The sequence below is a fragment of the Nocardia sp. NBC_00416 genome, from assembly GCF_036032445.1.
GTDB lineage: Bacteria > Actinomycetota > Actinomycetes > Mycobacteriales > Mycobacteriaceae > Nocardia.
The window spans coordinates 6216393-6331735 of the sequence record NZ_CP107932.1 but is presented as its reverse complement, the minus strand read 5'-3'; the positions used below and the strand labels follow the sequence as shown (position 1 = coordinate 6331735).

Here is a 115343-nt window from a genome sequence, read left to right as displayed (position 1 = left end):
ACTTTCACCCGCACCAGCCGAAAACTCCCTGAGAAGCCCTCGCGGTATGAACGGAGATCCGAGCGGATCGTATTATCTTGCCTGGAAAGAACGTCTGTTCTTTCAGGACCCAACAGTGTGTTGATATATTCACCACGACCAGGACACACAGGTCCCAACCGAATGCGATGAAGCTTGTCAGCGTTCCACCCATGAGCAACCATCGGAAAACATTCGCTTCCGAAATGGCCTCTGCCAGAAACACACTCACCTCTGTGAGCCGTCCTGGAGAAATGCTCCTTAGAAAGGAGGTGATCCAGCCGCACCTTCCGGTACGGCTACCTTGTTACGACTTCGTCCCAATCGCCGATCCCACCTTCGACGGCTCCCTCCACAAGGGTTAGGCCACCGGCTTCGGGTGTTACCGACTTTCATGACGTGACGGGCGGTGTGTACAAGGCCCGGGAACGTATTCACCGCAGCGTTGCTGATCTGCGATTACTAGCGACTCCAACTTCACGGGGTCGAGTTGCAGACCCCGATCCGAACTGAGACCGGCTTTAAGGGATTCGCTCCACCTCGCGGTATCGCAGCCCTCTGTACCGGCCATTGTAGCATGTGTGAAGCCCTGGACATAAGGGGCATGATGACTTGACGTCGTCCCCACCTTCCTCCGAGTTGACCCCGGCAGTCTCTCACGAGTCCCCGCCATTACGCGCTGGCAACATAAGATAAGGGTTGCGCTCGTTGCGGGACTTAACCCAACATCTCACGACACGAGCTGACGACAGCCATGCACCACCTGTACACCGACCACAAGGGGGCCTACATCTCTGCAGGTTTCCGGTGTATGTCAAACCCAGGTAAGGTTCTTCGCGTTGCATCGAATTAATCCACATGCTCCGCCGCTTGTGCGGGCCCCCGTCAATTCCTTTGAGTTTTAGCCTTGCGGCCGTACTCCCCAGGCGGGGTACTTAATGCGTTAGCTACGGCACGGATCCCGTGGAAGGAAACCCACACCTAGTACCCACCGTTTACGGCATGGACTACCAGGGTATCTAATCCTGTTCGCTACCCATGCTTTCGCTTCTCAGCGTCAGTTACTTCCCAGAGACCCGCCTTCGCCACCGGTGTTCCTCCTGATATCTGCGCATTTCACCGCTACACCAGGAATTCCAGTCTCCCCTGAAGTACTCTAGTCTGCCCGTATCGCCTGCAAGCTTAAGGTTGAGCCCCAAGTTTTCACAGAAGACGCGACAGACCGCCTACAAGCTCTTTACGCCCAGTAATTCCGGACAACGCTCGCACCCTACGTATTACCGCGGCTGCTGGCACGTAGTTGGCCGGTGCTTCTTATACTCCTACCGTCACTTTCGCTTCGTCGGAGTCGAAAGAGGTTTACAACCCGAAGGCCGTCATCCCTCACGCGGCGTCGCTGCATCAGGCTTCCGCCCATTGTGCAATATTCCCCACTGCTGCCTCCCGTAGGAGTCTGGGCCGTGTCTCAGTCCCAGTGTGGCCGGTCGCCCTCTCAGGCCGGCTACCCGTCGTCGCCTTGGTAGGCCATTACCCCACCAACAAGCTGATAGGCCGCGGGCTCATCTTGCACCGATAAATCTTTCCACCCCCAACCATGCAGTTGGAGGTCATATCCGGTATTAGACCCAGTTTCCCAGGCTTATCCCAGAGTGCAAGGCAGATCACCCACGTGTTACTCACCCGTTCGCCGCTCGTGTACCCCGAAGGGCCTTACCGCTCGACTTGCATGTGTTAAGCACGCCGCCAGCGTTCGTCCTGAGCCAGGATCAAACTCTCCGTTGAAGACTCACAATCACACCCGAAGGCGCAATCAAAAGTACAAACTAGAGTCCGAAAACCTAGCAAAACAAATCGCCAGCTGGAATTTAGCTGACTTAAATGTTCGGCCTCCACACGGGGGTATGAAGAACCGAAACCAAATTAAATATTTGGCACTGACATTCATCAACACACTATTGAGTTCTCAAAGAACACACGCACACACCATCGTCGCAGCTTCTCGCTACTGGATCGGTGTGGCAACTTCCAAAGCTTAGCTCAGTCGATTTCCCGATTGCAAATCGGGGTGTCGGCCCAGCTAGTGTGATCGCCAGGCGCTCCTCGTACTACCTCGTTATCCCTGGTCCCTCCGGCTCGGCGTTTCCGCCTCGCTCCGGGCCCCTGGTCGGTGTCCGTGTCGCTCTGACTTGGATAAAGTTACGTGGCATCCAGATCAATGTCAAATCGCCTGGTCACGGGCACTTCTCGGTAGCTTTTTCGAGCGCACTTCCGTGGCCCGGACTACCGAGAACGCTCATATCTCCACGCCCACCCTTTCCACGCCGGCACCGAGCGCCTGGAGTTTCTCCACGAAGTTCGGATACCCGCGGTCGATATGGAATACGTCGTGCACCTCGGTCACCCCGTCGGCGACGAGTCCGGCGAGCACCAGACCGGCGCCGGCCCGGATATCCGAGGACCAGACCGGGGCACTGGACAACCGTGGAATGCCACGGACCACCGCGTGGTGCCCATCGGTCCGAGCGTCGGCACCGAGCCGGATCATCTCCTCCACGAAACGGAAACGCGCTTCGAAGACGTTCTCGGTGATCATCGAGGTGCCGTCCGCGATCGCCGCCAGCCCGATGGCCATGGGCTGCAGATCCGTCGGGAAGCCGGGGAAGGGCAGCGTGGAGAAGTTCACCGCACGCGGCCGATCGGGCTGAACGACCCGGAACCCGTCCGGTTCGAACGAGATACGGGCACCCGCCGAACGCAGTTTGTCCAGGACCAGCGCCAGGTGCTGGGGATTGACCCCGGTCACCCGCACGTCACCCATCGTCATGGCGGCGGCGATCCCCCAGGTGGCGGCGACGATCCGGTCGCCGATCACCCGGTGCGTGATCGGCGACAGCTGTTTCACGCCGTGGATCGTGAGCACCGAGGTGCCGGCGCCCCGGATCCGGGCGCCCATCTGGGTGAGCATGGTGCACAGGTCGACGATGTCGGGCTCACGCGCGGCATTGTCGATCACCGTCTCCCCCTGCGCCAGGACGGCGGCCATGAGGATGTTCTCGGTGGCGCCGACCGAGGGGAAGTCCAGCCGAATACGCGCACCCTGCAGTTCGTCCGCCCGGGCCACCACACAGCCGTGCTCGATCTCGCTGGTCGCGCCGAGCAACCGCAGACCGGCCTGGTGCATATCGAGGGGCCGGGACCCGATGGCGTCGCCACCGGGCAGCGCCACCACCGCGCGTCTGCAACGCGCCATCAGCGGACCGAGGACGCAGACCGACGCACGGAACTGGGTCACCGCCGGGAAATCCGCGTGGTACTTGGGTTCGGCCGGGGTGTCGATCGTCACCACATCACCGGAGATCGCGACATCGCAGCCGAGGCCGCGCAGTACTTCCGCCATCAGCGGCACGTCGAGAATGTCCGGACAGTTCGTGATGGTGGTGGTGCCTTCGGTGAGCAGGGCAGCGGCCATCAGTTTCAGGACGCTGTTCTTGGCGCCTCCTACCGAGACCTCACCGACCAGCCGCTTGCCGCCAGTTACCAAAAACCGTTCCATGCCGCCTCTCCGAGTATTCGGCGCACCAGTGGGTGCAAGGATAGAGCGCCCACGATCGCATCACGCTGCCGGTCGAACCAACACCGCGACCACGTACGCGGCGGTCGTCGCTCGATCGCCAGGAGCAGTTTCCACCCTCCGGGCGGATTCCGTATCAGCTTTCGGATGAAGCACCGGACACCGGCTCGGTGTCCGCGCCGGGCCGGGCCCCGGTCGTCCCGTCGTCCCGGCCGCCGCCGGGCTGCCAGAGCACATCACCCGCCGGATTGGTGTACCTGCTGAGAATGAACAGCAGATCCGACAGCCGGTTGAGGTACTTGGCCGGCAGGACACTGGTGTCCTGGGGATATGTCTCCACCGCGGCCCACGCCGAACGTTCGGCGCGGCGGACCACCGTGCGGGCGGTGTGCAACAGCGCGGCGAGCGGCGTACCGCCGGGCAGGATGAACGAATCCAGCGGCGCCAGTTCGGCATTGAACTGGTCACACCAGGCTTCCAGTCGTTCGATATAGCCGGGCGTGATCCGCAGCGGCGGATACGTCGGGTCCGCTACCACCGGCGTCGACAAGTCGGCACCGGCATCGAACAGATCGTTCTGGACGCCACGCAACACCGCCGTCAGCGCCGGGTCCGGGCTGCCGAGGGCGATCGCGACGCCGAGGGCGGCATTGGCCTCGTCGCAGTCCGCGTAGGCGACCAGCCGCGGGTCGGTTTTGGGCACCCGGGAGAAGTCGCTGAGACCGGTGGTCCCGTCGTCGCCGGTCCGGGTGTAGATCCGCGTCAGGTGCACGCTCACAGAAACCACCCTAAACGTTCGACCGTCCGGCGACCCGATTCCGGCGGATGCGCATTTGCGCCGACTCCGGTCGGACCGCACAGCCGTGGAGACCCGGCCCGGGGCGCCCGCGGGGTATCAGTGGCCACGGAGTCTGCGGGCCCGTTCGGAAGGACGCGACTCCACCCAGGAGAGAAACGCGGTCAGCGCGGCGCGGTCGAGAGCCAGCTCGTAATCACCGTTGCGATCGGATACCCCGATCACGGCGATCCCATCGGTCATGATGTCGAACTCGTCGCCCTGCGGGCCGCGGCGGTCGCCGATCTCGATCCCCCGGCGGTGGATCACCGAGTCGGCACCGAGTTTGAGACTGGTGAGTTTGTAGAAGACGAGGTGATCCTCGTCGTAGCGGATGACACCGTGGCGCCAGCGCTCACCGCCCCGGGCCGGGAGCACACGCAGGATGGCCGCGGTGCCGCCGCGCCGCAACATGACCAGGCGATAAGTGGAAACCAGAGCCAATGCGACCAGCACGAGCACCAGAATGATCAGAACCACCATCCCGGTCTGCAATGCTGCACATCCCTTCGCTCATCCGAGGCGATCGCCGGATCGGACCGGCAGATGCACCCGCCGCCATTCAACCATGAACCAGTTTACAAATGGCACGGGGATGTCTCGGATAATGCGACGTCATCGATCCCGGCCGCGGCGACCACAACGCCGGGGTTGCCAGGAGCCACAACGAACCGGCTCCGGCCGGCGACGAATTCCTCGTCGCCGGCCGGAGCCGAGATAATTCTGTTGTAGCCGGGTGGCGGGAGATCAGGACGCTGCCGCGTCCACCGCCCGGACCCGGCCTTGCGCGGCCAACTGCGCTTTCGCCGACGCCGAACCGTCCGACAGCACCTGACGTGCCGCCGCGACGTCGACCTCCGAGGAGAACTCAGCGGTCTCGGCCAGCACCCGCACCGTATCGGCGGTCACGGAGAAGAACCCACCGTGCACCGCGGCCACGATCCGAGTTCCCTCGGTATCGACGATGGTCACGATGCCGCCCTCGACCAACTGGCCGAGCAGGGGCTCGTGACCGGGCATGATGCCGATCTGGCCCTCCGTGGTCTGGGCGCTGACGAAGCTCGCCCGCCCGGACCACAGCCGCCGCTCGACCGCGACGAGATCAACTGACATATCCGCCATGGGGGACTACTTTCCGGCGATCTTCTTCGCGGCCGCCTCGACATCGTCGAGACCACCGCAGCTGTTGAACGCCTGCTCCGGGAAGTGGTCGAATTCGCCCTTACACACCCGGTCGAAGTCGTCGATGGTCTGCTCCAGCGGCACGACCGAGCCCACCTGACCGGTGAACTTCTCGGCCACGATGAAGTTCTGGCCGAGGAACTTCTCCAGGCGCCGGGCCCGGCCGACGAGGACCTTGTCCTCTTCGGAGAGCTCGTCCATACCGAGGATGGCGATGATGTCCTGCAGTTCCTTGTACTTCTGCAGGATCCGCTTCACCTCGTTGGCCACCGCGAAGTGTCGGTCGCCGACGATCGAGGCCTCGAGGATACGAGAGGTCGAGGTCAGCGGGTCGACGGCCGGGTAGATGCCCTTCTGCGAGATCGGGCGGGAGAGCTCGGTCGTCGCATCCAGGTGGGCGAAGGTGGTCGCCGGAGCTGGGTCGGTGTAGTCGTCGGCGGGCACGTAGATGGCCTGCAGCGACGTGATCGACCGGCCACGGGTCGAGGTGATGCGCTCCTGCAGCTCACCCATCTCGTCGGCCAGGGTCGGCTGGTAACCGACGGCCGAGGGCATCCGACCCAGCAGGGTCGAGACCTCGGAACCGGCCTGGGTGAACCGGAAGATGTTGTCGATGAACAGCAGCACGTCCTGGTGCTGCACATCGCGGAAGTATTCCGCCATGGTCAGCGCCGAGAGGGCGACGCGCATACGGGTGCCCGGCGGCTCGTCCATCTGGCCGAAGACGAGGGCGGTGTCCTGCAGGACGCCCATCTCTTCCATTTCCAGGTGCAGGTCGGTGCCCTCACGGGTGCGCTCACCGACGCCGGCGAACACCGAGGTACCGGAGAACTCCCGTGCGATACGGGTGATCATCTCCTGGATCAACACGGTCTTGCCGACACCGGCGCCACCGAACAGGCCGATCTTGCCGCCCTTCACGTACGGGGTCAGCAGGTCGATGACCTTGATGCCGGTTTCCAGCAGCTCGGTCTTGCCCTCGAGCTGATCGAAGCTCGGCGGCTTGCGGTGGATACCCCACTGCTCGCCGTCCCGGCCGAGGCCGGGGGTGTCGAGGCAGTCACCGAGGGCGTTGAACACGTGGCCCTTGACGACGTCACCGACCGGCACCGAGATCGGCTTGCCGGAGTCACGGACCTCGGCGCCGCGGACCAGGCCGTCGGTGGGCTGCATCGAGATGGTGCGCACAATGTTGTCACCGAGGTGCTGGGCGACCTCGAGGGTCAGGGTCTTGGCAACCGACTTCAGGGTGATATCGGCGGCCAGGGCGTTGAACAGTTCTGGGATGGAACCCCGCGGGAATTCGACGTCCACGACGGGGCCGATGACGCGGACCACGCGGCCCGTGGCGGCGCCGGTCCGGCTCGACTCTTCTCGAGTAACAGCTGCGGTCATTTCTGGTTTCTCTTCCTGCTGAGTAATTTGCGGTATTCACGGGACCCTGCGTGGTTACACTGCGCTGCCGCCTCCGGGTCCATCGCTCATACCGCTATCAGTCGCGTTCCGAGCTGGCCGCCAGGGCGTTCACGCCGCCGACGATTTCGCTGATTTCCTGCGTGATGTTGGCCTGACGCACCGAGTTGGCCTGCCGGGACAGGGAACTCGCCAAATCGTTGGCGTTATCGGTGGCCGCCTTCATTGCGGTGCGCCGAGCCGCCGACTCGGATGCCGCTGCCTCGAGCAATGACGCGTAGATACGCGTACTGATGTACTTGGGCAGCAGGGCTGCCAGCAGCACATCGGCGTCGGGCTCGAATTCGTACTGCGCGTGCACCTCGGCCGTGGGCGAATCGGACAGCATGTCCTGTCCCAGGTCGAAGTTCTCATCGACGAAATCGACCTGGATCGGCGCCATCCGGCGCACCTCCGGCGTCTGCGTCAACATGCTGACGAACCGGGTGTACACGATGTGGAGCTCGTCCACGCCCGCGACCGAGCCGGTTCCGTCCGGCGCCGGCACCTCGCCCACCGAACCCGCCATGAAACTGGAAACCAGGTGGTCACAGGCACTCGCGGCATCCGTGTACTTCGGCTGCTGGGAGAACCCGGCCCACGAGGCCACCGGCCGGCGGTCGCGGAAGGTGTAATACGTCAGGCCCTTGTTGCCCATGACGTAGAGCACCGGCTCCTTGCCCTCATCGCGCAGGGTGGTCATCAGTTCCTCGGCGCGTTTGAGCACGTTGGAGTTGTAACCACCGCACATGCCACTGTCGCTGGTGATCACCAGAACGGCGGCGCGGCGCGGGTTCGGGCGCTCGGTGAGCAACGGGTGCGACAGATTCTTCGACGCACTCGCCAGCTCCGCGACCACCTTGGTGATCTCCTCGGCGTACGGCTTGGCAGCCGCCACCCGGGCCTGGGCCTTGGTGATACGCGAGGTCGCGATCAGTTCTTGAGCCTTGGTGATCTTCTTGATCGAATTCACACCACGAATGCGGGAGCGCAGCTCGCGCAAGTTTGCCATCGGCGGTTCACACTCCCTTCGTTCGCGGCGTTACAGGAAAACAGCGCATGGTTCGTCCGGTCTACTTCTCGACGTGCTTGCGCGTGACCGACAGGGACTCGACCTCTTCGTGGGCCAGTTCGTCGGCGCCGGGCTCGTTCACCACGCGGCTGCCGTCCGAAGCCAGGAAGCCCTGCTTGAAGTTATCGGTCGCCGTCTGGATCTGCTCGGCGGCATCGCCGGTGAGCACCTTGCCACCAGCGATGCTGGTGAAGGCGTCGGCGGCGGTGTTGTGCAGATCCTCGAGCAGTTCGGTGTTGAACCGGCGGACATCCGCGACCGGTACCGAGTCGAAGTAACCGCCGTCGACGAGGTAGATCGAGACGATCTGGTCTTCCACCGCGACCGGCGTGTACTGGTCCTGCTTGAGCAGTTCCACCCAGCGCGCGCCACGCTCGAGCTGGGCCAGCGACGCGGCGTCCAGATCGGAGGCGAAGGCGGAGAACGCCTCCAGTTCGCGGTACTGGGCCATTTCCAGACGCAGTGAACCGGCGACCTTCTTCATACCCTTGGTCTGCGCGGCGCCGCCGACACGAGATACCGAGGTACCGACGTTGATCGCCGGGCGCACACCCTTGTTGAACAGGTCGGACTCCAGGAAGACCTGGCCGTCGGTGATGGAGATGACGTTGGTCGGGATGAAGGCCGAGATGTCGTTGGCCTTGGTCTCGATGATCGGCAGACCGGTCATCGACCCGCCGCCCATAGCGTCGGAGAGCTTGGCGCAACGCTCCAGCAGCCGCGAGTGCAGGTAGAAGACGTCACCCGGGTACGCCTCGCGACCCGGCGGGCGGCGCAGCAGCAGCGAGATGGCACGGTAGGCCTCGGCCTGCTTGGTCAGATCGTCGAACACGATCAGGACGTGCTTGCCCTGATACATCCAGTGCTGGCCGATGGCCGAGCCGGTGTAGGGGGCCAGCCACTTGAAGCCAGCGGAATCCGAGGCGGGCGCCGCGACGATCGTGGTGTACTCCAGCGCGCCGTGCTCCTCGAGCGCGGACTTGACGCCGGCGATGGTGGAACCCTTCTGACCGATCGCCACGTAGATGCAGCGCACCTGCTTGGTCGGGTCGCCGGATTCCCAGTTGGCCTTCTGGTTCAGGATGGCGTCGATGCAGACCGCGGTCTTACCGGTCTTGCGGTCGCCGATCACCAGCTGACGCTGGCCGCGGCCGATGGCCGTCAGCGCGTCGATGGCGGTGATACCGGTGGCCAGCGGCTCCTCGACCGGCTGACGCTCCAGCACGGTGGCGGCCTGCAGTTCGAGCACGCGACGCTCGTCGGCCTCGATATCGCCCAGACCGTCGATCGGCTGGCCGAGCGGGTTCACGACGCGGCCGAGGAATTTATCGCCGACCGGGACCGAGAGCACGTCGCCGGTGCGGCGGACCTGCTGGCCCTCTTCGATCTCGGCGTACTCGCCGAGAACGACGGCACCGATCTCACGGTCCTCGAGGTTCAGCGCGACACCGAGCACACCGCCCGGGAATTCGAGCAGCTCGTTGGACATGGCCGAAGGCAGGCCACTGACGTGTGCGATGCCGTCGCTCGTGTCGGTGACCACACCGACTTCCTCGATGGAGGTTTCCGGGGTGTAGCTCTGGGTGTAGCTTTCGATCGCGCTACGGATCTCGTCGGAGGAGATCGTCAGCTCCGCCATGTTCTTCCTGCTCTCGGTCTCTGGTCGGGAATGTCGGGGGTGTGGAGCGGCTCGCGCCGGGCGTACCCGGCGGCGCCCCGCTAGGTCAGCGAGCGGCGCAGCCGATCCAGTCGGCCGATCGCACTGCCGTCGATCACATCGTCGCCGATGCGCACGACGAGCCCGCTCAACAGTTCGGGATCGACCTCGACATGCACGGTGACAGCCTTGTCGTAGATACGCGCCAGGGCGCCGGCCAGCCGTTCACGCTGGGAATCGGTCAGCGCGATCGCCGACCGGACGTGCGCGACGATCTGCTGCCGCCGGGCCGCGGCCAGATCGGACAGTTCGTCGAAGGCCGGACCGATCCCGGAACGCAGCCTGGTCACTACCTGTTCGGCGAGAGCCTGGGTGACGGGCTCGGTCTTTCCGGACAGCAGTCGCCCGAGCAGTTCGCGCTTGGCCGCGGACGACGCGGCGCGGTCGGACAGGGCCTGCTCCAGTTCCGGGTTGTCGTCGATGATGCGGCCGAACCGGAACAGCTCGTCCTCGACAGCGGTCAACCGGTCGTGTTCGGACGCCGATTCGAGCAACGCCAGCTGCCCGAGCAGTACCAGGGTGTCGACCAGGTCGCGGGAACGGGACCAGTCCTGGGCGACCGCAGTGGTCAGCACCGCCTGAGTGGCAGCGCTGACCCGGCTCCCGAACACCCGCTCGCTCAGTTCGGCACGTGCCGAACCGGGCACCGACACATCCGCGAGCGCCACACGCAGCGGACGCTGGTCGTCCAAGACGTCGACAACGGCGAACAGTTCGGACCCCGTCGTGGCCGCAACACCGTTGCTGCCGGTCAGCGCGGCCCGAAGCGCCTCCTTGGACCGGGAGCTGGCCTCACGGCTCGCTGCGTACATGGTTCTCACTTTCGCGTCGTTACCTTCCGACCCCGATGCCGGCATCCGACCGGTCGATCTCGTCGAGGAATCGCTCGATCGTCGCGGCCTGTTTGGCCTCGTCCGAAACCGACTGCCCGATGATCTTCTCGGCCAGGTCCACGGCGGTGCGGCCGACCTCGGCACGCAGCTCGGTCAGGATCTGCTGGCGCTGGGCTTCCAGCTGGGTGTGCCCGGCCGCGACGATACGGTCGCTCTCGGCCTGGGCGTCGGCCTTCATCTGGGCGAGGATCTGCTGGCCCTGGGTGCGGGCGTCTTCGCGGATCTTCGCGGATTCCAGGCGGGCGTCGGCCAGCTGCTTCTGGTACTGCTGCAGCGTCTCCTGGGCTTCGGCCTGTGCGGCCTCGGCCCGTTCGATGCCACCCTCGATCTTGTCGGCGCGTTCGTCCAGCACCTTCATCAGGCGCGGAACGGCGTACTTGTAGACCACGAAGGCGATAATCGCCACGCAGACCGCCGACCAGACGATGTCGTACGTCGCGGGAATGAGAGGATTCACATCCTCTCCCTCTTCCGCCGCGAGCAGAATGAACTCGTTCATCGGAATCAGAAGATGAAGCCGGCGACGAGACCGATAAGTGCCAGGGCTTCGGTGAACGCGATGCCGAGGAACATGTTGGTCCGGATCTGGCCGGAGAGTTCGGGCTGGCGGGCAATACCCTCGATCGCCTTACCGACGACGATACCGACGCCGATGCCCGGGCCGATGGCAGCCAGGCCGTAGCCGACAGCGCCGAGGCCCTTCAGCGTGGATTCGTTGGTGGCAGCTTCCTGGGCCAAGTACGAGAGGCTCATGAGTCTTCCATTCCCTTTCTGTTGCTCACCCGCCGGACGGCGTGGTGCAGCAGGTCCTTATCGGTTGTTCCGGTCGGTCAGTGCTCGTCGGCGTGCTGGGCAAGGCTGATGTACACGGCGGTCAGCAACGCGAAAACATAGGCCTGCAGGAAAATGACCAGCAGTTCGAACAGCGTGAATGCGAACCCGCCCAGCAGCGCGAAGGGCGAGAACACCTTCATCCAGGCGTCCGCGTCGAAGAGGAAGAACTGGGTCGCGCTGAAGAACAGCACCAGCATGATGTGACCGGCGAGCATATTCGCCATAAGTCGGACGGTCAGCGTGAACGGGCGCAGCACGAAGGTCGAGATGAACTCGATCGGAATGAGCAGGACGTGCATGACCGGCGGAACATTCGGAACAACGATGCTGCTGCGCATATAGGTCAAGAAGCCGTACTTCTTGATACCCACATAGTTGAACGCGATATACGCGATCACTGCCAGTACCAGCGGCATGCCGATACGCGCGTTCGACGAGATGTTCAGACCGGGAATCACACCCGAGAAGTTCAGGAACAGGACGGTGAAGAAGATCGTCGCGATGAGCGGGAGGAACTTGCGGCCGTTTTCCTTACCGAGTACTTCGTCGCAGATCTGCTCCTTGACGAAGACCATTCCCATCTCACCGATGTTCTGCAGCTTCTTCGGCACGATGCGCGGGCTGCGGAAAGCCAGGAAGAGGAATGCGACCAGCACGGCGGTCATCACAAGCCGGACCAGCATCAGCCGATCGAGCTCGAAGGGAGTCCCCTCGAACAGCACCGCTGGAGGGAAGAAGTCGGTTAGCGACGGCGCGTGAAACTCCGCGGCCAAGGTAGTGACGCTCAGCGTTCTCTCCCGTGTTCGGGCCGCGGGAAGTTAGCGCTCCCGCGGTTCGATCGGACATTGACGATCAATGTGGGTCGACTGAGGTCGGCTCGAAGTTCGTCAGCAGCTGTAGCGGCGATCCGCGCTGGCGTCTGTACGTGTGTCGGCGACATCGTCGACATGCAGAACCGAACTCTTCACGAGCCCGGTACTGCAGTAGCATAACGTCAGCTGGTCGGGCCTGGTCGGCACCCCCCGGCTGAGTCGCTTGCTTACCAATACTTTACCAAGAGAACTACGACAACGTGTAGCGGGGGCGATGTTATCTACGACAAATTGTCGTAGGTCCTGGTCAGACCGTATCCGAGCCTTCGTCTCCGCCCTGTTCAGGGACGGTTACATAGGGCACTTTCTGTCGCAATACACCGTAAGTCTCCGCGCCGAGCACGATGATCAGGGCACCCACGACGGTCAAGAACAGCGCCACCCGGTCATAGAAGTCGAACCGCTGCAGGATCGCCACGACGATCAGCGCGACCAGTAGCTTCCCGACCCAGCTGGCCAGCATGACCAGCCCAGCGGTCGAGGGCGGTAACTTCGCGCCGAGCAACACGACCACCGCGGTGGTCAGGATGAAGCCACCGCCGATCGCCGCGCCGAGCAGCGCACCCCACAGCCCCGCAGTGCCGGCGAGCGCGGTCGCGATCACGACCGCCAGCACGGTCAGTACGACCAAACCGATCAGTCCGTACCGCAAGGCCGCCCGCAACGGGGCGTCGGCGTTGTCAGAGGCACTGGGACTGGCGGGACTCGTCGACACGGCCCGCACTCTACCCGGACTCGCTGACCGAGCCCGCCGCGTCCCGCCGCGCCTGCCGCCGCCACAGCCCCGGCACCGCGGTCACGACCAGCGCGAACAGCAATCCGGCCGCCATCATCAGCACCACCAGTCGCCGGTCCATCACCGAGGTGCCGACCGCACCGAACGCCAGGATGCCGACCCACAGGTAGATCACCAACACCACCCGGCGCTGCGAATGCCCGATCTGCAACAGCCGGTGGTGCAGATGCATCTTGTCCGGCGTCGAGAAACTGACGCCGGCTCGGACCCGGCGCACGATCGCCAGCAACAGATCCAGCACCGGAATGAACATCACCGCCCCGACCAGCAGCAGCGGCGAGAGCAAGCCGACGATATCGCGCGGCCCGTAGCCCTGCAGCGGGATCCGGCCGGACGCGCTGGTCGAGACCGCCGCCAGCACCAAGCCGATCAGCATGGACCCGGAATCGCCCATGAAGATCCGGGCCGGGGAGAAATTGTGCGGCAGGAAACCGAGGCACGCGCCGGCCATCGCGGCAGCCAGCAGCGCCGGTGGATAGCTGTCGACCGACCCACCCTGCTCGGTCAGCAGCCCGACCGCGAAGGCGAACACCGCGAACGAGGCGATCAACCCCAGGCCGGCGGCCAGGCCGTCCAGCCCGTCGACGAAGTTCATCGCGTTGATCAACGTCACGGCCACGGCGACGGTGACCAGACCACCCTGCAGACCGTCCAGGACGACAGTGCTGTTGTTGAACGGGTCGTAGATCAGGTACCAGCCCAGACCCATCACCGCCATCACCCCGGCGGCGGTCACCTGACCGGCGAATTTGGTGAGCGCATCCAGGCCCCACCGGTCGTCCACGATCCCGACCCCCACGATGATGGTGGCCGCGACCAGCACAGCGGCGATATCGGGCCGATAGTCGAAACCGCGGCGCAGAGCGGGCAGCTGATGGGCGAACAAGACAGCCGCCACCACCCCGATGTACATCCCGACCCCACCCATCCGGGGAATCGGCTTCACGTGCACATCACGGTCACGCGGGATAGCCACCGCGCCGAACCCGATTGCCACGACCCGGATCCCGCCGGTGGCGAGGAAAGTCACCACCGTGGAGATCAGCAGAACCAGCAGGAGCTCACGCAGCGGGACGACCGCACCGTAACCGGTCATGCCGCCGACCACCGCCCCCCGGCCGGGGATACCGCGGGTCCCTGCACCGAATCCAGCGCGCTCACCGGGCGACGGACCCGATCAGGGCCTCGGGCGTCGTTCCGAGCACGTCGGCGACCGCCTCGGTCGGTACCGCGCCCGCACGCAGGATGCGCGGCTGATCGGCGGTGAGATCGACGATGGTGGAGGCGGTGGCATGCTCCGCGGGGCCGCCGTCGAGGTACACGCCCACCCGGGAACCGAGCTGTTCACGGGCCTGCGCCACATTATCGGCAGCCGGCTTACCGGAGATGTTCGCACTGGACACCGCCAGCGGCCCGACCTCCTGCAACAACTCCAGCGCCACCGGATGCAGCGGCATCCGCAACATCACCGTGCCGCGAGCGTCACCGAGATCCCAGGCCAGCGAAGGAGCCTGCTGCACAACGATACTCAAACCACCCGGCCAGAACGCCCGGATGAGTTCACGCGCCTGGGGTCGCACCGAGAACACCAGACCGTCGATCGTGTTCCACGAACCCACCAGCACCGGCACCGGCATATCCCGGCCGCGGCCCTTCGCCGCCAGCAAAGACGCGACAGCCGCGGAATCGAAGGCGTCGGCGGCCAGACCGTACACGGTATCGGTGGGCACTACGACCAACCGCCCCGATCTCAGAGCGCTGGTCGCCGCGGCCAAGCCCGCGGCGCGCGAGTCGGGATCGGCGCAGTCGTAGACGGTACTCACGCCGACCATGGTATGGGCTGTAATAGGGCCCTGCCTTCGGCGGGGCGGGTCTGTGTTTATTTGCGCCGCCTGCGGCGGCGCGGGTCGGGGCCCTCGTCAACCCCGGTTCTTCACTCCTACGCTCAGTCGCTGCGCTCCTTCGCTTCGTCGCTCCAGAACCGGGGCGGGCCCCGACCATGGAATGGTGACCGTCCAGTGTGGTGGTCGTGGGTCGTCATTTCTGGCGGTCGGTGGCTGCGCTCCTTCGCTTCGTCGCTCCAGAACCGGGGCGGGCCCCGACCTTGGATGTAGACCATCCAAGGAAGAGGCACTACCGGTCCGGTCGCTGGGGCGCGGTGTGCGGGCACCGCGGGCCTTCGCGGGCGGGCCGTGGAGGTTTGCCAGGCGAATTAGTCCAGCCGGTGCGCGGAGTTCGGCAACGACGCAACCGCCGGCGTCGAGTTGAGCGGCCATGCCCTCAGGCACGCAACAGCCCTCAGCTCATGCGCACAGCGGCCACGAAGCGTGGTTTTCCGGCCAGATCAGGGTGTTCTACGATCTCTTCGAACCGACTGTCCGCCGCGAGCAGTCGGGCCAGCTCGCCCCCGTTGCTGTCGTCGTGCTCGATCGCGGTTCCCCCGCCGGGTCGCAGCAGCCGGCCGATGAGCGGAACCAACGGACGGATGACCGCCAACCCGTCCGTACCGCCGAAGAGCGCGCGGTGGGGGTCGTGCTCGGCGACCTCCGGAGACAGTTCGGCACCGTCCGGGATGTAGGGCGGATTGGCGACCACGATATCCACCGAACCACTGAGTTCGGTGAGCAGATTCGGGTCGGTGACGTCGTCGTGGTGCAGGGTGATCGCGGTATCGCCGGCCGCGCTCCGCAGTTCTGCGTTGCGGCGGGCCCAGCGCAGCGCGTCCGGGTCCAGTTCCACCGCGTGCACCTCGGCGTCGGGCCGAGCATGCGCCACCGCCAGCGCCAGCGCCCCCGATCCGGTGCACAGATCCACGACCACCGGAGTGTGATCGTGGCGGACCGCTTCCAGATGAACCAGTGCCCACGCGAACAACAGCTCGGTCTCGGGACGGGGAACGAAAACACCGGGCCCGACCTCGAGATCGATCTCACCCATGAAGGATTGCCCGGTCAGATGCTGCAGCGGGGTCCGCTCTGCGCGGCGGGCGACCAGGGTCCGGTAGTCGTCCAGCTGTTCGGGCCCGATCAGCGGTGTGAGCAGCAACCGGGAACGGTCTACACCCAGCACGAACGCGGCGAGATGTTCCGCATCGACCCGGGGACTGGCCACACCGGCTGTGTGCAGGACATCGACGGCCTCGGCGAGCACGGGGCGCAGTGGAACACGGGTCACTCCAACATTGTGAGTTATCGGCGGCAGCACCGTGGAGCCACGGGTGTGGAGCCGCAATGAGCCGGTCGCCGCGCCGTCACAACCGGCGGATTCCACACGTGCCGTCGGCCCGAATCGAGCGACACGGACTGAAGTCGACGAGGAAACGCAGACCTTCGCGAGCAACCCCATCACTCACCTTCGCAGGCAACCCCACCCCACCTCCGGGAGCGACCTCGCCCGAGCTCCCCCACCGGCGACTCAGTTCACTCAGCCATCCGGGCGGCACGGTCGGCCGCGGCGAGGGCGTCCAGTAGAGCGTCCATATCGCCGTTCAGCACCGAGTCCAGGTTGTGGGCTTTGTAGCCGATGCGGTGGTCGGCGATGCGGTTCTCCGGAAAGTTGTAGGTGCGGATGCGTTCGGAGCGGTCGACCGTGCGGATCTGTCCGGCGCGGCCCTCCGCCGCTTCCTGTTCGGCTTGCTCTTCGGCCAGGGCCTGGAGCCGGGCCGCCAGTACCTGCATCGCGCGAGCTTTGTTCTGGAGCTGGGAGCGTTCGTTCTGGCAGGTGACGACGATCCCGGAGGGCAGGTGGGTGATGCGGACCGCGGAGTCGGTGGTGTTGACGCCCTGACCGCCTTTTCCGGAGGAGCGGTAGACATCGATGCGCAGATCGCCTTCGTCGATCTGCACCTCTTCGACCTCGTCGGGTTCTGGGTAGATCAGGACACCGGCGGCGGAGGTGTGGACTCGTCCCTGTGATTCGGTGACGGGCACCCGTTGTACGCGGTGCACTCCACCCTCGAATTTGAACCGTGACCACACGCCGTCGCGCGCGGTGTCGCGGCTTTTGATGGACAGCGTCGCTTCCTTGTATCCGCCGAGGTCGGACACGGCGGCGTCGAGGACCTCCACTTTCCAGCCGCGACGTTCCGCGTATCGGATGTACATCCGAGCCAGGTCGGCGGCGAACAACGCCGACTCCTCGCCGCCCTCACCGGATTTCACTTCCAGCACCACATCGTCGCCGTCGTGCGGGTCGCGCGGGGCCAGCAGATCGGCCAGTTGTTTCTCCAGTTCCTCGAGTTGTTCCTCGAGTCCGGGTACCTCGGCGGCGAAGGACGGATCGTCGGCGGCCAGTTCGCGCGCCGCTTCCAGGTCATCACGGGTGGCGGCGAGTTTTTTGTAGGTCGTCATCACCGGAGCCAGTTCGGCGAACCGTTTCCCCACCCGCCGCGCGGCGCCCGGGTCGTTGTGCAGCGCCGGATCCGCCAGCTGGGACTCCAGTCCGGCGTATTCGGCCAGCACATCGTCGATCGCGGACGGTGCGGTTTTCTCGGCCATTGACGAGGCTCCTACTCGAGAGGGCGACGCGGGGGTGGGCACAAAAGCACCAACGCCCGGCCTGCAGTAGTGCAGGGCCGGGCGTTGGCGGGAAAGCTAGTTGGCGTCGGCTTTCTTGGCACGCTTGCCGTAGCGGGCCTCGAAGCGGGCCACACGACCACCGGTGTCGAGGATCTTCTGCTTGCCCGTGTAGAACGGGTGGCATTGCGAGCAGACCTCGACGGTGATGTGACCGGATTCCTTGGTGGAACGGGTCTGGAAGGTATTACCGCAACCGCAGACCACCGTGGTGTCGACGTAGGTCGGGTGAATTCCTGCCTTCATGGGTGTCCTCTCGATATTGGTCGCCGGGTCGCTCGCCGTGTTGGCCGAACGTGAACCGGAACCGACTTCAGGCGGGATTGTCTGCGTGAATCGCAGACGCACGGCGGTCGATTATGCCAGAACCGTCGTGCCTGCTTGAACACGCCCACCCCGGAGTTTGTTCCTGTGCGGATGGTACGCCCCGATCGACCGGATGCGGCTCCGTGGAGCCGAGTCCTGCGAGGACCGGGAAGGCGGAGGCCCGTCCCGCCGCTCAGTCCTCGAAGCACGAGTCTTCGAGGACTGAGACGGGACACACAGCGGGCCTCGACCCGGCGCCGCGGGCGGCGCCGAATACCACTTATTCGTCGAGTGCGCCCGGTGCGGTCTTGGAGACCTGCATCAAGAACTCGAGGTTGTTCTTGCTCTTGCGCAGGCGGTCGATCAGCAGGTCGATCGCCTGGTGCGAGTCCAGACCGGTCAGGACACGGCGCAGTTTGTGCAGGACCGCGGCCTCGTCCGGGTTGAGCAGCAGTTCGTCCTTACGGGTGCCGGACGGGTTGACGTCCACCGCGGGGAACACGCGCCGTTCGGCGATCTTGCGGTCGAGTTTGAGCTCGGCGTTGCCCGTGCCCTTGAACTCTTCGAAAATCACCGTGTCACCGGTCGACCCGGTTTCCACCATCGCGGTGGCGATGATGGTGAGCGAGCCACCGTTCTCGATATTGCGCGCCGCGCCGAGGAACCGCTTGGGCGGATACAGCGCGGTGGAATCGACACCACCGGACAGGATGCGCCCCGAGGCCGGCGAGGAGTTGTTGTACGCGCGGCCCAGACGGGTGATCGAGTCGAGCAGGACCACGACGTCTTTACCCATTTCGACCAGGCGCTTCGCCCGTTCGATGGCCAGTTCGGCGACCGAGGTGTGATCCGACGGCGGCCGGTCGAAGGTCGAGGCGATGACCTCTCCCTTCACCGAGCGCTGCATATCGGTGACCTCTTCGGGACGTTCGTCGACCAGTACGACCATGAGGTAGCACTCGGGGTTGTTGATCGCGATCGCGTTGGCGATGTCCTGCATGATCGTGGTCTTACCGGCTTTCGGCGGAGACACGATCAGCGCGCGCTGGCCCTTACCGATCGGCATGATCAGGTCGATCACGCGCGTGGTCAGCTTGTTCTGCTGAGTTTCCAGGCGCAGCCGCTGGTTCGGGTACAGCGGGGTCAGCTTGTTGAAATCGGGACGGCGTTTCGCCGAATCGACCTCGGCGCCGTTGACGGTGTCCAGACGCACCAGCGGATCGAATTTCTGCCGCTGATTGGCCTGTTCCCCATCGCGTGGCGCCCGCACCGCACCGGTGATCGCGTCACCGCGGCGCAGACCGTTCTTCCGCACGAGGTTCATCGAGACATAGACGTCGTTCGGGCCGGCCAGGTAGCCGGAGGTGCGCACGAACGCGTAGTTGTCCAGCACGTCGAGGATGCCCGCGACCGGCTGGAGCACATCGTCTTCGCGAATCTCGGGCTCGCGGGTTTCGCCGCCCTCGCGTTCGCGACCCCGGCGACGCTCGCGGAACCGGCGACCGCGACGACCGCGTCCGCCTTCTTCGTCGTCCCCGCCACGGTCGCCGCCGCCGCGGTTGTCCCCGCCGCGGTTGTCCCCGCCACGGTTGTCCCCGCCACGGCTACCGCCGGAGCCACGCTGATCGCCCTGGTTCTGCTGACCGGACTGATTGCGATCGCGCCGACGTTCGCCCTGGTCGCCGTCTTTGCCGTCCTTGTTGCCGTCCTGTTTGGCATCGTCGGCACGGGTTTCGGAGGACTGGTCGTTGTTCTTGCCCTGCTGGTCGCGACCGCGACGCTGCCGGCCGCGGCCACGCTGGCCGGAATCCCGGCCCGAGTCCTCGGACCCGTCGGCGGGCTTGTTGTCGGCCTTGGCGTCGGCTCTCGTCTCGGCTTTGGCGCCGGAATCGGTATCCGCGGCATTGCCGACCGCACTGTTGGCAGGCGTGGCGCCGTTGGCGGTCGCCGTGCCGTTGGTCGCGGCCTGGTCGGCCTTGCCCTTGTCCTCGGCCGCGGTGTCCTTCTTCACGGCGGTATCGGACGCGCCACCGGCTTTGCGGTCCGGGGCGGGAGCGGCAGGCGCTTCGACCGCCGGAGCCGGAGCGGCAGCGGGCGCCGCCTCTGCGGCGGCAGCGGGCTGATCTGCGACTTTACGTTCTCTGACAGACTTCGCGCGGGTGCTGCGTTCCGCGGCGGCAGGTCTGCCGGCCTGGTTTTCCTTGATAGCGGCGATGAGATCACCCTTGCGCATACCGGAGGTGCCCCGAATTCCGAGTTCCCCTGCCAGTGCGCGCAACTGCGGCAACAACATTCCAGTCAGCCCCGATCCGATGTCGGTGTTTTCGCTCATCTTCGAAGAATTCTGTCCGGAGTCACTTTCGCGGTTGCCCGAGGGTTCGGAGTCGGATTCCACCCCGGGTGTCGCGAGCAGGTCCGTATCTGTCACGGAGATCCTTTCCTTCCCTCGATGGCCGTGTGCTGTGTCGAGGGTTTCGTTCCGTAGCCCGATCTCGCTGCCGGACTCGGATTTGTAGCCGTATCGCCTGCCCCTCCGGGACCGGGTGCTTCGCCACCGCTCATAAATTGGTGGAAGAGATCATTCCAGTTGCGAGGCCACACAGCACCCTCATGGCATGAGGGCTCGAGCCTGGAGCCTGCTGGAGCGATTGCCCTGATGAAGCACCGGCGTCTGATGCGCGCGATGTACGGACTTGCCCAGGATAGCGGGCAAGTACGAAGGTCGGCAAGGCGGACGCGCCCGTCAGCTGATCCGGACCCCCTCGCTCGGCCGATCCGGGCGCCTTCGCTCAGCTGATCTGGACGCCTTCGGCGAGTCCTGGTTCGACCACCCGCAGGCCGTCCGCGGCGGCCAGCGACCGCAGTTCGTCGGGAAAAGCGCTGGTCCCGAGCGCGAGCACGGTCGGGCCGGCACCGGAGACCGTGGCCGCGATCCCGGCGGCGCGCAGCCGGTCGATCCAGGTGGTGGTCAGCGGGAGCGCGGGAGCGCGCTGGGGCTGGTGCAGCCGGTCCGCGGTGCCCGGAAGCAGCAGATCCGGACGCTGGGTCAGCGCGACCACCGCCAGCGCGGCCCGGCTCACGTTGAACGCGGCGTCGCGGTGCGGGACCAGGTCGGGCAGCAGACCGCGGGTCTGTGCGGTGGAGGAACGCTCCTCCGGGATCAGGACCACCGGATGGAGGGTGGGATGCGCGTCGAGGCGGACCGCCCGGTAGAGACGCTGCGGCGCGCCGATATCGGTATCGGGGCCCGGACCGGTTTCGGTCCAGGACACGACGATTCCGCCGAGCACGCTGGCGGCCGCGTTATCGGGATGACCCTCGAATTCGGCCGCGAGCTGCACGAGCCGGTCGGAGTCGACGGCCAGGTCCGGATCGAATTGCGCGGCCAGCGCGCATCCGGCGGCCAGGCCGCCGACCGCGGCCGAGGCGGAGGAACCCAGCCCCCGCGAGTGCGGGATCGCGTTCCGGCACACCACGTCCAGACCGTCGGCCCAGATCCCGGCCGATTCCAGCCCGCGTTCGATCGCCCGGACCACCAGATGCTGTGGCCCCCAGGGCACCTCGTCGGCGCCCTCACCCTCGACGCGGATGTTCAGCCCGGAATCGGTGCTGCGCACCTCGATCTCGTCGTAGATCCCCAGCGCCATACCCAGCGAGTCGAACCCGGGACCGAGGTTCGCGGTGGACGCGGGCACCCGGACCGCGACGGTCAGGCCGGCGGGCAGTGTCGAGGACCCGAGCCGGCTTTCGCGTGTGTCCACCGTCAGGCCAGCTCGAGTCGTGCGGCCACGGCGACCGGGTCGACCTGGATGGCCTGCACCTCGGGCATATCCAAGAGGGCGGTGTCGGGGTCCTTGAGACCGTTTCCGGTGACAGTGCAGACCACCGTCAGCCCCGGTTCCAGCCAGCCTTCGGTGCGCGCGGCCAGCACACCGGCGACGCTGGCCGCCGAGGCCGGTTCGACGAACACGCCCTCTTCGGCGGCCACCAGCCGGTACGCGTGCAGGATCTCGTCGTCGGTGGCCGCGCGGAACGCGCCGCCCGACTCCTCCTTGGCGGCGACCGCCCCGTTCCAGGAGGCGGGGGCGCCGATGCGGATGGCGGTCGCGATGGTTTCCGGTTCGCTGACCGGGGCGCCGTTGACCAGCGGGGCCGCGCCGGCGGCCTGCACGCCCAGCATCCGCGGCAGGCTGCCGGTGAGGCCGTCGGCGTGGTATTCGCGGTAGCCGCGCCAGTAGGCGGTGATGTTCCCGGCGTTGCCCACCGGCAGCGCGTGCACATCGGGTGCTCGGCCGAGCACATCGCAGATCTCGAAGGACGCGGTCTTCTGGCCCTCGATACGCGCCGGGTTCACCGAGTTCACCAGGCCGATCGCCGGGAAATCGGAGGTGACCTTGCGGGCCAGTTCCAGGCAGTCGTCGAAATTACCCTCGACCTGGATGACCTTCGCACCGAGCATGACGGCCTGGGCGAGTTTGCCCATGGCGATCTTGCCCTGCGGGATGAGGACCGCGCAGGTCATGCCCGCACGGGTGGCGTAGGCGGCGGCCGATGCGGAGGTGTTGCCGGTGGACGCGCACAGCACCGCCTGCTGACCCCGGTATTTGGCATCGGTCATGGCCATGGTCATCCCGCGGTCCTTGAACGAACCGGTGGGGTTGGCGCCCTCGACCTTCAGGTACACCTCGCAACCGGTCAGTTCCGACAGGTACGGCGCGGGGACCAGTGGAGTTCCGCCCTCGAAGAGGGTGACCGGCTCCCACTCCGCCGCGCCCGCGAGCCGATCGCGGTAGGCCGCGATGAGCCCGGGCCAGCGGGAGTGCACGCCGGCCTGCGGGGCGACGCCAGTGGTGTGCCCACCCGTCGCCCGACTGCCGCCCCTCACCGAATCGCTGCGCGATGCTGTGGTCATTCTTCGGTGCCTTCCAATCTCAGAACGCTGGTGACAGATGTGACGGATTCCATATCCGACAGGGCCGAGACGGTCTCCGCGAGGGCCGACTCGGTCGCGACGTGGGTCACGACCACGAGTCGCGCCCGATCGTCGTGCCCCTCCTGCCGGACGGTCGAAATACTCACGCCGTGGTTGGAGAATTCACCCGCCACTGCCGCCAGTACGCCGGGCCGGTCTTCGACCTGCAGGTTCACGTGATAGCGGGTGGGCGTATCGCCGATCGGCGCGATCGGAAGCTCAGCATAGACCGATTCGCCGGGCGCCCGGCCGCCGAAGAACTTGTTGCGGGCGGCCATCACGAGGTCGCCGAGCACGGCCGACGCGGTCGGCGCCCCGCCGGCGCCCTGCCCGTAGAACATGAGCCGGCCGGCATTCTCCGCCTCCACGACCACGGCGTTGAACGCGCCGTTCACCGCGGCCAGCGGATGTTTGCGCGGGATCAGCGCGGGATGCACGCGCACCGAGACCCGCTCCTTGCCGCCTTCGGCCGGTGACGGCTCCCCCGGGCCCGCCGGGACCCGCTCGCAGATCGCCAGCAATTTGACGGTGCAGTCCAGCGCGGACGCGGTCTCCAGGTCCTCCGCGGTGATGTTGGCGATGCCCTGGCGGAACACGTTCGACGCCGTCACCCGGGTGTGGAAGGCCAGCGAGGCCAGGATCGCGGCCTTCGCGGCGGCGTCGTATCCCCCGACGTCTGCGGTCGGGTCGGCTTCGGCGTAGCCGAGACGCGTGGCCTCGGCGAGGGTCTCGCCATAGTCCGCACCGGTCTCGTCCATGGCCGAGAGGATGAAGTTGGTGGTGCCGTTGACGATGCCGACCACCCGGTTGACCCGGTCACCGGACAGCGATTGGATCAGCGGCCGCACCACCGGGATGGCGCCCGCGACGGCCGCCTCGAAGTACAGGTCGGCGCGGCTGCGTTCGGCGGCGGCGGCGAGTTCGCCGGTGTAATCGGCCAGCAGCGCTTTGTTGGCGGTGACCACCGATTTCCCGGAGTTGAGCGCGGCCAGGATGAGGGCCCGGGCCGGATCGATACCGCCGATCACCTCGACGACCAGATCCACATCGGGCCGGGCGACCAGGGCGTGGGCGTCGGTGGTGAGCAGCTCGGCGGGCAGACCGCGATCGCGGTCGAGGCTGCGCACCGCGACACCGCGCAGGGTTACCGGAGCGCCGACCCGGGACTGCAGATCATCGGCGTGTTCGCGCAGGATCCGCACGACCTCGCGGCCGACGTTGCCCATGCCCAGTACCGCGACGCCGATCGGCCGGTCCGGACCCCATCGGCCTGCCACTACTTCGGCCACCTCGGGCATGCTCGCACCTTTCGTCGCATCCATCAGACCTCCAGACCGAGCAGGTCGGCGACCGTTTCCCGGCGCAGGATCAGCCGGGCCGCGCCGTCGCTGACGGCGACGACGGCGGGTCGGGTCAGCATGTTGTACCGGCTCGACATGGAATAGCAGTAGGCACCGGTGCCGGCGACCGCGATCAGGTCGCCGGGGCCGGCGTCGGCCGGCATCCAAGTGTCCCGGATGATGATATCGCCGCTCTCGCAATGTTTTCCGACGACTCGGGCGACCAGGGGCGCCGCTTCGGATCCGCGCGAGACCAACTGGCACCAGTAATCGGCCTGGTACAGCGCGGGCCGGATGTTGTCGCTCATCCCGCCGTCGACGCTGACGTAACGGCGACGCAGTCCACCGTCGAGGGACACGTCTTTGACGGTGCCCACTTCGTACAGGGTCACCGTGCCGGGTCCGGCGATGGCGCGGCCCGGTTCGACCGCGATCCGCGGCACCGGCAGCCCGGCCAGCTCGGCCTCGCGCGCCACCAGCGCGCGCAGTTTCTCGGCGAACGGTTCCAGCGGCGGCGGATCGTCGGAGGGCAGATAGGAGATGCCGAGACCGCCGCCGAGGTCGATCAGCGATATCTGCGAGGTGCGTTCGACACCGAATTTGTCGACGGCTTCCCGCAGCAGTCCCAGCATGCGGTGTGCGGCGATTTCGAAACCGTCGATTTCGAATATCTGCGATCCGATATGGCTGTGCAGGCCGACCAAGCGCAGATTATCGGCTTCGAAGACCCGGGCCAGCGCTTCCATCGCGTCGCCACCGGAAATGGAGAAACCGAATTTCTGATCCTCGTGCGCCGTGGAGATGTATTCGTGGGTGTGCGCCTCCACACCGACCGTGACCCGGACCAGCACGTCCTGCACGACTCCGGCGGCGCCGGCGACCGCTTCCAGCCGCTCGATCTCGATCAGCGAGTCGACCACCACATGGCCCACTCCCGCCGCGACGGCGGCTTCCAGTTCGGCGACCGATTTGTTGTTGCCGTGCAGGGCGATGCGCTCTGCCGGGAAGCCCGCGTGCAGCGCGACGGCCAGTTCGCCGCCCGAGCACACGTCCAGCGACAGTCCTTCGTCGCGGATCCAGCGCGCGACTTCACCGCACAGAAAAGCCTTCGAGGCGTAGTGGACTCGCGAATCCGACCCGAACGCGCGCACCATATCGCGGCAGCGCGAACGGAAATCGTCCTCGTCCACCACGAACAGCGGGGTGCCGAACTGTGCCGCGAGTTCGGTGACCGGCACCCCCGCCAACCGGACCACGTCGTCGGCGCCGCGGGTGGCATTGCGCGGCCACACGTGGGCGGGCAGGTCGATCAGCTCGCGCGGATCGGCCGGGCGTTCGGGCAGGTTGGGAGCGTGCGGGATCTCGGCGTGCCGGGGCCCGGCCGGATGGACACTCATCGGTCTTCCTTCCTCATCCACTGCCGGAACAGTCGGTCGATGCTGCGGGGGGTCGCGGTCACATCCGCTCCGGGGCGGTGACGCCGAGCAGCCCCAGGCCGTTGGCGAGTACCTGACGGGTGGCGTTCACCAGCACGAGGCGGGCGGCATTGACCGGGGAGACGGGTTCGTCGCCCAGCGGCAGCACCCGCAGCGCCTTGTTGGTCTGGAACGGGTGGTAGGCGCCGGCCAGTTCCTCGAGGTAGCGGGCGATCCGATGCGGTTCCCGCAGGGTCGCCGCGCTCGCCACCACCCGGGGGAACTCCCCGATGGTACGGATGAGCGCGCCCTCGAACTCGGAGTCGAGCAATGCGAAATCCGGTGTCACCGTGTCGTATTCGAATTCCGCGGCATTGCGGGCGATCGACGCCGCCCGGGCGTGGGCGTACTGCACGTAATACACCGGGTTGACGCTGTCCTGTTTGGTCCACAGGTCCAGGTCGATATCGATGCTCGAGTTCACCGAGCTGCGCACCAGCGAGTACCGGGCGGCGTCGACGCCGATGGCCTCGACCAGATCGTCCAGTGTGACCACGGTGCCCGCGCGTTTGCTCATCCGCACCGCGACACCGTCGCGCAGCAGATTCACCATCTGCCCGATGAGCACCTCGACGCTGTCGGGATCGTCGCCGAACGCCGCGGCGGCGGCCTTCAACCGGCCGATATACCCGTGATGGTCGGCGCCGAGCATGTAGATGCACAGATCGAAACCACGGGACTTCTTGTCCTGGAGGTAGGCGATGTCCCCGGCGATATAGGCGGCGTTACCGTCGCTCTTGATGACCACCCGGTCCTGATCGTCACCGTATTCGGAACTGGCGATCCACCAGGCGCCGTCCTTGGAATACAGGTCGCCCGAACTCTTGAGGGCTTCCACCGCGCGTTCCACCGCACCCGATGCGAACAATGAGCTCTCGTTGAAATAGACATCGAAATCGATGCCGAATTCGTGCAGCGTTTTCTTGATGTGCGCGAACATGAGTTCCACGCCCTCGGCGCGGAACAGCTCCAGCCGCCGCGCCGGTTCGAGTTCGGCCGCACCGGGGTGCGCGGCGGCGATCTGCTCGGCGATCTCGCCGATATAGGCTCCCGCGTAGCCGCTCTCCGGGGTCGGCGCACCGGTGGCGGCGGCGACCAGCGATTCGGCGAACCGGGTGATCTGCGCGCCGTGGTCGTTGAAGTAGTACTCGCGGGTGACGTCCGCGCCCTGCATGGACAGGATCCGTCCCAGGGCGTCGCCGACCGCCGCCCAGCGGGTTCCGCCCAGATGCACCGGGCCCGTCGGATTCGCGGAGACGAATTCGAGATTGATCTTTGTTCCGGCGAGGGCGTCCGCGGCGCCGTAAGCCGCCCCGGCCGTGCGGACCTGCTCCAGCACCGCACCCTGTGCCGAAGCGGCGACCCTGATGTTCAGAAAGCCGGGCCCGGCGACCTCCGCGGACGCGACCGCGTCGGTACCGCTGAGCGCCACGGCCAGCCAGCCGGCCAGATCCCGCGGGTTGGCGCCGGCCTTCTTCGCGACACGCATCGCCACATTGGTGCTGTAATCACCGTGCTCGGGATTGCGCGGACGCTCCACATCGACCGTGTCGGGCAGGACCGAGGCGTCCAGTCCACGTTCGGCGAGTACCTTCGCTGCGGTCGCGTGAAGGAGATCTGCAAGGTCGGCTGGAGTCACGAGTCTCTATCCTATGGTCCGAGTGGGTGCGCGCCGCGAGTGGGCACCGCAGCTGAGCACTGTTCATCACGTGGAAAGAGCTAGGACCGGTATGCCTGACAGGACGAGCTCGAAATCGGCGAAGGCCGTGAAGGCGGCGGGCAAAGCCGCTCCCGCCCGCGCCGGCGGCGGTAAGAACAGGGGTAAACCACCGTTCACCCAGCGAATCCCCTGGCTCACGATCGGTGCGGTCGTGCTGCTCATCGGATTGGTCGCGGCGCTGGCGGTCAACTTGGTGCCCAAGTATCAAGAAAGGGCGGCGCTGGAGAAGTTCACTCCGTCGGAGCAGAAGCAGGACCCCTCCGATCAGATCGACGGTGTGGTGAAGAAGGAGTACCCGGCCGGGCTGCACATCGACGCGACCAAACGAGTGGCCTACGACCAGACCCCGCCGTTCGGCGGCCCGCACGACGCCTCCTGGGCCAACTGCATGGGCACCGTCTACGACAAGGCGCTGCGCGACGAGAACGCGGTGCACTCGCTGGAACACGGTGCGGTGTGGATCAGCTACAACCCGGACAAGGTCGACCAGTCGGGGATCGACACGCTGAAGAAGAAGGTCGAGGGTGAGCAGTACATGCTCATGTCGCCGCATCCCGGGCAGGAAGCACCCATCTCGCTGCAGTCCTGGGGGCATCAGCTCACGGTGTCCAGCGCCGACGACGAACGTATCGGCCAGTTCATCACCGCGCTGCGCCTGAACAACTTCGCCTACCCCGAGGTCGGCGCCGACTGCGCCACCGTCGCCTTCGACACCCAGAACCCGCCGCCCTACGACCCGAGCGACCCCGGCCCCGACGCGGTGCCGATGGACGGCGCGGGCCTTCAGCCCGACACGGGCGAGCTCGGCGGCATGGGCGCGCCGAGTGGCGGACTGCCCGGCGGCGGTCTGCCGGGCGGACTGCCCGGCGGTATCCCGGCCATCCCGGGCATGCCGGGCACAATGCCCGACCAGCAGGCTCCGGGGGCAGAGCAGTAATGCCGGACCCGGACGCGACCGAAGCCGAAGCCCGGTCCGGTTGGCGTGAGCAGCTGCGCGGACAACGCATCGCGCTGCTGATCATCGCCGCGATCGGCCTGCTCGTGATCGGATTCGGCGCCGGGGTGCTGCTATCGCCGGACAACTCCGAGGACACGCCGCCCGGGCCGGTGGACATCGGTTTCGCGCAGGACATGTCGGCTCATCACACGCAAGCTGTGGAGATGTCGGGAATCGCGCTGCTCGGTTCCACCGATCCCGCGGTCCAGCGCCTCGCCTACGACATCCTCACGACCCAGCAGAGCCAGATCGGCCGGATGCAGGGCTGGTTGCAGATGTGGGATGCGCCGGCCCGGGGAACCGACGGCTATATGGGCTGGATGCAGTCGGACGAGCACGGCGGCGACGGACACGACCACGGCTCCGGAATGCACCACACCGGGTCGATGGCCGCCATGCCGGGTATGGCGAGCACCGAGGACATCCAGCGGCTCCGCGATGCCCGCGGGGCCGCGCAGGATGTCCTGTTCCTCCAGCTCATGCTGCGCCACCACCAGGGCGGGGTGCCGATGCTGGAATACGGCGCCGAGCACGCCGACACCGGTGAGATCCGCATCCTCGCCGGGCAGATGCTCGCCGCCCAACAGGGCGAAGCCCGGCTCATCACCGATATGCTCACCGCCCGCGGTGGGCAGCCGCTGCCCCTGAACTGACCCGCCACCACCCGTTTTGGCCGCACCGGCGGTGATGCGATACGCTGTGGTCCGCCCGATCGACCGGCACCGGTTCGAATCGGGTGGATCCCCGCCCTCGTAGCTCAGGGGATAGAGCGTCTGCCTCCGGAGCAGAAGGCCGCAGGTTCGATTCCTGCCGAGGGCACGTACTAGGAAGGCCCCGACCAGCTGGGTTCTGGTCGGGGGCCTTTCTCGTTCGCAACCTCGGCCAGCGTCGATGACACGCCGTGCCTGGACGATCGAACCTTGCCGCCGCCGTGATCCTGGGTGCGTGGATGTGGTTCCAGCCGGCACGACCACGGGCGGCGTCGTGGCGGAACTGAGCGCAGTGCTGGCCGCGCTTCCGCGCCTGAAAGTGGTCGCGGTTCTGGACGGGTGCCGTGCGGCGGAGTTCGGCATGATCACCGACCTGTGTGAGATGAACAAGTCCACGCTGTCGAAGACGATGACCCCACTCGAGGCCGCCGGATACGGTATGCCGAATGTCGATCGCCGATGTAACCGTGAAAAACCGTGATTCGCTGACCGCGGCGGGAAAGTCCGGGGCGGGTCAGGGTTCGCGATATGCGGCCGTCGCGATGCGCACGAGCGATCGGATCAAAGGGTTGGCATCGCCCTCGTTCCAGACGATCACCACCCTGCTCGGCGCCATATCGATCAGCGGGACCACAGCCAGTCCAGCGGGCACGTCGTGCCCGAGCGGACTCATCCCGACGGTGCCGTTCCACAGCACGGCCTGCATGCATTCCTGGACCACGCGTACCACCGGGCCTTCGCGGGGCTCACCGCCGTGCCAATAGGTCTGCCAGAGCGGGTCGGTGCCGTCCGGGAACCGAAACCAGCGCCGGTCGGTCAGATCGGCCAATTCCAGGTGGTCGCGAAGAGCCAGCGGATCATCGGCGCGCACCACCGCCCCGACCGGGTCGGCGCGCAGTTCACGGACGACCAGAGCGGTGTCGTCGAACGGTGCGCGGGTGAGGGCGACGTCGACGAGTCCGGCCGTCAGCCCGCAGGTCGGGTCGGTGAGGTCGGTATCCCGAATGCGGATATCGATCTCGGGGTGCTCGCGGCGATAGGCGGCGGCCAGCCTGGTGGTGCCGGGGTCGGTGGCGTCGCCCAGGATGCCGATGGTGAGGCTCGCGTTTCCGGCCGCGGCGGCCACCCGCGTGCTGAGGCGGTCGGCCTGATCGAGCAGGGCACGTGCCTCGTCGAGCAGCACCGTCCCGGCCCGGGTGAGACCGACGCCGTTGGGGGACCGTTCGAAGAGTGCGGCGCCGACCTTCGCCTCCAGTTGCCGGATAGCACGGCTCAGCGGTGGTTGGCTCATATGTAGTCGGGCAGCGGCCCGACCGAAATGGCGTTCTTCGGCGACCGCGACGAAGTAACGCAGCGTGCGGAGCTCCACGCTGGCACGATACCCGTGCGGTATCGGTATCGCGGATCAGGTCTTGGACACCCGCGATTTCTGGCTGTGCAATCGCAGTGATGAGCCGCTGCGCGACCGACCGCGCCCGAACCCGGGCCGCACATGTCCAGCCCCGGCCCGCGCCTGTCATCGCTGGAGGAAATGTGAACATCGCATATTGGATCGTCGCCGGCCTGCTCGCCCTGTTCTACCTGTACTCAGGGGTGCTGAAGGTCATCCGCAGCCCGGACCGGCTCCGGCCGATGATGGCCTGGGTAGACCGCCTGCCACTGCCGACCGTCCGGGCCATCGGCGTACTCGAGGTTCTCGGCGCGCTCGGCCTGATCCTGCCACCGCTGACCGGACTCGCGCCGTGGCTCGCGGTGGCCGCGGCCGTCGGTTTCGTGCTCCTGCAGCTCGCCGCGATCCCGGTCCACCTGACCGGCGACGACCGGCAGGTCGGCCTCAATATCGCCCTTGTTCTCGCAGCGGCCGCGACCGTGTGGCTGGCGACCTCGGCGCGGTAGGACACGGGCCGAACGAGGGATCGGCGGCAGCGACGAACTCAGTCCAGGGAGTTCGCCAGGCGGGCGTGCAGGTCCAGGAGGTCGGAGATCTGACCGGCCGGGCGGCGACCCATCCCGCATTCGGTGGCGATACCGAACTGGGGAACGAACACCGACGCGGCCTTGATCCGACGGCGGGCGCCTTCGAAGCCGTCGGAGGCGTGCACCAGGCCCAGATAGAGGGTGGTCCGCGGGGCGAGGTCGAGGCCGGCCAGCGGGGCGAAATACGGTGCGTCCGTGCGCCCTTTGGGCACCGGCAGATGCACCCAGTCGAGCGGGCGGGTCAGCGCGTTCGCGACGCCCGAGGCCACCGCGACCAGTTTCGAGGTGTCGGCCGGTTCGACGAAATGCTGATGGCCGAAATCCCCGTAGCAGAGGTGGTAGCCGAGCTCCACGCCCTCGGGAACGGCATCGCCCAACCGAGCCAGTCGCTCGATCACCCCGGCCAGACGAGTCGGGTGGTCATCGCCGAACCAGGACGGGAAAACACCTTCGAACAGGGCGAATTCGACCGCGGCGTCCCATTGGATCGCCAGATCCTCATGCGGAATCGCCGAGGTGATCTGATCCAGTTCGGCCAGGATCGCGGCCTCGTAACGCGCTTCCAGTTCTGCCTGCGGCCCGGCGATGAACGCGCCCACCACCGCGATCGGTGTCGGCAGACTCACCTGGAATCGGGTGCCGGGCCGGATCACGCCCTGCGCGCGGAACTTCTCGAACACCCGCCACGATTCGCGCGCCGCCTGCGCATAGCCCAGCGCACCGAAATCGACTGCGGCCGGATCGATGCCGGGGGCGGGCCGCACCCGCTCACTCGGGCCGTATTCGGGACTCGGCGGCGGCACGGTGACCAGGCTCGGATGAGCCTGCAGTTTGGGGAGCTGCCACACCACCCAGTTGTCACGCTCACCGGTCTCGCCGTCGGGGATCCGGCTGATATGCCCGCCCAAACGGCCGGCGGCCTCGGTGAACACACTCGCGGCATCGGTCAGCGGGACGCTGCCGCACAGGTGGACGCCGAGACCGACCATGACACATACCTCCACGCGCTATCCGGGTTCCGCCGGATGGAGTGTAAGAGGGTGGACGCCGTTGCGCGCGCGGAGCGATCGGCGACGGACCCGGGGGAACGCGGGCCGTATGCCGAATCGGACACCGACACGGCGGGTGTCGTAGTGTTCGGGAAACATCCCGGGAAACGGAGAACGCTTTGACTCAGCCACCGGCAGGCCCGCCCCCGACCGGGCCGCGGCCGCCTGCAGGATCGTCACCGGGTTACCCGGGTCAGCCGCCTTCGGGGGCGCCGGCGCAACCGCGCAAACGACGCACCGGCGTGATCGTGGGCGCCGCGGTGGCGGCGATCGTGGTCGTCGCCGGAATCGCTGCCGCGGTGGTGTTGACGATGCAGGGCAAGACGCCGCTGTCCTCCGATGAGCAGCAGGTCGAGGCCGCGCTCCGGGATTTCTACGGCACCCTGACAGACGAAGGATTCCGGGCCGCCACCGATCTGGCGTGCAAGGCCGACCGCGACGATTTCGCCGCCATGTCCGATTCGGAGAAATCCGAGGCCGAGAAGCTCGAGTTCACCGTGGAGGTCGAATCGGTGGACAACATCGTGGTCACCGGCGACCGGGCCGAGGCGGAGATCAAGGGCAAGTTCAGCTTCGCGGCGCCCGGCGATGATTCCGACGATCAAATGGACGACAGTTCGGACGAGACCCTGGTGAAAGAGGACGGCGAGTGGCACGTCTGCTCGTCGGCCGGTAGCGACGGCGCATGAGCGGCGGCGCGCGGCGATGAGCTGCTGCGGACCCTCACGGCGCACGGTTCTCGGCGCACTGGGCCTGGCCGCGTTGCTGCCCTTGGGTTTCACCGGCCGGGCGGCCGCCGGGTCCGGCCCGGTGCTGGCCGGCGATCTGGAGGTCGTCACGGTGACCGGCGCCTCCGCCGTACTCACCTGGACCAGCCGGACACCCGATGCCGCGGGCCGGCCGGTTCCGGTGGACACCGACGGTGAAGTGTTCCTGGGTCCGGCCGACGGTTCGCACCCACTCCGGCGGGTGTGGGGTTCCACGGAGGCGACCCCCTTCCATTACGCGCAGATCGACGGTCTGGAACCGGGCCGCGCCTACTGTTTCGAGGCACGGTCGGCCGGGATTCGCGCGACACCGGCGGTATCGGCCACCACCGGCCTGCCGGGCACACCGGAAACCGCCGGAACCTTCACGACCCTGGTCCCGCCACCCGGCCGCCTGCTGCGGACCATCGCCCTCGCGAACGATATCCACTACGGGGAGACCGTCAGTGGTCTCGTGGCCGGCGACCTGCCGCCAGGTCTGCGCCAGGAACCGGGTCTGCCGCCTTATCCGGCGGTCATGTTCGACGCCGTGCTCGACGATCTGCGCCGCTCCGACCGGGGAGCCGAGATCCTGCTGCTGGCCGGCGACCTCACCGCCGAGGCCGCACCCGAGGATCTGCGCGCGGTCCGCGCCCGGTTGGACCGGTGGGGCGAGCCGGGTCGCGACTATCTCACGGTCCCCGGCAACCACGACCGCCCACACACCGGAGACGAGTACGAAACCTGTCCGGCCGTCGTCGGCGCCGCCGACCACCGGGATTGCTGGAGCGAGGTTTTCGGACCGCGGCAACAGCTGATCGAACACGAACTGGGCGGGCTGCGGATCCTCGGTCTGGACACCAGCGCGCTGGACGGGGCAGGCGGCGTACTGGACCCCGGGCAGCTCGATCGGGTCACCGAACTGCTGCGCGGCGAGCCCGATCGCCCCACCGTCGTTTTCGGACATCATCCGGTCACTGTGGAGGCGGGGCTCACCAATACCGCGGGTCCGGGTTTCGTCCTCGATCGGGCGACCGCGCTCCGACTCCAGCAACTGTACGAGGGCGCGCCCGGGGTGTTCCTGCAGCACAGCGGACATACGCATCGCACCCGCAGAACCCGGCCGGATACCGCGTGCGCGGTCGAATTCCTGGAAGTGGGCGCGATCAAGGAGTATCCGGGCGGTTACAGCCTGCTGCGGATCTACGAGGGCGGCTACACGGTGAACTTCTACAAGACCCGGACTCCGGACGCCCGCCGCTGGAGCACGCTGACCCGCAGCGAGTACTTCGGTCTGCTCCCCGACTACACGCTGGGCACCTTCGCCGATCGCAATCATGTGGTGCTGCGGGATTTCTCGGGTCTGACCTAGCGGCGAGTCGGCCGTGCGCGTCCTCGATCGGGACGACCAGCTGTTCCCGGACGACCGGGGTGCCGGTGCGGCAGGGATGGAGGCCGACGCCGGATCCGGCGCGGACCGATTGCGGACCGCACAACAAAAACTCCGGCTCCGGCCTCCATGAAACGGCCCTGCCCGTTGAGCGAGCGGCGGGAATCGAACCCGCGTGAACGGCTTTGCAGACCGTTGCCTGAACCACTCAGCCACGCCCGCGTGACTCGAAGAATCATGGCCCGGGGGCGGTGCCGGAGCCCAGGGTTGGGCTCAGCCGGATCGCAACCGGTGACAGGTGCGTGGACGGGCGGCCCGCTTCGGTCCGTCACACCGGGTCCGAGCGGGCCACCTGCCACGAACGAGCACCCACGGCACAGCTCCCCGGCCGGATGCCGTGCGATGATCGAGCACATGTCTCGCCCCCGACCGCTACCAGTCGACCCGATCCAGGAGGCCCACCGTCAGTGGGTCGGCCACGGATGGGGTCCGGTCGCCGACGGGATGGCGGCGGTGACCTCGCTGGTGCGCGCCCAGCAGATCGTCATGGCGCGCGTCGACGAAGCGCTGCGACCGACCGGCCTGACGTTCTCCCGCTACGAGCTGCTGCAACTGCTGAACTTCAGCGCCACCGGCGCGCTGCCGATGGCGGTGGCCAGCGCCCGGTTGCAGGTGCATCCGACCAGCGTCACCAATTCGGTGGACCGGCTGGAGGGAGCGGGATTGGTGAACCGGGTGCCGCACCCCAACGATCGGCGGGCCACCCTGATCGAGATCACCGACGCCGGAAGGTCTCTCGTCGCCGAGGCGACCGAGTATCTGAACGAACGCGTTTTCGCCCGGCCGGAACTGCCCCCCGACCGGTTGCGGACCCTGTTGCAGTTGCTCGCCGAGTTCCGCCATACGGCGGGCGACTTCGATACCGGCGAAGCTCCGGCCCGCTGGGCCGAGCCCTGACCTGCCGGTACGGAGGGCCGCCCGGTCCTGGTGCCGCCGCGACGAGCGGCCGTAGATCACGACATATCAGACAGTTTGCTGTGGCCGGACATCAGCAAACACAGGGCGGACAAGCACTTGTCCAGCAAATTTCTCGGTGGTTCGGCTTGGCAACACAGCAACCGCGGCGCACCATATGTTTATGGTGCTGGTTCTCGGGGTATCAGTGGGCGCCTCGGGTGCGCGCGCCGTACTCACGCATTCCGATCAACCGCACCTGCCGCCGATCGACCGCTGCCATATCCACCGCCCGGCACGCGCCTCCCTGATCGAACCGGTGCTGATCGCCGTCCGGCGGATGCACAGCGCCGCGCGCCGACGCGACGAGTACATCACCGGAACCGCGGTGACCTGCCAGAACCGGCAGCAGGCCGAACTCGTGGGGGACTCCCTGGGCACCGGCCGGATCACTCTCGTGGACGAGCCGCTGGCACAACTGCGGTACCTGCGATTCACCGAGAAACTCCCGGCTTCCGGGGCCGTGGCCCTCTTCGACCTCGGCTCCTCCGGCCTGACCCTCACTCAGATCGACTGCCGCACCGATACGGTGCTCGCCGGGGCCCACTGCCCCGGCCTGGGCGGTGACGGCTACGACGAGCTGCTGTGCGAATGGCTCGACGGAGCAGGTGTGTTCACCGACGAATCGGCGGCCGGCCGGTACCGGGAAGCGCTGAGCAGCGCCCGGGTGGTGACCGCCGCCGACCCTTCGACCGCCGAACGCGCGGTGATCACACGCAGCGATCTCGCCGAACTCTGCGCCGACGCGGTGAGCTCGGCCGCCACACTGGTGCACCGGGTGGCCGCGCAGACCGAGGTCGCGCCGGACGCGGTGGCCCTGCTCGGCGGCTGTGCCCGCAACCCGGCCCTGCGGGCCCGCCTCACCGATCTGCTCGGGCTCCCACTGGTCTGCGATTCCGAACCGGAATACGTCTCGGCGCGCGGCGCGTTGCTGTTCGCGGCCGAACGGCCCGCCGCCGGTATCCGTACCGCGCATATCCGCGCGGGCGGGCAGGTGGTGTCACTCGCCCCGCCGACCGTCGGCCGGCGCAAGGTGTACGCGGCCGCCGCCGTGACGATCGGGCTGGGCGCGACGGTGGCGGGGCTGCTCACCGCACAGAACGGCGCGGCGCAGCCCACCAGGAGCACCGTCGTGCCCACCGATATCCTGGACGCGCCGCCCGAACCCTGACCGGATCAGCGATTGGTGAACCGGGCGGGCCGCTTGTCCACGAACGCCGCCATGCCCTCCTGCTGGTCCGCGGTCGCGAACAGCGAATGGAACACCCGCCGCTCGAACCGCAGGCCCTCGCTCAGCGTGGTCTCGAAGGACCGGTTCACCGCTTCCTTGGCGATCATGGTCACCGGCAGCGACATCGAGGCGATGGTGGCCCCGACCTCGAGCGCAGTGTCCAGCAGTTCGGCGGCCGGCACGATCCGGGACACCAGCCCGGCGCGCTCGGCTTCCGCGGCGTCCATATTGCGCCCGGTGAGCACCAAGTCCATGGCCTTGGCCTTACCGATCGCCCGGGTCAGCCGCTGCGAACCGCCGATACCGGGGATGACGCCCAGCTTGATCTCGGGCTGACCGAACTTGGCGTTGTCCGCGGCGAGGAGGATGTCGCAGATCATGGCCAGCTCGCAGCCGCCGCCCAGCGCGTATCCCGCGACCGCGGCGATGGTGGGCTTGCGGAACTGGGCCAACCGCTCCCAGCGCGCGAAGTAGTCGTCCATGAACATGTCCATATAGGACTTCGGCTGCATCTCCTTGATATCCGCCCCGGCAGCGAAGGCCCGTTCGGAACCGGTGATCACCACGGCGCCGACCTCGTCGTCCCGCTCGACCTCGTCGAGCGCGGCGATCACATCATCGAGGACCTGTGCATTGAGCGCGTTCAGTGCCTTGGGCCGGTTCAGCGTGATGAGGCCGACCTTGTCCTTACGCTCCAGCAGAATCGTCTCGAAGTCGGTCACAGCACATCCTCTGGTCGAAACGGTCATGAACATCGGTGACGATACCGCGCGGGTCACCACCGGCGACTGAGTGGTTTTGTCCGGGTCACCCCGTCTCCAGCGGTGCGTCCAACGCGGCGAATTCCGCGGGCCGGAAAGCGGAGCGCGGTAACGAATCCCGGACCCACCCGCGCGGGCGGGTCCGGGATTCACCCGAGTCGGACTCGCGATCGGCTCGGGTTCGTCACTCGGCGGGGGCGGAACCCCCACTGCGCTCACGCACCTCGGTGACGATGGCCGAGAAATCCCGCCCGCCCGAGGTCTCGTTGAACTCGCTGTAGATCTCCGCCGCGAGTGCACCGATCCGCCCGTCCACCCCGTTGGCACGCAATGCTTCCACCGCCAGGCCGAGATCCTTGTTCATCAGGGCGGTGGCGAATCCCGGCTGGTAGTCGTTGTTCGCCGGACTGGTCGGCACCGGACCCGGCACCGGACAATAGGTGGTGAGCGCCCAGCTCTGCCCCGACGCCGTGGACACCACATCGAAGAACGACTGGTGACTCAGCCCCAGTTTCTCGCCCAGCACCAGCGCTTCGGACAAACCGATCATGGAGATGCCGAGCAGCATGTTGTTGCAGATCTTGGCCGCCTGGCCCACCCCGGAGGCACCGCAGTGCACCACCTTCGCGCCCATCACCTCGAGCACCGGCAGCGCTTCGGCGAAATCGGCATCCGCCCCACCGACCATGAAGGTCAGCGTCCCCGCGGCCGCACCGGCGACACCGCCGGACACCGGGGCGTCGAGCGCGCGATGGCCCGCCGCCGACGCCGCCTCGGCCGCGGCTTTGGCATCGGCCACGTCGATGGTCGAACAGTCCACGAACAATGTCGCGGGCACCGCGGCAGGCAACAGTTCGGCGTACACGTCGCGCACCAGTTTGCCGTTGGTCAGCATGGTGATGACGATGTCGCGGCCGGCCGCCGCGGCCGGTCCCGTGTCGGCCAGGGCGATCCCGTCGGCGCGCGCCTGTTCCTGCGCGGCCGCCGACGGATCGAAGGCGTACACGTCGTAGCCGGCCTTCACCAGGTTCGCCGCCATCGGACCGCCCATATGGCCGAGCCCGAGGAAGCCGATCGTCTTGGTCATCAGTTGTCCTCCGGAATCGTCAAACCCAGTTCCCGCGCGCCCAATTCGGCGAAGTACGCGTCGACCTGCGCGGCGGTCACTCCCGACAGGTCGGCCGGTGACCACTGCGGATTGCGGTCTTTGTCGACGACCTGGGCGCGGATGCCCTCGACCAGATCATGTGAGGCCAGCGAGGCGATCGAGACCCGGTACTCCTCGTTCAGCACCGCCTCCAGGCTGTCGGCCCGGCGGGCCGAGCGCAGCGAGCGCAGGGTGACCTGCAGCGCCACCGGCGATTTCGTCAGCACGTCGCCGGCGGCCGCGACGGCCGCCGGGGCGGCGTGGCCCCGCAGCCGGTCGACGATCTCCCCGACCGTATCGCCGCTGTAGCAGGCATCGATCCATTCGCGCTGCGCCACCAACGAGGATTCCGGCGCCTCCGTCGCGAATTTGGCGATTGCTATATCGGCGGCCTCGCTCTGCAGGGTGGTCAGCAGGGCCGGAATCTGTTCGGCGGGGACGAAATAGTCCGCGAAACCGGTGGCGATCGCGTCACCGGCCTTCAGGCGAGCGGTGGTGAGCGCGATATGCGTCCCCAGCTCGCCCGGTGCCCGCGACAGCAGATAGGTGCCGCCGACATCGGGGATGAACCCGATTCCGACCTCGGGCATCCCGACCGTCGACCGTTCGGTGACGATCCGGTGACTACCGTGCGCGGACAGTCCGACCCCGCCGCCCATCACGATCCCGTCCATCACCGCGACATACGGTTTCGGGTAGCGGCCGATCAGCGCGTTGAGAACGTACTCGTCACGCCAGAACTCGCCGGTCGCCGAATCCGCCGCCGACCCGATATGGCCCGCGGCCCGCTGTTCCTTCGCGTCGCGATGGATGGCGACGATATCGCCGCCCGCGCACAGTCCGCGCTCACCGGCGCCGGTGATGGCCACGGTCCGCACCGAGTCGTCGGCGGCCCAGGCCCGCAACTGCTCGGTGATGGTGAGCGCCATCGCGTGGTTGAGCGCGTTGATTGCCCTGGGCCGGTTCAGAGTGATCAGTCCCAGGCCGTCACGCTGTTCGACCAGGACTTCGGGTTCCTCGCTCATTCAATTCCTTTCGCGCTCGCCGCGGGGCGTTCGCCGCTCACGACACGCCCGCCACGGACGCTGTCATGGACCGGGCCACGACCATCCGCATGATCTCGTTGGTGCCCTCCAGGATCTGGTGCACCCGCAGGTCGCGGACGATCTTCTCCAGTCCGTATTCGGCCAGGTAACCGTATCCCCCGTGTAGTTGCAGGGCGGTGTTGGCGACCTCGAATCCGGCGTCGGTGGCGAACCTTTTGGCCATGGCGCAGAGTTCGACCTTGTCCGGTGCGTCCGCGTCCAGCGCCGCCGCGGCCCGCCACAGCAGGGTCCGGGCGGCTTCCAGCTCGGTTCGCATATCGGCCAGTTGGAACTGGAGTGCCTGATTGTTCAGCAGCGGGCCGCCGAATGCGGTGCGCTGGGCCAGGTAGGGGATGGTCTTCTCGAGCGCGGCCTGCGCCCCGCCCACCGAACAGGCCGCGATATTGAGGCGGCCGCCGTTGAGCCCGTTCATGGCGATCCGGAACCCGTCGCCCTCGTCACCGAGCCGGTTGGCGACGGGAACGCGCGCGTCGGTGAGGATCACCTGCCGGGTGGGCTGGGCGTTCCAGCCCATCTTCTTCTCGTTGGGTCCCACCTCGAGACCGGGTGTGTCGGCGGGGATCACGAGCGTGGAGATCCCGCGCGCCCCGGTATCGGCCGTCCGCACCATCATCACGTAGACGTCGTTGCTGCCCGCACCCGAGATGAACTGTTTGACGCCGTTGACCACATAGTCTTCGCCGTCGCGCACCGCCCGGGTGGTGATGGCCGCCGCGTCGGAGCCCACACCGGGTTCGGTGAGGGCGTAACTGGCCAGCAGATCCATCGCGGTCAATCCGGGCAGCCACCGCCGACGCTGCTCCTCGTCGCCGTAGGCATCGATCATCCAGGTCGCCATATTGTGGATCGAGATATAGGCCGCCACGGCCGGGCAGCCGGTGGCGAGTTGTTCGAAGATCCGCACCGCGTCCAGCCGGCTCAGCCCGGACCCGCCGAACTCCTCGTCCACGTAGATGCCGCCCAGCCCGACCGCACCGGATTTCCGCAGGACATCCACCGGGAAGTGTTTGTCCTGATCCCATTCCACGGCGTGCGGCGCCAGGTATTCGTCGGCGAAATCCCGGGCGGTATCGCGGATGGCGCGTTCGTCCTCGTCGAGGGTGAACACGGTCATTCCATCGTCGGGATGACGAAGCTGTTGCTCTCCTTCAGGCCCGCCGGCCACCGCTGCGTCACCGTCTTGGTCTTGGTGTAGAAGCGGATGGAGTCGGGACCGTGCTGGTTCAGGTCGCCGAAGCCGGAGCGCTTCCAGCCGCCGAAGGTGTAGTACGCGATCGGCACCGGGATCGGGACGTTGATACCCACCATCCCGACCTGCACGCGGGCCGCGAAATCGCGCGCGGTGTCGCCGTCGCGGGTGAAGATCGCGACACCGTTGCCGTATTCGTGGTCGTTGGCCAGCGCCAGGCCCTCCTCGTAGTCCGCGGCGCGCACCACGGTGAGCACCGGGCCGAAGATCTCTTCTTTGTAGATCGACATCTCCTTGCCGACCCGGTCGAACAGGGTCGCGCCGACGAAGTAGCCGTCCTCGGCGCCGTCCACGGTCAGACCGCGTCCGTCGACCACCAGTTCGGCGCCCTCGTCGATGCCCTGCTGCACGTACTTCTGCACCCGGTCCACACCGTCGAGACCCACCAGCGGGCCGTAGTCGGCGCCCGGATCGTCGGAGCGGCCGACATTGAGTTTGTGCACGCGCTCGGTGAGCTTCTCGACCAGTCGGTCCGCGGTCTCCTCGCCCACCGGTACGGCCACCGAGATCGCCATGCAGCGTTCCCCGGCCGACCCGTAGCCGGCGCCGATCAGCTGATCGGCGACATCGTCGAGGTCGGCGTCGGGCATGACGATGGCGTGGTTCTTCGCGCCGCCGAAGCACTGGGCGCGTTTACCGTTGGCGGTGGCTGTCTCGTAGATGTACTGAGCGATCGGCGTGGAGCCGACGAATCCGACGGCCTTGATCCGGGGGTCGTGCAGGATCGTGTCCACGGCTTCCTTGTCGCCGTTGACCACATTGAACACACCCTCGGGGAGACCGGCCTCGAGGAACAGTTCGGCCAGCCGCAGCGGGACCGACGGGTCGCGCTCGGAGGGCTTCAATACGAAGGCGTTACCGCAGGCCAGGGCCGGACCGGCCTTCCACAGCGGGATCATGGCCGGGAAGTTGAACGGGGTGATCCCGGCGACCACGCCCAGCGGCTGGCGCATCGAGTACACATCGATGCCGGCGCCCGCGCTCTCGGTGTACTCGCCCTTGAGCAGATGCGGAATACCGACCGCGAATTCGATGACCTCGAGGCCGCGCTGGATATCGCCCTTGGCATCGGCGATGGTCTTGCCGTGCTCGCTGGACAGCAGTGCGGCCAGGGCATCCATCTCGTCGTTGACCAGGGTCAGGAATTTCATCAGCACCCGGGCCCGCCGCTGCGGGTTCGTCGCGGCCCAGGCCGGCTGTGCGGCCTCGGCGTTCGCGATCACCGCTTCGACCTCGGCCCGGCTCGCCAGCGGGACCCGGGCCTGGACCTGGCCGATATTCGGGTCGAAGACATCACCGAAGCGCCCGGAGGTGCCGGGGACGTGCTGCCCGCCGATGAAATGTGTGAGCTCTCGAGCCATGCGATTACCTGCCTCGTGTCGGGGTGGCGGGCGCGGCGCTGCGGCCGTCCGTCACACGAAGATCATTTTGCGGGCTTCCAATAGTTGGACGTCCAAGCAAAACGATACACCCGGGTCCCACCCGAGACCAGAGCTATCGAGGATCGCAGCGCGCGCCCCGGACCTCCCCCGCTAGCCTGCGGTTTTCGTGGATCTGGCCAGCAGATAGCTGCCGATCCCGAGCACCACCGCGCCGACCACCAGAATCGCCCCGGACGCCCCGGCCGAATCACCGGTCCAGTCCGCGACCGCTTCCACCGCGGCCAGGGTCAGCGCGGCCGCACCGCCGAGCACCAGCACCCAGGACCGGTCGGTGGCGTAGAGGCCGAAACAGACCACCGCGACCACCGCGGTGAGCGCATACGACGGCCAGACTCCTCCGAACGCCTCGACGGTCTGCGCGCCCGCCACCGCCAGCACGACCCCGGCCACATATCCCGCCCACACCTCGAGCACTGCACGGACCCGGGTGAGCCCGAGCCAGCCGAAGCCCAGCACCAGCACCCCCAGACCGATCCAGCCGTCGTCGATCTCCAGAACCTCGTCCAGGAGCCCCACGACCAGCGCCACACTGAACCCGGCGCACAACAGCAGCCCGAGCAGCGACGGCAGCGCGGCATAACCGGCGATCGCGGCCACCAGCCCGCCGGCCGCCGCGTAGACCCAGGTGACATCGCTGCTGACATCGCCGTTGTCGACGATCGAGCCCACGGCCGCGGCGACGCCGGCCGCGGCGAGCGCGAACAGCACGACCGCGAGCCGGGTGCGAGCGGTGTGCCCGGTCTCGGGCACCGACCGCCAGGCCGCGCGCAACAGCACGGACCGCCCGCCCGCCGTCGCGACTCCGGCCACGGTCAATCCCAGCGCGACCAGTGCGAACAACACGAACCGGCCGAGTCTCGCCATATCGTCCCAGGACTCGACCAAGATCAGGACCAGCCCGCTCATGAGCAGACCCGCCCCGGCATAGGCCGCGATCTCCGCGAGCAGCCGAGCGGGGGTCGGACGCGGCCGGTCGTGGGTCAGGGCGGACACCACCGCGGTCAGCTGGGTTTCGTCGAGGACGCCCTGGTCGACCAGATCGCGCAGCGCGGCGGGGGCTTGCTCGGGGGCCACCCCCGAATCCACAGGCTTTCCCGGCGCCGCCGGTGCGCTGTCGGCGGGAAGCGTCCCGGCGACCGGCTCCGGTTTCGCCTTCTTCACAAGGTCGGGAGCCGGATCGGCCCCCGACACCGGCTGCGACGCTCGCGGCGCCGAATCCTGTTCGGCCACAGCCCCAGTATGCCGCCGCGGCCACCACGCCGCTCGACGCCTGCGTAATCCACTCCACCGGCCCTGGTCACGCGCTACGCTCGGCGACCAGACCGACGACGAGCCCAGGAGGTGCCGGCAACGGTATGGACATCGGCGATATCCGGATCATCGACGCGCATATCCACCAGTGGGACCCGTTCACCAACCCGCGCGAATTCAGCCACACGGCGAAGCTGCTGCGGCGGGTGCCGGTGCCGCTGGGTCTCGCGGTCCGGCTGGCTCGCCGTAAGGACCGGGAGTTCGTCGGGGATCCGTCGGCGTATCTGGGACCGTATCTGCCCGCCGATTACCGAGCCGACACCGGCGAGCTGCCGATCGAATCGGTGGTGCACATCGAGGTCGAATGGACGGGCCCGAAAGTCGAGGAAACCCGCTGGGTCACCGCACTGCCGTTCGGGGTGGACACTCCCGCGCTCGCGGCCGTCAGCGCGAGCGGCTTCCCGGGGGCGGCCGGATTCGCCGAGCTCCTCGAAGCGCACCTGTCCGCGTCTCCCCTGGTGCGCGGGGTCCGCAGCATGGTCGCCCACCACCCGGACCCCGCAGTCCGCAGTTTCAGCACCGAACCCGGGGCGTTGCGCACGCCCGCGTTCCTGCACGGTTTCGCCGACCTGGTGGAACGCGATCTGGTTTTCGAGGCCTGGGTGTACGCGCATCAGCTCCCCGAGCTCACCGAACTCGCCCGGCGCTACCCGGAAGCCGGGATCGTGCTGAACCATCTGGGCACTCCGGCCGGGATCTTCGGCCGGGTCGGCAAGCACACCGGGGCCGACGCCGAACAGCGCCGGAGCATCTTCGAACGGTGGCGCGACGATACCGCCGCCCTCGCCGAATCCCCCAATGTCGTGGCGAAAGTGAGCGGCCTGATGATGCCGATCCTCGGCCATCCGGTTCCCCGATCGGGTACGACGACACCGGTCCCGGTACTCACCGAGCGGATCGGACCGCTGCTGCGGCACGCGGCGGATGTATTCGGCCCCGACCGCCTGATCTGGGGATCCAATTTCCCGGTGGACCGGCCGATCACCTCGATCACCGGCAGCGCCGCCGCGGTGGCGGCCGTCCTGTCCGAACATCTCACCGGCACCGCCGTTCTGGAACAGGTGTTCCGGACCAACGCGCAGCGGGTTTATCGACTCGAGTGAACGCCGGCCGGTGCGCTAGCCGCCGGTCATGGTCGAATACAGGACGACCAGACCCCGGCCCGCAGTGGCCGCCGTGGTCTCGTCCGCGCACAGCATGCGCAACGCCCGGCGCAGCACCGCGGGGTCCAGATCGTCGGGCGCGGGCCGAACCCCCGGGGTGGGCAGCGCGGGCAGCTCGAGTGCGTCGCCGTACGGGTCGACGCTCTCGTCTCCGCCGGAGTCGACGGCCTCCACGCCGGTGATCAAGGTGTCCAGGCTGAGACCGCGCAACGTCAGCAGATCGCGCGGATGATCGTCCAGGCGTTCGGCGAGCAGGCACGCGACGGCGATCGCGTGCTTACACGGCCAGCCGGGGTCCGGGCAGGTGCACCCGAAATCGATATCGGCGGCGGTATCCGGCAGTAGATGCGGTGCGAGTTCGCGGGGCAGATCGCCGGAGACGACCCGGGCCAGCATGCCCGGCGCCCCGCGGATCACCTCGACCAGCAGATCCACCTCTTCGTCGCGCAAGCGGCGAATATCGCAGGTCGTGGTGAACGGGCGGGGCTGGCTGCCCTGCACCTCCGCGGTCATCACGCCCGGTTCGATCCGGTAGTTCACCACCTGGCCCGCCCGCGCGTAGGTGCGACCGCGTGCGAGCCGGCCGGGTTCGGCCAACCGTTCGACCACCTCGATGAAACTCTTGCCCCAGAAGGTCCGGGCGAAGGCGCCGCGCCGGTTGCGTGCCGAGACCCCACCGGAAACCGCCCGGCGCCTGCCGAATTCATTGAAATCGACCATCACTCACCCACCGCCTCGGCGCCCAGGGTGAACAGCTGGGCCAATTCGTCGTTGCCCAGTTCGGTGATCCAGTTCTCGCCCACCCCGACCGCCAGATCGGCGAGATCCCGCTTCCCGGTGATCATCTCGTCGATTCGTTCCTCGATCGTATCGACGCAGACCAGTTTGCGTACCTGCACCGCGCGGGTCTGACCGATCCGGAACGCACGGTCGGTGGCCTGGTTCTCCACCGCCGGATTCCACCAGCGATCCAGATGCACCACATGGTTGGCGGCGGTCAGGTTCAGTCCGGTACCACCGGCCTTGAGTGAGAGCAGCATGATGGGCGGTCCCCCGGCCTCCTGGAATCCGGCGACCATCGCATCGCGTTTCTTCTTGCTCACCCCGCCGTGCAGGAACGGGACAGCGCCGCCGAACCGCTCGGCCAGATACGGCGCCACCAGCTCGCCGAATTCGCGGAACTGGGTGAACAGCAATGCCTTCTCCCCCTCGGCGAGCACCGCGTCCAGCACATCTTCGACGAGTGCGAGCTTGCCCGACCGGTGCGCCCCGCGGCGCAGGACCGCGGAGGAATCCCCGAGGAAATGCGCCGGATGGTTGCACACCTGCTTCAACCGGGTGAGCGCCCCCAGCACCGCGCCCTTACGCGCCATTCCCTTGGCGTCGCGCAGCTTTTCGAGCATGTCCTCGACCACCGCCTGATACAGCGCCGCCTGTTCGACGGTGAGATTGGCCCGGACGGTCATCTCGAGTTTGTCGGGCAGATCGCTGATGACGGCCGGGTCGGTTTTCACCCGCCGCAGCAGGAACGGCGAGGTCACCGTGCGCAGCCGGGTCACCGCGTTCTGATCGTTCTCGCGCTCGATCGGCACGGCGAAGCGGGCGCGGAAGGTCTGCGGACTGCCCAGTAATTTCGGGACGGCGAAATCGAAGATCGAGCGCAACTCCTCGAGCCGGTTCTCGACCGGGGTCCCGGTGAGCGCCAGCCGGTGCCTGGCAGTCAGCGCCCGCGCGGCGCGCGCCTGCCGGGTGGCCGCGTTCTTGATGTGCTGGGCCTCGTCCAGCACCACCCGTTCCCACTGCTGCCGCGACAGATCGGCGATATCACGCGCCAGCAGGGCGTAGGTCGTGACGACCAGATCCGCCCCGGCCACCGCCGCGTCCAGGTCACGCCCCTGCGCGCGCCCGGCGCCGTGGTGCACCAGAACCCGTAGATCGGGAGCGAACCGCTCGGCCTCACGCTGCCAGTTGCCGACCACCGACATCGGACAGATCAGCACGGTCGGCCCAGGGACGGTCCCCCGCTCGCGTTCGTGCAGCAGCAGGGCCAGGACCTGGATCGTCTTCCCCAGACCCATATCGTCGGCGAGGACCGCGCCGCAGCCGAGGCGATTCATGGTCGCGAGCCAGGACAGGCCGCGTTCCTGATAGGGCCGCAACTGCGCTTTCAGCCGGCCGGGTACGGCCACCGGTTCCACCGGGCGTTCCGGGTCGAACAGGGCGGCGGGCCAGCCGGTCGCGGTGACCTCGGTGAGCGGGACTCGCCCGACCCGGTTCTCGGTGATCTCGCCGATGAGGTCGGACAGGGTGATCTCGGTGTCCTCGTGGTGCAACGCGACGAATTTCGCGGCGGCCGCGAGCACGGTGTGATCGGCCTGGACCCATTCGCCGCGCAGCCGCACCAGATCCGACTGCGCGGTGATCAGCCGCCGCATATCGTCCTGGGACAACACCGTCTCGCCGAGCGCGAGTTCCCAGCGGTAGGTGACCAGACCGTCCAGGCCCACGGTGCTCTCGGCGGCGGGCACCGCGGCGCCCTCCACTCGCAGTCGCAGGGTCGGTTCGGTGATGTTCCAGGCCCGGGGCAGCAGCAGCGGGATACCGGCCTCCGACAGTGCCTGCGCCCCGTGCGCGACCAGATCGGCGACCACTTCGGTCGGCAGCAGCAGATCGAGGCTGCGCGGATCGCCCGGCACATCGCGCAGGCGCGGATACGCGCGCTGAGCGCGGCCCAGCCATTCCAGTCCCAGCCGGACCTCGTCGGCCGCTCCGGGAACCGGTATCGGCCGCGGCGCGGTCCCGGCGGCGCGCAGGCAGACCTCCAGCCGCCACAGCGCGGACGCGTCGGCGGATTCCTCGAACTCCCCCTCCGGCTCGCGCAGCCGCAACACCAGTTCGGGCTCCTCGGACGCCCGCGTCTCCCGCCACTGTCGCAGTACTTCGGCGGCCTGATGGCTTCCGGCTTCCACCGGCACATCGGCCTGCAGGGCGTGCACCAGCGGGTGTGGATGCGGCTCCCCGGGGAGCAGTTCCCGCACCATCGGATCGGTCAGTTCGCCGACCATATCGTCGAGCACATCGCCCGGCGCGCCGGCGACCCGCAGCGCCGGGGGCAGGAGGGCGGCCAGTTCGGCGAGCCAGGCCCGCTGACCCGAGCCCCCGGACAAGCCCCAGCGGGCCCACCATTCGCCGTCGTCGCGCCGCAGTTCCGGCACGACCATCCCGGCCAGCACCCAGCGTTCGATCCCGAGCGCGATATGTGCCAGGAACCGCAGATCCCCGGCCGCCGCACCCGCGGGCAGCCGCTGCCGCAGCGCGGCGGCCGCGGCGCCGGGCGCGAGCGCATGCGCGCGGACCGTTTCCCGCCGCGACCCCGCCGCGTCCACCACGAGCACCTCGGCCCGGTGCCGGAACCGCGACTCCGCGAGCACCGACCCGAGCAGCCCCGGCACCGGCGGCTCGGGTCCGGCGCCCTCGATCCCGGGAGCGCGCCACAGCAGCAGCCCGGAACCGGGCGACCACAGTCCGTGCAACATGGCCCCCATCAAATCAGTCCGGTGCGACATGCCGCGCAGGGTCCCCACCGACGGTCGACCGGGGCCGTAGCGGCCGATCGGCGCGATAGCGCACCGGCGCACCGGGTTGTGTCTGGATTTATCCACCACAACGGCACATACTGAGAAATATCCGCTGGTCACCGCTGATATCAGTACCCGCTGAGCGCAGCCTCGCCGGGTGGATCGCGCTGCCTCCGGCGGCCATGGGCGGCACCCGGCCAACCCCGGCCCGCGAACAGCGGTCCCAGCACACAGCGGCGTCACGGCACAGCGGTGTCATCGAACAGCGGAGGGCAATCGAACAGCGGAGGGCAGCAGTATGACGATTCTGCTCCAGGTACTCGAGCAGAGCTACACGCCGACCACCCCGTGGGAACGGCGCAAGTTCACCTTCGTTAATGCCGACAAGATCGTCGGTATGCGGCTCGACGGACAGTGCGGGGTATGGCTGGACCTGTCCCGCCCCGGCGAATCACAGCGCCTGGCCCATACCGCCCACCCCGAGGAGGCGGTCACCTTTCTGCTCACCGCCTTCGCCAAGATCGCCGAATGCTCCGACAGCGGCGGGTCGTGGGTGATCGGGCACGACGGGGTGCATATCGGATCCCTGGTCGCCACGCGTTTCCCACCGCGCAGCAACCGGCTCGACAACGACGAACTCCTGGCCCGCGCCTGGCTGTGAGCGCGCGCCCCCGGTAACTGTCGGAGGGTGCCGGTATACCGGTACCCGTGATGACACGGGGGATGATTCACGCGGTCGCAGCACTCTGCGCCGCTTTCGCGCTATCGGTTTCCGCGGGTGGTTGCGCGGTGGTCGGCGGGCACCGGCCCGCGCCGGGCAGTCCCGGCCGCGCACAGCTCGAGCAGTTGCTCGGCGCGGTCCGGGTGGTCGCGCAACGACCGCATCCGGGTGGGTACGAGCGGGGTTGCGGCGCCGGTCGGGGTTGCGTCTTCGGCCCCGCCTGGTCCGACGACTACGACGGTCCGGGCGGCAGAGACGGCTGCGATACCCGTAACAATGTGCTCGCCCGCCAGCTCACCGGCGTCGGATTCCGGCCCGGCACCCGCCGGTGCGTGGTGCAGTCCGGCACCCTGGCCGATCCCTACACCGGCACCCGGATCGTGTTCAGCAAGCAGAACGCCCGGCAGGTACCTATCGATCACATCTATCCGCTGGCCGCCGCCTGGGATCTGGGAGCCGCCGCGTGGCCGGCGGCGCAGCGAGTCCGGTTCGCCAACGATATCGACTACAACCTGCAGGCCACCGATAACGCCGCCAATACCGTCAAGAGCGACAGCACACCCGCGCAATGGTTACCGCCGTCGCGGCCGGGACACTGCTACTACGCGGGCAGATACCTGACGGTGGCCGTGCGGTATCAGCTCCCGGTCACCGCGGCCGATCACACCGCACTGCGGAATATCGCCGCGAACTGCGGGTGATCACGGGGCATGTCCCCCGACCGCGACCGGACGCTTCGGATCGTGCGCCCACTGCGACCAGGACCCCGGGTACAGCGCGGCCTGCACACCGACGACCGCGAGCGCGGCGATCGCATGGGCGGCGGTGATACCGGACCCGCAGTACACCGCAACCGGCTCCGCACCGATCTCGCCGAAACGCTCGCGCAGCAGGTCCGCGGGCAGGAAACACCCGTCCTGATCGAGGTTCTCGCTGGTAGGCGCGCTGATCGCGCCGGGGATGTGCCCGGCGCGGGGGTCGACCGGTTCCTGCTCGCCGCGGTACCGCTCGGCCGCGCGGGCATCGAGGAGCACGCCCTTCCACCGGGCGACGGCGTCGGCATCGATCACCGGCAGCCGTCCGGGCCGCAGCTCGATATCACCCGGCTCCGGATCGGATTCCACTCCCGTGGCCAGTTCGCCGCCGACCCGGGTCCAGGCCGGTAGTCCGCCGTCGAGGATGCGGACATCGGTGATCCCCGCCCAGCGCAGCAGCCACCACGCCCGGGCCGCCGACATCCCGCCGAGCGCGTCGTAGACGACCACCGGGTCGCCGGTGCACAGTCCCCAACTGCGGGCGCATTTCTGCAGCTGCCCCGGATCCGGCAGCGGATGGCGCCCGTGGGCGGGCGAGGGCAGGGCCGCCAATTCGGTGTCCAGGTCGACGAACACCGCGCCGGGGATATGACCGTTCTGATATTGCTGCGGACCCTCGGGGTCCCCGAGCTGCCAGCGCACATCGAGCAGGCGCAGATTCTCTTCTGTTGATTCCCGGAGGTCTTCAGCCGAGATCAATACCGCGTTCAACGCAGCTCCTCGTCCAAGGGTCTGGAACAGATTTCGCCACCGTACGCGGCGGCGGTGGGCGAAGTCCACGTGTACGCCGATATCTGTCGTGCGGTGTCGTCCGTCAGATACGGGCGAGCAGTGTCAGCGGATCCTCCAGCAATCCGGCGACCGTCGCCAGGAAACGCGCCGCCGCTTCACCGTCGATCATCCGATGATCGAAACTGAGCGTCAGCGTGGTCACCGAGCGGACGACCACCTCGTCGCGGAACACCCACGGCCGTTTCACGATCGCGCCGAGGCACAGGATCGCCGCCTCACCCGGATTCACCAGCGGCGTACCGGAATCCACGCCGAACACACCGACATTGGAGATGGTGAACGTGCCGCCGCGCAGATCCGGCAGGCCCGCGCGCCCTTCTCGTGCGATCTGGGCCAGCCAGCTGATCTCCCGGCACAGCTCGCGCAAGCTCAGCGTCTGCGCGTCTTTGATGTTCGGCACGAGCAGACCGCGTTCGGTCGCCACCGCGATACCCAGATTGACGTAGTACCGGGTGACGATCTCCGCGTTCGCGTCGTCCCAGAAGGTGTTGACGACGGGGAATTCGGCCAATGCGGCCAGCACCGATTTCGCGACCAGGGCGAGCGGCGTCGGGGTCGATCCCTCGAACGCTTTGGTGGCGCGCAGATGTTCCAGGAGTTCCAGCGAGGCCGTGACATCGACGGTGACCGACGTACTCGCCTGCGGAATGGTGCGCGCGCTGGCCACCATGGCGTCCGCGGTCCGCTTCCGTATCCCGGCGATCGGGGTCCGTTCCTCCCGGACCGACCCGGTGCCCGCCGACGCCACCGGTCCGGCTTCCGGCGCGTCGCCGCCGCGGGTGTCGGGCTCGGAAACCGGTACCGCGCCGCGGACATCCGCGACCGTGACCGCGCCCTCGGGGCCGGATCCCGCCACGTACCAGAGATCTATCCCCAGCTCGCGAGCCAGTTTCCGGGCCCCGGGCGTCGCCGCGACCCGCTGCGATTCGGCGGCGGATCCCCGCGCAGACCCGTTGCGAGGCTCCGGTAGCGCCGGCGGCGCGGCGTCGGCCGGGGCGCCGATGACCCCCGCCTCGACCGAGGCCCCGGGCTCGGCCGGGGGGCCGGGAGCCTGCGTCGCATCGCCGTTCGCTCGTCGTCCGCCACGACGCCGCCGCGACACCTGCTCCTCGGCCGGGCCGTAGCCGACCAGGACCGAGCGCCGTCCGCTCGATTCCGTTGCGGCAGCGCGAATCCGGAGCAGCGGTGCGCCCACTTCGATGGTCTCCCCGGGTTCGGCGAGCAGCTCCACGACCGTCCCGGCGAACGGGGACGGGAGCGCGACCACCGCTTTCGCGGTCTCCACTTCGGCGATGGTCTGGTTCAGTGTCACCTCGTCGCCCACCGCGACCGACCAGTTCTGGAATTCGGCATCGGTGAGTCCTTCGCCGAGATCGGGGAGACGGAACTCCAGGATCTCGCCGGTCTCCGCGGCGCGGGCTTCGTCGGCGCGGGCGTCGTCGTCCACGGTTGGGGCACCTCCGGCTGGCATTGGGATCACGCGTCAGGCGGCCAGTGTGCGGTCGACCGCCGCGAGGATCCGGTCCGGGTCGGGCAGATGATGCTTCTCGAGCTTAGCCGGAGGGTAGGGGATATCGAATCCCGCGACCCGCCGTACGGGCGCCTCGAGCCGGTAGAAGCAGCGTTCGGTGATCCGGGCGGCGATCTCGGCGCCCAGTCCGCCGGATATCTGCGCCTCGTGCACCACGACGAGGCGGCCGGTCCGGTCCACCGATTCCGCGATGGTGTCCACGTCCAGCGGCGCCAGACTGCGCAGGTCCACCACCTCCAGCGAAATACCTTCCTCGGCACCGAGTTTCGCTGCGGCCAGGGCGGTGGCGACCGTACCCCCATAAGCGACCACGGTGACGTCGGTTCCGCGGACGCACACTCGGGCCCGGTCCAGTGGCAGCTCCGGCGCCGCCGCCGGATCGAACTCGGCCTTGTCCCAGTAACGACGTTTGGGTTCGAAGAAGATCACCGGGTCGTCGAGGGCGACGGCCTGGCGGATCATGGTGTAGGCGTCGGCCGGGTTGCTCGGCGACACCACGCGCAGCCCCGCGGTATGCGCGAAATAGGCCTCGGGCGATTCGGAATGGTGTTCCACCGAACCGATACCGCCCCCGAACGGGATCCGGATGGTCAGCGGCGCCCGCACCTTCCCCCGAGTCCGGTAATGGATCTTGGCGACCTGGGACACGATCTGATCGAAGGCCGGATACACGAAACCGTCGAACTGGATTTCACACACCGGCCGGTAGCCGCGCAGCGCCATGCCGAACGCCGTTCCCACGATGCCCGATTCGGCCAGCGGCGTGTCGATCACGCGCCGGTCGCCGAAATCCTTCTGGAGCGTGTCCGTCACCCGGAACACACCGCCGAGCCGGCCGATGTCCTCACCCATCAGCACCACCTTGGGATCGTCCTCCAGGGCACTGCGTAATCCGGCATTGAGCGCCGCGGCGAATGTGGTGATCATGAGCGGACTCCCTCCTCGCGCGCGGCCGGCGCGGCAGTCGCGAGCGCACAGGCCGGGTCGTCGGCCAGATAGGCGGTGTAGTCCCGGCGCTGTTCGTCGAGAACCCGGTGCGGGGTCGCGTAGACGTGGTCGAAAAGCTCGGACGGCTCGGGATCGGCCATGGTGATCGTCTCGGTGCGCATCCGGTGCGCCACCTCGTCGGCGCGTTCGTCCACCCGCCGCTGGACGTCGGCGTCCAGCAGGCCCTCACGTTCCAGCAGTAGGCGCATCCGCAGAATCGGGTCCCGGCGCGCCCACTCCTCGGTTTCCGCGGCGGTCCGGTAGCGGGTGGGATCGTCGGCGGTGGTGTGCGGCCCCATCCGGTAGGTGATGGCCTCCACGAACGACGGCCCGCCGCCGCCGCGCGCACGGGCGGCCGCCTGCCTCGTGACGGCCAGAACCGCCAGGACATCGTTGCCGTCCACCCGGATCGCGGGGATGCCGTACCCGACGGCACGATGCGCGATCGGCGTGGCGCTCTGCAGATGGACAGGTTCGCTGATCGCCCAGTGATTGTTCTGGCAGAAGAACACCACGGGCGCGCCCCAGCTGGAGGCGAAGGTCAGCGCCTCGGCGATATCGCCCTGGCTGGTCGCGCCGTCGCCGAAATACGCGACCGTCGCGATCTCGGCCCCGTCGAGCTGGGCGGCGTAGGCGTAACCGGTCGCATGCAATCCCTGGGCGCCGACCACGATCGCCGGATTGGCCATATTGACCGCGGCCGGGTCGCCCGAGGAATGGGACACTCCTCGCCACATCGCGGTCATGGCACTCGGGTCCACCCCCCGGCAGTAGGCGACGGCGCTCTCACGGTAACTGCCGAACACGTAGTCGTCGGGCCGCAGTGCGCGGGCCGAGCCGACCTGGGCCGCTTCCTGGCCCTGGCACGGCGCCCAGAGTCCGAGCTGTCCCTGCCGGGCCAGTGCCACGGCCTCGGTATCGATACGCCGGGTGACCACCAGATCTTCGTAGAGTCGCCGCAGTTCCTCCGGCCCGATATCGGCGACGAGCGCCTGGTACTCGGGATTGTGCACCCGACGTCCGTCGGGCTGGATCAACTGCACCGGATACTCGGTTGTGCCGGGCATCGCCTCGCCTCCTCACGCGGATCACGCGCTCATGTGGCCTGTAACACAAGCATCCACCCGTTAGCGATCTGCGCAAGTCTCGTTCAGAAAACTGAGCATAATGCTCGTTCTTGGGGGTCCAGAAGCTGTCATACTGCGTCATATGACCAGTCGGGAGACCACCGAAGCGGTACTGGACGCCACGGACGCGCGACTACTGCTGGAGTTGATCGCCAACCCCCGGGCCACCGGCGTGGAACTGGCCGCGCGACTCGGCCTCTCGCGCAACACCGTGCAGGCGCGGCTGGCTCGCTGGGAGGCCGCCGGAGTTCTGGGCAGTTTCGAGCACCGGGTCGATCCGCGCGCGCTGGGCTACCGCTTGTCCGCCTTCGTGGCGGTGGTGGTGGACCAGCATCGACTCGAGGCGGTGGTCGACGAACTGGCCGAGATCCCGGAGGTCACCGAGGTGTGCGGAATGACCGGCCCCACCGACCTCACGGTGCGCGTGGTGGCCCGCGATGCCGACGATCTCTATCGGATCACCGGGCAGATCCTGAAGATCCCCGGTGTGGTCCGCACGAACATGGCCCTGGTGATGCAGGAGTCCGTGGGGCCGCGCACCGCCCCGCTCCTGCGCCGCCTCGCGGGACCGGCCTGACCGGCTGCCCGAGCAGCGGACGAGAAAGCGATTAAGCGACACACCGGGGTAAATGTCGCATGTAACCGCTAAGGTGCGAGCATGGAGCTCTCAGGCACAGTATCGGACACCTTCTCCGGCCGGACCGCCGTCGTCACCGGCGGCGGATCGGGCATCGGCGCGGCACTGGCACGCCGCCTGGCCGACCACGGCGCGAAGGTCGTGGTGGCCGATCTCGATCCGGCGACCGCGGGCAAAGTGGCCGCCGAGATCGGCGACGCCGCGGTATCCGCCGCCGGCGACGCCGCCGATCCCGAGGTGATCCAGCATCTGATCGACCGGGCGGAATCCGCCTTCGGCCCCGTCGACCTGTACTTCGCGAACGCCGGAATCGGCGGCGGCGCCGGACTGGACAGCACCGACGCGCAGTGGGCGGCCGCCCTGGAGATCAACACCCTGGCGCATATCCGGGCCGCCCGGCTGCTCGTACCCGGCTGGCTGGCGCGCGGCGGCGGCCACTTCGTGAGCACCGCGTCGGCGGCCGGACTGCTCACCCAGCTCGGATCCGCGCCGTACTCGGTGTCCAAGCACGCGGCCGTCGGATTCGCGGAATGGCTGTCGATCACCTACGGCGACCAGGGCGTCCGGGTGAGCTGTGTATGCCCGATGGGCGTGGACACCGCCCTGTTGCGCGAGGGAATGATCCCGCCGGACAACGTCGAGGCCGGTCGGCTGGCGATCAACGCGGTGAAATCCGCAGGCGCGGTACTCACCCCCGAAGAGGTCGCCGACACCGTACTGGCCGGGGTCGCGGCCGGCCAGTTCCTGATCCTGCCCCACCCGGAAGTGCTGACCATGTACCAGCACAAGGGTTCGGACTACGACCGCTGGATCCGGGGTATGCGCCGCTTCCAGCATGCACTGGAGAACCCGGACTCCTGACCGCCCCGGCGCATCACCCGCGGCCGATACCGGTGACCCCCGCGGCCCGGCTCGCGACGTCCCTGCGGCCCGCCGCGCGTGAGTACCGGCGGCCCATCGCGGGCGCCCGCGATCGGCGCGCTACTGCTCGGGGTCGTCGGTGACCAGGGTCGCAGCGGCGGTACGGATCACCGCGGGGATCTCCACCGGCTTACGGGTCTCCGAGTCCACGTACACGTGCACGAACGTTCCGGTAGCGGCGAGTTCCAGCCCCTCCCCCGCCTCCCGGAAGATCGCGAGATCGTAGGTGATGCTGGAGCGGCCGAGCCGCGAGATCCGCAGACCCACCCGCAGTCGGTCGGGAAAACTCAGGGACGCGTGAAAGCGGCAGGATGTCTCCGCCACGATCCCGATGGCGGGCAGGTCCCGGATATCGGTGCCGGTCGCGTCGATCAACCACGCGTTGACCGCGGTATCGAAGTAGGCGTAATAGGTCACGTTGTTCACGTGGCCGTAGTGGTCGTTATCGGCCCACCGGGTGGGCACCGGCCAGAGCACCGGATACTGCTGGGTCACCCGGCCGACGATACCGGGGTCAGCCCGCGGAGGGCACCGCGGCGGCCGCGCCGCCGAGCCGGTGCTCCCGGGGACTCACCCCGAAATGCCGTTTGAAGGCCGTGCTCAATGCGAAGGCGCTACCGTAGCCGACCTGACGGGCCACCGCCTCCACCGTATGGTCGGTGCCCTGGAGCAGATCCGCCGCGAGATCGAGCCGCCATTCGGTGAGGAAGGCCATCGGCGGCTCGCCGACCATCTCGGTGAACCTCCTGGCCAGCGCCGCGCGCGAGGCCCCGACCGCACCGGCCAGTTCGGCGACGGTCCAGCCGTGCGCGGGATTGTGCTGCAGCAGCCGCAACGCCTTGCCCACGGTCGGATCGCTGTACGCGTGGTACCAGGCCGGCGCCTCGGCCCCGGAGAACCAGGTGCGCAGGGTGGCGATGAGCAGCAGATCGAGCAACCGGTCCAATACCGCGCTCTGCGCGGGCAGATCTTTCACGGTTTCGTCGACCAGCAGATCCAGGACCCGGTCGTCGGAACGACCGCGCGGCACCACGAGCACCTCCGGAAGGGCACGCAGCAGGCGGCGGCTCACCGCGCCGGCCTGCTCATAGGACCCGGTGACCAGCACCGTCTCCCCCGCCGGATCGTTACCCCACTGCCGCACCCCGAGGCTCATCGTCTCGCAGAGCACCTCGCCGTCGGTGGTCGTGGTGACCTGCCCGGGATGGATGAGGATCTGCGGGTCGGTCGCCGGATCATCGGCGACCGTGTACGGGCGCGGACCGCGGAACACCGCCACATCGCCGGCCTCCAGCAGATACTGTCCGCCGTCGTCGGTCACCGTCCACGCCCGGCCCCGGATCACCGCCGCGAGGGTCAGCGGCGATTCGTCCTGGATCCGCAGCGACCACGGCGGACTCAGCAGCGACCGCAGCAGGAAAGCACCTCGTGCCCTGGGTCCCTCGAGCAGCCCGGCCAACGCATCCATCTCGCCAACGATAGCCGCGGCCCCGAGCCTGCGACAGGCTCCGGAGGCCCTGCCCGCCGAAGCGCGATACCCTGCGGGCCCACGCGCTCGGGGCAGGGGTGAAGTACGTCGAGAGCCCCGGTCGGCGCCGTCACCGCTCGTCGATCCCGACGGCGGTCGCGCACCGAAATCGACGGCCCTGTCGCCGATTCGGCGAGCACGGACGACTGTAACGCGGGCCTATCATGTAGATATGGAATAAGTGGGGGGCGAGGGGAGGGCGCCGATGCCGGACCTGTCCAGAGTCGAGCTGTACGCCGCGATCCGGCAGGACCTCCGTGCCGGACTGTCCAAACGTGCCATCGAACGTAAGTACGGCGTCGGATGGCGGACGGTGGCGAGGGCGACGGAGTCGGTGTTGCCCGGGCCGCGGAAAGAATATTCGCCGCGGCCGCAGAAACTGGATCCCTACAAGCCGTTCATCGACGATGTGCTGCGCGCCGATCTGAACGGACCGCCCAGGCAACGTCATACAGCCACCCGGATCTATCAGCGGCTGGTCACGGAGCGGGGCATGGCGGATGTGTCGTATCAGCGGGTCAGCGCCTACATCCGCGAGCGCAGACCACAGCTGCGGACCGAGCAGCTGACCGCCCGGCGCCGCACCGAACGTCTTGTCGGGGCAGCCGGTTTCCCCCGCGCCAAGACCCTGGAAGGTTTCGATTTCGCCGCCAACCCCAGTATCGACCCAGCCGTCGTCCACACCCTCGCCGAATGCGATTGGGTGCGACAAGGCCGGCCGCTGTGCTTGATCGGCGACGCGGGCACCGGGAAGTCCCATCTGCTGATCGCCCTGGGCACCGAAGCGGCGAGGGCAGGCTACCGGGTCCGGTACATCTTGGCCGCCGGATTGGTCAACAAGCTGGTAGAAGCCGCGGACGGGCAGCGACTCTCCCGGGCCATCGGCCGCTACCGGGGCATCGATCTACTCTGCATCGATGAACTCGGCTACACCGAACTCGGTCGGCGCGGCGCCGAATTGCTGTTCCAGGTGTTGACCGAACGCGAGGAGAAGAAGTCGGTCGCGATCGTAGCCAACCGCGGCATCGCGAACTGGTCCGAGATCTTCCCCGACGCCCGGCTCCGGGCCGCCATCATCGACCGGCTCACGTTCGGCGGCACCATCGTCGAGACCGGCGCGCAAAGCTATCGCCGAGCCCATTCCCGGGCCGGCGAACCCACCGACACCCCCCGCTGACGCGGCCCGGTTCCCACGCGCCGAGACCCGCGCCGACCGTGGGCGACCGGCCGCGATCGCTCGCACCGCCGGTTTGCCCAAGGTTTTCTCGCGCACATCCGATGGACGGGGCTACGAAACAGAAAACAAACGAACCGGTAGCAATTTTCAGTGCCGTCGAATTTCACGATAAAACACCGCCGGAATTCATGAACAAACGCTGTCGGAATTCGTGATAATTCCGCCGGAATCGGCGATAAAACCGACCACACCCACCAAGAACATGGCTTACACCTGGTCTTATTGGACAGAAATGCACTGTTGCACTAAGCGTTCCGGAGACGTATGTTTGCGGATGGGTCGATTCCGATCGAATTGCCTTAAGGGGAAATATGATCCATTCATAATCGGACGAAATGCAGTCGTACGCAACCGGCTGACATTCCAGATAGATCGAAATTCTTCGCCGGTAACGGTGAGCCGCACTACCGGCCGCCGGCTACTCGACAGACCGGCCCGCCGTGAGCGGCAGCCACTCCGAACACGGAGGGCGTGACCGCCCGGTGGCATTAGCCACCCTGCGTCGGCCGGTCGTGCCCACCTCACACATCGATCAGAAAGACAGCACCATGCCCATCTCTCCGAACCAAGGGTCGACCGCGGGCGGGACCACCGTCACCATCACCGGTACGAACCTCGCCGGCGCCACCGCCGTTCGTTTCGGCGCCAAGTCCGCCACCATCACGGCCAATACGCCGACCTCGGTCACGAGTGTCTCTCCGTCGGGTGTCGGCACCGTCCCGGTGACCGTCACCACGCCGGGCGGGACCAGCAACCCACTGTCGTTCTTCTACATCGGCCCGCCGTTCAAATCGGGCCTGTCGCCGGTCTCAGGAGTCACCGCGGGCGGCAATACGGTCACCATCACCGGAATCGGTTTGGCTACCGCCACTTCCGTCGCCTTCGGCGCCAACACGGCGACCCCGACCGTGGTGAACGACGGTGTGCTGACCGTCGTCGTGCCCGCGGGCGCGGCGGAGGGTTCGGTCGGGGTCAGCGTCACGACCGCGGGCGGATCCAGCAACGGCCTCTCGTACACCTACGTGGACGCGCCCACCCTCGGTACCCCGGCACCCGCCTCCGGTCCCGCCTCCGGCGGCACCGCGGTGACCATCCCCGGCACCGATCTGACGACCACGGAATCGGTCACGTTCGACGGCGTACTGGCGCCTTTCAGCGTGCTCTCCGATGCGGCGCTCGTCGCGGTCACGCCGCCGGGTACCGTCGGCGCCGTGGATATCGTGGTCACCACGACCGGTGGCAGCGCCACCGCGACCGGTGCGTTCACCTACGTCGCCGGACCCGGTATCTGACCGGATATCCGGTCCGGGTGACGGCCCGCACCGGATGACGCCGGCCTCGAAACCCGGGCAGGGCGCTCGCCGCCCTGCCCGGGCCCCGGCCCGTTCACCAGCCCACAATCCGACTTCGCCCCTGCCCCTGGTCGGACGGGGGCTCCGCCTCGCTCTGAAAGGAGCACCCCATGGCCCCGACCCTGACCTCCCTGTCGCCGACTTCGGGCCCCGTTGCCGGCCTGAACAACGTCACGCTGACCGGCACCGAGTTCGTCGCCATCGTCACCTCCGTGCAATTCGGCACGATGGCAACCACTTTCACGGTGGACTCCAGCACAAAGATCACCGCGATCGCCCCACCCGGCACCGGGACGGTGCAGGTCACCGTCAGCACCACCGGCGGCACCAGCAACGGACTCCCCTACACCTACGCCGCGGTTCCCACACTGAGCAGCGTCAGCCCCGGTCAAGGGCCCACGGCCGGCGGCACCACCGTGACACTCACCGGCACCGGCCTCACCGGTACCACCGCCGTCACCTTCGGGGCCACCCCGGCCACCACATTCACCGTGAACTCCAGCACCCAGATCACCGCCACCGCACCACCCGGCACCGGGACGGTACAGGTCACCGCCACCACGGCGGCGGGCACCAGCAACGGAGTCGCCTTCAGCTACGTCGCGGCACCGGCACTGACCTCCATCGGCCCGAGTTCGGGTCCGGCGGCGGGCGGCACCACCGTGACACTCACCGGCACCGGCCTCACCGGTACCACCGCCGTCACCTTCGGGGCCACCCCGGCCACCACGTTCACCGTGAACTCCAGCACCCAGATCACCGCCACCGCACCACCCGGCACCGGGACGATACTGGTCACCGTCACCGGCCCGGGCGGAACCAGCAATGGGCTGCTGTACTCCTACACCGCGGTCCCCGTGCTGATCTCGGTCGGTCCGACCTCGGGGCCGGCGGCGGGCGGCACCGCGGTCACCCTGGTGGGGACGGATCTGGCGGGCGCCACCGCGGTCACTTTCGGCGCCACGCCGGCGGGCTCGTTCACCGTCGTCTCCGGCACGCAGATCACCGCTGTCGCGCCGGCCGGGACCGGCACGGTGCAGGTCACGGTCACCACCGGAGGTGGGACCAGCAACGGGGTTTTCTACACCTACGTCGCCGTACCCACCATCGGCGCCCCGGCGCCCGCCGCCGGGCCGACCGCCGGTGGGACTCCGGTGACCATTCCCGGCACTGCGCTGACCACCACCGACTCGGTTACTTTCGGCGGCGCGGCAGCGGCGTTCACCGTCATATCCGATACGCAGGTCACGGCGGTGACCCCGCCGGGGGCCGTCGGCGCGGTCAACGTGGTCGTGAGCACCAGCGGCGGCAGTGCGACCGGGGCCGGCGCCTTCACCTACGTCGCGCCACCCGTCATCTGAGCGGTCGACCGTGATCTCGGCCGGCCGGGGACGACCCGCCCAACCCACTCGAGAACACCGCGCACGAGTTCGTGCTCCGAGTGGGTGCCGCGGCTCACCCCGGCCGGCCACAGCTTTCCGGCCCGCGCCGCCGAATCCCGGACCGGTGACGCCCGGTAGCGGCAGATCGGAACCAGCGGCGGGCGCCGCCACGGCGATGCGGCGGATCCGGCGACCTGTCAGTGCCCGGTGCACGTCCACACCAGCAGCACGAGCACCGCCGCGAGATAGCCCCAGGCGCTCCACCGCGCGACCCCGCACAGCCGCACGGACCGCGGATCACCCACCGGCAGGCCCGGATACCCGGTCAGCAGTCCGCGCAGCGGAAATTGGTATTCGGGATTGTCACCCATATCCGGCGCTGTCGACGCGGCGGCCAGCAGCAGGACGTCCGCGACCACCAGCAGTGGTAGCGCCTCGGGCGGTGCGAGGAACCCGGCCACGATCACCGGTGCGACGATCACCGCGGGCACGATGCCCAGGGTGAACATCGCGAAGATCATCCACCAGCCGGCGCCGAAGAATCTGATCCCGATCGCGACCACCGCGACCACGCATTGACCGATCCCCACCGCCATTTCCGGTACCTCCCAACCGCAGTGCCGGTCCGGACGCTACCGGCGGGCACCGACACGACCACCGCTCCAGAGCAGGGGCGCCTACAGATACATCCCGGCATCCACCGGATCCGCCGTGACCGCGATACTTCCCGCGCCGTCACGCAATGCGACCAGTTCCGCGAGGGTCGCCTCGGTGACGGATCCGGCGGCCGGGTGATCCCCCAGCCAGGTACGCGCCTCGGCGGCCGTCAGCTTCCCGATCTCCAGCTGGGCCAGGCAGCGGCCGGGCCGGGTGACCGCGGGATGCAGCCGGGAGAGATCCTCGTTGGTGCTGATCGCCACCAGCACCTCGCGACTCTGCCCCAGCATCCCGTCGGTGAGGTTGAGCAACCGGGAAAGCCCCTGACCAGAGGTGGATTTCGCTTCGGCGTGGATCAGCTCGTCGCAATCCTCGAGGATCAGCAGCCGCCAGCGGTCGGCTTCCTCGTCCTCGCCTTCGGCTCCCATCGCCGCGCGCATCAGATATCCGGGCTTGGCGAACAGCGTCTCGGGATCGAGTACGCAATCGGCCTGACACCAATCCGACCAGGATCTGGCCAGGGCCCGCAGCGCGGTGGTCTTGCCCGTTCCGGGCGGGCCGTGCAGGAGCAGCAGCCGTCCGCGAATATCGGCCGGACGCAATGCCATCAGCCGATCCAGGGCACCGGCGACGGTCGTGCCGTAGTTACCGCGGATCTCCGGCCACTCCGGCGTGGTGACGGCGAGAACCCGCCGGTTCGCCCCGCGATCGCCCTGGTGCCAGAAGCCCATCTTCACCGAGGCCGCGTCGGTCGGAGCCGGTTCCTCGGCATCACGGATCGTCTCCGCGACAATGCGTTCGGCCAGCTCGTCGCTGATCGCGGTCACTTCCACAGTGGCGGACTTGTCCGCCCACCGATCAGAACGCAGGGCCCAGCCCTCCCCGAGCACCAGGATGGACAGTGACTCGGATTCGACGATCGACCGCGAGATCACCGACCCCGGCGGGCGCAGCGGCGCGTCGGCTCGCACCCGGTCCAGTTGTCGCTTCCGGTAGTACGGTTGCACACCCCGGCCGAACAAGCTGAGGGCCAGCATATCGAGCAGGTCGCGCGGGGTGGAGTAGGAATCGAGGACGGCGGACCAGGGCAGGGCGTCGGCGGGGTCGGCGGCGGTGCTGTCGAATTCGATCAGGCGCAGCGGCTCGTTGCGTTCGGGCATCGCCGTCAATGATCTGCCCGCCGGCACGCAGCGTCCACTCGTTTTCGGCGCGCGCCCGCACGGCACACCGTCCGTGGCGTCGAGAACCACGCACCGGGATCCGCCGTCGACCGACCGCTCCAGCACGAAACCCCGGTGCGGACCCGGCCGATTCGACCGGGCCCGCACCGGGGCCGACACTGTGACCGCTCGGGTTACAGCGCTTTCAGTTCCTCGGTGACCGCACCGACCGACTTCTTCGCGTCCCCGAACAGCATGGCTGTGTGGTCGGCGTAGAAGAGCGGGTTGTCGATTCCGGCGAAACCGCTGTTCATCGAGCGCTTCAGCACGATCACCGATTTCGCCTGGTCCACATTGAGCACCGGCATCCCGTAGATCGGGCTGGCCGAATCCTCGCGGGCGGCCGGGTTGGTGACATCGTTGGCGCCGATCACCAGGGCGACATCGGTGCGGCCGAATTCGCCGTTGATATCGTCCATTTCCTTCATGGCGTCGTAGGACACCTCGGCCTCGGCGAGCAGCACGTTCATATGTCCGGGCATCCGGCCGGCCACCGGGTGGATGGCGTATTTGACCTCTACGCCCTTGGCTTCCAGCAGCCCGGCCATTTCCTTGACCGCGTGCTGCGCCTGCGCTACCGCCATCCCGTATCCGGGCACCACGATCACCTGGTTGGCGTAGGCCATCTGGATCGCCGCGTCCGCCGCCGAGGTGGCCTTCGCCTGCTTCTGTTCACCGTCACCGGAGGCGGCGACAGCGCCGCCGCCGCCGAACCCACCGGCCACGATCGCCGGAATCGAACGGTTCATCGCCTTGGCCATCAGGTTCGTCAGGATGGTGCCGGACGCGCCGACGATCATGCCCGCCACGATCATCGCGGTGTTGTTCAGCGCCAGACCGGCGGCCGCGGCCGACAGGCCGGTGAGCGCGTTGAGCAGCGAGATGACCACCGGCATATCCGCGCCGCCGATCGGCAGCACCACCATCAGGCCCAGCACCCCCGCGGCGAGCAGCAGCAGCACCATCCACCACTGCGACACACCGCCGTCGGCGGCCCCGAGACCGATGACCACCGCCGCCGCGACCGCGACGACGAGCAGCACCAGGTTCACCACCTGCTGCAGTCTCCCCAGTCCGATCGGACGCCCGGGCAGGATCTCCTGCAGTTTGCCGAACGCGATCACCGAACCCCAGAACGACACCGAGCCGATGATCGCGGCGAACAGCGACCCGACGATGATGTGCACGGTCGGTTCTTCACCGTGGTGGAACACCGAGAAGCCGGTGGTATCGATGAATTCGGCCCAGGCGATCAACGCGACGGTACCGCCGCCGACCCCGTTGAACGCCGCCACCAACTGGGGCATCGCGGTCATCTTCGTGTAGCGCGCGGGCGGCACGCCCAGCAGCACGCCGACGACCAGGCCCGCGACGATCAGAATCCAGTTACTGGTGTCGCGCACCGCGATCAGCGTCGCTATCACGGCGAGCGCCATACCGGCCGCCGCGATCCAGTTGCCCCGGACCGCGGTCTTCGGGCCGGTCAGGCCCATCAGGCCGTAGATGAAGAGGGCGAAGGACAGGATGTAGAGGATATCGACCAGATTGTCCATGGGTCACTTACCTGCCTTCTCGGCACCCGCGGCGGGCTTCTTGCCCTTGAACATGCCCAGCATCCGGTCGGTCACCACGAAACCGCCGATCACGTTCAGGGTTCCGAACACCACGGCCACGAACAGGATGACCTGCACCCCGGGCGACGGATCCTCCATCCGCCCGAGGGTGACCAGCGCACCCAGCACGACGATGCCGTGAATGGCGTTGGTACCCGACATCAGCGGGGTGTGCAGGGTGTTGGGGACCTTCGAGATCACCGCAAAACCCACGAATCCGGACAGCACCAGAATCGCGATATTCGCCAAGAGCTCGCTGTACATCATTCGGCCTTCGTTGTCGGTTCGGCGTCACGGGTGACACAGGAATCGGCAAGCACCTGATCGGAGAAATCCGGTTTCAGCTCGCCCTCGGTGAGCATCAGTTCCAGTAGCGCGGAGATGTTCTTCGAATACAGCTCGCTGGCGTGCTCGGGCATGGTGGCGGGCAGGTTCAGCGGCGAACAGATCGTGACGTCGTGCTTCACCGCGATCTCACCGGGTTCGGTGAGTTCGCAGTTGCCGCCGGTCTCCCCGGCGAGATCGACGATCACGCTGCCCGGTTTCATCCCCGCCACCGCGGCCGCGGTCACCAGGCGCGGCGCGGGCCGGCCGGGGACGAGCGCGGTCGTGATCACCACGTCGAAACCGGTGATGGCGTCTTCGAGCGCCTGCTGCTGTTTCGCCTTCTCCTCGTCGGTGAGTTCGCGGGCGTAACCGCCCTCACCGGCGGCGTCGATCCCGAGATCGAGCCACTGGGCGCCCACCGAACGCACCTGGTCGGCGACCTCGGGCCGGACGTCGTAACCGGTGGTCCGGCCGCCCAGCCGTTTCGCGGTGGCCAGCGCCTGCAGTCCGGCCACGCCGACGCCGAGCACCAGCACGGTCGCCGGTTTCACGGTGCCGGCGGCGGTGGTCAGCATAGGGAAGAAGCGGGTCGATTCCGACGCCGCCAGCAGCACTGCCTTGTAACCGGCCACATTCGCCTGCGAGGACAGCGCGTCCATCACCTGGGCGCGCGAGATCCGCGGGATGGACTCCACCGCGAACGCCTGTACCCCGGCTTTCTTCAGCGCGTCGATCTGGTTGTCGGCATTGCGCGGTGCCAGGAATCCGATGAGCGTCTGCCCCGCGGACAGTTTGCTCACTTCGGCATCGCTGGGCGGGGCCACCTTCACGACCACATCGGCCGACCAGGGGTCGCCGATCGACGCGCCGGCTTCCTCGTAGGCGGTATCGGGAATGAGCGCGCCCGACCCTGCCCCGGCTTCGACCACGACCTCCACACCCTGTTTCACGAGGGTGGGAATGATCTTCGGAACCAAGGCGACCCGCCGCTCGCCCGCGGCGGATTCGCGAACGACACCGACACGCGCCCCGCGCGGCGACGAATCGCTCACGGGCTGTGTCTCATCCCCCTCTACTCCCACCCGAGATGTCTCCACTTGTCTGCTTCCCTCTCCTGCAGTTCGGCCGCCGATCACGGCGCCGGGCGGGGTGTCCTGGGACACCACCGCCCGAAATCCTGGCAACCGTACATCGGCCGCAGTGAGATTAGCTGAGATGCCCGTCACATTCGACGCCCCCCGGCGCTCGTCTTCGCATCGGTAAATCCTGATCACGAGCGGTATCGGCACAAGCATGCCCGGGAGTTTGAAAAGTTTGCCAATCCGACCGGCCCACACCGGGCCCCGATCCGGCCTTACGCCGTAGAGTGCGCCGTGTGAACGACTGCGTTTTCTGCCGGATCGTGTCCGGCGCCGCGCCGGCGCACCGGGTCTACGAGGACGAGATCGTCACCGCGTTCCTCGATATCCGGCCGATCACCCGCGGCCATACACTGGTGATCCCGAAGCGGCATGCCACCGACCTCTCCGAACTGGATGCCGAAACGGGCATGGACCTGTTCCGCGTCGGCCATCGCGTCGCCCGGGCCGTGCAGGGGCGCGGATTCGCCGCCGACGGGGCGAATCTGCTGATCAACGATGGCAAGGCCGCGTTCCAGACGGTCGGCCACGTCCATCTGCACGTCGTCCCCCGCAGGCACGGGGACATAGTGCGGTTCGCGACCGGACTGGTGCTGCGGCGCGCGAAGGAACCGGAGAAGGTCGCGGCCGCCCTGCGCGCAGGTCTTACCGCGCTGAGCGACCCACCGCCCGAACCCGGCTCCGACCTCACCTGACCCCCGAATCACCGCGCCCGGATTCCGACCGGCCCACCGAAGGCGCCGCCGAGGATGCGATATCTCCGCCCACACTGCGGCCCGCGCGGACCACATGTACCGACTCCCTGGAGGCCCGAATGACCGACACCCCTGATCACCTCGAACTCACCGCGCTGCTGTCCGGCCAGTTCGACGCACTCGCCGACCTCGTCTCCGGAATCGGCGAAGACCAGTGGCGCACGATCTCGCCGCTGCCGGGATGGACCGTATTCGATGTCCTCGCCCACGTGGTCGGCACCGAATCGATGCTGCTCGGCGAGCGCCCCCCGGCCCGCGATCCACAGGAGCCCGAGGTGGACGTCGAAACCTTCCCGCATGTGCGCAACGAGATCGGGAAATTCAACGAGGTCTGGGTGCAGCGCCTGCGTTCGCGCGCGGGCGCGGAACTACTCGACCACTACCGCGACGTCACCCGCCGCCGCGTCGAGGCGCTCGCCGCCATGGACGACCAGGCGTGGCTCGCGCCGTCGCCGTCGCCGGTCGGCGAGGTGCCCTACGCGCGATTCATGCGGGTCCGGTTGTTCGACTGCTGGATGCACGAACTCGATATCGCCGACGCCCTCGGCAAACAGGTCGACGAGGGCGGGCCGCGCGGTGAACTGGCCTTCGCGGAGTTCGCCCGATCACTGCCCCGGGTGGTCGCGAAACGCGGGAAGGCGCCGGCCGGATCGCTGATCACCTTCGAACTGACCGGACCGCTCGCGCGGACCCTGCATATCGAGATTGGTGATCGCGCCCGCTATGTGGACACCCCCGCCGGGGACGCCACCGCCACCGTCGCACTGGATTCCGGTCTGCTCGTCCGGCTGGGCGGCGGCCGGGTCGAGCCGGAGACGGTGCTGGACCGGATCGTCTTCCGCGGCGACGCGGACCTGGGGCGCCAGGTCGTCCGGAACCTGGCGTTCACCATCTGACGTGCGACTCTTCCTGTCGAGCTACCGCTTCGGGGCGCACTACGACGTATTCGCCGCACTGGTCGGCGAACCGGGTCCGATCGCGGTGATCGCCAACGCCTGCGACTCCTGGCCGCGGGCTCGCGACGCCGCGCTCACCAGCGAATTGGTGCCGCTGCGAAGGCTGGGGTTCCGGCCGGAGGAAGTGGACCTGCGTGAATACGTCGGGCGGGCGGCCGATCTGACGCGCCGGCTGGCGCGGTTCCCGGCCCTTTGGGTACGCGGTGGAAACACCTTCGTGCTGCGCGCCCAGTTCGCCCGCAGCGGCGCGGATCGGGTCATCCCGGAGCTGCTGGGCGCGGATTCGCTGGTCTACGCGGGGTACAGCGCGGGCGCGTGTGTGCTGAGCCCCGACCTGCACGGCCTGGAATCCGCCGACGATCCCGACGAGGTGGCGCCGGCCTGCGGTATCGATCCGCTCTGGGACGGACTCGGCGTCATCGATCGCCCGATCGTCGCGCACCTCGATTCCCCCACCGACCCCGAAGGCACGGGTAACGCCCTGGCCGCCCGCCTCCGCGCGGCCGGCACCGCCCACTGGGCGCTCACCGATGCCGACGCCGTCGTCCGGGAGGGCGGCGAAACCCGCGTCTACACCGGGTGATCCGCAGGTCGGCGGCGACGGAATACGATCCAGCGCATGGCGGAGTACATGTAGACCGCCTCGCACGCGCCCGCCAGCAGCCGGGCGAGGTGGTACTGCAGGCCGAGCGCCGCGAGACCCGCCCCCACACCGAGGATGAAGACGAGATAGTTGATCACCACGACCACCGTGTAGATCACCGCCTGCTTTCCGGCCGGTGCGTGGGAACGGAAGTTGAGTCGCCGGTTGAGGTAGAACGCCAGCGCGAAAGCGCAGATATAGCCGACCGAGATCGACAACCACTCCGGTAGCCCGAGACCGCTGCGCAAACCGGTCAGGATGAGCAGATCGATGCCGAAGGTGCAGCCGTTGATCACGGCGAAACCGAGGAACGTGGGTGCGACGACACGGTCGAGCCCCCAGGGCAAGCGCGCGACCACCGCCGCGCACCAGCGGGCGAAGCGGATCTCCCATGTGTCAGCGTTCGTCGCCAGATCCTGCACGGCGCCAGCCTCGCAGCAGCAGGTGACCGGAAGGTGAGCATCCGGGAAACCCGCAGTTCGACAGCGGTTCCGTGCTATCCGCGGCCCGTCCACTCAGCCGGGCCGGCGTGCATGAGCCCGTCGGCCTTCATTGCTATATCGGCAAATTTCCTTGCCGATATTTCCGACTATGCGGATAGTCGGCGGCAAGGAGGTGGTCGAGGTGACCGAACAACTGGAACAGAGCTACGACGTGGTGGTGGCCGGCGGCGGAGCGGCCGGACTGAACGGGGCGTTGATGCTGGTCCGCGCCCGGCGGACGGTGGCCGTGATCGACGCGGGGCAGCCGCGCAACGCGCCCGCCGACGGAGTGCACGGGCTACTCGCACGGGACGGGATGCCGCCGACGGAACTACTCGAACGCGGACGCACCGAGGTGCGCGGGTACGGCGGACATGTGGTGACCGGGGAAATCGTCGCGGCTACCCGCGACGAGAACGGCTTCACGGTCACCCTCGCCGACGGACGGACAGTCCACGCGAGGCGACTGCTCGCCGCCACCGGCCTGACCGACGAACTACCGGAGATCCCCGGGCTGAGCGAACGGTGGGGCCGCGACGTCGTGCACTGCCCGTACTGCCACGGCTGGGAGGTCCGCGACCGGGCGATCGCGGTGCTCAGCCGCGGGCCGATATCGATGCACCAGGTGCAGCTGTTCCGGCAACTGAGCGACGACATCGTGTTCTTCACCCACGACCAGCCCGAACCGACCCCGGAAGACGCCGAGCGCCTCGCCGCGCGCGGCATCCGCGTCGTATCCGGCACGGTGACCGGAATCGAGGTCGCCGACGACCGCATCACCGGACTCCGGCTCGCGGACGGCACGGTGGTCGCACGGGAGGTCGTCGCGCTGGGAACCCGGATGGTCGCGCGGTCCGGCTTCCTGAGCAGCCTCGGGCTGGAGGCCGCCGATCATCCGTTCGGTGAGTACATCCCGTGTGACGCCACGGGCCGCACCGAAGTGCCCGGGGTCTGGGTCGCCGGCAACCTCACCGATCTCGCCGCACAGGTCGGCGCGGCCGCGGCGGCGGGTGCGACGGCCGGCGCGCACATCAACGCCGACCTGGTCCAGGAGGAATTCGACACCGCGGTCGCCGCTCGACGCGCCGGATTCTCGGCGCCGGCCGAGGCGCGACTGGCCGAATCGGTGAACGGCGCCCGGGGTCACGGACTCTGACCACCGCGGCCTCGTCCGCGCCCGGCGCGCGGACGAGGCCTCCCCCGCGGGCTCGGAGCGGCTAGCGTTGGGGCGTGGACCTGCGTGAACTGATCGATCGACTACCCGCCGGCGCGGTGCTCACCGACCCCGACCTGCGCGCCGGCTACCGCCAGGACTGGGCGAAAGACCCCGCGGCCGGTACACCCGCGGCTGTCGTCCGCGCGACCGCCACCGCCGACGTGTGCACGACGCTGCGATGGGCGAACGAGCACCGCGTCCCGGTGGTGCCGCGCGGGGCCGGCTCGGGACTGTCCGGCGGCGCGACCGCGGTGGACGGCGGGATCGTGCTCAGCACCGAGCGAATGCGCCGGATCAGCGTCGACCCGGTGACCCGGACCGTCGTGGTCGGCCCCGGATTGCTGAACGCCGAGGTCAAACGCACGGTCGCCGAATACGGGCTGTGGTATCCGCCCGACCCCTCGTCGTTCGAGATCTGCTCCATCGGCGGTAACGCCGCCACCAACGCGGGTGGTCTGTGCTGCGTGAAATACGGAGTGACCACCGACTACGTCCTCGGTATGGAGGTCGTCCTCGCCGACGGCACCGCGGTCCGGCTGGGCGGGCCCAGGTTGAAGGATTCGGCCGGACTGTCGCTGACCAAGATGTTCGTCGGCAGCGAGGGCACTCTCGGGGTCATCACCGAACTCACCCTGCGACTACTGCCGGCCCAGCCCGCCCAGAGCACCGTGGTCGCCTCCTTCGCGACCCTCACCGCCGCCACCGACGCGATCCTCGCGATCACCGGTGCGCTGCGGCCCGCCATGCTGGAGTTCATGGACACCGTCGCGATCAACGCGGTGGAAGACGAACTGCGCATGGGCCTCGATCGCGGGGCCGCCGCGCTGCTGGTCGCCCGCTCCGACGCACCCGGCGAACACGCCGCGCAGGAGGCTCGCATCATGCTGGAGGCCTGCCGGCGGGCCGGCGCGACCGAAGCCTTCCACACCGCCGACCAGGAGGAAGGCGAAGCGTTCACCGCGGCCCGCCGCTACGCCATCCCCGCCGTCGAACGGATCGGACCGCTCCTGCTCGAGGATGTCGGCGTCCCGCTTCCCCGGATCGGCGACCTCGTCACCGGGATCGCCGAGATCGCCCGGCGCAACGACGTCCTGGTGTCGGTGATCGCGCACGCCGGCGACGGCAACACCCACCCCCTCATCGTGTACAACCCGGACGACCCCGACGAAACCGACCGCGCGCACCGCGCCTTCGGCGAGATCATGGATCTGGCCATCTCCTTCGGCGGGACCATCACCGGTGAACACGGGGTGGGCCGCCTCAAGAAAGCGTGGCTACCGGGTCAGCTGGGTCCGGAAGTCATGGATCTGACCCGCCGGATCAAGGACGCACTCGACCCGCACGGCATCCTCAACCCCGGCGCGGTGCTCTGACCGCCGGAACAAACCCCGCCCGGCCCGTGGTTCCAACCAAGGTGAGCACCGAACTCCGACACAATGCCGACGACACCCGGTTCGAGATCTATCTCGACGGGACCCTGGCGGGTTATGCCGACTACGCGGAGACCGAGTCCCCGAAGGTCCGCAACTTCCACCACACGATCACCTTCCCGGAGTTCCGCGGGCGGGGCGTGGCGGCGCAGGTGGTGAAGTACGCCTTGGACGAGACCCGCGCCTCGGGCTTCGAGGTCGCGGCCACCTGCTGGTACGTGGACGACTACATCGGCGCCCATCCGGAATACGCCGACCTGGTGCACCGCTGAGCGGTCGCGATCAGCCGGCGGTCTCGTCCAGGATCCACTGCCCATAAGCGGGATTCACACCCGCCACCGGCACCGCGACCACCTGGGGCACCTCGTCCGGGTGTTCGGCATTGGCGCGTTCCACGATCACGGGGACGAGCGACGCCCGGGTGTGCAGCACGACGACCGCCTCGGACGCGTCCTCCACCGCCCCTTCCCACCGATAGATCGACCGCACATCCGGGATGATGTTCCCGCATGCGGCCAGCCGGTCCGTGACGAGCCGGTGGGTGAACTCCGCCAGCCATTCTTCGTCGGGTCCGCTGATCGTCACATCCACAAGATCGGTATCGCTCACGGCGTACATGATCCACGAGATCGGCCGATACCGCCGAGGAGACCCGTCCACGCCGCACGGCAGCGCCGAGCACGCCCGTGGTCAGCGCCCGGCGGTCGATTCACAGTCCGAAAGCACGCGTCACGTACCCGGCCGAGTCGTCCTCGGTCAGGTTCTCGTCGACCTCGAGCACGGGCAGACCGAGCCGCTCGGTCTCCGCACGCAAGCGGTCGGTGAACATCTCGTCGCGTCGCAGCAGGTTGTGCCGGGCGCGGTCCGGGTCACTGGTTCTGCTGGGAATCACCCAGCCGCGCCCCGCGAACACGTCCCGGCGTAACCGGGGTGTCGGCAGCAGCCAGATCGCGCGCGCCGGATCGGCGAGCAAGGGTCCGACGAGATGCGGCAGCAACCGGAACCCCTCGACGACGGTTCGATCCGAGATATCCAGCAGATCTTCGACGATCGAGGCGAAGCCCTCGCCCCGGAACCAGTGGAACGTTTCGAGCATCTCCTCCGGAGTCCGGTCCACCCAGCGCTCGTCCATGCTCATGGCCGTGAACTCGCGCAGGTAGGGCACATCGCGGGTGGAGCCGCGCCGCGCGTGCTCGGCCATGGCGTCGTCGGTCGAGTACACGCGCATACCGGTCCGGGCCGCGATGCGCCGAGCGATGGTCGATTTCCCGGCGCCGCTGCCGCCCCCGATCCAGTAGACATGCCGCAGCCGCGCGCGGAGCGCCGCCGGGTCGACGGTCCGCTCGGATTCACCGGGTTCCACCTCGTCCATTGTTCTCCCCGCCGACCACCCATCCGGCGACCGCAGCACACCGAACAACACCCCATGCCACAGCCAGATGGGTTCGACTGCGAATGCCGGACCGAGCCCTGGATCCACCTCGGGATGCTCGTCGCCAAGTCCACTGCCGGTCTGTACCGCTGCCCGGAGACCCTGCACTGCTTACACGGGACGACCGTGGCGCACGGCAGGGTGGCGGACCATTGGCGGAACGTCCCCGGTGAATGTCCCTGGGTGGGAATGAAAGTCACCGACCATGTCGCCTGCCCCTGCGGGCACCGCCCATGGATCAGTTCGCGTCAACTGCGCAGTCCGGTCCACCGCGATCACAGTGGCATCATCACCGCCATCGGCTGCCCGGGGTTGTGCCCCTCCCGCAATGTGACACTCGTCGACGGGCGCATCGGCGATCACTTGCGCGACAGTCGCACCATCTGCCCGTGGTCCGGCATCTCGATCGTTACCACCGACTTCGCGCCACCCCTGCTGATTCCGAGGGCGCGGTCCGCCGATCCGTCCCCGGAGAGAGAGAACACAGCCTAGGTGCTCGGGTCATGACGTCGAGTGCGGCTCGGTGAGTTCGGTGTGGTTATCGGCTGCCCATTGAGCGAGATGGGCCAGTGGTCCGTGGGCGAACGATTCGCCAAGTGCGGTGAGTCGGTAGATCGCACCGTTGTTCGTGGGCTGGCTGGTGACCGGTTTGGTGATGAGTCCGCGGGATCGGAGGCGTTGGAGCGATTGGGTGAGCACCTTGTCGCTGGCGCCGGTGATGCGGGCCAGTAGCTCATTGCGGCGTGTTGGTCCCAGGCGGAGCGCCGAGAGCACCACGGGATCCCACGTGTGATTGATGAGCTCGGTTGCCGCGCGTACGTGACAGTCGGAGACGAAGACTTGGCAGGATCCCTCGATCATGGGATCAGTCTCCCCCAATGCTCCTACCGATCGGTAGGAGCATTGTTCGTAGCGTTCTCGACGTCATCATTTCCCGAAGAAGGAGAACGTTATGGATATCGGCATCCTCGGCACCGGCAACCTTGCCGTGACGCTCGGCCGGGCCTGGGCCGGTGCCGGCCACTCGATTGTGGTGACCGGGCGTAATCAGGTGCATGCAAGCGAGGCAGCCGAACAGATCGGACCCGGGGCCACGGCCATCGCCCCGGACAACTTCGCGACGAGCGCGGATGTCATCGTAGTCGCGGTGTCCTACGAAGGGCTCGAGCCCGCCATCACGCTTGTCGGCGGTCCGGACGGATCCTTCGCCGGCAAGACGGTGATCGACTGCACCAATCCGGTGGACTACGCAACCGGTGAGTTGACGCCGGCGTCCGGGTCGGCGGCGGAGTTGGTGGCTCGCACGGCTCCCGGAGCGCGGGTGGTGAAGGCACTGCACCTTTTCGCCGGAGCTTCCTGGCCCTATACCGGATTGCCGGAGGCTGCGCCGGTCGTGGCTGTATGCGGAGACGAGCCCGAGGGGCTCGATCCGGCCACAACCCTCATCGCCGATCTGGGAGCCGAGACCGCGGTGATCGCGGGGTTGGCCCATGCTCGCCAGCTGGAAGAAGCCGCCGGATTTGTCATGAAGGTAGTCGCGGCCGGGTACAACCCGAGACGCGCGGTGCCCGACGTGGACCCTGCAGTGCTCAACTCAGCGCCCGCCAACTGACCCACCGACCAGTGCCGACGCAGGTGAGGGTCTCGGCATCACAGCCGGGGCCCTCGCCTGCTCACCTCGGGTTGCGCCGCCCGCCCGCCTGCCCGACATGTCCGGCGGCGTACTGCTCGGCGAATTCGCCGAGGGGTGCGATCTCGGTGATGATGTCGATCAGCACGCCGCTCGGATCGGCGATGATGAAGTGCCGCTGACCGAAATCCTCCGAGCGAATATCGAGTTCGGCCGTCAATCCGCCGTGCACGACCAGTCGCTCCCATTCGGCGTCGACGTCGTCGACCTCGAAGTTGAGTAGCAGCCCCTGGACGGGTTTGCGGTGATTCTCGGGGAGGGTCGGGTGTGTGGGATCGAGCAACGCCAGTTCGTAGTGGCGTTCGCCCGCCGCGCGCCGCAGGCTGACATACCAGTCCGCTTCGAAGGTGATCTCGAAATCGAACCAACGAGTGTAGAAATCGCGCGCCTGGGCGATGCGGGTGGTGCCGATGACCGGGTAGAAGCTGCTGAGTGCCACGTGCGCCTCTTTCACGTCGGAAGATTCACATACCAACGGTATGCGAACTACGCTAGGTCGCATACCGTTGGTATGTCAATGGGAAGGTTCGTGATGGCCGCATCGCTGCGCATCCAGCAGCGGGAACAGACCCGCCGCACCCTGCTCCACGAGAGCAGGCGCCTGTTCGCGACAAAAGGTTATGCCGCCGTGGGAATTTCGGAGATCGTCACGGCCGCGGGCGTCACCAAGGGCGCGCTCTACCACAGCTTCGACAGCAAACTCGCCTTGTTCCGCGCGGTCCTCGAGGATGTGCAGTCCGAGGTCGGGGATCGCGTCGCCGCCGCCGCGGATGCCCGAACCGACCCGTGGGAACAGCTCGTCGCCGGCTGCGAAACCTTCCTGACCACCTGCACCACCCCGGAGATCCAGCGCATCATGCTGATCGACGGCCCCGCCGTGCTCGGCTGGCAGGAGTGGCGCGCCCTGGACGAGACCACCTCCGCCCGCCACCTCGCCGAAGCCCTCACCATGCTGGTCGCCGATGGCGTCATCCCGGCCCAGCCCGTACCGCCGCTCACCCACCTGCTGTCCGGCGCCATGAACGAAGCCGCGCTCTGGCTCGCCGCCTCCCCCGACCCCGACGCCCTCGCCGACACTCTCGCCTCGCTACGCCGGATCCTCGACGCCATCCGCACCGGCCCCGGCCGCCGGGATCGCGCCCCGGAGTGAGATCCGCGCCCATGGGCAGCAATGAACTCAGGCGGTGGTGACAGGCTCCAGGAATTCCCGGACCACCCGGACGAACTCGTCGGGCCGCTCGAGGCGGACCACATGACCGCTGTCGATTTCGGCATAGCGGCTGCCGGGGATGGCAGCGTGCAGCTCGCGTACGTTCTCGACGGGGACGAAAGCGTCCTGGGTGCAGCCGATCACGAGTGTTTCGGCCTGAATGCCGGGCAACAGGTCGCGGATGTCGACGCGGCGGACGAGGTCGATCTGCCGCAGCACTCCGGGGCTGGGCCGCATGAAGCGGGCGGTGCGTTCGACGGCCTCGCTGCCGATGTCGTTGAGGTACCGGCGACTGTGGGCGGTCAGGGCCGCGTATCGGCCGAAGGCCTCGGCATCATGGGAAAGGCTCAGCCATACCGCCATGTTCGTACGCACGTACTCGTCCTCGGCATGACTCAGGGCCGCGACCAAGATCAGGCGGCGCACCAACTCTGGCCGGGTGGCCGCGAGGGCCGCGGCCACCACGGATCCCAGTGAGAATCCGAGGACGTCCACGGGCGCCGAGTCCGAATCCTCGATCACGGCGGCCAGCTGCTCGGCGAGTATTTCGACGGTGAGATCACCGCCGGCGTCCTCGGCCTTCTCGCTTCCGCCGAGGTCGGGCAACAGCACGGTGTGCCGATCGGCCAGCAGGCCGCTGGTGCCGTTCCAGCTCACCGACCCGGGGCCGGTGCCGTGCACCAGTACCAGTGCGGGCCCGTCACCCTCGACGCGATAGTGGACGCGGGCGTCTCCGACAATGAGTTCGGTCATGGTTTCACTCCTCGAGCAGGATCTGAACAAAGGCTTCGGGGGCTTCGGCGGCGACATTGTGTCCGGTCGGCAGGGTGTGCACGCGCCAGCCGGGGTCGCGGCGAAGCCGCTGGTAGACCTCGGCGAAAGGGGTGCCGGACCAGCCGTCCAGGTAGATGTAGTCCTTGCGGTGGACCTGGATCGGGCCGTCGAGCCGGATCCGCTGCAGGAACGAGGCGAGCGGATGCGGGGTCGTCCGCGGGTCCAGGCCCGGTGGAGGTTCGACGCTGTGTCCGTCGAGCCGGGCTCCCTGGAGGAACAGCTCCCGGAAGGCCGGCGTCGTGAGCTCGAAGCAGGAGTCGCCATCGGCCGGAACGTAGGCATCGCTGTAGACCAGCCGCCGGACGCGGCCGGGCAGGCGGGCCGCGGCGCCGGTGATGACCATTCCGGCGTAGCTGTGCCCGACGAGCACGGCGTCGTGGATGTCTTCGGCCTCGAACAGGCTGACAACGTCCTGGATGTGGGTGTCCAGATTCGTCCCCGCGGTACGCAGATGGGCCCGATCGCCCAGGCCCGTCAGGGTCACGGGGAAGGCCGAGTGTCCTTGGAGCCGAAGAGTTTCGGCGATCTCACGGAAGCGCCACCCGCCGTGCCAGCCGCCGGGGATCAGAACGAAGGTCGACATGGGCAGTGACTCTAATCGAGACACTCTAATAGAGTCAACACTATTAGTGGGTTCAATCGGTAGGATGGCGCCGTGTTGACCTTGAGCATCTTGGGATTCCTGGCCGAGGAGCCGCTGCACGCCTATGAGCTCCGGGCCCGGATCTCGGGCTTGTCGGGCCATGTCCGCCCGGTCAGCGACGGGGCGCTCTATCCCGCGCTGAACCGGCTGCGCAAGGCGGGACTGGTGGACCGGCAGGAGGAGCCCGGCCGCGGAGCCACCCCACGCCAAGTGCTCTCCCTCACCGCGGCGGGCCGGGCCGAGTTGCTCCACCGGCTCCGCGAGCCGGCCGACGTCGAGATCACCGACCGCAACTCGTTCCTCGTCCTACTCGCCTTCCTCGGCCTCCTGCCCGACCCGGCCGACCAGGCCCGAGTCCTGCGCCGCCGGCTGGAGTTCATGGAAGGACCGGCCAGCTATTTCTACGCGGACGGCAAACCCCTGCGCGCCGCCGAGATGACCGACCGGTTCCGCAAGGGCATGCTCACCCTCGCCGCCGCGACCAGCCGCGCCGACCGGGCCTGGCTGGAAACCACCGTCGCCGACCTCGACCGGGAATCCCGTTCGCACGAGCCGGGTAGACCTACTCCGGCAGCACGCGACTCGTGAAGCCGGCATCGACGAGCCGGGAGTAGGCCTCGGCCACCGGCACCGGTACTTCCTGCTGGATCGCCCAGTACTGTCGGGCCAGCGGCGACCGCACAGCGGGGCACACACCCGCACGCGGCCGAACGCGCGAGTCAGGAGCGGCCGAACGCACGTCGACTATACGACCAAACGTGCACACGCCAGCGGCCAAGCGTGCACGAAGAAGCGGCCAAGCGTGCGCCATACCTGCGGCCAAGCGTGCGCCACACTTGCGGCCAAGCGTGCATACCAGGGATGATGGCGGGATGCCGAATCCCGTCCCATCCAGCCTGGTCGCACGAAAAGCCCAGGTCATGGTCGATGACGCTCTGGCGGACACCCGTGTTGTCGCCATCAATGGCGCACGTCAGACCGGTAAGAGCACGCTGACCCGGCTGGTCGCCGAGCGGCATCAGCCGATGCGCACCCTGACACTGGACGACCCCGCGACTCTGCGGGCCGCGCACGACGACCCCGTCAGCTTCGTCGAACACGACGGTCTCCTGGTTATCGACGAGGTGCAGCGAGCTCCAGAACTATTTCTACCGATCAAGATCGAGGTCGATACCGACCCGACGCCCGGACAATTTCTGCTCACCGGATCGGCTCAGGTACTCGCTCTGAAATCACTGCCCGACGCGTTACCCGGACGCATGGAGACCATCGAACTTTGGCCCTTCTCGCAGGGCGAGATCGCCACCGCGCCCGACCGCTTCGTCGATGCCGCCTTCACCCATGGCCCGAGGCTCGTTCACGATTCGACACTGCGCCGCCGCGATTACCTGGAACTTGCCGCAGCCGGAGGCTACCCAGAAGCGGTTCGCCGGACGGATCGGCGCCGACCCGCCTTCTTCGAGAACTACCTCGACACCTTGATCAAGCGGGATATCCAAGAGATCGGGGCGATCGAACGCCCCACACAACTCCGGAAACTCTTGCAGCTGTTGGCAGTTCGCAGCGCGAACCTACTGGTTGCAGGCACCCTCGCCGGTGAGCTCGAGGTTCATCGCACCACCGTCGCCCGCTACCTCGCGCTGCTGGAAACCGTATTCCTCATCAAAACCATTCCGGCCTGGTCCGCAGGTGCCACCTATCGTACGATCGGAACACCCAAGCTCGCCTTCGTCGATTCCGGCATCCTCTGCCACCTGCTCGGCCAAGGACCCGCCCGGCTCGCCGACCCAGGCGGCGCCGCCGGCTCAGTGCTCGAAAACTTTGTCCTCATGGAATTGGCCCGCCAGCTCACCTGGAATGACGAACGAGTAACACTGTGGCATTACCGCACCAAGGACAAGGTCGAGGTAGATGCGGTTCTGGAAACCGCCGACGGCCGGATCATCGGTATCGAAGTGAAAGCCGCGGCCACCGTGCGCACACCGGATTTCGCCGGCCTCCGGCATCTTCGCGACCGCCTCGGCGACCGGTTCATCGCGGGATTCATTCTCTACTCCGGCCAGCACTCACTACCGTTCGGCGACCGCCTTCGCGCGCTACCCATCGATGCACTCTGGCAGGCCGCACCCTAACTGCGGAGCCGACTGCCCACTTGTGACCGCCCAAAGCGCCATCACCCCGCCTCTAGCGCCCCCGCGATCATTGCCCGGCCGTGAACATCTTGCGTTCAGGGCGTCGGCCCGGTCACAACCTCACCAAGTCCGGCGTCAACACTCCGGTCAATCCAAACGCCGGACCTCAAATGCAGGCCCAGGAGGTTCGGAGCAGACTAGGGCGTGTGTCGAAGTGGTGAGCAGTGGGCGGGCCGACGGCCCGCCCACTGCTCATGGGTGGCGGAGCCATTGGTTGATCGCGGCGATGTGGATGGTTGCGAGGTAGCGGACGGCGAGTTTGTCGAATCGGGTGGCGACTGCACGGTGTTGTTTGAGCTGGTTGATGCCGCGTTCGATGGTGTTGCGGTCACGGTAGATCACCGGATCGAACGCCGGTGGTCGTCCACCGGCCGAACCGCGGGCCCAGCGGTGGCCGGCTTGACCGTCGGGCACCGGGATCGTGGCTTTGATCCCGCGCCGACGCAGCCAGTTGCGGTTGCCGCGACTGGAGTACGCCTTGTCGGCCAGTACGCGATCCGGTCGTCGGCGGGCCCGGCTCCCGGATGCGGGGATCTGGATCCGGTCGAGGACCGCCGCGAAGTGCGGACTGTCGCCGGCCTGGCCGCCGGTGAGCAGCATGCTCATCACCCGGCAACGGTCCTCGCAGGTCAAATGTAGTTTTGTTGTCCATCCGCCTCGTGACCGGCCCAGGGCATGGTCACCGGGTTCGCGCTCACCGGGGCCGCTCGGTGGTTCAGCTTGATTGTCGGGGTCGCGGCGGGCCCCGGCCGCGTGCTGATGGGCTCGCATGATCGTGGAGTCGACGCTGATCTGCCATCTGATCGCACCGGCGGCCTCGGCGCAGGCTTGCAGCGTTTTCAGGATCACTGCCCAAGCTCCGGTTCGCTGCCATCGCCGGAAAAGCCCATAGATCGCCGACCAGGATCCGTAGTGGGCTGGGATATCGCGCCACGGGCAACCGACGCGGGTGCGCCATCTGATTCCGTTGATGAGTTGTCGTTTCGTCCACACGGGCGGACGGCTCGTCTTCTGGTTACGGGGCAGCAGCGGCTGCAACCGCGCCCATTGCGCATCGGTCAGATCCGCGCGCCCCGTCACCGCTACGCTGGCCATGAGGTCTCCGGTCGGTCTTCGGTTTTACTTGGTCGTTCAACCGACTTACCGGAGACCTCGCCTATTTGCCAACGCGGCCAAGATGTTTCAGAAATCAGCAGGTGGGGTGGCACCGCATAGCGGTGCCACCCCACCTGTTACTTCGACACAGGCCCTAGAGGCGAATGACCGCGATCGTCTTGTCGTCGTGGCGCTTTGCCCGGGGCAAGCGTCGGCCGTCAGGATCGACGTCGGCCTCCCAGTCGTGGCACCGAGCGAGAAGATCGAGCAGAGCCGCGGGTTGTTGAACCGCAATGTCCCGCCAGCCGATACCGATGGCCTCGAGAGTGTCGCGCGCACCATCGGTGGCCACCACGACCCAACCGACCGAATCGCACGAATAGGATGTCAAAACCGCCTGGTCAGCTGCTGATGGGTCGGCTTCGGCAATCCAGTAGCCAGTAGACCGATTTCGTTGCGAATGCTGCTGACGCTGTAATTCACGAAGAAGTCGGCGGTGAGTGTCGTCGTATCCTGCCCCTTCGGCCAATCGGCGCTGATATTCCGCACTCTCGGGAATGGCGAGGTTGCTCAACCGATCGTCCGTGATGACCTCGTACCGACCATCGTTGAACCCGACGATGACGGTGGTGTCCCCCAGTACCAGTACTTCGACTGAGCGGGTTTGGATCTGCACGATTGCGACAGTGCTCGAGGGTGACGAGTTCGGTTGCAGGTCGAGCACTTCGGTGGTGCCTCGGATCGCATCGGCCAGGATTTCGCGGAGGGTGTCGGCCCGGCCTAGACGGCCGACGAGCGCAGCGCCCAAGACGTCTACGTACCGGCGGGCTGAAGGGATACCGGGGGCGTGAGAGGTTGCGCCATCGAGAACTATGACACCGGCGTCGTGGGACAGAGCGCGGTCCTCTCCAGTCTGCTCGGGCAGCTCCGCTATCGCGATCTCCAACGGTTCACTCCCGTGTCGTGAACGGACCCGCGACGATCCGGCTCCCGGTGATCGATAGCTCAGGGTCGAAGTCGCATTCGATTACGGCGCTGGTGAATCGGGCCGATGGCTCGTAGAGCGAGGCTACGTTGCTGGTCAGCCAATGCGCGACGCCCAAGGAACCGATACTCGTCACACCTGCGATATGGACGACGACGCGGCCGCCCTCTACCCGCCTGGCGAGGTAGCCGATGTCGGTTCGGTTCGCGAAGTCGGCGCGGAACGGCGAGCTGTGTCGTCGCCCGGAAGACTTCTCGATCAAATACCAGGTACCTTCGATGTTCTCGAAACTCAGAGCCTCGTCGGCAGCAAGGAGATTCCGCGCCACCGGCGCCGACTTGGGGCCGCAGATCACCACGGCGTCACCAGCAGGGACCTGCTCGACATCTGGGTCTATCGCGAATCGTGTGGATATGAGTGACAGACGGGCGAGGTCGGCTTCGATGCGCTCCTCGGTCGCCTGGTCGCTGGCGTCGAAGTACGGACGTCCGCGCCCGTCCTCGACTCCGAAGCGCCGGGGAATGCCCACCACAACCGGACCGATACCGAAGAATGCGCGTTCGGCTGGCGGAGCGCTCGTCCTGATCTGACTGATCCGTCCCTTGGTGATACCGAGAAGTTCCGCGATCTCGGTATAGCTGAGACCGGTGCAGTGAGCTTCCTCGATCGCCTCCTTCCGAAGTCTCGCCAATTCGGTGGCCCGCTGCTGGTAGAGCGTGATCAGTTCGGTCGCATACCGGCCACGGCGCACCGGGTCCGGATCGCTGCGAACCTCGTCGAACTCGCTTGAGCCATCCATACGCCAAGTTTAGAACCCCTTGACGGCGAAGGGCAGCAGCCGTAGGGTCATGTTTACACCCCCTCAACCGCCGATGCCTTTCACAAGTTCGATGTTTATAGGGGGTAAACGTTCGAGCAATGCGTGCTTCAACTGTCTCGCGCCGGACCCGACACAAGACAGCAGCCCTGTTCAGTACACCGAACCTGCGAGGTCACACCATGCCCGACCAACGCCCTCCGCTGCCCACCCGAGCCACCAACCGAGCTATGGCAGCGACGCTGTGGCTGTGGCAAATCACTCGATGCACGGACGTAGCGATCCTCGAACGTGTCGCCTCAGGGCTACGCGACCTACCCGACGCGCATCTGCCAAACCATCGATCGTCCGGTGCCGTTCACGCCGACCTACACCCCGACACGGGTTAACGCCCTCGGATTCGACAGCGCCCGGCCGACACCGATGCCGGACAACCACCCATCACAGAAAGCTGGACATGTCCACACAAGGCGGACCGGCGTGCGAATGCCGAATCGCGCCCTGGATCCACACCGGCATGCTCGCGCCCAAGTCGTCCCTGGGGATCTACTACTGCCCGGAAGAGCTGTACTGCCTCCACGGAACCCGACTCGAATATGGTCGGATCGCAAGCCACTGGCGCAACATCCCCGGCGAATGCCCCTGGGTAGGAATGAGAGTCACCGACAAATCAGCGTGCGAGTGCGGACGTGGGCCGTGGATCAATCTCCGGCAATTGCGAATCTTCATCCGCAAGAACCTCATCGGCCCCGTCACCGCTATCAGCTGCCCCGGACTGTGTCCGGGAACGCTGGTCTCGGTCGTCGACGAGCGAGTCGCCGACCATCCGCGCGACAGCCGCACCCGGTGCCCATGGTCGGGCACACGGATCATCCCGCTCGGCACACCCCCACCGCTGTTCCCGCCAACGCGTTGACTCCCACGCCGCCTGTAACCGGAGGTCAGCGGTGGGAGCCGTGCATGATGTGCAGGTGGGACATCTTTCAGTCGACGTGCGCGCTTCGCTCCGGCTCTTCGCCTTCTACTTGGCGAACGGCACCCTCGACCTCGACCTGCTCGACGGAATCGACTACCGCTCTGCTGTCTTCGAGTTCGGTTCAGGTCTGGAGCAGGTCTTCGCCATCTACACCAATGTGCTGCAGGTCGATGCGGACGGCACGGTGCTCAACGATGGGGATGCGCAGTACCGCGTCGCCCAATGGATTCGTGCCTGCTGCGACCCGAGCTACCAGGTCGAGCCGCCGTTCCAGGATCGGGAGACCGAACTCCATCTGTGAAAGCACCCAGCGGCGGCCTGAGTACATTCCCAGACCGCCTACCGGACAACGAGACTCGGAGAACTATCCCTTGAGCAGGGCGCGGGACATCACGACCCGCTGGATCTGGTTGGTGCCCTCGTAGATCTGGGTGATCTTCGCGTCGCGCATCATCCGCTCCACCGGGAAGTCCGTGGTGTAGCCGGCCCCGCCGAACAGCTGCACCGCGTTGGTGGTGACCTCCATGGCCACATCGGAGGCGAAGCACTTGGCGGCGGCGGAGATGAAGCCCAGGTTCTTTTCGCCGCGTTCAGCGCGGGCGGCCGAGGTGTAGACCATCAGGCGGGCCGCTTCGATCTTCATCGCCATATCGGCCAGCATGAACTGGGTGTTCTGGAAATCGGCGATCGCCGTGCCGAACTGTTTGCGGTCCTTGGTGTAGGCCAGTGCGGCGTCCAGGGCGCCCTGCGCCAGGCCGACGGCCTGCGCGCCGATGGTGGGACGGGTGTGGTCGAGGGTCTGCAGGGCGGTTTTGAAGCCGGTGCCCGGTTCGCCGACGATGCGGTCGCCGGGGATCTTGCAGTTCTCGAAGTACAGTTCGGCGGTGGGGGAACCTTTGATGCCGAGTTTGTGCTCGAGCGGGCCGACGACGAAACCTTCGTCGTCCTTGTGCACCAGGAACGCGGAGATACCGTTGGCGCCCTTGTCGGCGTCGGTCACCGCCATCACGGTGTACCAGGAGGATTTGCCGCCGTTGGTGATCCAGCATTTGGAGCCGTTGAGGATCCAGTCGTCGCCTTCCCGGCGGGCGCGGGTGCGCATACTGCCCGCATCCGAGCCGGCTTCCCGCTCGGACAGCGCGTAGGAGGCCATCTCACCGTTGACGATATCGGCGAGGACCTTCTGCTTGAGCTCTTCGGAGCCGTTCAGGATCATGCCCATGGTGCCGAGCTTGTTCACGGCGGGGATCAGCGAGGAGGAACCGCAGACCCGGGCGACCTCTTCGATGACGATGCAGGTCGCCACCGAATCGGCGCCCTGACCGCCGTAGGCCTCCGGCACGTGCACGGCGTTGAAGCCGGCGGCATTGAGCGCGGTGAGGGCTTCCTCCGGAAAGCGTGCGTGCTCGTCCACATCTTTGGCGTGCGGTGCGATTTCCTTCTCGCACAGGGCGCGGATGGCCGCACGCAGCTCGTCGTGGAAGTCCGCCAGCTTGAACAGATCGAAATCCGGGTTTCCCGCCATTGGGTTCACTCCTGTTGCGTACGGGGCGGTGCCGCTGATCGGCACTCAGTGTCAAGTCTTTGCTCAGTGTACCGCGTGTGCCGCGCGCTGTCCGTGCCGGATTATGGCACTCAGTGTCAGTCCGTGGGCGCTTCTGCCAAACTACCGAGCCGCTGCCGCAGCAGTTCGGCGACATGCCGGGCGGGCAGATCGCGGCGGAACACCGCGAGCACCAGTTCGTCGTCGCCCCCGGGGCGGCGGCTGCCGCGCGGAATCTCGTTCAGGGCCGCGCGCAGGTCGGCCGCTCCGGCCGCCGACTCGCCGCGGATCATCCGGCGCAGCAGATAGTTGTGGGTGGCGGTCACCGCGGCCGCGAACTGCACACGCGCCAGGTCGGGTGAATCGGGCAGGCGCTCGCGCAGGTAGTCGGTGAACAAGCGCTCGTACCGGAACACGGTGACGATCTCCCGGTCACGCAGCGCCGGAACCCGGCGCACCACGCGGTAGCGCCGTTCGGCGATATCGCGCCACCGGGTGAAACGCTCGAACACCTGCACCGCGGCCTCGCAGACCGCGTCCCACGGATCGGTCTGCACCTGCTGCAGATACTCCTGGGCCGCCGCCAGCTGGGCCTCGTGATCGGCGAAGATCACATCTTCCTTGGACCGGAACTGCCGGAAGAACGTGCGCCGCGATATCCCGGCCGCCTCGGCGATCTCATCCACCGAGGTCGCCTCGTAGCCCTGATCAGCGAACAGTCGCAGGGCCTCGTCGACGACCCCGAGCCGGAACCGGACCAGTTCGGCGCCGCCGACCCGGCGGGCGGATTCCTCGTTGTCCATGGCGCCACCGTAGCGAGCGGCGGCGCGCTGCCGTCACAGTCGTCCACCGAGGCCGATACGAATGTCCGCTCCGCTGAACAGCAAGTCCGCGGCGCGGCCGGGCGCGGGGACCTCCTCGACCAGCCGAGCCCGCGGCGCGACGCGGCGCAACTGCTGGAGAAAGACCTCCACCGCGAGCGTCGCCGACTGCTTACCGGGACAGATGTGCGCACCGAATCCGAACGTCAACGGCATCTTGCCGCCCCGCGCCGTGCTCAGGCAGTCCGGGAAGGCCGCCGGGTCGCGGTTGGCCGCCGCGAACATCACCAGCACCGGCCCCGCGGGCAGCTCGGTGCCACCGGCCAGCGTGACCGGCCGGAGAATACGCCGCTTCCACGCCACCAGACCGGGATCCAATTGCAACACCTTGACCGCGATGTCACCCGAGGTCGCCGGGTCGGCCAGCAGATCCCACCACAGCCGCTCCGGATCGCTCAGCAGCCGCTGGACGCCCTGCTGGATACTGCCGCTCACCGTGTGCACTCCGGCCGCGAGGGAATTCGCCACGGCCGAGACCGCCACCCGGCGCGGGATCCCGGCATCGCGCATCCGGGTCGCGAAACCGACCGTCCCGCTGCGCAGATCGTGGTCGACGGCCCGGCCGCTCGCCGTGAACAACTGGCCGAGCGCGGCCACCGCGCCGGCCAGTTCCCGGCCGCGCATCCATCGGCCGAGCAACCCCGACTGCGCGCCGCTCCACACCGCGACCCGGCGCCATTCCGCGGCCGGCAGACCCACCGCGGAACCGGTGATCCCGGTCGCGTAGGCGATGGACAGGGCCGTTACATCCAAGGTTGCCTCGGCGGTCCCGATCTCGGCGAGCGCCGCATCGAAATGCTCGACCATCGCCGCGACGCGCGCCGGTCGTTCCGCGGCCCGGAGGGTGAAATGACCGGCCGGGCCGCCCATCGTGTTCCACACCTTTCGGTGCAGGCGATCGTCGGTCAGGTCGGCGGTGGCCGTGGCGGGCAGCGGAATCAGGTGCCGGAACAGGTGTGGGAGCGCCCTCGGGGTCGCGGCGATCCTGGGGTAGCCGACGAGCGGTTCCAGGGAGTTGGCCCGGGATATCTCCGGCCGCTCAGCGGCCAGGACCGCACGGACATCGTCGTACTTCCAGATCATCCGCAGACCCGACCGATGCCGGTACGACGGTTGCGGCCATTCGTGCAGCAGCCGATACCGCTCGTCGCGTTCGGCGAAGGACAACTGGTTCGCGGTCACCGTCGCGAAAGGGAACTCCGCCACGGGCAGCACCTGACTATCGACCCTGTACACCGGCCAGGATCGTAAAGCCGACGGCATCCACCACGTTTCCCGCCGGCGGAGAGTGTGACCACCCGGGCACCGTCGCGCCGGGCGGACTCCGGTTCAGCCCAGCAACCGCGTGCGCAGCGCCGCGTCCTTCTCCAGCACCATCGTCTCCAGGCCTGCCTGGAACTGCTCCATACGGACGCGCAGCGCGGGATCGTGGGCGCCGAGGATGCGGGCGGCCAGCAGGCCGGCGTTGCGGGCGCCGCCGATGGAGACGGTCGCCACCGGAACTCCGGCGGGCATCTGAACGATCGAGAGCAGCGAATCCATCCCGTCGAGATACTTCAGCGGCACCGGCACGCCGATCACCGGCAGCGCGGTCGCCGAGGCGACCATGCCGGGCAGATGGGCCGCGCCGCCCGCACCCGCGATGAGCACCCGCAGACCGCGCCCGGCGGCGTCACGGGCGTAATCGAGCATGCGCTGCGGAGTGCGATGCGCGGAGACCACACCGACCTCGAACCGGATGCCGAACTCGGCCAGCGCCTCGGCGGCGGCCTCCATGGTGGGCCAGTCGGAATCACTGCCCATGACCACCCCGACCGCCGGGGAGCCCGGAACACTGCCTTCCACCACGTCACTCATGCGGATCCCATCCATCGGTCCATACCGCGTGCGACATCCAGTGCGCCGCGCGCTCGGCTCGTTCCCGCACCTCGGCCACCTCGTCGCCGAGCACGTTCACGTGCCCGATCTTGCGGTCCGGTCGTTCGCCCTTGCCGTACAGGTGCACCTTGGCGTCGGGCATACGGGCGAACATGTGGTGCAACCGCTCGTCCATCGACATGGCGGGCGCCTCGGGCGCACCGAGGATATTCGCCATCACCGTGACCGGGGCGAGCGGGCTGGTATCGCCGAGCGGATAGTCGAGCACCGCACGCAGATGCTGTTCGAACTGTCCGGTGCGCGCGCCGTCCATCCCCCAGTGCCCGGAGTTGTGCGGGCGCATCGCCAACTCGTTGATCAGCAGCGTGCCGTCGGTCGTCTCGAACAGTTCCACGGCCATCGCCCCGACCACGCCCAGATCGGCCGCGAGCCGCAGCGCGAGCTGCTCGGCTTCGGCGGCCAGCTCCTCGGAGAGATCGGGCGCCGGGGCGATCACCACGGCGCACTGACCGTGCCGCTGCACCGTCTCCACCACCGGCCAGGTCGCGGCCTGACCGTACGGGGAGCGGGCCACCATCGCCGACAACTCGCGCCGCAGCGCGACCCGGACCTCGGCCAGCAGCTCCACTCCCGCCCCGAGCTGCTCGGCGGCGATCTTCGCGGCCTCCTCGGCGTCGGCGGGCATCCACACACCGCGACCGTCGTACCCGCCGCGGATCGCCTTGAGCACGATCGGCCAGCCGTGTTCCTCGCCGAACCGCACGGCCGCGGCCTCCGACTCGACCACGGTGAACGCGGGCACCGGTAGCCCGCGCGCGGACAGTTCGGTGCGCATGGCCAATTTGTCCTGCGCGTAGCGCAGCGCCTGCGGCGGCGGGAGCACGTTCACCCCCTCCGCGACCAGCGCCTCCAGATGTTCGGTGGGCACATGCTCGTGATCGAAGGTCAGCGCGTGCGCACCGGTCGCGGCGCGGCGCAACGCGCCGAGGTCGGAATGGTTGCCGATCACCACATCGGGACTGACCTGGGCCGCCGGGTCATCCGGTCGTTCGGCGAGCACCCGGAGCCGCTGGCCGAGCTCGATAGCGGCCTGATGCGTCATCCGCGCCAGCTGGCCGCCGCCGATCATTGCGACGGTGGGCATCGCGGCAGGGTCGAAACTACGTCCGTTCACGTCGGTCAATACTGTCACGTCCTGCGAGAACGGCAGCTGGCGGTATGCTCCGGTCTTGTGTCAATCGTCGACGACGTGGTTCGCGTCCTCCCGCGGCCCCTTCAGGAGATCGCCTTCCGTCAACGCGAGCTCATCAAGTTCGCCATTGTCGGAGCGACCACGTTCGTGATCGACAGCGGCATCTTCTACATGCTGAAGTGGACCGTTCTCGAACAGAAACCGGTCACCGCGAAGATCATCTCCGGGGTGATCGCGGTGATCGCGTCCTACATCCTGAACCGGGAATGGTCGTTCAAGAACCGCGGCGGCCGGGAACGCCACCACGAAGCTCTGCTGTTCTTCGCGGTCAGCGGGGTGGGCGTGTTGCTCAGCATGGCCCCGCTCTACCTCTCCCGTTACGCCTTCCAGCTGCATCAGCCCACGGTCAGCTTCATGGTGGAGAACATCGCCGACTTCATCAGCGCCTTCATCATCGGCAACCTGCTGCAGATGGCCTTCCGGTACTGGGCGATGCGGCGCTGGGTCTTCCCCGACGAGGTCGACCAGATGCTCGAGAAGATCGAAGAGTACGTGGAGGAAGAACACCACCGGCGACCGCTCGAACGCTGAGGTCGCGCGCCGGGTGATCCGGCCGTACGCCCGCTCATCGCGGCTCGCCCACCACCCGGTTCTCCACCCGCGACGACAGCGGTTTCCCGAGGAACACCGCGAACAGCGCCGGACGGCGTCGTTGCAGCTCCAGCCTGCCCCCGTCGGCCTCGATCAGGGCGCGCGCCAGGGCCAGCCCGACACCGGTGGACCCGGCGCCGGAGAATCCGCGGTCGAAGATATGCGGTGCCAGATCGTCGCTGACGCCCTCCCCTTCGTCGGCCACCTGCACACACACCAGCGGCTCCCGATCCTGGCCCGGCCGCACGGTGCGGACCGAGACCGTGCAGGTCCCGCCCCCGTGCATCAGGGCATTGTCGACCAGTACCGTCACCGCCTCGCGCAACCGCGAACCGGACATCGGGGCACGCAACGATTCGTCGCCGGTCAGGTACAGGACGCGACCGGCCTCCCGGAACGGATGCATCCACTCGGTGACGATGCCGCGCAACTCGTCCATCACCGGTACCGGATCGCGATCGGTGGCGTCCTCGTCGCGCGAGGCCCGCACCAGATCGTCGATGGCCTCGGTCAGCCGGTCGACCTGGGCCATGGCCTCCTCCGCCTCGTGGACGACCGCCGGATCGGTGTGCGCGGACAGTTCGTCCAGCCGGAGCCGGACCGCGGTCAACCGACTGCGCAGCTGATGTGAGACATCGGCCACCAGCGCGTGCTCCCGCTGCAACCGGCCGGCGATCTCGACGGTCGCCGAATCGAGCACATCGGACACTCGGTCCAGTTCAGCGATTCCGTGGCGGCGCGGGTCGGGCCGGAAATCGCCCATCGCCAGCCGGGCGGCCCGCGCGGCCACATCGCGGATCGGGTCGGCGACCCGCCGAGCCGTCAGGATGGCGACGGTGATCGCCGCGCCCAGGGAGATCGCCACGGCCAGCGCCACCCCCGCCACAGCTTGCCGCTGCCGGGCCTTCATCGGGGTGGCGGGCACCTCCAGGCGCAGCGATACATCGGTGCCCATCGACAGCGATTCCACGAGCGGGTCGTGCACATCCTCGGACCCCACCTCCACCTTCACGGCACTGTCCCGCGGCGCCGGATACACGACCGTGAGCCGGCCGCCCTCCGGAACCAGCGGTTGCACCGTGTGCAGGTCCAAACCGCCCTGCACCACCCCGCTGCCGTGTTCCTGCCGGATGACCTCCGCGGAGATCAGTTCCAGCCGGCTGCGCAGATCGTTGCGGGTGATGTCCTCGACCCACAGCCACGCCGTGTAGGTGAGCGGCACCCCGAGCACCACTGTGGTCAGCATCAGCACGGTCAGCATCGACCGCAGGATCCGGCGCCGCACGTCAGTCGGTGTTCAACCGGAAACCGACACCGCGCACGGTGACGATCCGGCGTTCGGCCATCGGGCCCTCGTCGCCGATCTTGCGGCGTAACCACGACATGTGCATATCGAGGGTCTTGGAGCCGCGCAGTTCCGCGTCACCCCACACCTCCCGCAGGATCGTCTCCCGCGACACCACCTGACCCGCCCGGTCGATCAGCACCTTGAGCAGCTCGTACTCCTTGTTCGCCAGGCCGACTTCCACCCCGTTCACCAGCACCCGCCGCGCCGCCGGCTCCAGCCGGATCCCGCCGACCTCCACGATGTCGTCGCCGATCCCGCTGCGCCGCAGCAGGGCACGAACCCGGGCCAGCAGTTCGGCCAGCCGGAACGGTTTTCCGACGTAGTCGTCGGCCCCGGCGTCCAGGCCGACCACGAAATCGACTTCGTCGGTGCGGGCGGTGAGCATCAGCACGGCCATCTCGGCGCCGCGGGCCCGCACCTGGCGGCACACCTCCAGCCCGTCCATTCCCGGCAACCCGAGATCGAGGATCAGCAGATCATGGTGTCCTTCCAGCGCACGGTCCAACACCGCGGGACCGAAGCTCTCCACGGTCACCGAATATCCCTCGCGGCCCAGCGCCCGGGAAAGCGGCGCCGCAATGGCCTCATCGTCTTCGCCCAGCAATACGGCGGTCATGCCGACAAGATTACGGTCCGGCGCGCCGGCGCCTGCGACCTCACGCCCGCGCACCGCCCCGGCAGCGCGCTCAGAGGCCCCCGTAACGGGGCGAAGCTTCGAATACCTGGTGGTAGAGCAGGGCGTGGACCTGCTCCACGTCCGGGATATCGCTGTACTCCAAGGGTTCCTCGGACGAGGAGCCGATGATCAGTTCGCCGGTCCCGAACATCCGATCGACCAGCCCGTGCCGGAACTGGACGCTCGAGATACGGCTCATCGGGATATCGATCCCGCTGTGGGTCATCACACCCTCGCGAACCAGCACGCGGCGGTCGGTGACGATGAAATGGGTCGACTTCCAGCTCACGATCGGCGACACGCTGCGCCACGCCAGGATCAACAGCCAGACGACCAACACCACCAACAGGAGCACCGACCGCATCGTCTGATCGGTGGTCCGCCACACCAGACCGCCCAGGAACCCGGCCAGCGCGGTCGCCACGATCAACGTAACGATGGGCCAGAACAGCATTTTCCAATGCGGGTGGGTATGCAGGATCAACTCTTCGTCGGGCGCCAGCGCATCCTCCGGATAACCCATGCGCGCACACTACCCCGGAAAGATGCCACAATGCCCGAGCGACCACATCGCACCGGGCCGATTCCGGTCCGTGCGTAGACGGTTCGTATATCGCGGCTGCGTGCACAACCGCCGCGATCGCTGCACCGAAGTTCTGCGAAGCCCATGTACGCCCGCTTGTTCCGGCGCGCTATCGCCCGAGGAGCGGGATCGCCCGCAATACGATCGGAGAAGCGTGTGACCAGGCAACTCACCCAGCTCGAAATACTCACCGAACTCGAGCCGGCGGCCGCTGAGAATCTGAACCGCCACCTTTCGATGGCAAAGGAATGGCATCCGCACGACTACGTGCCCTGGGACGAAGGCCGCAATTTCGCCGCGATGGGCGGACAGGACTGGGACCCCGAGCAATCCAAGCTCAGCGAAGTCGCCAAAGCCGCCATGATCACCAACCTGCTCACCGAGGACAACCTGCCCTCCTACCACCGCGAGATCGCCGAGAACTTCTCCCAGGACGGCGCCTGGGGAGTCTGGGTCGGACGCTGGACCGCCGAGGAGAACCGCCACGGCATCGCGATCCGCGACTACCTGGTGGTGACCCGCGGCATCGACCCGGTCGCGCTGGAACGGGACCGCATGATCCACATGACCAACGGCGTGCGCTCCCCGCAGGAATGGGGCGGTTTCCTCGACAATGTCGCCTACGTGACATTCCAGGAGCTGGCCACCCGCGTCTCGCACCGCAACACCGGCAAGGTCTGCAACGACCCCGTCGCCGACCGGATGCTGCAGCGCATCGCCACCGACGAGAACCTGCACATGATCTTCTACCGCACCCTCTGCGGCGAGGCCCTCGACCTCGTCCCCGACCAGGCCGTCAACGCCATCACCCGCGTGCTGGCGGCCTTCCAGATGCCCGGCGCCGCCATGCCCAACTTCCGCCGCAACGGGGCGCTCATGGCCAAACACGGCATCTACGATCTGCGCCAGCACCTCGAAGAAGTGGTGGAACCGGTGCTGAAGAAATGGAATATCTTCGACCGCAACGATTTCGGCCCCGAAGGCGAACGTTGCCGCGAACATCTGGCGGCCTACCTCGACAAACTCTCCGCCGATGTCGTGAAGTTCGAAGAACAGCGCGATCGGCTGCTCGCCCGCGAAGCGGCACGCCGCGAAAAGATCTCCCAGCCGGTCTGAGGGCGCGGCCCGGAACGCGCCGGGCGCGTGCCGACCGCGAACGTGACAGGCGCGACCGCCGAGGTTCGGGGTGGGGGTGCCGAGAAGGACGAGTGGGCAGCCCACGACAAATGGGGTCGGGCTGCCCGGGAAGGTGAGCGGGCAGCCCACGACGACGATGAGGTCGAGCAGCCCGCGAAGACCAGCGAGCAGCCCACCACGATGGGTGGAGCAGCCCGGGAAAGTATGCGGGTTGCCCACGACGACGATGAGGTCGAGCAGCCCGCGAAGACACGCGAGCAGCCCACCACGATGGGGTCGAGCTACCCGGGACGACGAGCGGGCAGCCCACGACGACGATGAGGTCGGGCTGCCCGGGAAACTGAGCGGGCAGCCCACCATCATGAGGCCGAGGTAACCGGGAAACTGAGCAGGTTGCCCACCACAGTGAGGTCGAGCAGCCCGGGAAGACGACCGGGCAGCCCACCGACGGTGGGGGGTGCCCCGACGGCGGGGTTGCCCAAGAAGGCTAGGGAGTGAGCCCGCCACGAAGGTTTGAGGTGGGCTTGCTCGGGAAGGTCTGTGTTTATTGGCGCCGCCTGCGGCGTCGCGGGGTTGAGGCCCCCTTGGTCCCGACGTTCAGCCCTCGAGACTCGAGGCTTCGCCTCATGCGCTTTCGAGGGCTGAACGCCGGGACGGGCCTCAACCCTTTGTGGTGTCTCGCAGAACTCGACTCCGGTAGTTGCGTCGCATACGAACTCGTGACCAGGGCGCGGCAGTCCACGCCGCGTTAACGCGCGGAGGGGCCACGGCTGGCCGACCAACTGCTCAGCCGCACCGGTCACCCGCGTGGTTTCCCGCCGCGGACCGTTGCATGACCCGCACCGAGTTCAGGGGCCTCGTCTTCCACTGAACGGGCGATCCTCAGCCCTCGAACAGGTTGTCCGCGGCCGTGGCGGGGCGGGCGATGCTCGGGACGCGGGGCCTTGCGAACGGGCGCGCTCACCTCGGCAACTGGGCGCCCAGGGATAACCTCACTCCCCTGGCCGCAGGTGCGTCACATCCCCTGCGGCGACCGCCCGGCCGTCGATGAGCAGCCGGCCGGCCGGATCGATATCGTCGGCGATACCCGTCAGCACCCCACCGCCCGGCAGTTCGGCCCGCACCCGTGACCCGAGCGTCGCACAGCGTTCCCGGTAGGCGTCCGCGAGCGGGCCGCTGTCCCAGCCCGAATCGCGCCATCGGGTGTAGCGGCGGGCGAATTCGGTGAGCAGCGCGAGGACCAGTGTGGTGCGGTCGGTGTCGGTGGCGCCGGACAGCGTGAGCGAGGTGGCGTGCGGGACCGGCAGTTCGTCGGCGGTGAGGCTCACGTTCATCCCGATCCCCACCACGACCGCCGGGCGCGGCGCGCCGCCGGCGACTTCGGCGAGGATCCCCGCTATCTTGCGGCCTTCGATCAGGACGTCGTTGGGCCATTTCAGGGCGGCGGGGACGGCGGCGGTCGACCGGAGCGCGTCCACCGCGGCGATCCCGGTGAGCAGGGGTATCCAGCCGAGGGTCGCCGGGTCCAGGCCGTGCGGCCGGATCAGCAGCGACAGCGCGATCTGGGCACGCGGTGGGCTCGCCCAGGCGCGGGCGAGGCGGCCGCGGCCGGCCTCCTGCGATTCGGCGACGAGGACCACGCGGTCGGTCTCGGGATCCGTGGCGCGGGCGATCAGGTCGGCATTGGTGGATCCGGTCGATTCGACGACGTCGATCCCGGTGAAGAACGCCAGCTCCGGGGTTCCGGTCAGCGCTCGCCGCAGGTGTTCGATGTCCAACGGTGGCCTCTGCACCAGGGCAGGTTACTGGGCCGGTGTGGCGGTCGCCGCACGCTGGGTGCGGCGACCGCCGCAGTCGGCGCCGGCCCTAACCCGCGAGGTCGTATCCGATGGGCCGGACGGCGCACGACGTGGCGTCGCGGTCCGGGGACCCGGCCTCGTCGGCTTCGGTTTCTTCGGTTTCGAGAGCCGATTCGGTGACGGTCGGCTCCGGATCGGTCACCCGGCGGGTGAATGCCACCGCTTCCGGGAATTGGCCGGTACGAGTTGTCCAATGCCACATATCAGGCCACCTCCCCTCTGTGTGCTCCAAAAGTGGCCTGCTGCAATGATATTGCTCAGCACGGCAGGAGGACAGCGATTTAATTCCGGCTACCGGCCCCCAAGGCGGTCCGGATACTGTTGTGACTGGTCACCACGGGCGATTTGCGGTACACATATAGGCCGTCGGCGACGTACCCACCTGGGGTTTTCTCCACCAGGGTCTACTCACGAGTAGCCAGATGTGGGTTAACAGGAGGATGGGCCTCTGGTTACACTCCGACTCATGACGAGTGTCCAGCAGCAGCCCACGCCGGATTCGGCAGGTGCGCCCGATATCCACACCACCTCCGGCAAACTGGCTGATCTGCGGAATCGGCTGGAAGAAGCCAAGCATCCGATGGGTGAGGCCGCAGTCGACAAGGTGCACGCCAAGGGCAAGATGACGGCGCGGGAACGCATTCTCGCCCTGCTCGACGACGGCTCCTTCGTCGAGCTCGACGCCCTCGCCCGGCATCGCAGTGTGAACTTCGGCCTGGAGAAGCAGCGTCCCCTGGGCGACGGCGTGGTGACCGGTTACGGCACCATCGACGACCGCGAGGTGTGCATCTTCAGCCAGGACGTCACCGTGTTCGGCGGCAGCCTGGGCGAGGTGTACGGCGAGAAGATCGTCAAGGTCATGGACTTGGCGCTGAAGACCGGCCGGCCGCTGATCGGCATCAACGAGGGCGCCGGCGCCCGCATCCAGGAGGGCGTGGTCTCGCTCGGCCTCTACGGCGAGATCTTCCACCGCAATATCCAGGCCTCGGGTGTCATCCCGCAGATCTCGCTGATCATGGGCGCGGCCGCGGGCGGTCACGTGTACTCCCCCGCGCTCACCGACTTCGTGGTCATGGTCGATCAGACCAGCCAGATGTTCATCACCGGCCCCGACGTCATCAAGACGGTCACCGGCGAGGAAGTCACCATGGAGGAGTTGGGCGGCGCCCACACTCACATGGTGAAGTCCGGTTCGGCGCACTATGTGGCCTCCGGCGAGCAGGACGCGCTCGACTACGTCAAAGATCTGCTGTCCTACCTCCCGAGCAACAATCGCGCCGAGGCGCCGCGCTTCCCGGCTTCGGACCCGATCACCGGGGCGATCGAGGAATCGCTGACCGATGAGGATCTCGAGCTCGACACCCTGATCCCCGATTCGCCGAACCAGCCCTACGACATGCACGAGGTCATCCGCCGGCTGCTCGACGACGACGAATTCCTCGAGATCCAGGCCGAGCGGGCCATGAACATCATCGTGGGCTTCGGCCGGATCGACGGACGCAGCGTCGGCATCGTCGCCAACCAGCCGACCCAGTTCGCCGGGTGCCTCGATATCGACGCCTCGGAGAAGGCCGCGCGGTTCGTGCGCACCTGCGACGCGTTCAACGTCCCCATCATCACGCTGGTGGATGTGCCCGGGTTCCTGCCCGGCACCGACCAGGAGTTCAACGGCATCATCCGGCGTGGCGCCAAGCTGCTCTACGCCTACGGCGAGGCCACTGTGGGAAAAATCACCATCATTACTCGCAAGGCCTACGGTGGCGCTTACGACGTCATGGGTTCGAAGCATATGGGCGCCGATGTGAACCTGGCCTGGCCCACCGCCCAGATCGCCGTGATGGGCGCTTCCGGCGCGGTCGGGTTCGTGTACCGCAAGAAGCTGGCCGAAGCCGCGCGCGACGGGTCTGACGTGGACAAACTCCGGCTCGAACTGCAGAACGAGTACGAGGACACCTTGGTCAATCCCTACGTGGCCGCCGAACGCGGTTACGTCGACGCGGTGATCCCTCCGTCGCACACTCGCGGCCAGATCGTCTCCGCGCTGCGGCTGCTGGAGCGCAAGATTGTCACCATGCCCCCCAAGAAACACGGCAACATCCCGCTGTGATCCAGCGATACGCTCAGTGGGCCGCACACTGATCGCGGGTAACCGATCGGTGAGACGAGATCGGGTCGACACAACCGCACGACGCGAGCCCGATCAAGGCAAGAGAGAGGATCTGGCACTGTGACGATCGTGGCAGAAGAAGAGGTATTGGCCGCAGCCGAACTGGACCTCGCCACCGGGGACCCGGCCGCCGATATCACCGGCGAAAGCGATGCGAGTTCTGCCGCCGCGACGGCCGGAGGGCAGCAGCCCTTTCTCGTGATCGAAAAGGGTGCGCCGACCGACGCTGAGATCGCCGCCCTGGTGTGCGTGTTCACCGCCGCCGCGGGTGCGAACTCCGCACCGGCCGATTCCGGCCCCCAGGATCTGTGGGGCCGGCCCACGCAGCTGCACCGCGGCACCTCCCCGTTCTCGCCGTACTCCTATCCACAACTGTCGCATCTGCGCTTCTGACACCGATCCAGGAGAATCCCTGACGTGACCCGGCTGGTCCTCGCCTCCGCGTCGCCCGCCCGCCGATCGGTGCTGCGCGCCGCCGGTATCGATCCGGTCGTCCGGGTATCGGATGTGGACGAGGATGCCGTAGCGGCAGCCCTGCCCGCCGGTACCGGGCCGCGGGACGTAGTCGTCGAGCTGGCCCGGGCGAAAGCCCGGAGCGTGGCCGCCGCACTGGCCGGCGAAACCCCTGGCCCCGACGCCGACCTCGTCGTCGTCGGCTGCGATTCGATGCTGCTGATCGACGGCGAGCTCCAGGGCAAACCGCATACCCCGGAAGTGGCGCTGGCGCGCTGGGAGGCGATGGCCGGCAATCACGCCGACCTGGTGACCGGGCACTGCGTGCTCCGGCTACAGGAGGGCGTCGTCACCGCCGAAGCAATCGACTGCAGCGCCACCACCGTGCATTTCGGTAAACCGGACCCCGACGAGCTGCACGCCTACATCGCCACCGGCGAACCGCTGCGGGTGGCGGGGGCGTTCACCCTCGACGGCATGGGCGGCTGGTTCGTCGACCGGATCGACGGCGATCCGTCCAGTGTGGTCGGGATCGGCCTACCACTGCTGCGCCGACTGCTCCAGGAAGTGGGTGTCGGCGTCGCCCGGCTGTGGGCCGACCACACCTGACGGCGGCGGCGCGGCCCGGAACACCCGGCCACCCTGCTGCCGCGCGGACGGCGGCAGCGGCCCGGCAGCGGCCGGAAACGGCTCCGCGTCGGGCGAGCCCGACGTCGGCGGCTGGCTCCCCGGCGGCACCGTCTGACCTGATACCCGCGACATCCGCGCCGCCTGCCCCGCGGCCGCGTCGATCCGGCCGGGCTGGGGTTGCCGGCGGGCCCCGGTGACCGCCCCATCGACCGGAGCGGACTCCTCGGCCCGGCTCTGCCCGCCGGGCGGACGGACGCGGCGCAGCCGCACCTCGCACACCTCGTCGGCCACGAACGGCACCAGTTCGGCCTCCACTCTGCCGTGGGCGCCCGACCGCTCGAGCAGCTCGGCCAGCAGACCGCGGTGCACACCGCACACCACTTCGGTGTGCGTCCGAGCCAGATCACGCAGTGGACAGGCCGTCAGCCGGACCACCGCGCTCTCCTCGGGGTCTCGGACGGCGTCGCGCCCGTCGCGTTCCGGGGCGAACCCCAGTTCCGACATCAGCGATACGACGCGGTCCTTGGCGTCGCGCACCGATTCGACGGGGTCTCCGGCGGTGTCGAGCTTGCCGCACCAGGCCCGGCCGGCCGCCAGCCCGGCGGCGGCCTGCTGATGCGGGTCGGGCCCCAGCTGATCGGCCAGCACCTGAGCCAGGTCCTGATATCCGATGGTCCGCTGGACCGCCCGGTAGCCGATCCGGGGCCGCCCGCGCCCGCGCGGCGGCTGCTGGAACTGTCGCACCAGCGATTCCCGGGTGAGAATATCGAGATGGAACCGCACGGTGGTGACATGCTGGCCGGTGATCTGCGCCAGCTGCTGGGCGTCGAGAGGCTCGCTAGCGCCGCGAAGGATCGCGAGCAGACGCCGGCGCGGCCAAGAATCAGACATAGCTCACCCCTCCTTCGGGGAGACTTTATCGGATTGATGTGCGATTAAATCGCCCATTGCACCGACTTTGTGCGCAGCAACAAGTTCACGTCAAGTCACACTTACTATCCACAGTGCGGCTCGAACCTGTCGTCAGCACTGCCCGCCTCCTGTGAAGGAACCCGAACGTGCCCGTCGCCCCGGACCCATATCCCGCCTTCGTCTCCTATGCTCACCCACACCGTCTGGTAACCACGGAATGGTTGTCGGCAAACCTCGGCGTGTCCGGTCTGAAGATCATCGAATGTAATGCCGACGTCCTCCTCTACGGCATAGGCCATGTTCCCGGTGCCAGCAAGCTCGACTGGCGCAGCGACCTCGACGACCCCGTGACCCGTGACTATATCGATGGTGAGCGGTTCACCGAACTCATGCGCTCCCAGGGCATCGAACACGACGACACCGTCGTGCTGTACGGCAATGACGGTAACTCCCACGCCGCGCACGCGCTGTGGGTTTTCACCATGTTCGGTCACGCCGACGTACGCCTGCTCGACGGCGGCCGCGACGTGTGGATCGCCGAATCCCGCGACACCGTCTTCGAGACACCGGAACCGACGCGGAGCCGGTACCCGGCGGTGGTCCGGGACGATACGAAGGTCCGAGCCTTCCGTGAGGATGTGCTCGACCAGCTCGGCACCCCGTTGATCGACGTGCGATCACCGCAGGAATACGCGGGGTTCACCGGCGCGACGGGTCCGGACACCGTCTTGCGCGGCGGCCATATCCCCACCGCGATGAACATCCCCTGGACCGACGCGCTGGCCCCCGACGGCCGCTTCCGCGGCCGGGCCGAGCTGGACGCGATCTACGGCGAGGTGCCCGGAACCGGACCGGTCACGGTCTACAGCGCGGTGGGTGAACGATCCAGCCATACCTGGTTCGTGCTCGAATACCTGCTCGGCCGGGAATCGGTACGCAACTACGACGGTTCCTGGACCGAATGGGGCAACTCGGTACGCATGCCGATCGCCACGGGAAGCGGCGTCGGGGCGGTGGGTTCGGGGGCCCGGTGACTCCGCGGCGAGAGGCGGGGTGGACGTACGGGCGCACCGGGTTCCGGACGTTGGGTGCATTACACATGCGCAGGTAGAGACGTTTGTGACCTGCGACCTACTCTCCGGTAGCCCTATCCGGGTTCAGGCTTTGTTGGCAGACTGCCTACACTCCCCCCGAGACAGTTAGTGTCGACCACGGGCGCGGAGCCCGCGTAGCGGATCCGAACCCACGGAGGCGGAGCCCACGAAGCGATCCGGTCCCTTTCGGACCCGGATAGCGGACCCCGATCCGCGGGCGCGGAGCCGAGGCGCGGCCCATCCCGCACAGCGACCACAGATATTGCACACAGGAGGCCCAGTGCCCAGCCATGCCAGCGCGCGGATCTCGAAGGTACTCGTAGCTAACCGAGGCGAGATTGCCGTGCGCGTTATCCGGGCGGCCAAGGATGCCGGCCTCGGCAGTGTCGCGGTTTACGCAGAACCCGATGCCGACGCACCCTTCGTCAAACTCGCCGATGAGGCCTTCGCCCTCGGCGGGCAGACCTCGGCCGAGTCGTACCTGGTCTTCGACAAGATCCTCGACGCCGCCGCCAAGTCCGGCGCCGACGCCATCCACCCGGGTTACGGCTTCCTCTCCGAGAACGCCGACTTCGCCCAGGCCGTCCTCGACGCCGGGCTGATCTGGATCGGACCGTCCCCGCAGTCCATCCGCGACCTGGGCGACAAGGTCACCGCCCGCCATATCGCCGAGCGCGCCAAGGCGCCGATGGCGGCGGGCACCAAAGACCCGGTCAAGAATGCCGACGAGGTCGTCGAGTTCGCCGAGCAGTACGGCGTGCCGGTCGCCATCAAGGCGGCGTTCGGCGGCGGCGGCCGCGGGATGAAGGTCGCGCACACGATCGAGGAGATCCCCGAACTGTTCGAGTCGGCCACCCGCGAAGCGGTCGCCGCCTTCGGTCGCGGCGAATGCTTCGTCGAGCAGTACCTGGACAAGGCCCGCCACGTCGAGGCACAGGTGATCGCCGATCAGCACGGCAACGTGATCGTCGCGGGCACCCGCGACTGCTCGCTGCAGCGCCGCTTCCAGAAGCTGGTCGAGGAGGCTCCGGCCCCCTTCCTGACCGATGATCAGCGGGCCCGCATCCACGCCTCGGCCAAGGCCATCTGCAAGGAAGCCGGTTACTACGGCGCCGGCACGGTGGAATACCTGGTGCAGGGCGACACCGTGTCCTTCCTCGAGGTGAACACCCGCCTGCAGGTCGAGCATCCGGTCACCGAGGAGACCTCCGGGATCGACCTGGTGCGTCAGCAGTTCCGCATCGCCAACGGCGAGCAGCTGGAACTCACCGAGGATCCGACCCCGCGCGGCCACTCCTTCGAGTTCCGCATCAACGGCGAGGACGCGGGCCGCGGCTTCCTGCCCGCCCCCGGCCCCGTCACCGCGTACTCCGAGCCGACCGGCCCGGGTGTACGCGTGGATTCCGGCGTCGTGCAGGGCAGCGTCATCGGCGGCCAGTTCGACTCGATGCTGGCCAAGCTGATCGTCACCGGCGAGAACCGGACCCAGGCGCTGGAACGGGCGCGGCGCGCGCTGGCCGAGTTCCACGTGGAGGGCCTGGCCACGGTCATCCCGTTCCACCGGGCGATCGTGGAGGATCCGGCCTTCATCGGCGACGGTGAATCCTTCGACGTCTACACCAAGTGGATCGAAACCGAGTGGAAGAACTCCGTCGAACCGTTCGACGGTGGCGCCGGGCCCGCCGAAGAGGACGAGGATCTGCCACGCCAGAAGGTCGTGGTCGAGGTCGGCGGCCGCCGGGTCGAGGTCTCGCTGCCGGGTCAGTTCTCGGTCGGTTCGGGCGCGCCCGCGGCCGGCGGGACCCGCAAGAAGCCGAAGCCGCGCACACGCGGCGGTGCGGGCGGCGGCGCGGCCTCCGGTGACGCGGTCACCGCCCCGATGCAGGGCACCGTCGTCAAGGTCGCGGTCGAGGAAGGCCAGTCCGTCGAAGCGGGCGACCTGATCGTGGTGCTCGAGGCCATGAAGATGGAGAATCCCGTCAACGCGCACAAGGCCGGTGTGGTCACCGGGCTGAGCGTGGCGGCCGGTGCCGCGATCACCCAGGGCACGGTCCTCGCCGAGATCAAGTGATCGGTTCGCGGCGAGTGCCGCGAACAGGTATATGCGACCGCATACCGACCGGTGAGCCAACAGTAGATGCACACTGACCCGGAGCGGGTGAGCGATCGATGGTCGCCACCCGCTCCGGCGTATGGTGACCTGGTGAGCGCACTGCAGCCCACGGTCGCGGAGGTGATCCGCGACCGTTTCGCATCTGGTAGCCGATCCGACAGCCATCGGCTGGTTCTCGTCATCGAGGGCGGCGGCAGTCGCGGGGTGTACTCCAGCGGGATGGTGCACGCGCTGGAGCAGCTCGGGTTGACGGGGGTTTTCGACGCCGTCTACGGCACCTCGGCCGGCGCGATCAACGCGGCCTGGCTGCTGTGCGGACGGGCCGGGCGCGGGGTGAAGGCATGGACCGACGCGGCGATCATGCGCCGGGCCATCGATCCGTCCCGGATGCTGCGCGGCCGACCGGCGTTCGACCTGAACTACCTCGTCCACAAGGTGTACGACGGTCTGCATCCGATGGATTTTCCGGCGATCCTGGCCAACGAGACCACCTTCCATCCCATCGCCACCGATATCGCCACCGGCGCCCCGGTGGACCTGCACCCGCAGATCGTGGACAAGGCGACACTGCAGACCGCGCTGCGCGCCTCCTCCGGACTACCGCTGCTGGCCGGTCCCCCGGTGGAACTCGGTGGACGCCGGTATTTCGACGGCGGCCTCGCGGAGACGGTGCCGGTGCGCAGCGCGCTGCAGGCCGGGGCCACGCACGCGCTGATCCTGCGGACCCGCCGCGTCGACGAGCGCCGTCCACCCGCGCCGTGGTTACACGATGTCGTCGGCGGCACCTATATGCGGTTCCTCGCCCCCGGCGCGTACCGGGCGTGGAAGCTGCGACCCGGCCAGCAGGCGTTGGAGGACGGTGTGATCGCCGGTATGGGCGGCGCAGCGACCCAGATCCATCCGCCCGCCGGATCACCGGATATCAGCAGCGTCGAAACCGACCCCGGGATCCTGTCCCGCGGCATGGAGATCGGCCGGCGGGCGGTGGCCGAATTCTTCGCCGAACTGTGTCTTGTCGCGTCGCCTCCGGCGCCGCAGGCCGGGCCCTGAGGTCAGTCGAAGCGGATGCCCTGCGCCAGCGGCAGCTCACTGGAGTAGTTGATCGTGTTGGTCGCGCGCCGCATGTACGCCTTCCAGGCATCCGAACCCGATTCGCGGCCGCCGCCGGTATGTTTCTCGCCGCCGAAAGCGCCGCCTATCTCGGCGCCGGAGGTGCCGATGTTGACGTTGGCGATACCGCAGTCCGACCCGTCGGCGGCGAGGAAACGCTCGGCCTCCCGCTGGTCGGTGGTGAAGATCGCCGACGACAGCCCCTGCGGCACACCGTTGTGCAGGGTCAGTGCCGTCTCGAACTCGTCGTAGGTGAGCACGTACAGGATCGGGGCGAAAGTCTCGGTACGGACCACCTCGGTCTGGGCGGGCATCCGGACGATCGCCGGATCCGCGTAGTAACCGCCGGGCCCCACTCCGTCGGGCTCCACCGCGTCGCCGCCACAGAGCAGTTCACCGCCTTCGCCACGCGCCCGCACGAGGGCGTCCCGCATCGCGACCCAGGCGTCGGGGCCGCGCAGCGGACCCACCTGAGTCCCGGAGTCGAGAGGATTGCCCACCCGCAGCTGCCGGTAGGCGCGCACCAGGCGGTCCAGTAGTTCGTCGGCGACCCGGGAGTGCACGATGAGCCGGCGCAGGCTGGTGCAGCGCTGACCGGCGGTGCCGACGGCCGCGAAGACGATGCCGCGCACCGCCAGATCCAGATCGGCCGAGGGGGCGACCACCGCGGCGTTGTTCCCGCCCAGTTCGAGCAGGCAGCGCCCGAATCGGGCGGCCACCCGCGGAGCGACAGTGCGACCCATCGGCACCGAACCGGTCGCGCTGACGAGCGCGACGCGTTCGTCGTCGACCACCCGAGCCCCGGCCTCGGCCCGGCCCAGGATCAACTGATGGATTTCCGGATCGGCCTCGGCCGCCGCGGCCGCGCGCCGCAGCAGCGCGTGGCAGGCCAGTGCGGTCAGCGGTGTCCGGTCCGAGGGCTTCCACACCACCGGATCACCGCAGACGAGGGCGATCGCGGTGTTCCAGGCCCAGACCGCGACCGGGAAATTGAAGGCCGAGATCACCCCTACCACACCCAACGGATGCCAGGTCTCCATGAGCCGGTGGCCCGGCCGTTCCGAGGCCATCGTGTACCCGTAGAGCTGCCGGGACAGGCCGACGGCGAATTCACAGATATCGATCATCTCCTGGACCTCGCCGCGCGCCTCGGCCGGAATCTTGCCGACCTCGAGGGTGACGAGTTCGGCGAGTTCGTCCTGGTGGCGGCGCAGCAGGGTGGCGAGTTCACGCACCACGGCCGCGCGCCGCGGCGCCGGCACGGTGCGCCAGGAGTCGAAGGCGGCGGCCGCGGCGGCGATCGCGGCGTCTATCTCGGCGGGGCCGTGCGGGCGCAGCCCGATCAGCACCTCGCCGTTGATCGGGCACACGACCTCCATATCGCCGGTCGGCGGATACTCGATGTCCAACGCGCGCAGCAGCGCCGCGATCCGGTCGGCATATCGGACGGTCACGGTCTCGGTCATCGCGGACTCCTCGGGTTCGGCCGGACGAAATACGCTGTGCGAATACCACGACCGGAGAATGAACGTTCACAACTGAGTTCCGGCGGTGTGTCCGCTACGTTAGCCTTCGCTGATGGCGGAAACACCGGGAAAACCGGCCCTGGACGAGATCGATCGCCTGCTGATCCGGGAACTGATGGCCGATGGGCGGGCGACCCTGTCCAATCTGGCCGAGAAGGCGAGCCTTTCGGTATCCGCCGTGCAGTCACGGGTGCGCAGGCTCGAGGCGCGCGGCGTGATCCGTGGCTACACCGCGAACGTCGATCCCGAAGCGCTGGGGCAGTTGCTGTCGGCATTTGTGGCGATCACTCCTCTCGACCCGTCGCAGCCCGACGATGCCCCGGCCGCACTGCAGAACATGCCCGGCATCGAGGCCTGCCATTCGGTGGCCGGCGACGAGAGCTACATCCTGCTGGTCCGGGTGGCCTCACCACGACATCTGGAACAGTTGCTGCAGCAGATCCGGGCAACGGCCAACGTCCGAACCCGCAGCACCATAATCCTGCAGACATTCTACGAAAAGTAGCCGATACCGTAACAACTCCCTTTAGTTATGGACTTGTCAGAAATATTTCCTGACAAGTCGGACCAACCTCCCGTACCGTCGGAGTGTGACCATCGAACTGGAACACTCCGGCACCGACGGTGGCAGAGCGGACGGCCGCATCCCCGCCTCGCGCGTGTTCGAGACACTGTCGGCGAATATGCTCGCCGACGGTTTCGATCTGGTACTCGACCTGCGGGCCTCCCGCGGACGCCATCTGGTCGACGCGCGCGACGGCACCGACTACCTCGACATGTTCGGCTTCTTCGCCTCCAGCGCACTCGGCATGAACCATCCCGCGCTGGCCGCGGACGCCGGCTTCCGGGCCGAATTGGCCACGGCCGCACTGAACAAGCCGAGCAACTCCGATATCTACACCGTCGAAATGGCCCGTTTCGTGGACACCTTCGTGCGGGTACTCGGCGATCCGCGCCTCCCGCACCTGTTCTTCATCGACGGCGGCGCCGTGGCGGTGGAGAACGCGCTCAAGACCGCGTTCGACTGGAAGAGCCGGCACAACGAGATCCACGGCCGCACAACACGTGCCGGACACGAGTGCTGCGTACTCCACTTGACCGGCGCCTTCCACGGCCGCACGGGATACACCCTCTCGCTGACCAACACCGACCCCGTGAAAACCGAGCGTTTCCCGGCGTTCGACTGGCCACGGATCGAAACACCCTGCCTCGGTGTCGATATCGATATCGCCGAGGCGGAAGGGCGCGCTCTCGAACAGGCCGAACGCGCGTTCGCCGACCGGCCCAACGGCATCGCCTGCTTCATCGCCGAGCCGATCCAGGGCGAAGGCGGCGACCGGCACATGCGGCCGGAGTTCCTGCAGGCGATGCAGCGGCTGTGCCGTGCCAACGACGCGCTGTTCATCGTCGACGAGGTGCAGACCGGAGTCGGCATGACCGGAAGCACCTGGGCCTACCAGCAACTCGGACTGGAGCCGGACGTGGTGGCCTTCGGGAAGAAGACCCAGGTGTGCGGGATCATGGCCGGCGGCCGGGTGGACGAGGTCGGCGACAATGTCTTCGAGGTGTCCTCGCGGCTCAATTCCACCTGGGGTGGAAACCTCACCGATATGGTGCGCACCACCCGGATTCTCGAGGTGATCGAACGCGACGGGCTGATCGAACGGGCCGCCGAACAGGGCCGGCTGCTGCTCACCCTGCTGCGGGAACTCGCCGACCGGCATCCGGCGGTCACCGAACCGCGCGGCCGGGGACTGATGTGCGCGATCACCCTGTCCGACAGTGCGTTCCGAGACGCGGTGCTGAACACACTCCGCACCCGGGAACGGGTGCTGATGATCGGCACGGGGGTGCGCGGCATCCGGTTCCGGCCGCCGCTCACTGTGGAACCCGACGAACTCGGCGCGGCGGTGGAAGCCCTGGACCGCGTGCTGACCGACCTCGGCTGACACGGCGCACAGGCCGCGAACCGATCAGTCCGGGTCGGGTCGCAAACCCAGCGCACCCTCGGTGAACCGGCGCACGGCGCGCACACCGGCGCCCAGGGCTTCCTGGTGGCCGGGCCGAGCCCAGCCGTCGATCAGCGCAGTCCCGTCCGGCCGCGGGGTCACTCCGATCTCGGCCACCAGTTCCGCGGTGGTCGGTTCGCACACTGCCCAGGAGAAATGGGATTCGTCACCCCACTGGGCACTGCGCCGCGCCACATAGCCGGGATCGGTGATCCCGCCCGACGCCAGCGCGGGCCGGTCGTCGATCCGGTCGTCGGCCCGCAGGGCACGCAGATACCATGCGCCCGCGTTGATCTCGATCGCCTCCATCCGGCCACCTTCGCACAACGGCCCGGCGCACCCCGGCCGCTGGTCCGGCACGCGGGCCGATCCCCCACGGGTACACCGCGATCGCGGCACCGCGCCGCCGGTCGGTGAGCTCACACTGTGCCGCACCGCCGGTCGCGGATAGGGTCGGAGTACAGTCCCACGGTCCCGGATCGCCGCCGAGCCCGGGACCGGCGGTGACACGGAAGGATGCGCATGACCGGGCAGCGATTGGGCCGCTACCGGCTCGAGCGGTTGCTCGGCCAGGGCGGGATGGGCCAGGTGTGGCTCGCCCACGCCGAACCGTCCGGCCGGCCCGTCGCACTGAAACTGCTGCCCGCCGAACTCGCCGCCGACCAGACCTACCGGAGCCGGTTCGAACGCGAAGCCGAACTCGCTGCCCGGCTGCACGACAGCCATATCGTGCCGATCCACGCGCACGGCGCACTGGACGGCCGGCTGTACATCGAAATGGAGTACGTCGAGGGCGACGATCTGGGCCGCATACTGCGCGACGGCGGTGCGCTGGCGCCCGCGCGCGCCGTGGACATAGTCGGCCAGACCGCCGCGGCCCTGGACGCCGCGCACCGGGCCGGGCTGGTGCACCGCGACGTGAAACCGTCCAATATCGTCGTCCGGCGCGACGGTTTCGTGTACCTGATCGATTTCGGAATCGCGCACGGCGCCGGCACCACCGCCTTGACCGCGTCGGGCCTGACGGTCGGGACCTGGGCGTACATGGCCCCGGAACGGTTCACCGGCAGCACCGACGCCCGCGCCGACATCTATTCACTGGGCTGTGTGCTCTACGAATGCCTGGCGGGCATCCGGCCGTTCGGCGACACCGATCCGGCCCGCCAGATGCACGACCATCTCACGACCACCCCGCCGAGCGTGCGCGCATTGGTCCCGGGCGTGCCGCCGGAACTGGACCGGGTGATCGCCCGCGCACTGGCCAAAGAACCGGACGACCGGTACCCCAGCGCCGGGGAGTTCGCGCGGGCCGCGACGGACGCCCTGGAAGGTTCGGCGACCGTGCCCGTCCCGTCCGGCGGGGCGGCCGCGGAGCATCCCGGGACGCGCCACTACGAACTCGAGGACCACCCGGGCACCCGCCGCTACGAAACCCCGTGGGCGCCGGTCCGCCCGGCCACCCTGCGCTACGAGGCCGCCTCGGCTCCCCCGGGCACGCGGCCTCATACCGAATATGCACCGGCCGCGGGCGGATACCCGGCCGCCGCCGCTCCGGCAGCCGGGTATCCGGCGACCCGCGCCTACACCCGGCTCGAGACCGGGATCCGGCCCGGATACGGCAACCCCGCGACGCCTCATGGTCCGGCGAACGCGGGTTACCCGGGACCCGCTGTCGCGCCCGGCCGACCCGGGCCCCCGCCCGGAGCACCGCCCGCCCGGCGCGCACCCCGCACCCGTGGGGCGAAACCACCCCGGCGCCGCAAGAGCCTGCTGCGACGGATGCTGTTCTGGCTGATCGTCCTCGTGATCGTGCCGCTGGTACTGATCGGCGGGTGTGTGGCCGCACTGGTCGAAGGCGCCGGATCGATCCAGGTCTTCACCGGCGCAGACAGCCCCGCGGCCGATCCCGGCGGTCCGGTCCGGGACGGCAATTTCGAATTCGCCGTGATGAATGTCGAGTCCGACGTGACCACGATCGGTATCGAGCGCGCCGAGGGCGCGTTCGTCGTGGTCAGCTTCACCGTCCGCAATATCTCGGGCAAGCCCCAGACCTACCTGCCACTGGGCCAGGAACTGCGCGATACGGCCGGCGGGAAGTTCGGTCCGGACGTGACGGCCACCGCCCAGCGAGCGGCGGCAGCGGCCGGGCCCCGGACGCTGCAACCGGGTGAATCGCTGGGCACCCACCTCGTGTACGGGGTCCCGGCGGGCTCGGTACCGGCCAGCATGACGTTCCGCGACTTCCCGCTCTCCTTCGGCACCACCGTCGGGCTGAACGCGCAATAGTCGTCGGGCCCGGTCACACCACCCGCAGCGTCCACGCGGTGCGGTGATGCAGCCGGACCCGGCTACCCGGCGCCACATCGATCCGCCAGAAAGACTCCGGCGCCGCATCCAGGGCCAGGACCAGAACGGCCCGGATCACGGCCGGATGGGTAACCGCGACCGTATGCCCGCCCGGCTCTCCGGAGAGCTCGTCCAGCCACCCGTGCACGCGCTCCAGCACGTCCAGAATCGACTCTCCCCCGTGTTCGCGGTACCCGGGCTCGGTGAGCCAGCGCGCCACCTGCTCCGGCGGCAGCAGGCCGAGTTCGGCGCCGTGCCAGGCCCCGGCGTCGAGATCGCGTAATCTCGATAGTGGTGCGGCGTCCAGGCCGAGCAGTTCGGCAGTCTCTCTGGTCCGCCGTTCCGGGCCCGCGAGGATCCGCGCGCCCGCCGGTGGTTCGACCGACCGGTCCGTCAGCGCCGCGCGCCCCGCCGGGGTCAGCGGTTCGTCGGCCGGGAAGCGAGCCCCGCGCAGCGCCTCGGTGACACCGTGGGAGATCAAGTCGAGTTTGCGAACACCAGGCACCGTCGCAGCATAGAAATTCCGGACTGTCACCGGTAGTCGGCTCGCACCATTCCACCGGCTCCCGGCCTATCGTGCCCCGCTGCCAGCAGGAGGTGATCGAGGAATGACAGACATACTGATCCGTGCCGTGCCCGGCGCAGTGATCGACGAGATCGACCGGCAAGCCAGTGGCTTGGGTATATCCCGTACCGAATTCCTCCGCCGCCGACTCAGCCGGGAATTCCGGCCGGTCGGCGGACTGACCACCGAGGACCTGGTCCGGCTGGCCGGACTCATCGGCGATGTTCACTCGGGCGAACTCCCCTTCGCCGAACTCGCCGGCCCCGTTCTTCCCGACACCGAAATCCCCGGCCCCGGGCTCGCCGACCCGGATATGGTCGACGGCGCAAGCGCCTGACCTCGTCCGGACCCGCCCGGTGCGGAAAGGGCGGGTCCGGACGACTGTCGGTGCCCGGGTGCACACTGGGATCCGTGACCGAGTTCTCCGCCGCCACCCAGCAGTGGTTCGACGGTGCCTTCCCCGCGCCGACGGCCGCCCAGCTCGGTGCCTGGAAGGCGATCGCGGCCGGTGAGCACACCCTGGTCATCGCGCCGACGGGGTCGGGCAAGACCCTGTCGGCGTTCCTGTGGGCCATCGATCAGCTGGCCGCCGCCGATCCTCCGGTCCCGGGTACGTCGGTGCTCTACATCTCCCCGCTCAAGGCGCTCGCCGTGGACGTGGAAAGAAATCTCCGGGCGCCGCTGGTGGGTGTGCGCCAGACCGCGCACCGGCTCGGCCTGCCCGCGCCGGAGATCAGCGTCGGGGTCCGTTCGGGAGATACCACCGCGCCCGAACGCCGCCGGCTGCAGCGGACCCCGCCCGATATCTTGATCACCACGCCGGAATCGCTGTTCCTGATGCTCACCTCCGCTGCCCGGGAAACCCTGCGTGAGGTGCGCACGGTCATCGTGGACGAGGTGCATGCCATCGCCGGCTCCAAGCGAGGCTCGCATCTGGCCCTGTCGCTGGCCCGGCTGGACCGGCTCACCGAGCGCCCGGCGCAGCGGATCGGTCTGTCGGCGACGGTCCGGCCGCCGGAGGAGGTGGGCAGGTTCCTGGTGGGGTCGGCCCCCCTCACCATCGTGTCCCCGCCCGCGCCCAAGACCTTCGACCTCTCGGTGCGGGTCCCCGTCCCGGATATGACCGACCCCGGTGACATGACCACGGTCGGGGCCCGCCCCGGTTCTGGAGCGACAGAGCGAAGGAGCGCAGCGACTGAGCGCCGGAGTGAAGAACCGGGGTTGATAGGGCCCCGACCCGCCCCGCCGGAGGCGGGGCAAATAAACACGGTCGGGGCCCGCCCCGGTTCTGGAGCGACAGAGCGAAGGAGCGCAGCGACTGAGCGCCGGAGTGAAGAACCGGGGTCACGAGGGCCCCGACCCGACCCGCCGCAGGCGGGGCAATCAATACAACCCGGGTCGCTGTGGCCGCATGTGGACGAGGCGATCGTCGAACTCGTCCTCGAACATCGTTCCTCGATCGTGTTCGCCAATTCGCGGCGCCTCGCCGAACGTCTCACCGCCCGGCTGAACGAGACCTACGCCGACCGGCTCGGCGAGTCCGTCGAGACGGCGCACCCCCCACCCGCCCAGCTGGGGCCGTCCACCGAGGTCAACCACGGTGCCGAACAGCTGTTGGCGCGGGCGCACCACGGGTCGGTGAGCAAGGAGCAGCGGGCGCTGATCGAGGATGATCTGAAGAGCGGCCGGCTGCGCTGTGTGGTGGCCACCAGCAGCCTCGAACTCGGAATCGATATGGGTGCGGTGGATCTGGTGGTCCAGGTCGAGGCTCCACCCTCGGTGGCGAGCGGATTGCAGCGCATCGGCCGGGCCGGGCATCAGGTGGGCGAGATCTCGCGCGGGGTGCTGTTCCCCAAACACCGTACCGATGTCGTTCACTGTGCCGTGGCGGCCCAGCGGATGCTGTCGGGGCAGATCGAGGCATTGAAGATCCCCGCGCATCCGTTGGACATCCTCGCCCAGCAGACCGTCGCGGCCTGCGCGCTGGAGCCGCTGGACGTCGACACCTGGTTCGAGACGGTGCGCGGTACCGGAAGCTACGCCGCGTTGCCCCGCTCGTCCTACGAGGCGGTGCTGGATCTGCTCGCCGGACGCTACCCCTCCGACGAGTTCGCCGAGCTACGCCCGCGTCTGGTGTGGGACCGCGACGCCGGCAGTCTCACCGGACGGCCCGGCGCCCAGCGCCTGGCGGTGACCTCGGGCGGCGCCATCCCCGACCGCGGCATGTTCGCGGTGTACATGGTGGGCGAGAAAGCTTCGCGAGTCGGCGAACTCGACGAGGAGATGGTCTACGAATCGCGGGTCGGCGATGTTTTCGCGCTCGGCGCCACCAGCTGGCGGATCGAGGACATCACCTACGACCGCGTCCTGGTGACCCCCGCGTTCGGTCAACCCGGCCGGTTGCCCTTCTGGCACGGCGATTCCCTCGGCCGCCCCGCCGAACTCGGTGCCGCGCTGGGCGAATTCGTGCGCCGGGCCGGTTCGGAGAACTCCCCCGAAGCCCTCACGGAGCGGACCACGGCCGCCGGTCTGGACGAGAACGCCACCGCCAATCTCCGTGCGCTGCTGGATGATCAGCGTTCGGCGACCGGCCGGTTGCCCACCGACCGCACCCTGGTGGTCGAGCGTTTCCGCGACGAACTCGGCGACTGGCGGCTGGTCCTGCACTCGCCCTTCGGATTGCCGGTGCACGCGGCGTGGGCGCTGGCGGTGGGCTCCAGGCTCCGCGAACGCTTCGGGGTCGACGCCGCGCCGAACGCCTCCGACGACGGCATCGTGGTGCGGCTGCCGGATACCACCGACGATCCGCCGGGGGCCGAGCTCTTCGTCTTCGAACCGGATGAGATCGACGAACTGGTCACCGAACAGGTGGGCGGGTCGGCGTTGTTCGCGTCCCGATTCCGGGAATGCGCGGCCCGCGCGCTGCTGCTGCCGCGCCGCGATCCCGGACGGCGCGCGCCACTGTGGCAGCAGCGGCAGCGGTCGGCCCAATTGCTCGATGTGGCACGGAAATTCCCGGACTTCCCGATCCTGCTGGAAACAGTGCGCGAATGCCTGCGCGATGTGTACGACCTGCCGGCGCTGCGCGAGCTGCTCACCGCGGTGGCACAGCGAAAGGTGCGGCTGGTCGAGGTGGAGACCGCCACCCCGTCCCCGTTCGCCAACGCGCTGCTGTTCGACTACATCGGCCAGTTCATGTACGACGGCGACAGCCCGCTGGCCGAACGCCGGGCCGCGGCCCTGTCCCTGGACTCGTCCCTGCTGGCCGAACTGCTGGGCCGGGTCGAACTCCGCGAACTGCTGGACAGCGAGATCATCGCCCAGGTCGAGCTGGAACTGCAACGCCGCACCCCGGAACGCACGGCCCGCGACGCCGAGGGTCTGGCCGATCTGCTGCGGTTGCTCGGACCGCTCACTCCCGACGAGGCCCGGCAGCGCTGCCGGGCAGACCCCGCCGATTGGTTCGCCGAACTGGCCGACGCCCGGCGCGCGCTGGCGGTGTCCTACGCGGGCCAGGTGTGGTGGGCGGCGATCGAGGACGCCGCCCGCCTGCGCGACGCACTGGGTGTGCCTCTGCCGATCGGCACCCCGGCCGCCTTCATCGAACCGGTCCCCGATCCGCTCGGCGATCTGGTGGCCCGTTATGCCCGCACCCACGGGCCCTTCGGCACCGACGCGGTCGCGCACAGGTTCGGGCTGGGCGCCGCCGTCGCGGCGTCGGCACTGCAGCGCCTGGTCACCGAGAAGCGGGTGGTGGAAGGTGAGTTCACCCCCGAGACCGCCGGCACGGAATGGTGCGACGCTCAGGTGTTGCGCCGGTTGCGTCGGCGCAGCCTGGCCGCGGCCCGGCACGAAGTCGAACCGGTGTCCACCGCCGCCTTCGGCCGCTTCCTGCCCGACTGGCAGCACATCGGCACCGGAGAACTGCGCGGGGTCGACGGTGTGGCGACCGTGGTGGACCAGCTCGCCGGTGTGCCGGTTCCGGCGTCGGCATGGGAATCGCTCGTGCTGCCGGCCAGGGTCCGCGACTACACCCCTGCTTTCCTCGACGAGCTCATGGCCACCGGCGAGGTCCGCTGGTCCGGTCACGGCGCCATCAACGCCAAGGACGGCTGGGTCGCTCTGCATCCTGCCGATCAGGCGCCCTTCACACTGCAGCCACCGGACGAACCCGAGTTCACCGACGTCCATCTGGCCCTGCTCACCGCCCTCGGCGCGGGGCCCGCGGCGGCAGTGCCGCCCGAAGCGCTCACCACGCCCGTAGCCCAAGGGGGCGGCGCCTACTTCTTCCGGCAGCTCTCCGATACGACCGGTCTACTCGACGACGCGGCGGTCGCCGCCGCGTTGTGGGACCTCGTCTGGGCGGGAATCGTCTCCGGTGACACGTTCGCCCCGGTGCGGGCCCGCCTCACCGGGTCGACCCGGGCGCCCGCCGCGCACCGGACCCCGCGGCGCGCACCGCGCGGCCGGACCTACCTGCCACGACCGGCGATGCCGAGCCGTTCCGGGCCGCCGACCGTTTCCGGCCGCTGGTCGCTGCTGCCCGACCGCACGGCCGACAACACGGTCCGCGCGCAGGCGAGCGCCGATCTGCTACTGGAACGCTACGGCGTCCTGACCAAGGGGTCGGTGCAGAGCGAAGGCATACCCGGCGGTTTCGCCCTCATGTACCGGGTGCTCAGCGAATTCGAGGACCGCGGCCGCTGTCGGCGCGGCTATTTCGTCGATTCGCTGGGTGGCGCCCAGTTCTCCACCACCGATGTGGTGGACCGGTTGCGCACCTTCGAAGGCGACCGCCGACCGGACGGTTCGGCGCTGGCGCTCGCGG

At 68.0% G+C, this 115343-nt stretch carries 110 protein-coding genes, 2 tRNA genes, 1 rRNA gene and 2 pseudogenes (1 of these 115 only partly in view); 45 read left to right on the top strand and 70 right to left on the bottom strand.

What is annotated here, in order from left to right; translation table 11 throughout:
* Positions 1-283: 283 nt before the first annotated feature.
* From OG804_RS27470 to argS, 24 genes are all read right to left on the bottom strand, one after another.
* Positions 284-1800, bottom strand: a 16S ribosomal RNA gene (locus OG804_RS27470).
* 511 nt (positions 1801-2311) lie between these two features.
* Complete coding sequence (murA, locus tag OG804_RS27465) at positions 2312-3571, bottom strand: UDP-N-acetylglucosamine 1-carboxyvinyltransferase (RefSeq protein WP_328391349.1); 1260 nt, start codon at positions 3569-3571, stop codon at positions 2312-2314.
* 154 nt (positions 3572-3725) lie between these two features.
* Entirely contained in the window at positions 3726-4367 is a 642-nt protein-coding gene (locus tag OG804_RS27460; protein ID WP_328391347.1) for a cob(I)yrinic acid a,c-diamide adenosyltransferase, read from the bottom strand.
* Positions 4368-4484: 117 nt separating this feature from the next.
* A complete protein-coding gene (locus OG804_RS27455; RefSeq protein WP_442941910.1) occupies positions 4485-4907 on the bottom strand; it encodes a DUF2550 domain-containing protein in 423 nt (140 codons plus the stop codon).
* A 264-nt stretch (positions 4908-5171) separates the two neighbouring features.
* The gene (locus OG804_RS27450) at positions 5172-5546 is read right to left on the bottom strand and encodes a F0F1 ATP synthase subunit epsilon (RefSeq protein ID WP_328391343.1); all 375 of its coding nucleotides are present in this window, start codon (positions 5544-5546) and stop codon (positions 5172-5174) included.
* Between the two features lie 6 nt (positions 5547-5552).
* On the bottom strand, positions 5553-7001 hold the full coding sequence (gene atpD / locus OG804_RS27445; protein WP_328391341.1) for a F0F1 ATP synthase subunit beta: 1449 nt from the start codon (positions 6999-7001) through the stop codon (positions 5553-5555).
* A 97-nt stretch (positions 7002-7098) separates the two neighbouring features.
* The gene (locus tag OG804_RS27440) at positions 7099-8070 is read right to left on the bottom strand and encodes a F0F1 ATP synthase subunit gamma (RefSeq protein WP_328391339.1); all 972 of its coding nucleotides are present in this window, start codon (positions 8068-8070) and stop codon (positions 7099-7101) included.
* 61 nt (positions 8071-8131) lie between these two features.
* Entirely contained in the window at positions 8132-9769 is a 1638-nt protein-coding gene (gene atpA / locus OG804_RS27435) for a F0F1 ATP synthase subunit alpha (protein WP_328391337.1), read from the bottom strand.
* A gap of 80 nt (positions 9770-9849) precedes the next feature.
* Entirely contained in the window at positions 9850-10659 is an 810-nt protein-coding gene (locus OG804_RS27430) for a F0F1 ATP synthase subunit delta (protein WP_328391335.1), read from the bottom strand.
* 19 nt (positions 10660-10678) lie between these two features.
* Positions 10679-11239: a F0F1 ATP synthase subunit B gene (locus tag OG804_RS27425; protein ID WP_328391333.1), complete on the bottom strand. Its 561-nt coding sequence runs from the start codon at positions 11237-11239 to the stop codon at positions 10679-10681.
* 5 nt (positions 11240-11244) lie between these two features.
* Positions 11245-11493: an ATP synthase F0 subunit C gene (locus OG804_RS27420; protein WP_327148192.1), complete on the bottom strand. Its 249-nt coding sequence runs from the start codon at positions 11491-11493 to the stop codon at positions 11245-11247.
* Between the two features lie 77 nt (positions 11494-11570).
* Positions 11571-12296, bottom strand: a complete 726-nt coding sequence (gene atpB / locus OG804_RS27415; RefSeq protein ID WP_328391331.1) for a F0F1 ATP synthase subunit A — start codon at positions 12294-12296, stop codon at positions 11571-11573.
* Between the two features lie 397 nt (positions 12297-12693).
* The gene (locus tag OG804_RS27410) at positions 12694-13170 is read right to left on the bottom strand and encodes a hypothetical protein (protein ID WP_442941648.1); all 477 of its coding nucleotides are present in this window, start codon (positions 13168-13170) and stop codon (positions 12694-12696) included.
* Between the two features lies 1 nt (position 13171).
* Positions 13172-14338: an MraY family glycosyltransferase gene (locus tag OG804_RS27405; RefSeq protein WP_328391326.1), complete on the bottom strand. Its 1167-nt coding sequence runs from the start codon at positions 14336-14338 to the stop codon at positions 13172-13174.
* A 61-nt stretch (positions 14339-14399) separates the two neighbouring features.
* Complete coding sequence (locus OG804_RS27400) at positions 14400-15065, bottom strand: L-threonylcarbamoyladenylate synthase (protein ID WP_328391324.1); 666 nt, start codon at positions 15063-15065, stop codon at positions 14400-14402.
* Between the two features lie 475 nt (positions 15066-15540).
* Complete coding sequence (gene prmC, locus OG804_RS27395; protein ID WP_328391322.1) at positions 15541-16416, bottom strand: peptide chain release factor N(5)-glutamine methyltransferase; 876 nt, start codon at positions 16414-16416, stop codon at positions 15541-15543.
* A gap of 245 nt (positions 16417-16661) precedes the next feature.
* On the bottom strand, positions 16662-17738 hold the full coding sequence (gene prfA, locus OG804_RS27390; protein ID WP_328391320.1) for a peptide chain release factor 1: 1077 nt from the start codon (positions 17736-17738) through the stop codon (positions 16662-16664).
* Positions 17739-17834: 96 nt separating this feature from the next.
* Positions 17835-18062, bottom strand: coding sequence for a 50S ribosomal protein L31 (rpmE, locus tag OG804_RS27385; protein WP_058854887.1), 228 nt, complete (start codon positions 18060-18062; stop codon positions 17835-17837).
* A gap of 340 nt (positions 18063-18402) precedes the next feature.
* Complete coding sequence (rho, locus tag OG804_RS27380) at positions 18403-20550, bottom strand: transcription termination factor Rho (RefSeq protein ID WP_442941647.1); 2148 nt, start codon at positions 20548-20550, stop codon at positions 18403-18405.
* A gap of 361 nt (positions 20551-20911) precedes the next feature.
* Positions 20912-21883, bottom strand: a complete 972-nt coding sequence (gene thrB / locus OG804_RS27375) for a homoserine kinase (protein WP_328391313.1) — start codon at positions 21881-21883, stop codon at positions 20912-20914.
* A 2-nt stretch (positions 21884-21885) separates the two neighbouring features.
* Entirely contained in the window at positions 21886-22947 is a 1062-nt protein-coding gene (gene thrC, locus OG804_RS27370) for a threonine synthase (protein WP_328398777.1), read from the bottom strand.
* An 83-nt stretch (positions 22948-23030) separates the two neighbouring features.
* Positions 23031-24392: a homoserine dehydrogenase gene (locus tag OG804_RS27365; RefSeq protein WP_328391311.1), complete on the bottom strand. Its 1362-nt coding sequence runs from the start codon at positions 24390-24392 to the stop codon at positions 23031-23033.
* A 23-nt stretch (positions 24393-24415) separates the two neighbouring features.
* Positions 24416-25831, bottom strand: a complete 1416-nt coding sequence (lysA, locus tag OG804_RS27360; protein WP_328391309.1) for a diaminopimelate decarboxylase — start codon at positions 25829-25831, stop codon at positions 24416-24418.
* Positions 25832-25889: 58 nt separating this feature from the next.
* Entirely contained in the window at positions 25890-27548 is a 1659-nt protein-coding gene (gene argS, locus OG804_RS27355) for an arginine--tRNA ligase (RefSeq protein ID WP_328391307.1), read from the bottom strand.
* 91 nt (positions 27549-27639) lie between these two features.
* On the opposite strand from argS, the gene OG804_RS27350 reads away from it, so the two are divergent.
* The 4 genes from OG804_RS27350 to OG804_RS27335 all read left to right on the top strand — a co-directional run bounded on the left by OG804_RS27350 (position 27640) and on the right by OG804_RS27335 (position 29817).
* Positions 27640-28566 (top strand): DUF3105 domain-containing protein, encoded by a 927-nt coding sequence (locus OG804_RS27350; RefSeq protein WP_328391305.1) that lies wholly within the window; start codon positions 27640-27642, stop codon positions 28564-28566.
* Positions 28566-29279 carry a DUF305 domain-containing protein gene (locus OG804_RS27345; protein WP_328391303.1) on the top strand — a complete coding sequence of 238 codons (714 nt, stop codon included), beginning with the start codon at positions 28566-28568 and terminating at the stop codon, positions 29277-29279. Before OG804_RS27350 ends, OG804_RS27345 begins: the two co-directional genes overlap by 1 nt.
* Positions 29280-29372: 93 nt before the next feature.
* A tRNA-Arg gene (locus OG804_RS27340) sits at positions 29373-29445 on the top strand.
* Between the two features lie 126 nt (positions 29446-29571).
* Positions 29572-29817 carry a hypothetical protein gene (locus tag OG804_RS27335; protein WP_328391301.1) on the top strand — a complete coding sequence of 82 codons (246 nt, stop codon included), beginning with the start codon at positions 29572-29574 and terminating at the stop codon, positions 29815-29817.
* 33 nt (positions 29818-29850) lie between these two features.
* Here the strand turns inward: OG804_RS27335 and OG804_RS27330 are convergent, their stop codons facing one another.
* A complete protein-coding gene (locus OG804_RS27330) occupies positions 29851-30705 on the bottom strand; it encodes a LysR substrate-binding domain-containing protein (RefSeq protein ID WP_328391299.1) in 855 nt (284 codons plus the stop codon).
* Between the two features lie 164 nt (positions 30706-30869).
* On the opposite strand from OG804_RS27330, the gene OG804_RS27325 reads away from it, so the two are divergent.
* A complete protein-coding gene (locus OG804_RS27325) occupies positions 30870-31232 on the top strand; it encodes a DoxX family protein (protein ID WP_328391297.1) in 363 nt (120 codons plus the stop codon).
* Positions 31233-31270: 38 nt separating this feature from the next.
* On the opposite strand, the gene OG804_RS27320 is transcribed toward OG804_RS27325, so the two are convergent.
* Positions 31271-32302 (bottom strand): hypothetical protein, encoded by a 1032-nt coding sequence (locus OG804_RS27320; RefSeq protein WP_328391295.1) that lies wholly within the window; start codon positions 32300-32302, stop codon positions 31271-31273.
* Between the two features lie 302 nt (positions 32303-32604).
* On the opposite strand from OG804_RS27320, the gene OG804_RS27315 reads away from it, so the two are divergent.
* Positions 32605-33051, top strand: a complete 447-nt coding sequence (locus OG804_RS27315) for an Rv0361 family membrane protein (protein ID WP_328391293.1) — start codon at positions 32605-32607, stop codon at positions 33049-33051.
* Positions 33052-33067: 16 nt separating this feature from the next.
* A complete protein-coding gene (locus OG804_RS27310) occupies positions 33068-34480 on the top strand; it encodes a metallophosphoesterase (RefSeq protein ID WP_328391291.1) in 1413 nt (470 codons plus the stop codon).
* A gap of 168 nt (positions 34481-34648) precedes the next feature.
* Here OG804_RS27310 and OG804_RS27305 read toward each other — a convergent pair.
* Positions 34649-34720: transfer RNA gene (locus OG804_RS27305), tRNA-Cys, on the bottom strand.
* Positions 34721-34912: 192 nt separating this feature from the next.
* Between OG804_RS27305 and OG804_RS27300 the strand changes: the two genes are divergently transcribed.
* A complete protein-coding gene (locus OG804_RS27300; RefSeq protein WP_328391289.1) occupies positions 34913-35455 on the top strand; it encodes a MarR family winged helix-turn-helix transcriptional regulator in 543 nt (180 codons plus the stop codon).
* Between the two features lie 181 nt (positions 35456-35636).
* Entirely contained in the window at positions 35637-36683 is a 1047-nt protein-coding gene (locus OG804_RS27295) for an Hsp70 family protein (RefSeq protein ID WP_328391287.1), read from the top strand.
* A 5-nt stretch (positions 36684-36688) separates the two neighbouring features.
* On the opposite strand, the gene OG804_RS27290 is transcribed toward OG804_RS27295, so the two are convergent.
* The 6 genes from OG804_RS27290 to OG804_RS27265 all read right to left on the bottom strand — a co-directional run bounded on the left by OG804_RS27290 (position 36689) and on the right by OG804_RS27265 (position 43678).
* On the bottom strand, positions 36689-37465 hold the full coding sequence (locus OG804_RS27290) for an enoyl-CoA hydratase (RefSeq protein ID WP_328391285.1): 777 nt from the start codon (positions 37463-37465) through the stop codon (positions 36689-36691).
* 223 nt (positions 37466-37688) lie between these two features.
* Positions 37689-38591, bottom strand: coding sequence for a 3-hydroxyisobutyrate dehydrogenase (gene mmsB / locus OG804_RS27285; protein ID WP_328391283.1), 903 nt, complete (start codon positions 38589-38591; stop codon positions 37689-37691).
* Positions 38591-39676 (bottom strand): enoyl-CoA hydratase/isomerase family protein, encoded by a 1086-nt coding sequence (locus OG804_RS27280; RefSeq protein WP_328391281.1) that lies wholly within the window; start codon positions 39674-39676, stop codon positions 38591-38593. The genes mmsB and OG804_RS27280 overlap by 1 nt, the downstream gene beginning before the upstream one ends.
* A gap of 37 nt (positions 39677-39713) precedes the next feature.
* A complete protein-coding gene (locus OG804_RS27275; RefSeq protein ID WP_328398775.1) occupies positions 39714-40865 on the bottom strand; it encodes an acyl-CoA dehydrogenase family protein in 1152 nt (383 codons plus the stop codon).
* Positions 40866-40867: 2 nt separating this feature from the next.
* A complete protein-coding gene (locus tag OG804_RS27270; RefSeq protein WP_328391279.1) occupies positions 40868-42367 on the bottom strand; it encodes a CoA-acylating methylmalonate-semialdehyde dehydrogenase in 1500 nt (499 codons plus the stop codon).
* Positions 42368-42538: 171 nt separating this feature from the next.
* Entirely contained in the window at positions 42539-43678 is a 1140-nt protein-coding gene (locus OG804_RS27265; protein WP_328391277.1) for a DUF2157 domain-containing protein, read from the bottom strand.
* A 125-nt stretch (positions 43679-43803) separates the two neighbouring features.
* Between OG804_RS27265 and OG804_RS27260 the strand changes: the two genes are divergently transcribed.
* A complete protein-coding gene (locus OG804_RS27260) occupies positions 43804-44862 on the top strand; it encodes an amidohydrolase family protein (RefSeq protein WP_328391275.1) in 1059 nt (352 codons plus the stop codon).
* Between the two features lie 15 nt (positions 44863-44877).
* On the opposite strand, the gene OG804_RS27255 is transcribed toward OG804_RS27260, so the two are convergent.
* Both OG804_RS27255 and OG804_RS27250 read right to left on the bottom strand, forming a co-directional pair.
* A complete protein-coding gene (locus OG804_RS27255; protein ID WP_328391273.1) occupies positions 44878-45642 on the bottom strand; it encodes an SWIM zinc finger family protein in 765 nt (254 codons plus the stop codon).
* A complete protein-coding gene (locus tag OG804_RS27250; RefSeq protein ID WP_328391271.1) occupies positions 45642-48488 on the bottom strand; it encodes a DEAD/DEAH box helicase in 2847 nt (948 codons plus the stop codon). Before OG804_RS27250 ends, OG804_RS27255 begins: the two co-directional genes overlap by 1 nt.
* Before the next feature lie 310 nt (positions 48489-48798).
* On the opposite strand from OG804_RS27250, the gene OG804_RS27245 reads away from it, so the two are divergent.
* Both OG804_RS27245 and OG804_RS27240 read left to right on the top strand, forming a co-directional pair.
* Positions 48799-49161 carry a hypothetical protein gene (locus OG804_RS27245; protein ID WP_328391269.1) on the top strand — a complete coding sequence of 121 codons (363 nt, stop codon included), beginning with the start codon at positions 48799-48801 and terminating at the stop codon, positions 49159-49161.
* 50 nt (positions 49162-49211) lie between these two features.
* Positions 49212-49922 carry an HNH endonuclease family protein gene (locus OG804_RS27240; protein WP_328398773.1) on the top strand — a complete coding sequence of 237 codons (711 nt, stop codon included), beginning with the start codon at positions 49212-49214 and terminating at the stop codon, positions 49920-49922.
* Here the strand turns inward: OG804_RS27240 and OG804_RS27235 are convergent, their stop codons facing one another.
* From OG804_RS27235 to pdhA, 4 genes are all read right to left on the bottom strand, one after another.
* Positions 49923-50747: a sulfurtransferase gene (locus OG804_RS27235; RefSeq protein ID WP_328391266.1), complete on the bottom strand. Its 825-nt coding sequence runs from the start codon at positions 50745-50747 to the stop codon at positions 49923-49925.
* 103 nt (positions 50748-50850) lie between these two features.
* Complete coding sequence (locus OG804_RS27230) at positions 50851-52275, bottom strand: dihydrolipoamide acetyltransferase family protein (protein ID WP_328391264.1); 1425 nt, start codon at positions 52273-52275, stop codon at positions 50851-50853.
* Positions 52276-52311: 36 nt separating this feature from the next.
* A complete protein-coding gene (locus OG804_RS27225; protein ID WP_328391262.1) occupies positions 52312-53286 on the bottom strand; it encodes an alpha-ketoacid dehydrogenase subunit beta in 975 nt (324 codons plus the stop codon).
* Complete coding sequence (gene pdhA, locus OG804_RS27220) at positions 53283-54413, bottom strand: pyruvate dehydrogenase (acetyl-transferring) E1 component subunit alpha (protein ID WP_328391260.1); 1131 nt, start codon at positions 54411-54413, stop codon at positions 53283-53285. The genes OG804_RS27225 and pdhA overlap by 4 nt, the downstream gene beginning before the upstream one ends.
* Positions 54414-54555: 142 nt before the next feature.
* Between pdhA and OG804_RS27215 the strand changes: the two genes are divergently transcribed.
* On the top strand, positions 54556-55050 hold the full coding sequence (locus OG804_RS27215) for an Lrp/AsnC family transcriptional regulator (RefSeq protein WP_328391258.1): 495 nt from the start codon (positions 54556-54558) through the stop codon (positions 55048-55050).
* An 81-nt stretch (positions 55051-55131) separates the two neighbouring features.
* Complete coding sequence (locus OG804_RS27210; protein WP_328391256.1) at positions 55132-55971, top strand: SDR family oxidoreductase; 840 nt, start codon at positions 55132-55134, stop codon at positions 55969-55971.
* A 120-nt stretch (positions 55972-56091) separates the two neighbouring features.
* Here OG804_RS27210 and OG804_RS27205 read toward each other — a convergent pair whose 3' ends face one another.
* Together OG804_RS27205 and OG804_RS27200 are read right to left on the bottom strand one after the other, a co-directional pair.
* Positions 56092-56526: an acyl-CoA thioesterase gene (locus OG804_RS27205; RefSeq protein ID WP_328391254.1), complete on the bottom strand. Its 435-nt coding sequence runs from the start codon at positions 56524-56526 to the stop codon at positions 56092-56094.
* Between the two features lie 19 nt (positions 56527-56545).
* Complete coding sequence (locus OG804_RS27200) at positions 56546-57499, bottom strand: AraC family transcriptional regulator (RefSeq protein WP_328391252.1); 954 nt, start codon at positions 57497-57499, stop codon at positions 56546-56548.
* Positions 57500-57764: 265 nt separating this feature from the next.
* Between OG804_RS27200 and istB the strand changes: the two genes are divergently transcribed.
* From istB to OG804_RS27185, 3 genes are all read left to right on the top strand, one after another.
* On the top strand, positions 57765-58736 hold the full coding sequence (gene istB, locus OG804_RS27195) for an IS21-like element helper ATPase IstB (RefSeq protein WP_328391250.1): 972 nt from the start codon (positions 57765-57767) through the stop codon (positions 58734-58736).
* A gap of 608 nt (positions 58737-59344) precedes the next feature.
* On the top strand, positions 59345-60088 hold the full coding sequence (locus OG804_RS27190) for an IPT/TIG domain-containing protein (protein WP_328391248.1): 744 nt from the start codon (positions 59345-59347) through the stop codon (positions 60086-60088).
* A 170-nt stretch (positions 60089-60258) separates the two neighbouring features.
* Positions 60259-61509: an IPT/TIG domain-containing protein gene (locus OG804_RS27185; RefSeq protein ID WP_328391246.1), complete on the top strand. Its 1251-nt coding sequence runs from the start codon at positions 60259-60261 to the stop codon at positions 61507-61509.
* A 218-nt stretch (positions 61510-61727) separates the two neighbouring features.
* Here OG804_RS27185 and OG804_RS27180 read toward each other — a convergent pair whose 3' ends face one another.
* From OG804_RS27180 to OG804_RS27160, 5 genes are all read right to left on the bottom strand, one after another.
* Positions 61728-62126 (bottom strand): hypothetical protein, encoded by a 399-nt coding sequence (locus tag OG804_RS27180; RefSeq protein ID WP_328391244.1) that lies wholly within the window; start codon positions 62124-62126, stop codon positions 61728-61730.
* Between the two features lie 81 nt (positions 62127-62207).
* Positions 62208-63347 (bottom strand): DUF5925 domain-containing protein, encoded by a 1140-nt coding sequence (locus OG804_RS27175; RefSeq protein ID WP_328391242.1) that lies wholly within the window; start codon positions 63345-63347, stop codon positions 62208-62210.
* 194 nt (positions 63348-63541) lie between these two features.
* Positions 63542-64960, bottom strand: coding sequence for an NAD(P)(+) transhydrogenase (Re/Si-specific) subunit beta (locus OG804_RS27170; protein WP_328391240.1), 1419 nt, complete (start codon positions 64958-64960; stop codon positions 63542-63544).
* A gap of 3 nt (positions 64961-64963) precedes the next feature.
* Complete coding sequence (locus tag OG804_RS27165) at positions 64964-65284, bottom strand: NAD(P) transhydrogenase subunit alpha (protein ID WP_328398771.1); 321 nt, start codon at positions 65282-65284, stop codon at positions 64964-64966.
* Entirely contained in the window at positions 65284-66399 is a 1116-nt protein-coding gene (locus tag OG804_RS27160) for a Re/Si-specific NAD(P)(+) transhydrogenase subunit alpha (RefSeq protein WP_328391239.1), read from the bottom strand. Before OG804_RS27160 ends, OG804_RS27165 begins: the two co-directional genes overlap by 1 nt.
* A gap of 323 nt (positions 66400-66722) precedes the next feature.
* Between OG804_RS27160 and OG804_RS27155 the strand changes: the two genes are divergently transcribed.
* The 3 genes from OG804_RS27155 (at position 66723) to OG804_RS27145 (ending at position 68780) form a co-directional block, all read left to right on the top strand.
* Positions 66723-67181 carry an HIT family protein gene (locus tag OG804_RS27155; protein WP_328391238.1) on the top strand — a complete coding sequence of 153 codons (459 nt, stop codon included), beginning with the start codon at positions 66723-66725 and terminating at the stop codon, positions 67179-67181.
* 119 nt (positions 67182-67300) lie between these two features.
* Positions 67301-68137 carry a maleylpyruvate isomerase family mycothiol-dependent enzyme gene (locus tag OG804_RS27150; protein WP_328391236.1) on the top strand — a complete coding sequence of 279 codons (837 nt, stop codon included), beginning with the start codon at positions 67301-67303 and terminating at the stop codon, positions 68135-68137.
* A 1-nt stretch (position 68138) separates the two neighbouring features.
* On the top strand, positions 68139-68780 hold the full coding sequence (locus OG804_RS27145; RefSeq protein ID WP_328391234.1) for a Type 1 glutamine amidotransferase-like domain-containing protein: 642 nt from the start codon (positions 68139-68141) through the stop codon (positions 68778-68780).
* Here the strand turns inward: OG804_RS27145 and OG804_RS27140 are convergent.
* Positions 68768-69262 (bottom strand): GtrA family protein, encoded by a 495-nt coding sequence (locus OG804_RS27140; protein WP_442941646.1) that lies wholly within the window; start codon positions 69260-69262, stop codon positions 68768-68770. The two genes, OG804_RS27145 and OG804_RS27140, sit on opposite strands and share 13 nt — an antisense overlap.
* Positions 69263-69431: 169 nt before the next feature.
* Between OG804_RS27140 and OG804_RS27135 the strand changes: the two genes are divergently transcribed.
* The 3 genes from OG804_RS27135 to OG804_RS27125 all read left to right on the top strand — a co-directional run bounded on the left by OG804_RS27135 (position 69432) and on the right by OG804_RS27125 (position 72240).
* Positions 69432-70478 carry an NAD(P)/FAD-dependent oxidoreductase gene (locus tag OG804_RS27135; protein WP_328391232.1) on the top strand — a complete coding sequence of 349 codons (1047 nt, stop codon included), beginning with the start codon at positions 69432-69434 and terminating at the stop codon, positions 70476-70478.
* A gap of 74 nt (positions 70479-70552) precedes the next feature.
* Positions 70553-71911: an FAD-binding oxidoreductase gene (locus OG804_RS27130; RefSeq protein ID WP_328391230.1), complete on the top strand. Its 1359-nt coding sequence runs from the start codon at positions 70553-70555 to the stop codon at positions 71909-71911.
* A gap of 41 nt (positions 71912-71952) precedes the next feature.
* Positions 71953-72240, top strand: coding sequence for a GNAT family N-acetyltransferase (locus OG804_RS27125; protein ID WP_328391228.1), 288 nt, complete (start codon positions 71953-71955; stop codon positions 72238-72240).
* 10 nt (positions 72241-72250) lie between these two features.
* On the opposite strand, the gene cutA is transcribed toward OG804_RS27125, so the two are convergent.
* A complete protein-coding gene (gene cutA / locus OG804_RS27120) occupies positions 72251-72577 on the bottom strand; it encodes a divalent-cation tolerance protein CutA (RefSeq protein WP_328391226.1) in 327 nt (108 codons plus the stop codon).
* Between the two features lie 100 nt (positions 72578-72677).
* On the bottom strand, positions 72678-73340 hold the full coding sequence (locus OG804_RS27115; RefSeq protein ID WP_328391224.1) for an AAA family ATPase: 663 nt from the start codon (positions 73338-73340) through the stop codon (positions 72678-72680).
* Positions 73341-73394: 54 nt separating this feature from the next.
* Here OG804_RS27115 and OG804_RS27110 point away from each other — a divergent pair, with 54 nt between their 5' ends.
* Positions 73395-73892 carry a hypothetical protein gene (locus OG804_RS27110; protein ID WP_328391223.1) on the top strand — a complete coding sequence of 166 codons (498 nt, stop codon included), beginning with the start codon at positions 73395-73397 and terminating at the stop codon, positions 73890-73892.
* A gap of 9 nt (positions 73893-73901) precedes the next feature.
* Here OG804_RS27110 and OG804_RS27105 read toward each other — a convergent pair whose 3' ends face one another.
* On the bottom strand, positions 73902-74261 hold the full coding sequence (locus OG804_RS27105) for a winged helix-turn-helix transcriptional regulator (RefSeq protein WP_328391221.1): 360 nt from the start codon (positions 74259-74261) through the stop codon (positions 73902-73904).
* A gap of 91 nt (positions 74262-74352) precedes the next feature.
* Here OG804_RS27105 and OG804_RS27100 point away from each other — a divergent pair, with 91 nt between their 5' ends.
* Entirely contained in the window at positions 74353-75012 is a 660-nt protein-coding gene (locus OG804_RS27100; protein ID WP_328391219.1) for an NADPH-dependent F420 reductase, read from the top strand.
* Positions 75013-75073: 61 nt separating this feature from the next.
* Here OG804_RS27100 and OG804_RS27095 read toward each other — a convergent pair whose 3' ends face one another.
* The gene (locus tag OG804_RS27095; protein WP_328391217.1) at positions 75074-75529 is read right to left on the bottom strand and encodes a VOC family protein; all 456 of its coding nucleotides are present in this window, start codon (positions 75527-75529) and stop codon (positions 75074-75076) included.
* Positions 75530-75601: 72 nt separating this feature from the next.
* On the opposite strand from OG804_RS27095, the gene OG804_RS27090 reads away from it, so the two are divergent.
* Positions 75602-76240 (top strand): TetR/AcrR family transcriptional regulator, encoded by a 639-nt coding sequence (locus OG804_RS27090; protein WP_328391215.1) that lies wholly within the window; start codon positions 75602-75604, stop codon positions 76238-76240.
* A gap of 27 nt (positions 76241-76267) precedes the next feature.
* On the opposite strand, the gene OG804_RS27085 is transcribed toward OG804_RS27090, so the two are convergent.
* The gene (locus OG804_RS27085; protein WP_328391213.1) at positions 76268-77053 is read right to left on the bottom strand and encodes an alpha/beta fold hydrolase; all 786 of its coding nucleotides are present in this window, start codon (positions 77051-77053) and stop codon (positions 76268-76270) included.
* Between the two features lie 4 nt (positions 77054-77057).
* Entirely contained in the window at positions 77058-77717 is a 660-nt protein-coding gene (locus OG804_RS27080; RefSeq protein ID WP_328391211.1) for an alpha/beta fold hydrolase, read from the bottom strand.
* Positions 77718-77789: 72 nt separating this feature from the next.
* On the opposite strand from OG804_RS27080, the gene OG804_RS27075 reads away from it, so the two are divergent.
* Both OG804_RS27075 and OG804_RS27070 read left to right on the top strand, forming a co-directional pair.
* Positions 77790-78365, top strand: a complete 576-nt coding sequence (locus OG804_RS27075) for a PadR family transcriptional regulator (protein WP_328391209.1) — start codon at positions 77790-77792, stop codon at positions 78363-78365.
* 170 nt (positions 78366-78535) lie between these two features.
* A complete protein-coding gene (locus OG804_RS27070) occupies positions 78536-79909 on the top strand; it encodes an ATP-binding protein (RefSeq protein ID WP_328391207.1) in 1374 nt (457 codons plus the stop codon).
* Positions 79910-80161: 252 nt separating this feature from the next.
* Here OG804_RS27070 and OG804_RS27065 read toward each other — a convergent pair whose 3' ends face one another.
* The 3 genes from OG804_RS27065 to OG804_RS27055 form a co-directional block, all read right to left on the bottom strand.
* A complete protein-coding gene (locus tag OG804_RS27065) occupies positions 80162-81064 on the bottom strand; it encodes an IS5 family transposase (RefSeq protein ID WP_328391204.1) in 903 nt (300 codons plus the stop codon).
* Positions 81065-81218: 154 nt separating this feature from the next.
* On the bottom strand, positions 81219-81872 hold the full coding sequence (locus tag OG804_RS27060) for a hypothetical protein (RefSeq protein ID WP_328391202.1): 654 nt from the start codon (positions 81870-81872) through the stop codon (positions 81219-81221).
* Between the two features lie 142 nt (positions 81873-82014).
* Positions 82015-82848 (bottom strand): sigma-70 family RNA polymerase sigma factor, encoded by an 834-nt coding sequence (locus OG804_RS27055; RefSeq protein ID WP_328391200.1) that lies wholly within the window; start codon positions 82846-82848, stop codon positions 82015-82017.
* A gap of 475 nt (positions 82849-83323) precedes the next feature.
* Between OG804_RS27055 and OG804_RS27050 the strand changes: the two genes are divergently transcribed.
* Both OG804_RS27050 and OG804_RS27045 read left to right on the top strand, forming a co-directional pair.
* Positions 83324-83782: a hypothetical protein gene (locus tag OG804_RS27050; RefSeq protein ID WP_328391198.1), complete on the top strand. Its 459-nt coding sequence runs from the start codon at positions 83324-83326 to the stop codon at positions 83780-83782.
* Between the two features lie 55 nt (positions 83783-83837).
* Positions 83838-84143 carry a DUF7677 family protein gene (locus OG804_RS27045; protein WP_328391196.1) on the top strand — a complete coding sequence of 102 codons (306 nt, stop codon included), beginning with the start codon at positions 83838-83840 and terminating at the stop codon, positions 84141-84143.
* A gap of 63 nt (positions 84144-84206) precedes the next feature.
* Here the strand turns inward: OG804_RS27045 and OG804_RS27040 are convergent, their stop codons facing one another.
* The 5 genes from OG804_RS27040 to OG804_RS27020 form a co-directional block, all read right to left on the bottom strand.
* Complete coding sequence (locus OG804_RS27040; protein WP_328391194.1) at positions 84207-85367, bottom strand: acyl-CoA dehydrogenase; 1161 nt, start codon at positions 85365-85367, stop codon at positions 84207-84209.
* A 116-nt stretch (positions 85368-85483) separates the two neighbouring features.
* On the bottom strand, positions 85484-86188 hold the full coding sequence (locus OG804_RS27035) for a TetR family transcriptional regulator (protein ID WP_328391192.1): 705 nt from the start codon (positions 86186-86188) through the stop codon (positions 85484-85486).
* Between the two features lie 33 nt (positions 86189-86221).
* Positions 86222-87502: a hypothetical protein gene (locus OG804_RS27030; protein WP_328391190.1), complete on the bottom strand. Its 1281-nt coding sequence runs from the start codon at positions 87500-87502 to the stop codon at positions 86222-86224.
* Between the two features lie 93 nt (positions 87503-87595).
* Positions 87596-88123 carry a 5-(carboxyamino)imidazole ribonucleotide mutase gene (gene purE, locus OG804_RS27025; RefSeq protein WP_328391188.1) on the bottom strand — a complete coding sequence of 176 codons (528 nt, stop codon included), beginning with the start codon at positions 88121-88123 and terminating at the stop codon, positions 87596-87598.
* Entirely contained in the window at positions 88116-89288 is a 1173-nt protein-coding gene (locus OG804_RS27020; RefSeq protein WP_328391186.1) for a 5-(carboxyamino)imidazole ribonucleotide synthase, read from the bottom strand. The genes purE and OG804_RS27020 overlap by 8 nt, the downstream gene beginning before the upstream one ends.
* Positions 89289-89375: 87 nt before the next feature.
* On the opposite strand from OG804_RS27020, the gene OG804_RS27015 reads away from it, so the two are divergent.
* Positions 89376-89927: a GtrA family protein gene (locus OG804_RS27015; RefSeq protein WP_442941643.1), complete on the top strand. Its 552-nt coding sequence runs from the start codon at positions 89376-89378 to the stop codon at positions 89925-89927.
* Positions 89928-89961: 34 nt separating this feature from the next.
* Here OG804_RS27015 and OG804_RS27010 read toward each other — a convergent pair whose 3' ends face one another.
* The 3 genes from OG804_RS27010 to OG804_RS27000 all read right to left on the bottom strand — a co-directional run bounded on the left by OG804_RS27010 (position 89962) and on the right by OG804_RS27000 (position 92534).
* Positions 89962-91272, bottom strand: coding sequence for a sensor histidine kinase (locus OG804_RS27010; protein ID WP_328391184.1), 1311 nt, complete (start codon positions 91270-91272; stop codon positions 89962-89964).
* A 1-nt stretch (position 91273) separates the two neighbouring features.
* Positions 91274-91951: a response regulator transcription factor gene (locus OG804_RS27005; RefSeq protein ID WP_328391182.1), complete on the bottom strand. Its 678-nt coding sequence runs from the start codon at positions 91949-91951 to the stop codon at positions 91274-91276.
* 70 nt (positions 91952-92021) lie between these two features.
* Positions 92022-92534 (bottom strand): PH domain-containing protein, encoded by a 513-nt coding sequence (locus OG804_RS27000; protein ID WP_328391181.1) that lies wholly within the window; start codon positions 92532-92534, stop codon positions 92022-92024.
* 216 nt (positions 92535-92750) lie between these two features.
* Between OG804_RS27000 and OG804_RS26995 the strand changes: the two genes are divergently transcribed.
* Both OG804_RS26995 and OG804_RS26990 read left to right on the top strand, forming a co-directional pair.
* Entirely contained in the window at positions 92751-93710 is a 960-nt protein-coding gene (locus tag OG804_RS26995; RefSeq protein ID WP_328391180.1) for an acyl-ACP desaturase, read from the top strand.
* Positions 93711-93737: 27 nt separating this feature from the next.
* The gene (locus OG804_RS26990; protein ID WP_328391178.1) at positions 93738-94052 is read left to right on the top strand and encodes a hypothetical protein; all 315 of its coding nucleotides are present in this window, start codon (positions 93738-93740) and stop codon (positions 94050-94052) included.
* Positions 94053-94723: 671 nt separating this feature from the next.
* On the opposite strand, the gene OG804_RS26985 is transcribed toward OG804_RS26990, so the two are convergent.
* Positions 94724-95524: a biotin--[acetyl-CoA-carboxylase] ligase gene (locus OG804_RS26985; protein WP_328391176.1), complete on the bottom strand. Its 801-nt coding sequence runs from the start codon at positions 95522-95524 to the stop codon at positions 94724-94726.
* A 73-nt stretch (positions 95525-95597) separates the two neighbouring features.
* On the bottom strand, positions 95598-95792 hold the full coding sequence (locus OG804_RS26980) for a hypothetical protein (RefSeq protein ID WP_328391174.1): 195 nt from the start codon (positions 95790-95792) through the stop codon (positions 95598-95600).
* Between the two features lie 264 nt (positions 95793-96056).
* Between OG804_RS26980 and OG804_RS26975 the strand changes: the two genes are divergently transcribed.
* The 3 genes from OG804_RS26975 (at position 96057) to OG804_RS26965 (ending at position 98819) form a co-directional block, all read left to right on the top strand.
* Positions 96057-97697, top strand: a complete 1641-nt coding sequence (locus tag OG804_RS26975) for an acyl-CoA carboxylase subunit beta (RefSeq protein ID WP_328391172.1) — start codon at positions 96057-96059, stop codon at positions 97695-97697.
* Between the two features lie 120 nt (positions 97698-97817).
* Positions 97818-98150, top strand: a complete 333-nt coding sequence (locus tag OG804_RS26970; RefSeq protein ID WP_328391170.1) for an acyl-CoA carboxylase subunit epsilon — start codon at positions 97818-97820, stop codon at positions 98148-98150.
* Between the two features lie 24 nt (positions 98151-98174).
* The gene (locus tag OG804_RS26965; RefSeq protein WP_328391168.1) at positions 98175-98819 is read left to right on the top strand and encodes a Maf family protein; all 645 of its coding nucleotides are present in this window, start codon (positions 98175-98177) and stop codon (positions 98817-98819) included.
* Here OG804_RS26965 and OG804_RS26960 read toward each other — a convergent pair.
* Positions 98748-99731: a helix-turn-helix transcriptional regulator gene (locus OG804_RS26960; RefSeq protein ID WP_328391166.1), complete on the bottom strand. Its 984-nt coding sequence runs from the start codon at positions 99729-99731 to the stop codon at positions 98748-98750. The two genes, OG804_RS26965 and OG804_RS26960, sit on opposite strands and share 72 nt — an antisense overlap.
* 167 nt (positions 99732-99898) lie before the next feature.
* On the opposite strand from OG804_RS26960, the gene OG804_RS26955 reads away from it, so the two are divergent.
* The 3 genes from OG804_RS26955 (at position 99899) to OG804_RS26945 (ending at position 104009) form a co-directional block, all read left to right on the top strand.
* Positions 99899-100786: a sulfurtransferase gene (locus tag OG804_RS26955; protein WP_328391164.1), complete on the top strand. Its 888-nt coding sequence runs from the start codon at positions 99899-99901 to the stop codon at positions 100784-100786.
* A gap of 340 nt (positions 100787-101126) precedes the next feature.
* Positions 101127-102917 carry an acetyl/propionyl/methylcrotonyl-CoA carboxylase subunit alpha gene (locus tag OG804_RS26950; protein ID WP_328391162.1) on the top strand — a complete coding sequence of 597 codons (1791 nt, stop codon included), beginning with the start codon at positions 101127-101129 and terminating at the stop codon, positions 102915-102917.
* A 132-nt stretch (positions 102918-103049) separates the two neighbouring features.
* Positions 103050-104009: a patatin-like phospholipase family protein gene (locus OG804_RS26945; RefSeq protein ID WP_328391160.1), complete on the top strand. Its 960-nt coding sequence runs from the start codon at positions 103050-103052 to the stop codon at positions 104007-104009.
* Between the two features lie 2 nt (positions 104010-104011).
* On the opposite strand, the gene amaB is transcribed toward OG804_RS26945, so the two are convergent.
* Positions 104012-105535, bottom strand: coding sequence for an L-piperidine-6-carboxylate dehydrogenase (amaB, locus tag OG804_RS26940; protein ID WP_328391158.1), 1524 nt, complete (start codon positions 105533-105535; stop codon positions 104012-104014).
* Between the two features lie 112 nt (positions 105536-105647).
* Between amaB and OG804_RS26935 the strand changes: the two genes are divergently transcribed.
* Complete coding sequence (locus OG804_RS26935; RefSeq protein WP_328391156.1) at positions 105648-106100, top strand: Lrp/AsnC family transcriptional regulator; 453 nt, start codon at positions 105648-105650, stop codon at positions 106098-106100.
* 85 nt (positions 106101-106185) lie between these two features.
* Positions 106186-107544: an L-lysine 6-transaminase gene (gene lat / locus OG804_RS26930; RefSeq protein WP_328391155.1), complete on the top strand. Its 1359-nt coding sequence runs from the start codon at positions 106186-106188 to the stop codon at positions 107542-107544.
* A 24-nt stretch (positions 107545-107568) separates the two neighbouring features.
* Here the strand turns inward: lat and OG804_RS26925 are convergent, their stop codons facing one another.
* The gene (locus OG804_RS26925; RefSeq protein ID WP_328391153.1) at positions 107569-107913 is read right to left on the bottom strand and encodes a hypothetical protein; all 345 of its coding nucleotides are present in this window, start codon (positions 107911-107913) and stop codon (positions 107569-107571) included.
* 213 nt (positions 107914-108126) lie between these two features.
* Between OG804_RS26925 and OG804_RS26920 the strand changes: the two genes are divergently transcribed.
* Positions 108127-109890 (top strand): serine/threonine-protein kinase, encoded by a 1764-nt coding sequence (locus tag OG804_RS26920; RefSeq protein WP_328391151.1) that lies wholly within the window; start codon positions 108127-108129, stop codon positions 109888-109890.
* A 13-nt stretch (positions 109891-109903) separates the two neighbouring features.
* On the opposite strand, the gene OG804_RS26915 is transcribed toward OG804_RS26920, so the two are convergent.
* Positions 109904-110455: a histidine phosphatase family protein gene (locus tag OG804_RS26915; protein ID WP_328391149.1), complete on the bottom strand. Its 552-nt coding sequence runs from the start codon at positions 110453-110455 to the stop codon at positions 109904-109906.
* 103 nt (positions 110456-110558) lie between these two features.
* Here OG804_RS26915 and vapB point away from each other — a divergent pair, with 103 nt between their 5' ends.
* The 3 genes and pseudogenes from vapB to OG804_RS26905 all read left to right on the top strand — a co-directional run.
* On the top strand, positions 110559-110852 hold the full coding sequence (vapB, locus tag OG804_RS26910; protein WP_328391147.1) for a type II toxin-antitoxin system VapB family antitoxin: 294 nt from the start codon (positions 110559-110561) through the stop codon (positions 110850-110852).
* A 65-nt stretch (positions 110853-110917) separates the two neighbouring features.
* Positions 110918-111772: pseudogene (locus tag OG804_RS32430) on the top strand (DEAD/DEAH box helicase); the annotation flags it as partial.
* A 102-nt stretch (positions 111773-111874) separates the two neighbouring features.
* Positions 111875-115343: pseudogene (locus OG804_RS26905) on the top strand (Lhr family ATP-dependent helicase); its annotated part runs 353 nt beyond the window's last position; the annotation flags it as partial.

Coding starts and splice junctions, on each gene's coding strand:
- OG804_RS27250 (WP_328391271.1), bottom strand. CDS start 48,488: ATGTCGCACCGGACTGATTTGATGGGGGCCATGTTGCACGGACTGTGG.
- OG804_RS27190 (WP_328391248.1), top strand. CDS start 59,345: ATGCCCATCTCTCCGAACCAAGGGTCGACCGCGGGCGGGACCACCGTC.
- OG804_RS27005 (WP_328391182.1), bottom strand. CDS start 91,951: ATGACCGCCGTATTGCTGGGCGAAGACGATGAGGCCATTGCGGCGCCG.
- OG804_RS27080 (WP_328391211.1), bottom strand. CDS start 77,717: ATGTCGACCTTCGTTCTGATCCCCGGCGGCTGGCACGGCGGGTGGCGC.
- OG804_RS27210 (WP_328391256.1), top strand. CDS start 55,132: ATGGAGCTCTCAGGCACAGTATCGGACACCTTCTCCGGCCGGACCGCC.
- OG804_RS27040 (WP_328391194.1), bottom strand. CDS start 85,367: ATGGCGGGAAACCCGGATTTCGATCTGTTCAAGCTGGCGGACTTCCAC.
- OG804_RS27425 (WP_328391333.1), bottom strand. CDS start 11,239: ATGAACGAGTTCATTCTGCTCGCGGCGGAAGAGGGAGAGGATGTGAAT.
- OG804_RS27165 (WP_328398771.1), bottom strand. CDS start 65,284: ATGTACAGCGAGCTCTTGGCGAATATCGCGATTCTGGTGCTGTCCGGA.
- atpD (WP_328391341.1), bottom strand. CDS start 7,001: ATGACCGCAGCTGTTACTCGAGAAGAGTCGAGCCGGACCGGCGCCGCC.
- amaB (WP_328391158.1), bottom strand. CDS start 105,535: ATGACCGAGACCGTGACCGTCCGATATGCCGACCGGATCGCGGCGCTG.
- atpA (WP_328391337.1), bottom strand. CDS start 9,769: ATGGCGGAGCTGACGATCTCCTCCGACGAGATCCGTAGCGCGATCGAA.
- OG804_RS27405 (WP_328391326.1), bottom strand. CDS start 14,338: ATGACCGGTTACGGTGCGGTCGTCCCGCTGCGTGAGCTCCTGCTGGTT.
- OG804_RS27260 (WP_328391275.1), top strand. CDS start 43,804: ATGGACATCGGCGATATCCGGATCATCGACGCGCATATCCACCAGTGG.
- OG804_RS27115 (WP_328391224.1), bottom strand. CDS start 73,340: ATGGACGAGGTGGAACCCGGTGAATCCGAGCGGACCGTCGACCCGGCG.
- pdhA (WP_328391260.1), bottom strand. CDS start 54,413: ATGCCCGGCACAACCGAGTATCCGGTGCAGTTGATCCAGCCCGACGGA.
- OG804_RS27240 (WP_328398773.1), top strand. CDS start 49,212: ATGACACGGGGGATGATTCACGCGGTCGCAGCACTCTGCGCCGCTTTC.
- OG804_RS27225 (WP_328391262.1), bottom strand. CDS start 53,286: ATGATCACCACATTCGCCGCGGCGCTCAATGCCGGATTACGCAGTGCC.
- istB (WP_328391250.1), top strand. CDS start 57,765: ATGCCGGACCTGTCCAGAGTCGAGCTGTACGCCGCGATCCGGCAGGAC.
- OG804_RS27020 (WP_328391186.1), bottom strand. CDS start 89,288: ATGCCCACCGTCGCAATGATCGGCGGCGGCCAGCTGGCGCGGATGACG.
- OG804_RS27105 (WP_328391221.1), bottom strand. CDS start 74,261: ATGATCGAGGGATCCTGCCAAGTCTTCGTCTCCGACTGTCACGTACGC.
- OG804_RS27175 (WP_328391242.1), bottom strand. CDS start 63,347: ATGCCCGAACGCAACGAGCCGCTGCGCCTGATCGAATTCGACAGCACC.
- OG804_RS27215 (WP_328391258.1), top strand. CDS start 54,556: ATGACCAGTCGGGAGACCACCGAAGCGGTACTGGACGCCACGGACGCG.
- OG804_RS26935 (WP_328391156.1), top strand. CDS start 105,648: ATGGCGGAAACACCGGGAAAACCGGCCCTGGACGAGATCGATCGCCTG.
- OG804_RS27345 (WP_328391303.1), top strand. CDS start 28,566: ATGCCGGACCCGGACGCGACCGAAGCCGAAGCCCGGTCCGGTTGGCGT.
- vapB (WP_328391147.1), top strand. CDS start 110,559: ATGACAGACATACTGATCCGTGCCGTGCCCGGCGCAGTGATCGACGAG.
- OG804_RS27110 (WP_328391223.1), top strand. CDS start 73,395: ATGCCACAGCCAGATGGGTTCGACTGCGAATGCCGGACCGAGCCCTGG.
- OG804_RS26980 (WP_328391174.1), bottom strand. CDS start 95,792: ATGTGGCATTGGACAACTCGTACCGGCCAATTCCCGGAAGCGGTGGCA.
- OG804_RS27050 (WP_328391198.1), top strand. CDS start 83,324: ATGTCCACACAAGGCGGACCGGCGTGCGAATGCCGAATCGCGCCCTGG.
- OG804_RS27055 (WP_328391200.1), bottom strand. CDS start 82,848: ATGGATGGCTCAAGCGAGTTCGACGAGGTTCGCAGCGATCCGGACCCG.
- OG804_RS26960 (WP_328391166.1), bottom strand. CDS start 99,731: ATGTCTGATTCTTGGCCGCGCCGGCGTCTGCTCGCGATCCTTCGCGGC.
- rpmE (WP_058854887.1), bottom strand. CDS start 18,062: ATGAAGGCAGGAATTCACCCGACCTACGTCGACACCACGGTGGTCTGC.
- OG804_RS27170 (WP_328391240.1), bottom strand. CDS start 64,960: ATGGACAATCTGGTCGATATCCTCTACATCCTGTCCTTCGCCCTCTTC.
- OG804_RS27200 (WP_328391252.1), bottom strand. CDS start 57,499: ATGGATGCGTTGGCCGGGCTGCTCGAGGGACCCAGGGCACGAGGTGCT.
- OG804_RS27180 (WP_328391244.1), bottom strand. CDS start 62,126: ATGGCGGTGGGGATCGGTCAATGCGTGGTCGCGGTGGTCGCGATCGGG.
- OG804_RS27270 (WP_328391279.1), bottom strand. CDS start 42,367: ATGGCTCGAGAGCTCACACATTTCATCGGCGGGCAGCACGTCCCCGGC.
- OG804_RS27135 (WP_328391232.1), top strand. CDS start 69,432: ATGCGGATAGTCGGCGGCAAGGAGGTGGTCGAGGTGACCGAACAACTG.
- mmsB (WP_328391283.1), bottom strand. CDS start 38,591: ATGACCAAGACGATCGGCTTCCTCGGGCTCGGCCATATGGGCGGTCCG.
- OG804_RS27455 (WP_442941910.1), bottom strand. CDS start 4,907: ATGGTGGTTCTGATCATTCTGGTGCTCGTGCTGGTCGCATTGGCTCTG.
- OG804_RS27365 (WP_328391311.1), bottom strand. CDS start 24,392: ATGCCCGAGGTGGCCGAAGTAGTGGCAGGCCGATGGGGTCCGGACCGG.
- OG804_RS27000 (WP_328391181.1), bottom strand. CDS start 92,534: ATGGGTTATCCGGAGGATGCGCTGGCGCCCGACGAAGAGTTGATCCTG.
- OG804_RS27280 (WP_328391281.1), bottom strand. CDS start 39,676: ATGAGCGAGGAACCCGAAGTCCTGGTCGAACAGCGTGACGGCCTGGGA.
- prfA (WP_328391320.1), bottom strand. CDS start 17,738: ATGGCCGAGAAAACCGCACCGTCCGCGATCGACGATGTGCTGGCCGAA.
- OG804_RS27450 (WP_328391343.1), bottom strand. CDS start 5,546: ATGGCGGATATGTCAGTTGATCTCGTCGCGGTCGAGCGGCGGCTGTGG.
- purE (WP_328391188.1), bottom strand. CDS start 88,123: ATGAGTGACGTGGTGGAAGGCAGTGTTCCGGGCTCCCCGGCGGTCGGG.
- OG804_RS27420 (WP_327148192.1), bottom strand. CDS start 11,493: ATGAGCCTCTCGTACTTGGCCCAGGAAGCTGCCACCAACGAATCCACG.
- OG804_RS26920 (WP_328391151.1), top strand. CDS start 108,127: ATGACCGGGCAGCGATTGGGCCGCTACCGGCTCGAGCGGTTGCTCGGC.
- murA (WP_328391349.1), bottom strand. CDS start 3,571: ATGGAACGGTTTTTGGTAACTGGCGGCAAGCGGCTGGTCGGTGAGGTC.
- OG804_RS27350 (WP_328391305.1), top strand. CDS start 27,640: ATGCCTGACAGGACGAGCTCGAAATCGGCGAAGGCCGTGAAGGCGGCG.
- OG804_RS27085 (WP_328391213.1), bottom strand. CDS start 77,053: ATGACCGAACTCATTGTCGGAGACGCCCGCGTCCACTATCGCGTCGAG.
- OG804_RS27100 (WP_328391219.1), top strand. CDS start 74,353: ATGGATATCGGCATCCTCGGCACCGGCAACCTTGCCGTGACGCTCGGC.
- OG804_RS27440 (WP_328391339.1), bottom strand. CDS start 8,070: ATGGCAAACTTGCGCGAGCTGCGCTCCCGCATTCGTGGTGTGAATTCG.
- lysA (WP_328391309.1), bottom strand. CDS start 25,831: ATGAGTGTCCATCCGGCCGGGCCCCGGCACGCCGAGATCCCGCACGCT.
- OG804_RS27090 (WP_328391215.1), top strand. CDS start 75,602: ATGTCAATGGGAAGGTTCGTGATGGCCGCATCGCTGCGCATCCAGCAG.
- OG804_RS27245 (WP_328391269.1), top strand. CDS start 48,799: ATGACGATTCTGCTCCAGGTACTCGAGCAGAGCTACACGCCGACCACC.
- OG804_RS26975 (WP_328391172.1), top strand. CDS start 96,057: ATGACGAGTGTCCAGCAGCAGCCCACGCCGGATTCGGCAGGTGCGCCC.
- OG804_RS27430 (WP_328391335.1), bottom strand. CDS start 10,659: ATGTACGCAGCGAGCCGTGAGGCCAGCTCCCGGTCCAAGGAGGCGCTT.
- OG804_RS27065 (WP_328391204.1), bottom strand. CDS start 81,064: ATGGCCAGCGTAGCGGTGACGGGGCGCGCGGATCTGACCGATGCGCAA.
- OG804_RS27150 (WP_328391236.1), top strand. CDS start 67,301: ATGACCGACACCCCTGATCACCTCGAACTCACCGCGCTGCTGTCCGGC.
- OG804_RS27320 (WP_328391295.1), bottom strand. CDS start 32,302: ATGGTCGGTCTCGGCGTCCACCTGTGCGGCAGCGTCCCGCTGACCGAT.
- OG804_RS27035 (WP_328391192.1), bottom strand. CDS start 86,188: ATGGACAACGAGGAATCCGCCCGCCGGGTCGGCGGCGCCGAACTGGTC.
- OG804_RS27295 (WP_328391287.1), top strand. CDS start 35,637: ATGGTGCTGGTTCTCGGGGTATCAGTGGGCGCCTCGGGTGCGCGCGCC.
- OG804_RS27300 (WP_328391289.1), top strand. CDS start 34,913: ATGTCTCGCCCCCGACCGCTACCAGTCGACCCGATCCAGGAGGCCCAC.
- OG804_RS27185 (WP_328391246.1), top strand. CDS start 60,259: ATGGCCCCGACCCTGACCTCCCTGTCGCCGACTTCGGGCCCCGTTGCC.
- OG804_RS27255 (WP_328391273.1), bottom strand. CDS start 45,642: ATGGTCGATTTCAATGAATTCGGCAGGCGCCGGGCGGTTTCCGGTGGG.
- OG804_RS26925 (WP_328391153.1), bottom strand. CDS start 107,913: ATGGAGGCGATCGAGATCAACGCGGGCGCATGGTATCTGCGTGCCCTG.
- OG804_RS27310 (WP_328391291.1), top strand. CDS start 33,068: ATGAGCTGCTGCGGACCCTCACGGCGCACGGTTCTCGGCGCACTGGGC.